Source organism: Dysgonomonas gadei ATCC BAA-286 (assembly GCF_000213555.1).
Taxonomy (GTDB): domain Bacteria; phylum Bacteroidota; class Bacteroidia; order Bacteroidales; family Dysgonomonadaceae; genus Dysgonomonas; species Dysgonomonas gadei.
In genome coordinates, this window is sequence record NZ_GL891981.1 from 168,492 (window position 1) to 283,834 (window position 115,343).

Below are 115,343 nucleotides of genomic sequence, written 5' to 3' on the forward strand. Positions count from 1 at the left end.
GGCAATGCCAAAAGGAAGGACAAGCCCGGGAGGGCGCGGCAGTAATGAGCTAAAAACCTCTAATTTAAATTAAGATAGTCTCTATGCATTAAAAAATAGAACATTAATATCCAATTATTGATTCACTTGAATAATAAAATAAAGGACGGTTAAATAAAACCGTCCTTTATCTATGATCATAAGAGATATGATTTACTCCACAGGTTCGGGCTGTAAATCATCTCCCGTCGGCATATCAGGGAGCTTATCCGATGTTTTCTCCTCTTTAGAAACTTCCTTTACCAAAGTATATTTTAACGAAGACTGATCTGCTGCAGGATGCTCCACTTTTTCGACTTTTACTTCCAATACATATTCATATCCGGGTTCATAAACGAAACCGTCTATATTGCTATAAAAGAACTCCCAGTCTGTCTGACCGTCTTTTTTTACCAAAAGACATTTCATTGGTGCTACTCCTACACAATCACCCTGCTTGGATGCTACAGTCAACTTTTCCGTGTTTTTTGAACTACCGCAGGAACCTAAAAATAAAGCTACTGCAAGCAGGCTTACCATTAATTTATACATAATCTATTATTTTTGAATATATTAATACCTTATTTATAAACATGTATACCACTGAAAAGGTTTATTATTCAACCATATACTCTACCTCATGGGCTTCTATCAACTGAGGTATTTCGAGTTTCAGCAACATCTTGTCCAGTACATTTTCAGGCAACTGGAATTCGCGGTTACGGTTTTGACTTCGCCATACTTCATATGGTTTCTCCACATACACTATTCTTACCTTTGCACCATACAATGTAAACAGGTCGACAAGTTGCTGACGCATCAAGCGTGTGATATTAGTAGCGTTCCATACGAAGTCCTGTTTTTTTCGTAAATATACACGTGCCTGTTCTTTCGCTTCCTGCACTACACGGCCGGTTGCTGATCTGTCTGTTGGACTGTATTTGTACTTACGGCGGATAGCATCGAGACTGATGACCGGGATATCCGGTTTCAACGATTGTATATAATGGTCCTTGCCCATTCCCGGCAATCCGGATAGTATCGTGACTTCACACTTGAAATCATCGTAAGGTACATAACCGATATAACCGTCTATCGTATTGAAGTATTCGTACCGGGCACTTGCCGTCGGAAACTCCAGAGCCTTGTCCCAGCAACCTTCGTCTTTACAAAACATTTCAAATAAATCTAATGATTCTATCAACGCTTCCCCATCCTCGCATATTCTACCACGGGCATCCGCCTCAGCCAGCATTTTTAGCTGGCGGGTATTAGCCCTCAGCGATACTGCATGAATCTTTTTGGCTGGTTCCAATTTCTCCATCAGCCACAGAGGCAAACCATGAAAACGAACAAGGGAAACTACTTTTTCACGAATGTCAAAGGGTGTAGGGATATCCCTGAACAGGATATTCCGTGCAGTGTATTCTCCCCTGCGGGCATGTCCGTTGGCCGAGATATTTCCATTACCCTCGTCTTGCGAAGTGGAGCGTTTCTCAATATCGTGCATGAGAGCTGCCGCCCATAATATTTCCTGCTCCTGTTCAGATAATGTTTCATACCGGGGCATCTTAGTCAATTCATCAAGTACCATTTGTGTATGGATGGCTACATTACCCTCGACATGATGATTTTTATGCTGTATTACATTTTTCATATCAGCAACCCACGAAAACTGTTTTTCGAGCGATTGCCAGTCTTTATTTTGTGTTAATTTCCAAATCATAATCATATATTTTATTCGTTAATTACTTGCCTTTCCCAAACTAAACGTGCACGTTTCCAGTTACGGGTCCAGTGTTCTCCGGTTTTTACATGTCCTTTACGGACATATTTGAATACATTGTGAGAGAAGTCGCCGATAAGATATTCTCCTGCATTACGGGTGACAATTCCTTCACGTGTACAATCTTCGCCGGTTTGTGTATCGGTGGAACCGAATACACTCGGTTGCTGTGCCCATGTCAGTATCTGCCGTTCGAGTCTATCGTCAGGTAAGCCCTTTACCTGCTGAATATCCAATTCTGGAACAGTAGGGAAATCGAATATCGCAGCATAGAATTTCACTTCTTCCCACGACAGCCATTTGTCGAGGCATCGCACTGCAAACACGTAGTAATAAGATTCTATCCGCTTGTATTCGATAGAGTGTATTGCATACAGGTTTTCGCCAAACAGTTCTATATCCCCCAAGTCTCGCTTCATTAGTTCCCAACGTCCGCGTAACTGGTTTGTCCAGGGAGAAGTGGTAGGTGCTGCATGTGAACGGGCAAAGACTCCAAACCGGTTGAGACAGTTATTCTCTCCATCCAGTTTCTCTGTATGCACAAGGACTTCTATCTGTTGGATATCATCCCGGTATGTATGGTTTATCCGGTCGTCGCTGGTAGTTCCGGGTGAAAACGGAAAATGATATGTACGACCATATTTTTGTGATAACATAATGTAATTGTTTTTAAGTTTTTAGAATACAATAGCAAACAAGGCCCGTAAATTCACTTTACAGCCTTGAAAGATGCGGGAAGACTCCCGCTATGTATGCTAAACAATTACATGACATTCCGTATGAAATAGTTATAAATAATTTGTACAAAGGTAGTAACATTTATCAAGACAGCCAAATTTCAGCATTCCGGCACATAATACAGTCAATGAAAAATAAAAAGCGCATACCTGAATTTCAGGTATGCGCTTAGCTATGTCAGATTGTATTTATTATTCTATACCGATAACTGCGGAGAATCCTCTTCTTCCTCCTCTTCATCATCCTCGTCCTCGTCTGTCTCTTTAGGTGCCGGTTTTACCATAAAACGGCTCAACTCGAACAGCAGGTAAAGCGGTATAAAGACTACCGATAATGTAAACGGATCGCCCGAAGGTGTAATAACAGCAGACAATACCAAGAGACCTACTATAGCATGACGCCTGAACTTCTTAAAGAACGATCTGTTCAATAATCCCAACTGAGACAATAACCACGATACAAGCGGTAACTCAAAGACAATCCCCATAATAAATATCAGCATCAGGAAGTTATCCATATACGAGTCGAGCGAGATAGTATTCTCTATCATCTCACTCAGCTGATAAGTAGATAAGAAGCGGAATGTCATTGGGAAAACCAGAAAGTAGCCCACTGAGCATCCGATGAAGAACATAATAGTTCCGAACAGGAATACCCACCGGATACTTTTCTTCTCATTAGAATATAAGGCAGGGCTGACAAAACGCCATATCTCAAATATCAGATAAGGGAATGTAAGTATCAGTGCCAGCCAGAATGAAGTGGTCATGTGCCGGAAAAATTGCGATGTAAGATTATAATTTATAATCTTGATATGAAATGTATCATCACAGAAATCAGGCAGAAAAGGTACAGCCGATGTCGCATAACACAGATACTTATACAAGACAAAGTCGGCACGCGTAGGCCCCATTATCCATGTGTCGTATATGTACGGCATGATAGCAAACCCAAGTATTGCAAATACAAATAAAGCGATGATAGACCGTATTAAAGTCCATCGAAGTTCCTCTAAATGATCCCAGAAGGTCATTCCTTCATTGTTCTCTTCCATAGAAAAGTACTATCTCAATCTTTTTTAGTTGTGTCGTTTCCTTCTATATCGTCTTCAATGCCTTTTACGCCTTCTTTGAAGTTTTTAATTCCTTTACCAAGGCCTTTCATTAGTTCGGGTATTTTACGGCCACCAAAAAGTAATAGTACGACTATGGCTATGATGATGATTTCCCCTGTCCCCAGGTTTCCTAAAAACAAAAGTGTTTTCATGTTTTCTAAGTTTAAATATTAATGTAAATATGGCTATATTCCATTCATCAGTAAAAATAACACAAATAATGTCTAGTAGACGGGATGAAATGGATATTTATTTCTTTTTTAACTATTCTTTGTTTCAAATCAATACCGGCCTATGCCGGGATAAGATTTTCTTCTATTCCGGGAGTATAATACACCTTATATTCTCCCTCCTCATCGCAGATAAACAGAGCATCTATATCAGGAAATTTCTGCACCCACTCTAATGCTTTTTCGATACCCACTACCAGGAATGCCGTGGCAAAGGCATCTGCTGTAATCGCATCTTTAGCTATAACTGTTGTTGACAATAAATTATGAGTTACCGGATAACCTGTTGCCGGATTTATCGTATGTGTAATCTTTTGGCCGTCCTGAATGTAAAACTGACGGTAATTACCGGATGTGGCCACGCCCCTGTCCGTAATTTGCAGAATGACCTGCAAATCCTGCCCCGGTATAGGATTATCTTCTGCCGGACGATCGATACCGATCCTCCATGCTTCCCCGGCTGTATTCTCTCCTTTAAGACGTATTTCTCCGCCTATTTCGACCAGATAATTCAGGCATCCGTGTTTGTCCAAAAAATCAGCAACTATATCAGCCGAATAGCCTTTAGCTATGGCATTGGCATTTAGTACTATATTTGGATTCGATTTTATAACACGCTTATTTTCTATCTTTATCTTATCCATCCCGATATGTTCTTTAAGGGTATTTACCTTTTCTCTATCGGGTATGTTTTTTTCGCGGGAACTAAAACCCCAGGCTCTGAATAATGGCTCGGCGGAAATATCAAATGTACCTTCCGTTTGCAGGCTTATCTCTTTAGCTTTGCTAAAAACGGTCTCGAAATAGTAGTCTGTTTCTACATCATCATTCCTGTTGATACGCGAAATAAGGGATGTATCATCATATACAGACATAGATCGTTCAAAACCGGCCAGTAATGACTCTATGCCGGGCTGAAAGTCACGGTCTTCGTCGTCCTGATAGATAATATTGTAACTTGTACCTTCCGCAGTTCCTTGTATGCTATAGTAGAAAGTACCGTTGTCGGCCATTACTGCATTCATGCTTATTTGGAAAATGAGCAGGAAGTTGTTTGTCTCCTGCTCATTTTTATACTTTATTTGTTGTAGCTTTCTTTTACCAACGGGCAATTCAGTAAATACTCCAAACTCTTTTTCACACTTTCGAAAGGAGTGAAGTTATACTGTTCCACTTCTACAACCAGATGTTTTGTTCCTGCTGCATCTGTATTATTGAAGATGGCGTCAAATCCCACCATACCGCTCTGTCCCAGTTCTTTATTATCTTTGATATGAAGCAAAGCGAAACGGTTTTTGTATTTATTGAAATAGTCCACAGGGCTTTTTCCGCCTCTCACTACCCAATATACATCCATTTCGAAGAAAACGTATTCAGGATTTGTATTTTCTATCATATAGTCATACATCACTTTGTCTTCTATTTTATTTCTAAGTTCGAAGTCATGATTGTGATATCCGTACAACATGCCGTTTTCCTTACATTTCTTTCCTATTTCATTATAGTATTCACAATAGGTCTGTAAATCCTTCAGTGTCTTAGGCGTTTCCATAGACGGGGTAACAATGTATTTCATCCCGGCAGCTTTATGTGCGGCAATACACTGATCCCACCATTTCATCGCTTCTGTAAAATCTTTAGATGCCAGTTCTTTCTCGTTAAGGCCCCGGCCGGTATGGGAAGATAATACTTTCATTCCCGCAGCCTCTATATCGGCTTTGAATTCTTCCGGCGTTTTTCCATAAAATTTACCATCACCGTAGTTGGCTGCTTCAACAGCAGTAAATCCCATTTCCCCGGCTTTCTTTATTGTTCCGGCATAGTCTTTGGAAATATCATCCCTAAGGGAGTATAATTGCAGGGCTATATCTTTCTTCGGAGGAGCCTGTTGAGTCACTGTTTCCGCTTTTGGAGAACAAGAGATCATCAGTAGGAGGACAGCTATAAAAAATGTTGTTATTTTCATGCTAATAAAATAAGATTATATTTAAAAGTCAAATCCATGAAGGATATGTTCCTTCGATGGATTTGACATTATTTTAATAGAAAAAATTAGTTACCTGATTTATTAATCAAGGATCTTAATTTTGATATTACGGAACCAAACATCATCTCCATGATCCTGGAATCCGATATAACCTTCTCTGTTAGCCCCACCAAGATTGTTCAGTAATTCGAAAGCCAAAGGCCATTTTTCCTGACTGAATTTACTTGCCTGCAACAATTCTGTCCATTGAGGAGTCCACAAATGGTATTCAACTACATTTTCACCGTTCTGTCCGTGAACAACAGTTCCTTTATATACCATAATCTTACCTGTGTTCCACTCACCAAAAGGCTTAGAGTTTTGAGGTACAGCAGGAATCATGTCATAAAGGGATGCAGACTGACGATTGTTGTCTTTACCCATTTTAGCATCAGGGTGGTTGGCATTGTCCAATATTTGATATTCAGGAGATGAGATATAGATAGGTTCCATTCTCTTTTCACCTTTATCATTTGTTGTTTCAATTTCCTGAGCCAGGAAGAATACTCCGGAGTTGCTGCCTTTTGCTACTTTCCAATCGAAAGTCAACTCGAAGTTTTTGAACTTATGAGCAAAAATGATGTCTCCGCCTTCTTTATCCTGAGCTTCGCCACCACCTGTTCCGTTGAACTTGATAGCACCCTGGTCGATAGTCCATTTTCCAGGAACGTTATCTTTTCCATAACCGCGCCAACCTTCGAATGTTTTACCATCGAAAATAGTGATAAATCCGTCTTTATCTTTTGCAAGTTTTGAAAGATCTATCTGTGGCTTTTCTACTACAGTATACTGAGGGGCAGCATTTTCTGCTGTTTTAACAGAATCAGCATTTTCACCTGCATTTTGTGCATCTTTTTTGGCGCCTCCGCAAGCAATCATTGCTCCTGCTATCATAAGACAACCTAGACTGTAAACAATTTTCTTCATTTCTTTATACGGTTTAATTTAACAATTCTGCATTATGGCATATCCGGCAATTTCCAGCCATCACGATATGTATGTTTGATCAGTTCCTGAGCAAATGACTGTGCATTGATCGGATCTGTCCATATCTTATTGAATTTAGGGTCACCATCGACAATCTTGAAGTCGTCTTTCTTCAAAATTCTGATCTCTTCATTCGGGTTGATATTGGTGAACTTCATGTTCTGTCCATCCCAACGCAATTCCTTATTCAGGTTTTGTAAGCGTACGGCAAGTACACCCATTACTACCATTTCGTTGAAAGGCCCTGCTTCGCTAAAGTCAGAAGCAGTCAACACGCGGCTGGAAGCATCTTCTTTACAAGCACGTACCCAGTCCATTTCGTGAGAAGTTTCTACACGACGGCAAACTTTAGGCGCATTAGGTTTGCGGCCCGAAAGCAACCATGGATTTACACCATAACATCCGCAAATCAATGTGTCTTTAGTTCCGTGGAATATAACACCGCCACCGGCATCATTCATATTCTTTCCATCAGGCCATCCTGCTGGCAAATTTGGTTTCAAACCGCCATCATACCAGTGTACTTCAACCTCCGGCATAGATACCTTAGGCATATTGTCGCGAGCCGGGAACACAAGTTTTACATACTGTGCCTGAGGTGCGCAGTCCTGTAGCAACATTGTGGAAGATCCTTGTGCACTTGTAGGATAACCCAGTTTCAACCCCTTAAATACAGGGTGAAGGATATGACAAGCCATGTCTCCTAATGCACCTGTACCATAATCCCACCAGCCACGCCAGTTCCAAGGAGTATACAATGCATTGTAAGGACGCATCTTAGCTGGTCCTGTAAACAAATCCCAGTTCAATGTGCTAGGTATTTTGTCTACCTTTTCAGGTGCATTCAACCCTTGTGGCCAGATCGGACGGTCTGTAAAGGCTTCCACTTTTGTGATTTCACCTATCTCTCCATTCCATATCCATTCGCAAACAAGGTTTACTCCTTCGGCAGAAGATCCTTGGTTACCCATCTGTGTTGCTACCTTATGTTTTTTAGCAAGATTGGTAAGTAATCGAGACTCATATACTGTATGAGTCAATGGTTTCTGGCAATAAACGTGTTTGCCCATTGTCATTGCGTCGGCAGAAACAATAGCATGTGTATGGTCGGCTGTAGCTACAATAACAGCGTCGATGGATTTGCCCATTTCGTCATACATCTTGCGGAAATCCCAGTATTTTTTTGCATCAGGGAATCTGTCGAATACGCCTTTCGCATATCTCCAGTCCACGTCGCAAAGAGCTACGATGTTTTCTGTTTTTTCTACTTGTTTGATATTAGCATGTCCCATACCTCCGATACCCACAGCGGCAATGTTTAATTTGTCGCTCGGTGCAACATGCCCGAAGTTTTTACCCAAAACGGTGCTTGGGATAATTGTCAGACCGATAGCAGCTTTAGCTCCGGTACTCAGGAATTTTCTCCTTGAAATGTCTGATGCCATAAGTTTTTCTGTTTTTAGGTGTAATAATTGTTAATTATTATAGATTTAATGTCCTTTAAAAATTGATTGTCAGCTAATTTCTCCTCTGACGATTTCCTCCTTGTCTTTGTCCCAGTACATGGTACGCCCTTCAAGATAAGCACGTGTTCCCATATGTGCTGTAATCGCTTCTTCGAATGCCGCGTTTATATCACATGACGGTTTATTATTCCGGTTACGGATACATTCTATCCATTCCCTTACATGAAGGAATGTGGTATCGTAACGTTTTCCTCCCAGATAAGAATATAATAGTCCGCGTTGGGCAAAATACATCTCGGTAGCTGATGTTATTGCGTCCACATTGTTTTTACCGGGAACATATGTATAGAATGGTACATCGGGTTTGATAATCCCTTTTTCGAGTTTTTCTTTATATCTGGTAGAACCGCTGTCGATCTTCACAGTCAGTGTATCACCTACTTCCATCGATGCATCGTGTCCCATGATTACTTTGCCTCTGTTGCGGCTACTGGCCAAAGTGGCACTGTAGAGCATTGTCAGGTTCTTTTCAGGGAATTCGAATGTGGTTTGCAATACATCGGGAACGGTTCGTCCATCTTTGAAGAAGTAAACGCCACCCGACGATGTAGCGGAGTGAGGGATGCCTACACCCATGAGCTGATTAATAGCGTCATATTCATGCGTCAGCAAGTCTCCGCTAAGCCCTGTACTGTAATCCCACCAGCAACGCCAGCGGAAGAAACGTTCGAGGCTGAATTTATCTCTGGCTTCAGGGCCTACATATTTAAGCAGATTATATTTAGTCATATAATCCATATATTCCTTAATCCTTTCAGGGTCTCCTTCGTACTGTTTCCAGTCTATGGTCTGAGGGTTGGCATCCGGATGAATGTCATATACCCATGCTCCGTTAGGATCGTTTCTGTTGGTACATACTTCGATCAGGCTGATTGGCCCTAAGAGTCCTTTGTCTATTATTTCTTTTGCTTTGTGGTAACAGTCTATCTGACGTCCCTGGTGACCCAGCTGAAAAACAATACCTGTTTCCTTGACAATATCCCTTACCATATATGTTTCAGGTACTGTCCACGAGAGAGGTTTTTCTACATATACATGTTTTCCGGCTTTAGCAGCATCCATCACCATGGTACTGTGCCAGTGGTCAGGTGTTGCAATAATAACAGCATCTATATCTTTATCGGCAAGCATCTCTTTATAGTGGCGGTAACGCTTTGGAGCAGTGCCCATTTTACCTCCGACTCCTTCCCTGTAAATGTTTGCTCCGGCAGCCATACCTTCTTCCGCGAATGTATCGAAGATATCACATATTCCGGCAAATACGATATTCAGGTCTTCCTGTTCTTTAAAGTCTTTATATCGGGTGTCTTTTTTATTTTTCTTGGCATCATCTATCCAACCTTGCAGATGCTGGGGTGTGGCAAATCCGGCAGCCCGAAGCAAATATTTTCCTCTGCCTCCGTAGCCGATCACACCTATACGGATTTGCTCTCCATTAGGTTTTAAATCGGGTATCGACGCCGTTTCACTACTTAGCTTAAATACATCACTTACGTCATTGAGTGTTTTGGTATATTTTTGTTTTTTGTATACACCATACGCCAAAGCTCCTAAAACGGGAGTCGTAGCCAGTGCTTTTAGGGCATTACGCCTGCCTTGGGATTCCGGTAACGGATTATTATCGGATGCTTTTTTTTCGTTCTTTTTATCGTTATCCTCAGGGACAATTCTGTCTTCGGGTGTCATAATTTTATAGTATGTTAGCTTTATTTGCGTTTAAATAATTTATTGATGTATCGGTCCAAACCAATAATTTGGGAGGTAGGGAAATAGATCAGCACCATCAATGCTCCCATTTCAATCATATTTTTATCTATCCAGAGATAAGATCCTTCGGTAGGCATCATATAAGTGGCTCCGATAAAAGGTGGGTGTGAAAGATAATATAGTGCAAGGAATACGATACCTCCGACGGAAGCAACGCGTGAGAAACATCCCAATATCAGTCCTAATCCGATTAGTGTTAATCCATATATATTAATATAGTTGGATACCGCTAAAAAGCCCGGGTCTGAGGCTAAATTATGAAAATATTCAGCAAAAAATCCCTGAGAGTCCATCAGGTAAGGATAGGCTGACCAGCCCGAATTTAGAATTTTTACGATTCCCTCGTATAAGAAATGCCATCCGATTAGTAGCCGTAGTATTACCAGCCAAAACGTCTGGGCGCGTGAGTAAGATGTCTGTTCGTTCATGGATTAAGTTAATAAATAAATTGTTTCGTTTAATATTGTTTAAAATTTAGATTTTATTTTCGCAATAAAATTTACACACTAATCTCCTGATGCAATAATAATCAAAGTATAACATGGTTTTATTCTTCTTAAGGTTCTTGTTCACAGTAAGTTCAATCCCCTGTATGGGCAAACTCAACAGTCCATGAAATCTTACTTACTAAATGCGGAATAAAGCTATGAATATTTTGAGTGAATAATAATTTATTATTGTTAAAAAAAGTTTTCTAAAAAAATTAAAATCATCTTAATCTGACTTTTACAAAAACAAATGCCAGATATTTGGCACAAATGTATACTTATTTGTCATCAGCAGGATATTTAACTCCCAGCTGTTTTCTTATTTCATCTACTATTTCTATGGTTATAAGAGAGTTTTCATGGCTATTAATCTGCGACTCGCATTTTCCTTCCTGAATTAAATTAATGAATTCGGCCACTTCGTAATAATATTCATGTATTACATCCGGAGAACTAATTATCTTCTCTTCTCCGTTTCTGTTTTTAAGCGAGACTTTGTTTATAATATTTATCCTATCCGCCGTTATTGTTCCATCTTCACCCTGTATCTCCGTCGGTAAGGCCGAATCAGCGATTTTGGAATAAAGTACGGTAGCATTCATCCCCTCATATTCAAAATTCACTGCCCCTTGTCCGTCTGCTCCGGTAGACAACTTCAGTCCTGTGGCACTTATTTTTAAAGGGCGGCCAAATAAAACAACCATCGGAAATATAGTATATACTCCCAAATCCATTACGGCGCCGTTTGAAAGTGCAGGGTCGAAAGCATTCATTACTATTCCTTCTTTCAACTTGTCGTAACGTGATGAATACTGGCAATAACAAGAAAAGTACCTTCTGATAGTCCCTATCTCTTCGATATGGTTTTTCAGAGCCTTGAAGTTGGGGGTAAGGCTGGGTTTCATAGCCTCCATAAGTGTGACATTATTTTCCCGGGCTGCAGCTATCATGGTTTTCACCTCTTTAGCATTGGACGCAAAAGGTTTTTCACACAAAACGTGCTTTCCGTGCTGCATAAACAAAATGCTCTGCGAAGCATGCAACGAGTTCGGGGAGGCAATATATACGGCATTGATTAACGGACTCGCAGCCATTGCTTCCAAAGACGTAAATGTATGCGGAACATTATGCTTACGGGCGAATTCATCGGCTTTTTCCTGTGTACGTGAGTATATCGCTGCCAATTCGAAGCGGGAATCGAAACTAGCACCTTCCAAAACTTTGTCTACAATGAAATTAGTGCCTATCACTCCGAAACGGATTTTAGGCTGTGGGCTACTTAATGTCATAAATCAGTTGGTTCTGTTGTTACAAATGTAAGAATAATGAAAATGAAGAACAAAATATGTAAGCGAATTTAGAAAATTTTATCTATAATGAGAAGCCAGTACCCTCAACCTCCGGATTATGGTTCTTTGCTATGTTGAATTTAGATCTTAAAAAAAGTAATAAATAGTGCAACTTTTACATACGCTTCGCTCCTGCAACCCTTGGTTGTTGCCTTTTTATAACTCTTCAGGTGTCTCTCAAGAGGAGTATTTTTTTAGCAAGGACCCCCATAGGGGGTCCAAAAGAGATAAACGGACGTCGCAATACCATGTTTTAGGTATATAAATACCACATAAAAGGGATTTCACAGACAACATAGTCGTTATACTTTTGTGATAAATATTATCTGTTTTTAACAGTGAGATATTTATTACATCTATAATAATGTTCGAGTAAACTATAAAAACTATGTTAGAATTGAGAAAAATAAAATTATTACTATTGTTAAATGTCTTTACAATACTACTTTCTGCACAAACAAATGAAGAGTTTGTCATCAAAGGACGTGTTACTGATGCTACAGGCTTGGAGCTTCCGGGGGTTACTGTTCAGATTAAAGGTAATCTCCGGACCGGTACACTGACGAATGAAGATGGTTATTATTCCATTTCAGCACAGAGAAATGAAACTATAGTCTTTTCCTTTTTGGGATTCGAGACACATGAAGCAAAAGTATTGACAAATGCACCTATAAATGTAGTGCTGAAAGAACAGGCTACAGAATTGGACGAAGTAGTTATCACTTCATTAAATATTCCCCGTGAAAAGAAAGCGCTCGGCTATGCTGTTCAGGGAGTATCCGGGCAGGCATTGGAAACAAGGCCTACCAATGCTTTGAGCGCATTGTCGGGTAAGATAGCCGGATTACAGGTTATTTCCAGCGGAGGGAACATGGGCGGATCGTCCAGGGTGACTTTGCGGGGTATAAACTCTATTACGGGAAACAATCAGCCATTATACATAATAGATGGCGTGCCGTTAGACAATACAGACATGAATACATCTGCTACTATAAATGGTAGTGCAGGAAAAGATGTGGGTAGCACAATTCAGGATATCAACCCTGACGACATCGCGGACATCAGTGTGCTGAAAGGCCCGTCGGCAGCAGCCCTTTACGGCACACGTGCGGCTAACGGGGTAATTCTCATCACTACAAAAAAAGGAAATAGGAACGATGACCGTATAGATATACAGGTGAATACCGGTATTGAGTTCGAAAAAGTAGTCAGGCTCCCTGAGCGCCAGAAACTATATGGTGGGGGATACAGTACTACTTTCCAAAAGGCTACTATCGACGGAAAGGAATATAATATAGTGGATTACGCGGCTGATGAAAGTTGGGGCCCAAAACTGGACGGAACACCTGTATTACACTGGTACAACCTCGATCCTGAATATACAGCCGATTATTTGAACCCGCAACCATGGGTTTATCCAAAGCACGATGTAGAGGACTATTTCCGTACAGGGGTATCGAATACAAATAATATTGCCCTGTCAAAGAATACAGCAACAGGTACTTTTCGTATATCAGTTACAAACAAGAATGTAAAAGGGACTATCCCGAACTCATCTTTAGGACGTAACTCTATAAATCTATCGGGTAGTACCAAAGGCTCCCTTGTATCATTCTTCGGAAACATAAATTATATAAACAATAAATCGACAGGACGTCCATGGACAGGAGCTTCGAACCGTAATATCATACTTGAAGCATACCAATGGGGACAAGTACAGGTAGACTATCAAAAGTTGAAAGAATATAAAAGAGCAGATGGGACACCCCGTGCATGGAACAGGACAAGCTGGGAGAATACTGCTGCCGGAGAAAAAACCAAATATATCGATAACCCCTACTGGTCGGCATATGAAAGTTATCTGAAAGAAAACAGAGATCGCTTTTACGGAAATGTAGGTTTTACACTAACCCCTACAACATGGTTGAACCTGACAGGACGAATCAATGGCGATGTATACCAATACAATTCTCAAGACAGGATAGCTTACTACTCCCGTTCACAATCTCAATATCAGGAGTATTCGCAGAAGTTCGATGAGTTTAACTATGAGTTTCTGGCTACAACTAACAACCGCTGGGGAGATCACTCACTGGTAGCAAATGCCGGAGCTAACTATATGAGACGCAACAGACGCGTAAGCGATATTCAAACTTCGGGAGGACTTGCCATCCCTGAATATTACAGTCTGAAAAATGCAGCTTCTATTGTTGTGAACCCAGCAACCGGATTGTACAAGAAAGCCATATCGTCAATCTACGGTAGCTTCTCTTACGGATGGAAAAGCATGTTGTATCTGGACGGAACATTGCGTAACGACTGGTCATCAACATTACCCGAAGATAACAACTCGTTCCTTTATCCATCCATTACATCGTCTTTCATCCTGACCGAGTTACCAACCCTGAAAGAGCAAAGCTGGCTGTCATTCGCTAAAGTGCGTTTAGGCTGGGCACAGGTAGGTAACGATACAGACCCTTATCAACTGTACAAGACCTACGAAGCCCTGAATTCATTCAATGGTAATATAGCTTACACACTGCCAGAGACGCTGAACAATCCTGAGTTGAAGCCGGAAATAACATCCTCGTGGGAAGCGGGATTGCAATTGCAACTGTTCAACAACCTGTTAGGAATTGATGTTACATATTATGACAATAATAGCCGCAACCAAATCATTCCATTACCAACTTCCGATGCATTCGGTTACAATTACAAACTGATCAATGCCGGAAAGATTAACAACAAGGGCATTGAGGCTACATTGACAGTGAACCCCATAAGACAGAAAAACTGGGACTGGACAGCGATTGCAAACTTCTCTAAGAATAGCAATAAGATTATCAAACTATCTGATGCTGTAAATACGCTACAGTTGAGCAACACTCTAGTATCATTAGTAGCCAAAGAAGGAGACAGCTACGGACAGATAATGGGATATGACTTTGTGTATGCTCCAGACGGGCAAAAAGTAGTGAACAAAGATGGTGTGTACACACGTACAGACCAGCTTGTTCCACTAGGAAGCGTCTTACCTGACTTCTTGTGGAGTTTCCAGAATCAGCTAAGATATAAAGACTTCACGTTTGGTTTCCTTATCGACTCGCGAGTTGGAGGTAAGTTCTTCTCCCAAACCTACAAAGTGGGTATGTATTCCGGTATACTGGAATCTACAGCTGCCAATAATATCCGCGAGACAGGTACTGTCCTTGATGGCGTTACAGGAGATGTCGTATTCAATGCCGATGGTACATATAGCGTAAGCAATACAGCTCAGAACTCTAAGAACATAACCGCTCAGGCGTGGGCACAAAACCAATACAATGGGCCTACAGCCTATACCGTATTTGATGCGACATTCATCAAACTGCGAGAACTGACATTCGGCTACACATTCAAACTCCCGAAATGGAGAATCGAGAGCGTCAGCGTAACAGCCTATGCCCGCAATCTGTGGAACATCTACACGAAGAGCAAAGACATAGACCCGGAACTGACAAATAGTAGTGGTAATGTACAGGGTATAGAAGGAGGGAACATCCCTACTCCGGTAACATACGGTCTAAACCTTGGCTTCAAATTTTAAGGTCACAGACCTGTTTATTACTTTACTAAGTTCAAATGCAACAGAAAATTATGTTAGAACAATGTATCATTAAACGCTCTGTTTTAGTTAAAAAAAATAAACCGATTATGAAAATAAATAAGCTATATATACTAGGTGCTTTCACATCATTGTTATTATCCGCTTCTTGCGTAGATGATATCAATGTAGACCCCAACCGCCCATCATCTGTGCCTACTACATCTTTGATCACTTCTTCCGAGAAATTACTGGTAGATAACCTGCGCAGCGAACAAGTATCATTGAGAGGCTCAATGCTGTTTGTGCAGTATTTTGCACAGAACACCTATACAACGCAGTCCCGATACGATATTCCGTTTACCTACTCGGACGATTATTGGAAAGGGCTCTATAAAACATTGAACAATCTGGAAGAAATAATAAGACTCAATACCGACCCTACCACAAAAGACGTTGCCGCTGCAAACGGTGTAGGGCGTAATGTAACCCAGATAGCTATCAGCCGTGTACTCAAGAGCTATGCATTCTATGCATTGACTGACGTATTCGGAAATATACCTTATCAGTCTTATGGCAACAAGGACGCCGATTTTCAGGCGCTGCAACAGAACCCTGAAAATATAACTCCTGCATATGCCCCACAGGAAAAGATTTATACCGACCTGCTGAATGAGCTAAAAGCTGCCGGAGACACGCTTATCAAATATCAGAACGAAACCACATTTGGTAACGCTGACATTATTTATGCAGGCAGCAATGCAAAATGGGGAAAGTTCGCCAATTCGCTCCGGTTGCGTCTCGCCACCCGCCTGAAAGTAAAGAACAATGCGTTGTACAAATCCCATTTCGAAGATGCATTGAACAAAGGCGTATTTACCAGCAATCTGGAGAATGCCGTATTCAAGTACTCAGGTGCATCGCCGAACGAAGCTCCTCTCTACAGGGCAACTGTAACAGCTAACCGAAAAGACTTTGCCGTATCCCATGTACTTGTCGACCTGCTAAAAGGCAGCAACCCTGCACTCCCTGTAGCCGACCCTCGTTTATCAGCATATGCATTGCCTGCGACCAATACGAAAACTTATGTCGGGCTTCCATACGGACTGGCAAACGATCAGGCGGGAAAATTCTCTGCTGACGACGTCAGTTTGCCGGGAGCAACGGTCAATGCTGCAAACTATGGCGAAGTACTAATGGAATACGCCGAAGTAGCTTTCCTTACATCAGAATACAACAACTGGAGCCAAATCGACTATGAAGCCGGAATACGCGCTTCCCTCGAGAAGTGGGGTGTAGCAAGCGATAAGGCTGGAGTCTATCTGCAAGAAGTGCCTGCGGCTAACCAAAAGAATGTACTAACCCAGAAATACATCGCACTATACATGCAGGGACTGGAAGCATGGAGTGAATATCGTCGCACAGGATATCCTGACTTCCTCATACAAGAAGGCGATGTCGTATTCCAAGGCGAGATAGAAGACGTAGCCGTGACATATCGCTTCGATCCTCTCTTTGGTGATGGTACTGTTCCAAGCCGTTTGTATTATCCTACTAAAGAACAAAACGTAAACAAGGCTAGTTATCAGCAAGCATTATCTGTACAGGGTAATGACAAAATAGAAACAAAGCCATGGATATTTAGAAACTAGTATGTATTTTTGTCCTGATACATTCTTTGTCATTGTCACGAAAACGTGGTGTAATTACTCCCATAAGATCTACCGCAAATTCAGACAAGGCAAAGATGGTCAGGACTAATTTTTTAGCGTATGAAGAAATATATAATAGCAAGCCTGGCCGGGCTCATCTCTCTGGCCTCATGCAACAAGGTAGTAAACAACAAACTGACCGATGGCAAATGGCGCGGCGAGTTCTCTGTATTTGATCAGAAACTCCCGTTCCTCTTCGATGTAGCAAATGCCGCTACAGATTCGGCTACAGTATACCTGATTAACGGAGCTGAACGCGTACCACTCAAGGGTGTCCGCTATTCTTCAGATACAGTAATCATACCCATCGAAGCTTATGATGCTGAATTAAGAGGTGTTGTCAGTGATGGGAAATTCGACGGACGATTTATAAAACTCTTTGTCGAAGGTGGCGATGAAGGAGTGCCTTTCTCCGCGGCGAAAACCGATGCTCCCCGATTCGAAAAAGCAACTGCTCCGGCGACAGCCTCTCTTGCCGGAAAATGGGATATCCAATTTATAAGCCAGAAAGGCGACACGGCTCGCAATGTCGGCATCTTCAATCAGGACGGAGATATCCTTACGGGTTCCATCCTTACCAATGCCGGAGACCTTCGCTATCTTGAAGGGGCGTTGACTAACGATGGCTTCCAATTCTCGGCCTTTGCCGGGTTAAGTCCCTACCTGATCAAGGGTAAGTTTGAAGGCAACGACAATTTCACCGGAGAGTTTTACACCACAAGAGGTGTAACTAAGCTCATTGGTAAACGTAATGCTGAGGCGGCACTCGCCGACCCATACAGTCTTGCGTATATGAAAAAAGGTTTCGACCGTCTCGACTTTACCTTCCCCGATATCGAAGGAAACAACGTCTCGTTATCCGATCCTAAATTCAAAGACAAAGTGGTCATTATCTCAATACTTGGCAGCTGGTGTCCCAATTGCCTCGACGAGATGGAATATCTTTCACCTTGGTATAAAGAAAACAAAGATCGCGGCGTGGAGATCATAGGTTTGTCCTTTGAGCGGAAAGACGATCCCGAATACGTAAAGACCGTTCTTTCGCGTTTGGTAAAACGCTATGATACCACATATGATATCTTATTCGCAGGCAAGCTGGGTGATGATGCAACGGCCAAAGCCCTGCCTCAGGTAAGCAAAATAATGGGCTACCCTACTACCATTTTTATCGACAAGAAGGGCAAAGTCCGCAAGATACATACCGGCTTTAACGGGCCGGCTACAGGGTTGTTTTACGAAGAGTTCAAACAAGACTTCAACAAAGTAATAGACGAACTCCTCGCAGAAAAATAATCATCCCTGTCATGGACAAACTCAGGAAAGCACATGTGTTTTACTTTTCGGGTACAGGTAATGCCCGACGAGTAGCATTGTGGTTTTCTGAGTTTGCAGCTAAAAGCAATATCGATTGTCGGCTTACAGATATCACAAAAGCCGACACTCATCTGCAGGAGCCGGAAGCGGAGACTTTGATTGTAATCATATCGCCCATCCACGGCTTTAATTATCCCAAAATAACCCTCGATTTCATCCGCCGTTTTCCAAAAGGAGAAAACAAAGTGGTGTTGATGAATACCAGAGCCGGACTTCGAATCGGCCGTTTCGTTACTCCCGGTCTTACAGGGATAGCCTTTATGGTTTCCTCCTTCATCCTTAAGCAAAAAGGATACCATATCACAGGGCAAATTCCTTTTGATATGCCTTCAAACTGGCTATCCATTCATCCGGCATTGAGTGACAAATCGGTAAAGTTTCTGCATCAGAAAAATTATGTCCGCCTCGAGAAGCACTGCCAAAGGATATTATCCGGTAAACCAGACTTTGCATCCGATAAGGACATCGTGCAGGATGCTCTTATATCTCCTGTTGCATTGGCTTATTACCTTGTCGGACGGTTTGCCCTCGCAAAATCATTCTACGCTTCTCCCGCTTGCGATAACTGCGGCTTATGTATAAAGAAATGCCCGGTGAAGGCAATCGAAAATATAAAAAGTCATCCCTTTTGGACATCTAGGTGCGAAAGCTGTATGAAATGTATGAACGAATGCCCCAAGAAAGCAATTGAAACCGCGCACGGATTGTTTCTGATTGTCTCATTGGCTGCATCATTTGCTTCATCTTATCTTATACACCATTTTATATCAAACGATATCCAATCCGGCTTTATAAAATCAGCCGTTTTCACATCTGTCTTCATGTTGTTACTGTTCGCCCTGTATAGATTACAGCATCTTCTGCTCAGGATAAAATGGATTGGAAAACTTATTTCATATTCCTCATTAACCCGTTATAGATTCTGGGGACGGTACAAATCTATCCCTGATAATAAATGGAAGGATAACGAATAAAAAAGGTAACAAAAGTAACAGTATTTTTAGTAAACAGTCATCAACTTATAATATGTAAAAACTTTGCGCCTTTGCGTGAAACAAAATAAAGGGTAACTGCCCGTAGGGCGAAGTAACTTGTAACTGCTTTTACATATAGATAAATGAATCCTGGAATGATAAAAATAAAGTATTCTGCACTATGATTTCGAAATAAATATCTAATTTTGAACCCATATATTTTTATTATTAACCGGTATCTTCAATGAAAAAACAGCTTTTGCTCATCCTCCTGTTAGCAGTATACTCTAATCTGTCGGCCAGTGTATATACTCCTGATAAGTTACTATATAATGGGAAAGAATACAGTATTGTAGAAAGTAAATTCTTATCACATTTCTTTGTTAACAAAGCGGATCATACCGAAACTACTTTTGATAGCGAAGTTTTTGTGTCTACCGGGATGAGACAGGGTTATATAGGAACATTCCAGATCGAGAACAACCAGCTTTATGTGACGGCAATACAGAAATATTATATGGAAGATATGCAAATAAAAAGGGAGAACGCATATGCTTCACTGTTTCCAAATACAACCCGGACAAAAGCAGGATGGGTGTCGGGTCTGATGCTTGCAGGAGAAATCCCCGAAGAGGGTATTAAGAACGGAGATTCCCCCAAAAACTATATACTTCTGGAAATAAAAGACGGAACCATTATTAAGGAACGAAAACTAAACAAAAAAGAACTGAACAACTTTAAGAAAAAACAATACCAGTCTTTCAAAAACACAGAAGAATACAATACGGTTTTCAACCAACTTAAGGCACAGGCTCCTGACTATGTTTCCGATAAATCAATAGATGAAGCAATAAAACAATTCATATTGAAACATTCCGGCAAAATATTGACGGATTAACAAATCAGGCTGAATTAACGCTTAATTGTTAAATTTTTAACTGATTCTAAAAACTTTTGGCAAATCCACATCTTTTTTAATCAAAAAGAAACTCTGTTTGGCAAAAAATGACTATATTTGCACGCAATAAATTTCAAAAGCTCTTTTATATATGTCTTTTATTGCAGATAAAGTAGTCATGGATGGATTGACATTCGACGATGTATTGTTGATCCCCGCATATTCAGAAGTTCTCCCACGCGAAGTCGATCTCTCGACAAGTTTCTCACGCAATATCAAATTAAATATCCCAATCGTTTCGGCAGCTATGGACACAGTCACAGAGGCTAAACTGGCTATTGCGATTGCCCGTGAAGGGGGTATTGGCGTTATACACAAAAATATGTCGATCGAAGCCCAGGCCCAACAGGTAAGATTCGTAAAGCGTGCCGAAAATGGTATGATATCGAATCCTGTAAGCATTCTTCGGGACAAAACAGTAGGTCAGGCGTTGGCTATGATGGCCGAATTCAAAATCGGAGGTATCCCTGTTGTGGATGCCAATAATTATCTTGTGGGTATTGTTACCAATCGCGACCTGCGTTTCCGTCGCGATATGAACCAGTTGATAGATGATGTGATGACCAAAGACAGGATTATCACTACACGCCAAAGCACCGATCTGGAAGCTGCGGCAGACATTCTGCAACAACACAAAATAGAGAAACTGCCTGTAGTAGATTCCGAAAACAGACTGATCGGACTGATTACATACAAAGACATAACTAAAGCTAAAGATAAACCGTTCGCATGCAAAGACGAACACGGGCGTTTGCGTGTCGCTGCCGGAGTGGGCGTGACATATGATACGCTCGACCGTGTAGCAGCATTGGTCGAAGCGGGAGTAGACGCCATTGTTATAGACACCGCGCACGGACACTCGAAAGGGGTAGCCGATATGCTGAAAAGAGTAAAAACAGCCTATCCCGGCATAGACGTAGTAGTGGGCAACATCGCCACTGGCGAAGCAGCCAGATATCTGGTAGATGCAGGAGCAGATGCTGTGAAAGTCGGTATTGGCCCGGGTTCTATCTGTACTACACGTGTAGTAGCAGGAATCGGTGTTCCACAGCTATCAGCTATCTACGATGTTGCTAAAGCGCTGAAAGGAACAGGTATTCCGTTGATTGCCGACGGAGGTCTGCGTTATTCGGGAGATATAGTGAAAGCTTTGGCTGCCGGAGGTTATTCGGTAATGATGGGCTCGTTACTTGCCGGAGTGGAAGAGTCTCCAGGCGAAACTATCATATTCAACGGACGTAAATTCAAATCGTACCGTGGAATGGGCTCTCTCGAAGCAATGGAAAAAGGCTCGAAAGACCGCTATTTCCAGGATATGGAAGCCGATATAAAGAAACTTGTACCTGAAGGTATTGCTGCCCGTGTGCCATTCAAAGGCTCATTGTTCGAAGTTGTTTACCAGATGACTGGCGGTTTACGCGCAGGGATGGGTTATTGTGGAGCTAATAACATAGACGCGCTGCATAACGCTAAATTTACGCGCATCACAAATGCCGGAGTAGCTGAAAGCCATCCGCACGATGTGGCGATAACAAGCGAAGCGCCTAATTATAGCCGCGGAGAATAAATTCGATCGCATAAATTCTGAAATAAATTAAGGCTCTGTATGTTCAAAAAACATACAGAGTTTTTATTTTAGAATATTTTAAAACATTATAAGCCTATATTTCTTGTATCTTTGTCTCTGGTTTATTATTACATAGCTTACTTATATGATAAAAAAGCACTCTTTATTATTCTTCGCACTACTTACAACATTAGGTATACTTGCACAACAGGACGATACTGTTGTATTCACAATAGATGGAGTACCTGTGTATAAGTCAGAGGTTGAGTACGCCTACAAAAAGGGAAATGCTAATGCCGAAACCAAACAGGACTTTGGCGACTTCGTAAATTCATATATAAACTTTAAGTTGAATGTAACTGAAGCTAAAGCCCAGCAATTAGATACAACGGCATCTTACCAGCGGCAGCTCTCGTCCTACAGGTCGCAGATGGCTCAGCAATATATGAATAATACCGACTATGAAGACGAATATATAGAGAAAATATATAAGAGGATGAAGGAAAATGTGGAGATCAACCATGTTATGTTCCCTTTCGACAATAAAGAAATAGTATTGCCTGCCGATACTCTGAGGATGTATAAGAAGGCAATGGAAGCCAGAGCTAAAATACTGAAAGGCGGATTCACCGGAACTGAGCTGAGTACCCTGCGTTCGGGTGCGATGTTCTATCCTCGTGCCGAATCCCGCAACGGATATATAGGCTGGGTATCTCCTTTCATGTTTGCCGCCAAAGTAGAAGATGCCATATACAGCCTGCCGCTGAACGAGGTGAGTATGCCTATACGTGCAGCCCGGGGATATCATATTGTGCAAGTACTGAACAGACGCCCGGCAATGGGAGCCGTAGAAATAGAACAAGTCGTATTTAACTTTTCACATCTGCCTCCGTCACAACAGCAGATAGACAGTGTGGGTAAGGTTGCGTGGAGAGAATATAAAAACATCAAGTCTCCGGCAGATTACCAGTCTCTTTGCGACTTATTTTCCAAAGTTCACAAAATGGAAACTAACGGATGCTACTTTGGTATTATAAAACTGGATTCGAACCTGCCTATGGATTTTACTATGGCGGCTTTCAGTCTGGAAAAGGCTGGAGATATAAGTAAGCCGGTGATGTCAAACTATGGCTACCACATTATAAGGCTGTTGCGGAAAATACCGACAGAGAGTCTTGATGTAATGAGAAATCAGTTGCGGGAAAGAATCCTGAGAAGTGATAAAGTGCAGGAACTTAGCGATGAGAAAAGACGCAGTCTGAAAAGCTACTTTAATGTTACAGTCAATAAAGAGGCTTACTCCAAATTATATGAAATAACAGAAACCGTCTCCCCTCGTGATTCTGTGTTTCTGAAAATGATAAAGAACGGTGACGATATTCTGTTCGATATAGACGGACAAAGGGCATATCCGGTTCGTGAATTTGCCAAGTATATTAATTACAGGCAGAAAGAAAGAATAAAAGATACGAATGACATTACAATTATGCAGATTGAAGAAGCCTCTCCTTATAGTCTGTCGTCGGATATACTCAACGAATATTTTGAAGGATTTCAGGCACTTCTGCTCTCCGATTATGAAGAAAATACGCTGGACAAAAGATTTCCTGACTTTGCCCGCATAGTAAATGAGTTTTCCGATGGTCTGTTATATTATGACGTGCAAAATAAAAATGTGTGGGAGCGCTCAAAGACAGATACGGAAGGTTTAGCAGCTTGCTTCGACAAAAACAAAGTGAAATACTCATTGGATGGCCCGAGATATAAAGGTATGGTGGTATACGCAAAGAGTGGGGATATACTCAAGAAAGCCGAAGCTGCCTCTAAAAAGGTAAAATCCCGCGAAGCTTTTATCAAAGAGATAGATGATACGTTGAACAAGGATTCTATACGAGTCAAAATAGAGCCGGGACTATGGATAAAAGGTGGCAACGCATATGTAGACAATAAAATATATGAAGGTGCTACACCTCCCCCATTCAACGGATATCCGTATTTCTTTGTGACCGGAAAGTTTATAGATACACCTGAGGACTACACAGATGTCCGTTATGCAGTGGAGCTGGATTATCAGGAAAAACTCGAAAAAGAGTGGGCTGCTTACCTCCAAAATAAATACAAAGTAGAAATTAACAAGTCGGCATTAAATTTGAAACAATGAAAAAGATCCTTATCTGCTTACATCTGTTTTTTATGGTTTTCGTAGCGTTTTCCTGTAGCGGAAGCGGGGCAGCTGATGCCGACCGGGCTTTAAATCCGATTGTTACCGTGGGAGATAAAACGCTTTATCAGGCCGATCTGGACGAAGTTATTCCTATTGGCCTTTCTGCCGAAGACAGCACTGCCGCAGTCAAGTCTTATATCGATATGTGGGTAAACGACCAGTTGATATATAACAAGGCCCTGCAAAACATTATAAACAAGAAAGATATAGACGAGTTGGTCGAAGGCTACAAAAAGTCACTGATAACAAGTTCATATCAGGAACAATTGCTGAAAGAGTATTTTTCAAAATCCGTTTCGGAAAATGAACTCAAAGCATACTATGAGCAGAATAAGGACAAATTCAAGCTGGAAGACAATATTATTAAGGGGCTGTATCTGAAAATCCCTGTAAATTCAAAACAGCTGGCTAATTTTCAGAAATGGTATAAACAAGGAAATGATGCTGCGATAGAAAATATTGAAAAGAATACATTGCAGAATGCAGTGGCTTACGAATATTTTTATGACAAATGGGTAGGACTGGTAGATGTACTGGAGAATATGCCACCTGCCGTTACTGATGAAAAAATATTTCTTCAGAGGAACAAGAATCTGGAATTGCGCGACTCATCTTTTGTATATCTATTGAATATCAAAGAGTACGAACTGACCGGAAGTGAAGCCCCGTATGACTATGTGAAAGGGCAACTATCCGAAATGTATATGGAACAAAAGAAGGCTGATTATTTGCAGCAGGTGAAAAAAGACTTGTATGACAAAGCCGTTTCGGATGAAGAAATTAAGTTTTATAATAAATAGAATATAACTTCTTTTTTTACGTTAAGAGAAAAAGTAATACATTATCACTATATTTACGCGATTTTTTAATTGAACATACAAATGGTAAAACAGGCCGGAAAATTTATTTTATTAGCAATACTATTAAGTTCGGGGCTTTTGTGTAAGGCTCAGGACAATATCATCGACCAGATAATCTGGGTAGTAGGAGACGAAGCTATACTAAAGTCGGATGTAGAAAAAGCCCGGCAGATGATGCTGTCGAGGGGCGAACGTATCGAAGGTGACCCATATTGCCTGATACCCGAACAGCTGGCTGTACAAAAACTGTTTCTCGACCAGGCCAAGATAGACAGTATAGATGTGCCTACAGCAGAGGTGTCCAGAGGAGTAACCCGTCAGGAAAACATGGTTATTGCTAATCTGGGTTCCAAAGAAAAAGTAGAAGAATATCTTCAGGCTTCGATGAGCCAGTTGCGCGAAGAATGGAGAGAAGAAATCCGCAACGGCTATCTGGTATCGGAAGTCAAGAAAAAACTGGTAGGAAAAAAGAGTAGCCTGACTCCGTCGGAGGTAAGAAGGTACTATGCCCAATTGCCACAGGATAGCTTACCATATATACCCACTACCGTAGAAGTACAGATAATCACAAATGAACCGATAGTTCCTCTGGCTGAAATAGATAAAGTAAAAGAACGCCTTAGAGATTTTACCAACAGGGTAAATGCAGGGGAAAGCTTCTCCACACTGGCTATTATGTACTCCGAAGATGGTTCTGCCCAGAACGGAGGAGAAACCGGATTCAGCGGACGTGCCAGTTGGGTTACGGAATTCTCCAATATGGCTTTTTCGCTGAACGATCCTAAAAAAGTATCCAATATAGTAGAGACCGAATATGGATTCCATATTATCCAGTTGATCGAACGCAGAGGTGACCTGATAAACGTGCGTCATATTCTGCTTCGTCCGAAAGTGCCGGAAGCTGAATTCGAAAAAGCAATTGCCAAAATGGATTCCATCACCAAGGATATAAAACAAAACAAATTTACATTCGAAGATGCAACGGTGCTATCATTCGACAAAGACACCCGAAAGAATAACGGATTAATGGTTAACCGTAAGGAAAGTGCAAACTATGGCACACCACGCTTCCTGAAAGAAGAACTTCCTCCGGCTGTAGCTATCGCTGTGGATAAGTTGAAAGTAGGAGAAGTATCGGCTCCGTTCAGAATGAAGACAGATAACGGGAAAGAAGTAGTAGCCATCGTAAAACTCAGAAGCCGTACCGAAGGACATGTAGCTAATGTATCCGATGACTATCAGGCCCTGAAAGAAATAGTAGAAGCGCATAAACAAGAGGATATACTTCGTAAATGGCTCCAAACTAAAATCAAGGGTACATACGTTTTCATAGATGAAAACTGGCGGAATTGCGATTTCCAATATTCAGGATGGCTCAAAGACGATACTACTAATAAGGTTAAATAAACCTATATTAAATAAAACGTGTTCAATAAACTTATAAAATATGCGATGCAAAGGCATAGAATACCTCTGGTGAGTGTTCTGTGCCTCATTGCTCTTTATGCTTCGGCCCAGTCGATACTGTCGCCACAGGTGAAACCGGATATTACACAGGTTCCCAAAAAACCACAGGACCCTGTGAAACAGCAGTCCGCAAGCAAAGGTGGAGTAAAAGTAATTGAGTTGGTCAATTCGAAAAGACTGATAAGACGGCCTGATTTTGAGCCGCAAATATTAAAAGACAGTGTTATATTCTTGCACGACGGAGCTTATCTCTACTGCGACAGTGCTTATTGGGATGAGAAGCAGAATTCTTTCGAAGCTTTCAGTAATGTCCGTATGGAACAAGGAGATACCCTGTTCCTGAACGGAAGATATATGCATTATGACGGGAATACGAAGTTGGTAAAGGTTCGCGAGAATGTTAATCTGGAACATTCCCCTAAAAGCAAAAGAAACCCGATAACATTGTTTACCGACAGTCTTAATTATGACCGGACTCTGAATCTCGGTTATTATTTCGACGGCGGTATGCTTGTAGATTCACTCAACGAATTGACTTCTTTCTGGGGACAATATGAACCCAATATCCGCATTGCCACATTTAAGGATAGCGTAATCTTGAAGAATCCGAATTTCACGCTTTATTCGGATAAGTTGAAATATAATACGAACGAAAAGATAGCTATCTTCACTACTCCGACCGAAATAGTATCCGACAGCGGAGTTATCTATACGAGCAACGGATGGTACAATACTGAGACCGAGAAATCACTCCTTCTCGATCAGTCGACAGTAATGAATAAAGAAGGAAACCGCTATCTGAGAGGTGATTCTATCTATTATTATAAGACACTGGGCTATGGCGAAGTATTCGGTAATATGTTTTTACAGGATACTGTAAAGAAAATAATTCTTATTGGTAATTACGGTTATTATAATGAACTAAACAATTCGGCATTAGCTACCGATTCCGCTTATTGTATCGAATATTCGCAAGGAGACAGCCTGTATATACATGCCGACACGCTAAAATTACTGACTATTATAGACAGTACCCATATTCCTAAAATCAAACCAGTAACGGCAGATTCTCTGATAAAGACCGAACCTCTGATTCTGGACTCTCTGGCCAGGGATTCTTTGCACATCATCGACCGATTCCAAAACGATTCGGCACGGGTAGACATGGGACTTCCGGCAGATACAATGCCGCTTTATACAACCTCTGCATTACATGCTGTGGATACCACAAAAAAGGAGTTCCGTATGATAAAGGCCTATTATGGGGTAAGGTTTTATCGTTCCGATATGCAAGGTGTATGTGATTCCCTGCAATTCAACTCCAAGGATTCTATTATCCATATGTATCGCGACCCTATATTGTGGAATACCAACAGGCAGCTGTCGGGTGATACGATAGATATCTTTATGAATGACAGTACTATAGATCGGATGCATGTAAAGCAGTATAGTTTCTCTATCGAAGAAAAAGATTCTATACACTTCAATCAGCTGAAAAGCCGTTCGATGAAGATTTTTTTCGAAAATAAGAAGGTAAAACGAGTCTTGGCCGAAGGAAATGTAGAAACAATCGCCTATCCGGAAGAACGGGACGGTACACTAAACGGTGTCCTCAATTGGCTGGAAGGTAGTTATCTGCAGATTTTTATGAATGACGGCCAGTTCGAAAAGTTAGTCGTGTGGCCTAAGCCTGTAGGAAAAACAACCCCTTTCCATTTGATAACTCCTGAACAATTAAGGCTGAAAGACTTTTACTGGTACGATTATATAAGACCTCTGGATAAAGACGATATATTCAGGAAAGCGCCGAAAAAAGCCGGGGATGTACGCCCTAAACGTCCGGCAGTCTTTGACAGAGAAGAATAAAGACCATTATAAGTTATAAATTACGAATTATAATAAGTAGTTAATTGTTGACTGCTAACTGTTGACTGTTGACTGACATACAGGATATGAGCGATATAATACATCTTTTACCCGATTCTATAGCCAATCAGATTGCCGCGGGAGAGGTCATTCAACGACCTTCATCCGTAGTAAAAGAACTGGTCGAAAATGCTATTGATGCAGGGGCCGACACTATACAACTTATCATCAAGGATGCCGGACGTACATTAGTTCAGGTCATCGACAACGGTAAAGGCATGTCCGCCACCGATGTGCGCATGGCTTTTGAACGTCACGCAACTTCGAAAATAAGGTCGGCTGATGATCTTTTTGCCTTGCATACAATGGGATTCCGCGGAGAGGCATTGCCTTCTATTGCCGCTATTGCGCAGGTAGAAGTAAAGACCCGCAGGGAAGAGGACGAACTGGGCACTTTACTCCAGATTTCGGGTTCGAAAGTTGAAACTCAGGAATGCATCGCCTGTCCCAAAGGGAGTAATTTTTCGGTAAAGAATATCTTTTTCAATGTACCTGCCCGCCGTAAGTTCCTTAAATCGAATGATACCGAACGGAGGAATATACTTACCGAGCTGGAACGGATAGTATTGGTTAATCCCGGAATAGAATTTTCTTTCACCGACAACGATATTGAAGCTCTCCGGTATCCTGCATGCAATCTGCGTCAGCGAGTTGTAAATGTGGTGGGAAAGAATTTCAACCAGCAACTGATATCCATCGATATAGATACTTCTCTGGTAAAGATAAAAGGATTTGTGGGCAAACCCGAATCGGCCCGCAAAACAAGAGCTTTGCAGTATTTCTTTGTGAATGGGCGATATATGCGCCATCCGTATTTCAACAAGGCCGTGACAGCCGCTTTCGAACCGTTAATCCCATCGGGCGAAAATCCGAATTATTTCATTTATTTCGATGTTGAGCCGGACACTATCGATGTAAATATACATCCGACTAAAACCGAAATAAAATTCGAGAATGAACAGCCCATCTGGCAGATACTATCGGCAGCGGTAAAAGAAGCATTAGGTAAGTTCAATGAGGTGCCTACTATCGACTTTGATACAACGGATGCAATAGACATACCTATTCACGACCCGTCGAAGAATGTAAGCCAGCCACGTGTGAATATAAACCCATCATACAACCCTTTCAAAAGTCCGGTCTCAAACTCAGGTTATCAGCGTCAGAATGTAGACTGGGAAAAATTCTATGAAGGATTTGAAAAAGATAAGGGTAGTTCGAACTTAGATATAGAGCCGGATACGGATGTGAATATATTCGGCCATTCGTCCGATCCGGGGATGAATACCTCTTCTGTAAGCACCGAGATGGTAGTCCATTACCAATATAAGAATAAATACATACTTACATCTGTAAAATCGGGACTGATGCTCATAGACCAGCACCGGGCACATGTACGTATCCTGTTTGACCAGTTTATCGCTCAGATTCGTCAAAAGAGAGGTATCTCGCAGCGAGCTTTATTTCCCGATATAATAGAGTTGTCGCCTTCCGAAGCGGCGATGATCCCTTATCTGATGGATGATCTGGAAGCTGTAGGATTCGATTTGAGCCATCTTGGCAACAATGCCTATGCAATAAACGGAACACCTTCCGAAATCACGAACGTAGATCCTGTGCAGCTTGTACATAATATGATAAGCCGGAGTGTAGACAGCGGAAGCGATGTAAAAGAAGAAATACAGGAATCCCTTGCCTTGTCGATGGCCAATGCGGCATCTATCCCTTATGGGCATAAATTATCCGACGAGGAGATGAATAAAATTGTAGACCAACTGTTTGCATCCCCTGCGCATAAGCATACTCCCGATGGTAAGACAATCATCTCATTACTCGAAGATGATGTGATAGAGAAAATGTTCCGGTAATAAAGAGCATTTCTATTTCCCCCATCCAAAAGACATGCCCAGACTGACGCCTAAAGAATGCATATTCTTCCCTTTTATTTCTATTTCGTCCACGACTGAGCCATCATAGTTGTCTGTAGTTACTGCTTTGAATTTGGGTTTAGTCAATCGAAGACGGTAGTTTATCCCCAGTGTAAGACTGGTTGTATTGGTTAATTTATAAGAGGATGTAAGTTGAAGTGCTGTTATTATATTCTTGTCGGATACAAAATTATCATCATCAGGATGCCATATATATCTTACATTATACTTTGTATTTGTATCATGTTCTTTCACCGTGTAGCTTGCTGATGGAACATACATATCCTCCAAGCCAAAACCCAGATGAGGAACAAGGTCAAATTTTTTGAACCTGAATTTGTAGAATGCACCAATAGTCAGTTTGGCACCGGGATTACCGTCATTTTCGCTAAAATGATCACTACTGAGATAATAAGAATTAAGATCAAACTCATTGAGGTAATTAGCGCTCTTATGATTCTTATTGTAAGAATACAACGAGACCGAAAGATCGGAATAAACCCCTATATTTCGGGATATGAGAAAATTTATTCTGCTTTTCAAATCTGTCGACCTGTTTTTCCTTAATCCTTTATTAATATCCGGATTATCGAACCACTGATTTAAGCCGAAAATTTGTTCCACTTCAAAATCCAACCAAAATTTCTTTTCCTGTGCATGGCTACCCGAGAACATAATCAGGGGCACGATAAAAAATAGCATTCTCTTCATTATCAATATAATTCTATCGGATTGGTACTGGCTTCAAAAATCTTATCTTCATTATCGGTCACCACAACCTTGAAGATGTATGTATCGGCAGGAATTGATTTCCTCAAAACAAAAGCATGGCTATATGGTTTCGGACCAAAAATTATTTTGGAAAATAGTTTGGAAATTTCGCTTCCGGCAGGATATTCTGTACCTATATCGACATTGCAGTATATCCGTTCCGATTTGATACTGCCTGTTATATTGTAATAATAATCCGCGTGAGTGTACTCATCTTCTTCCAGATAGCTGATAGCGATTATATAAGCCTCTTTCTTTATCGGCTCATCTGATACTATTGGATTTTTACCCTCATTATTTACATTATAAATTTCTATGCCGATCAGTTTGGGCGGTATAGTTTCCTCTGCATCTTTTTCGTCGCATTTCATTGCTATGTTCAATATGAATACTATAGAAATGAGCAGGTATAATTTCAATTTCATAGTTAATACATTTTTAGATTAGGCTAAGTATTATATAAAACGAAAAAGCAGAATGTTTATTACACCCTGCTCTTAAATTATATAGATTATCTTCGTCTATTTTATTTGCTCAATAGCTTCTTCACCGTCTCCGAAATGGCTTTACCTGCTGCAACTCCGGCTAACGCCTTTGTAGCCACACCCATTACTTTGCCCATATCGGCAGGTGAAGTTGCCCCAACCTGAGCGATGATTTCACCGATTTTAGCATCCAATTCGTCTTGCGATAGTTGTTTCGGAAGAAAAGCTTCTATCACAGCCAATTCTGCCAATTCGTTTTCAGCAAGATCTGCGCGATTCTGAGTTGTATAAATAGCAGCACTGTCGCGGCGTTGCTTTGCCATCTTTTGAAGTATTTGGATAGCCGCCTCGTCGGAAAGCTCGTCATTAGCCCCTTTTGCAGTTTTTGCCTCTATGAATTCTTTTTTAATTCCACGCAGTGCTTCCAGTCTTACTTTATCTTTCGCACGCATTGCATCTTTTATTCCTTCACTAACTTGATCGAATAAGTTCATGGTTATATGTTTTTTATTATATTGTTTTATTAAGTAACAGAAAGAGTCAAATGTAACACTATCGAATCAGAATAGTTCCCCCGGTTTCTTTGCTTCGGGCTTATATTCTCCCGGATTAAATTTATCGTCACGTTTAAATACCGGAGTATTTTCCAGCGCATCCACAATACGGTCATTATCCAGTTCTTCTGTAGATAAGATAATAGGCTTGGGGGTGAAGAAAGATGTTCTCACCGCCATTGTCTGCACCCCGTCTTTACCGTAGTGCTTTTCTATCATCTCGTTGATACGGCGTTTTTCTTCTTCCTCTGTCCTGATGCGTTCTTCTTCGAGTATTTCCTCCTCTTCTGTCATTTCGCGGTAATGCTCATCTATACCCGGAATACTGGACATACCAAATCCTGTGGCAAGAAGAGTTATCTTCACTTTTTCTCCCAGTTTCTTATCAGTAGCTGTACCCCAGATAACTTCGATTTCTGGGCCGAAGCGTTTCATAAAATTAGCTACAGCTTCCATTTCTTCAACAATGAGAGGATTTTCATCGCTTGAATATATATTAAATAATATTTTCTTAGCATCGAACACATCATTGTTATTCAACAACGGAGAGTGAAGCGCATTTACAATCGCATCTTCCACACGGCTTTCTCCTTCACCGTATCCGCTACTCATAATGGCCACCCCGCCGTCTTTGAGGATTGTTTTCACATCGGCAAAGTCAAGATTGATATGGCCATGTACCGTGATTATTTCCGCGATTCCTTTTGCCGCGATAGTCAATGTATCATCCGCTTTTGCAAAGGCATTCGGAATAGTAAGGTCGGCATAAATATCTATCAGACGCTCATTGTTGATAACCAGCAATGCGTCTACATTCTTCGCTATATCTTCGACTCCGCGCAAAGCCTGTATTATCTTTTTACGGCCTTCGAAAACAAACGGAATAGTCACAATCCCTACTGTAAGGATTCCCATATCTTTCGCAATACGCGCCACTACAGGTGCTGCTCCCGTACCTGTACCACCTCCCATTCCGGCCGTGATAAAGGCCATTCTGGTACCGTCGTTAAGCAGTCTTTCCAAATCGTCGCGACTTTCTTCCGCCGCAGCTTTGGCTACTTCCGGACGGTTACCCGCTCCAAGGCCTTCCGTTGTTTTCCGTCCCAACTGGACACGGGTTTCCACAGGTGATTCGCAAAGAGCTTGATTATCTGTGTTACACAATGCAAACGACACATCGTGTATTCCTTCGTTGTACATATGATTCACGGCGTTACCACCGCCACCTCCTACACCAATTACTTTTATTATAGTCTGGGTTTTCTTTGGAAACTGGAAATCAAGTATTTTTTCATCCATATTTTAGAGGTTGTTTATTTTTAGCTGTTGACTTTTAGCTGATAGCTTATATTTATTTTACTTATTACTGCATTTACTCTTCGTCGTTGAACATTGTTCCTCCGAAGTTCTGTATTTTTTCAAAAAAGCCAAACAAAGTTGTTTGTTTGCCGTCTTTTTGTTTCTTGTGCTTTTTGTTTTTCTTTGTATCTTCCTCCGGTTCTTCTTCCTCTTCAACAGGAGGGGTAGGGGGCGGAGTAGGAGCAATTACAGGTTCTACCTTAGGTATCACAACTTCTTTCTTCTCACAATTTTCATTGGCAAAAAGCAACAGACTCAAGGCCTGTGTATATAAAGGATTCTGAAGTAATTCAGCTGCATTGTTTATGTATACGCGTTTTGCTACTGCACGTTTTACCGGAAGTTGAGATTTTTCGGCAAGGTAATCGACCAGGCCGTTCATCTGAGACGCTCCACCTATCATGATAATACCTGCATCCAGTTCATCTGAATACCCCGATAATTTTATCTGATTGATAACATTCAGTATAATTTCATCCTGACGAAGTTGTATCACTTTGTTCAGTTCTCTTAGATCTACATCGGGAGAAACGTCTGCGGCAGCCTTATTCTTCTCTTTTCCTAATTTTCCGTAGCGGATTTTGTAGGTCTCTGCAGATTCGAAAACGAAGCCAAGTTCCTGTACATCTTTTGTTATAGTACGCCCGCCAAATGGTATGACTGACATGAACCGCAACAAACCCCCTTTGTATATGGAAAGAGTTGTAGTACTTGCCCCAAAATCCACAAGGGCGCATCCCGCCTGCCTGTCATGTTCGTCAAGTACCAGCGCTCCGGCAGCAACAGGTCCTACTATGTAGCCTGCAATTTCTATCTGGGCTTTCTCGGTTATACTTTTTGCCAGATTGGTCTTTATATTCGGGCGGCCTATAACCAGACGGTAATGGCCTTCGAGAGTGGAACCTGTTTTATCTATCGGGTCTTCCTCATAATTTCCGTCCAGATAGTATTCGGGAGCAAGAACACTATAGTTAGTAAAAAACTCAGGCTTATTGAGTTTCGCCTGTTGTTCCAGATTGTCCAACAAAGCAAAAGTGATAGGCGTTGTTCCATCCAATAATTTGGTTTCCTTATGCTCTATTGCCCGAAGTGATTTTCCGGCAACCGACACATACGCCTTTCCTATTTTCTTACCTGTTTTGTTTTCGAGCAAGTTGATAAGTTTCTTAATCTTACCTGCCGCTTCGTCTATATTGTATATTACACCGTATTTTACACACGAATCGGAAGGAATACTTTCCGATGCAAGAATGGAAATCACTCCCTGCTCGTTCTTACGACCTACTACTCCAATTATCTTGGATGTACCTAAGTCGATGCCTACTATAAATCCTGATTGCTCCATATAATTCCTATCTTTATAAACCGGTTTGGATAAAACCGGTAAAATATCTATTCTTCATTTAACGTTTTGTACAGACAACTTGTTTGTCAAATTTCAAATTAATAACGGAATACTTGTTCCATCCCGTTTCGTTAAGCCCGTTTTCATAAAAAGCTAGCAATTTATCCAACCTTTCCTTATATCCGTATAGGTTTCCCAAGATAATCTGGTGATCGCCTACACGGGGTATTAATTTTATATCCTGATTAGGCAGGACTACAATTTGCTCAATTTGTGCGTTCCAGAACTTATCATTATGCAAAAATAGTGCAAATTTGTATAAGTCGGTCTTTGCGAAGTCTTCTTTTATTGCTCCGGTGGCAATAGGCAGATATGCGGTGAAACGTCTCGACAGAGGCATCTTGCGGCCTTCATTGTCAATATAGTAATTTTCTCCTGTGCCGGACATAACTCTCAGTACAGGTTTACGTTCTTCTATGGACACTTTTATAGCCCCGTTATTGGTAACAAATACATCAGCCTTTTTCACAAGTTGATTTGTCAATATAGCCTCTTCTATTGCGTTTGTGTTGATATCTTTTATTTGTTTACCTGTCGGATCCAGCCCCTTTTCTTTTATATATTGGGCTATATCTTCTGTATCTACAAACTGCTCGTCATCAGTACCGTTCTTTACCTCGACCTCAAACTTGGAACACACGCCATCCTTTGGTTTTCCCTGAAAGTAGAAAACCGAGAAAATGAGATAGCCTGCAAGCAGGCAAATCCCAATGATGACTAATACTTTTTTCATAACTACTGTATCTTTCTGTACCCCCTTATGTAATCTATTGTAAACTCTTTCGGATAAATCAGATCCGAACCGATTTTTTCTTTCCCCGTAGGAAGTTCGTATATATTCAACATGAACTGCATTGGATATGCAGGTGATTGCTTTATCGACCTGATCAGTTTATTGTCAATATAAAAATCCACTTTCTCAGGACCCCAATCTGCTGCATAAATATGAAACTGTGTGACATCCATATTGAAACGTTCTTCGTGAAAAGCTTCTTCCAAAGCCGGATCATTAAATCTATGTATCCCATATCCAATAATTGAGGACTCTTTTTCGACATTGCAACCTTTTATCTCAACAATACATATTTCTGCCGATTGCTCAGGTTGCTCTTCATATCCTATCATCCAAAATGCAGCTACATTTGAAACTGTATCCGGAACTTTTGCCCTGATTTCGAAGTAACCGTATTGGGGCAAATATTTTTTATGACTGATTTGCTCTTCCCTTACAATACATTTTTCATTAAACTTATGCTGTCCCTTATCTGTTCCCAGAGGACCGGCATATAGTCCGGTTTGCAAAGATGAGCACTTTACCTCACCATTAAACTCAGGGCACCATGGTTGCTGGTCGTCTGTTATTTCCAATACAAGGTTACCATCACTAAAATGATAATTAGGTCGGGACTTCTCTCTCGAACTCCACTGAGGTAGATAACAAGGAATCCAATTATCTGTATTTAAAACACTCAATTCAAATTCATCCTGAAATTCAAGAGTATGTCCCTGCTTTTCTATCGGATTAGGAGGAAAGCCATATGAAGATGTTTTATTCATAAATATTCCTTCTCCAATATATCTTTTATCGGTTTCAGTAACTGGTCGATATCTCCTGCTCCCATAGTGAGCAGAACCTCTATATTATCCTTATTTTCCAATAAAGGTAATAATTCCTCTTTGTTGCACAATGTTTTAGGACACGTGACTTTATCGAAAATAATCTTCGAGGTCACACCCTCTATCGGTTTTTCTCTTGCCGGATAAATATCCAGCAGGATTAATTCATCCAATAGAGACAGGCTTCTCGCAAATTCAGGAGCAAAATCCCGAGTCCGTGTATATAGATGCGGCTGAAAGATACCAGTCAGTTTGCGGTTCGGGTATAGTTCCTTGACAGATGTTATGCTTGCGGCCAGTTCTTCCGGATGGTGCGCATAATCATCTATCATCACTATCTTATCCGTTTTTAGCAAGAAATCGAAGCGGCGCTTTGCTCCCATAAAGGTAGCCATGCCATGCCGTAATTCTTCCGCGGTGACTCCGTTAAGCCAGGCAAGAGCCATGGAGCCAATGCCGTTTTCTATATTTATTTTTACCGGTACACCGAGCTGTATGTTATCAATCGTTTCCTTTGGTGTAACAAAATCGAAACTAATTTCACCATTTCCTATTTTTATATTCTGTGCATGGAAATCTCCTTTGTCCATCGAATAAGTATATATCCGTACATCTTTTCCTGTTTTTGGCGAAAGCTTTATATTATGTTTCATTACCAATGCCCCTCCGGGCTGGATAAGGCTTGTAAACTTCTCAAAGCTTTTCAGATATTCTTCTTCCGTACCATATATATCCAGATGGTCAGGATCGACAGAAGTTATCAGTGCCATATAAGGATGTAGCCAATGGAAAGAACGGTCGTACTCATCTGCTTCCACCACTGTGAATTCGCTTTTATCGGAAAGCATCAGGTTACTGCCGTAATTTTTCAATATACCACCCAGAAAAGCATTACAATCGAGATGCGACTGTTTAAGAATGTGTGCCAGCATACTGGATGTTGTAGTCTTCCCATGTGTGCCTGCACAACAGAGAGCTTTACTCGATTTTGTAATTATGCCTAATACCTGCGCCCTTTTCTGTATAGTAAATCCGTTCTGGTGAAAATACCTGACTTCTTCATTCTCAGCCGGTACGGCAGGTGTATATACAACCAGTGTACTTTCCTTATCTTTGCAATAATCCGGTATAAGCTTTATATCATCAGTATAATGGATTTCAGCACCTTCGGTTACCAGATCTTTTGTTAGAGGTGTTTCGGTCCGGTCATATCCGGCAACCTTTTTGCCTTTCGACATAAAGTAACGGGCTAGATTGCTCATCCCTATACCGCCTATTCCTATAAAATATATAGATTGTATATTATTCATTTTCCTTTACCAATTTAATAACCTCATCCACAATACGGTTGGCAGAATCGGGTTGTGCCATTTTCAGAATATTCTCTGATAAAATTTTAAGTTTTTCTTTATTCTGTATTACGTCTAATGCCACAGGTACAAGTTTTTCGATCGCTTCATCATCCCTGACCAGAATAGCCGCATTTTTGTTTACCAGCGCCATCGCATTCTTTGTCTGATGATCTTCCGATACATTCGGCGAAGGTACTAATATCACAGGCTTTCCGAGCAGGCTAAGTTCGGAGATAGAGCTTGCCCCCGCACGGGAAATAACCAGATCAGCAGCTTTATAGGCTAAATCCATCCGCGATATAAATTCATAGATATGTATATTTTCAGGGTTGCCTTTACCGGATAAATCCATATTCATTTCGAATGAATAGAGCTTTCCGCATTGCCAAAGCAATTGTACATCAGACTTTGCCAGTTCATCAATTCCCGACAGAATACTTTTATTCATCATTCTCGAACCTAAACTTCCACCTATGAGCAGGATTGTTTTTTTGTCCGGATCGAGATTAAATTCCTTATCTGCTTCCTCCTTGGTAATAGTAGGAGATAGTAACTCCTGACGGCATGGATTGCCTGTCATTACTATTTTGCTTTCAGGAAAGAAATGTTCCATCCCTTCATATGCAACACATACTACAGAAGCCTTCTTTGACAAGAATTTATTTGTAACCCCGGCATAGGAATTCTGTTCCTGGATAAGTGTCGGTATTTTCAACGCATTCGCTTTGTATAGCACCGGACCACTCGCATAGCCCCCCACACCTATTACGACATCGGGCCGGAAATCCTTGAGTATCCGTTTCGCTTTTATTAAGCTCTTCTGGAATTTCAATACGGTAGATATATTCTTAAAGATATTTTTTCTGTTAAGACCAGATATTTCCAGACCGATAATTTCATATCCGGCTGCAGGGACTTTCTCCATTTCCATACGCCCGGTCGCTCCTACAAAGAGGATTTCAGCATCAGGGTAACGCTCTTTTATCGTATTGGCGATAGCTATAGCAGGGAATATATGCCCTCCTGTGCCTCCACCGCTTATTATTACTTTTAGCTGTTTCATATTCTATTTGCTTCATCAAAAGTTTCAAAATCCACATTCGCAATGCTTTCGTCTACATCTTCATGATCTGAATCGTTCAGTTTCGAAGAACAAGCCAAAATAATCCCGAAATAAGCGCAAGTAATAATGGTAGAAGTTCCTCCCCGGCTGACCAATGGTAATGGCTGCCCTGTTACGGGTATAAGATTGACTGCAACGGCCATATTAGCCAAAGCCTGTATCGTAAGTATAAGTCCTGCCCCCAGAATGAGGTAGCGGGGAAATTTCTTTTCGCATTTCGATGCAAGTACCCCACACCGGATCATTAATGCGACATATAAAAGTAGTACAAATAATCCACCGAGCAAACCCATTTCTTCGAGAACAATCGCAAAAATGAAATCGGAATATGCCTGTGGCAGAAAATCCCGCTCTACACCACTGCCGGGAAGCCCGATAACGCCTCCGTTTGCAATCGCTATTTTAGCATGCGACACCTGATAATTGTCGTCTGTGATTTTATAGGCAATTGTCCCGTCTTCTTTTCTATCGTGGATAGAGGTTCCTTCCTGTTCACCGGAGTGTCTTTCTATACGGTTTTTCCATGTGGTAAGACGATCAGGGAAGTAGTCCTTAACAACTTTATCGGGTAATAAAGTTATACAAAGCAACACAAGTCCGACCAAAGCCGCACCGCTTAGACCAACCTTCAACAACCGTTTAAATTTCACCTGTCCAATCCATAACATCATTACAGATACACCAAAGAGAAGGCATGCTGTGGATAAGTTTTCAGGTGCAATCAATGCACAGATTGCACCTATTCCGATAATCAATGTTTTAAAAATCCAACTTTCATTTTCGGGCTTCATTTTACTCAAAAAGAAGGCTATAAAGCCGATAGCCGATATCTTTGCAAACTCAGATGGTTGTATCGTAAAGGCACCTACCCCCAGCCAACGTTGCGCACCATTCACATCCTGCCCCATAAACATGGTGAAAATAAGCAGTATGGCCGAAATGGGCAGTCCCAATAATAGAGTAGAGAAGAAGCGGGTAGGCACCCTTTGCAGGAACATAACCACAGCAAACCCGATCAGCAAGAATGCTGCATGACGGAGTATAGGCGCCCAGTGACTCTGCTGACGGTAGGCGATTGTACTTGTAGCACTAAATACTTCAAGCAAAGAGATAATACACAATGCAATGAATATGCACCATATAACTTTATCTCCTTTAAACGCCCTTCCTAAAAAATTGAATTCCATATCTAATTACAATTTTCTGACATATTCTTTAAATTGATCACCCCTGTCTTCGTAATTCTTAAAGAGGTCGAAACTGGCACAGCAGGGTGATAGCAATACTGTATCTCCCTCTTCTGCCAATGCATAAGATTTTTCTACAGCTTCTTTCATGGATGATGCATCTGCTATGTTCTTTACTTTACCATCAAAGAACTTATGCAGTTTGCTATTGTCCACACCCAGAAATACAAGGGCGCGCGCTTTGTCCTTTACCAACTGTTCTATCTCGGTATAATCATTACCTTTATCCGTTCCCCCAAGTATCAAAACTACTTTTGTTTTCATACTCTGCAAAGCATACCAGCATGAATTCACATTGGTAGCCTTAGAGTCATTGATAAACTGAATGCCTTTTACTTTAGCTACCTTTTCGAGACGATGCTCTACCCCCTGAAAGTCGCTGAGTGAATGACGAAGATTGTCGTCGGTTATATCCAGCAACTTAGCGGCAATACCCGATGCTAATGAGTTGTACAGATTGTGCGTGCCTTCCAGAGCTAATAAATCCTGTTCCATAATAAAAGCGGAATTAGGAGTGTTAATATCTATTTCATGATCATTCAGGTAAGCGATTGCATTGCCAACCTTGTGTTCGGCGAATGTATATTGTTTACCTTTAGATACCAGTTTCTTAATTTCTTTACTTACAATAGGGTCTTCCTCCCAGAATATGAATGCATCGGCTTCGGTCTGGTTCTGTACAATACGCATCTTAGCATCTATATATTTCTGTATATCATGGTCGTATCTGTCCAGATGGTCAGGCGTGATATTCAGTAAGATGGCGATATCAGCTTTGAAAGAATACATGTTTTCGAGTTGGAAACTACTTAGTTCCAATACATAATAATCATAGTTTTCTTCCGCGACCTGACGGGCAAAACTTCTACCGATATTTCCTCCCAGTCCTACATTCAGCCCCGCCGATTTCAGTATATGGTATATCAGGCTGGTTGTGGTCGTTTTACCATTACTGCCTGTAATACAAATCATTTTAGCAGTCGTGTAACGTTTGGCAAATTCCATTTCGGAGAGAATGGGAATACCTTTTTCTATAGCCTTATGAACAAGAGGAGCATAATTAGGAATACCCGGACTTTTTATAATTTCGGTTGCAGCAAGTACAAGTTCTTCTGTGTGTCCTTTTTCTTCATAAGGAATACCGTATTGCTCCAGTTCCGCTTTATACTTGTCCTGCAAAGGGCCGTTATCCGACAAAAAAACATCGAATCCTTTTGCTTGCGCAAGTATGGCCGAACCAACTCCGCTTTCGCCACCTCCCAGTATGATAATTTTGTTCATCTGTTTTTTTATTTCAAGATTTGAAGATTTCAAGTTTCAGGATTTTTATTCAAGACTTAATCTTGAAATTTTTAAATCTGAAATCTTGAAATTATTTTTATCTCATTTTCAACGTTGCTAATGTAAGTACAGCCAGGATAATTCCTATAATCCAGAAACGTACTACAATTTTCGATTCCGGCACAGCTCCTATCGGTTTTTGGAATAAAGCCTGTATACCAGAATTTCCCGCTTTCTGGAAATGATGATGCAGAGGCGTCATTTTAAATACACGGCGTCCTTCACCGTATTTTTTCTTGGTCAGTTTAAAATAAAACACCTGTATCATTACCGAAAGGCTCTCTACCATAAAAATACCGCATAATATAGGCAGCAATAATTCTTTATGGATAACCACAGCGAAAACCCCTATTATACCTCCCAGCGTTAAACTGCCCGTATCTCCCATAAATACCTGTGCGGGAAATGCATTGTACCATAAGAAACCAACTGTAGCCCCGATGAATGCCGAGGCAAATATCACGAGCTCCTGACTACCCGGAATAAACATTATATTCAGATAGGAGGCAAACTCAATGTGCCCGGATACATATGCCAGTATCCCTAACGTAACCCCTATTATTGCCGAGCTGCCGGCCGCAAGCCCGTCGAGCCCATCGGTCAGATTGGCACCGTTCGATACAGCTGTTACAATGAATATAACAATGGTAACAAACAGTATCCAGGCAGCCGGTTCTGCATAGTCTCCCATGAAAGAGACAAGGTCTTCATAGTCTAGGTTGTTATTCTTCATGAAAGGGATGGTAGTCTGTGTCGACTTTGCTCCTTCGGCAGTATAACTGACCCGTTCTATGACATTATCCTGATTGCGGAATTCTATATTTTCACGGATAATAACGTCGGGACTCAGGTAAAGCGTCATACCCACAATTAGTCCGAGACCTATCTGAGCTATTATCTTAAACTTACCATGCAGTCCTTCCTTATCCTTTTTGAACACTTTGATATAATCGTCCAAAAAGCCGAGCACTCCCAGCCAGACGGTTGTAATAAGCATCAGGATGATATATATATTATCTAAACGGGCTAAAAGCAAAACGGGTACAAGTATGGAGATGATAATGATAATACCTCCCATTGTAGGCGTTCCTTTTTTACTCAATTGCCCTTCCAGTCCAAGATTGCGGACTATCTCCCCGATTTGTAGTTTTTGCAGTTTGTCGATGATACGGCGTCCTATGATAGTGGATATCAATAATGATAATACCAGTGCCATGGCTGCACGGAACGAGACATACCTGAACATCCCCGCACCCGGGAAATCTAACTGGTCTAAATAGTCGAATAGATAATATAACATTTGCTCCTTCTGATTTTTTTATTCTCCAAAAATATTTCTTACTACTTCCCTGTCATCGAAGTGATGTTTCACGCCTTTTACATCCTGATAATCTTCATGGCCTTTTCCTGCTATAAGGATTACGTCGCCCTCTTTGGCCAATGTACAAGCTGTTTTTATAGCTTGCTCACGCTCTACGATCAATAGCGTTTTCTTCATTTGCTGGCTGTTCAGCCCGTCAGCCATATCGTTGATAATGGCCTGTGGTTCTTCGAATCGCGGATTGTCGGATGTAAGTATTACTTGATCGCTCAGGCGCACAGCCTCACGTGCCATAATCGGACGTTTGGTCTTATCTCTGTTGCCTCCACAGCCGACTACAGTAATTACACGCCCGTTACCTTCCAGTACTTCATGGATGGCTTCCAGCACATTCGTTAAAGCATCCGGTGTATGTGCATAATCAACAATAGCGGTATAATTCTCAGGAGAGCGTAATGTCTCGAAACGTCCCGATACCGGTTTTAATGTACTCAGGATGAGCAACGCCTCATCCGGATCCTGCCCCAGCAGAACGGCTGTTCCATACACAGCTAATAAATTATAAACATTGAACACACCGACAAACTGCACCTGCAATTCCTTATTATTGAATTCGACAGCTGTGCCGTCGAAGTGCTTCTCTATAATCTTAGCTTTAAAATCGGCCAAAGTTTTTACCGAATAAGTATATTTCTTCGCTTTTGTATTCTGAAGCATTACCGCTCCGTTCTTGTCATCGGCGTTGGTAAGGGCAAAAGCAGTTTCGGGTAAATTGTCGAAAAACATCTTTTTTGCTTTCAGGTACTCAGCCATCGTTTTGTGATAATCAAGATGATCCTGTGTGATATTGGTAAAAATGCCTCCGTCGAATTTTAATCCGCTGATGCGCTTCTGATGTATAGCATGTGAACTTACTTCCATAAAAGCATATTCGCAGCCAGCATCTACCATCTTTGCCAGCATCTCATTCAGCGACAATGGATCAGGCGTAGTATGTGTGGCATGATATACCGTGCCATCAATATAGTTAGCTACTGTGGACAGTAATCCTACTTTATTCCCGAACTTACGGAACATCTCATATAGCAATGTGGCAGTGGTGGTTTTGCCATTCGTTCCGGTAACTCCCACCAGTTTCAGTTTAGCAGAAGGGTCTCCATACCAGAGGGTAGCTATTTTGCCTGCCGCGTCAGCGCTGTCTTTTACCTTTATATATGTAATTCCCTCTCTCGAAGTATCTACTTTCTCCTGATGGATTACAACTTTAGCTCCTAAGTCGAGGGCGTTGTTTATATATTGGTGCCCGTCTACCTGTACTCCTTTGAGGGCGATAAAGGCAGAACCGGCGATTGCTTTACGTGAGTCGGTCTGAATACCAGTTATTTCAAGGTTTTCATTTCCTTTTATTTCAACTATATCTATGCCTTTTAATAAATCCTTTAATTTCATATCTGTATTCTTTATCTAGTTAAAGAGAGTATTAATAATATTACCAATCAGTTTAACGATCTATTGCTTACGAACTTAATCAAGTAATAAATAGGTCTGCACTTTAATTTAATTCTATTGTAATGCCACCGCCTTTTACTATCCGGTTTCCGGCAGGGATAGATTGCCTCTTCACTTTTCCCTCTCCTGTCAGATTGACTCTAAGCCCGGCATTTTCCAATAGATAGACAGCATCTCGTGCCCCCATACCTATAACGTTAGGAACAAGGCCTTGTTTTACGGAAGCATTATCTTCCAGTATAATTCCACCTGACAGTGAGTCACTCTTCGTCTTTATCCAGTCGATATTACTACCTGAAAATGTATAATTCTGGTCTAGCTTTTTCAGCACAAACTCTGTATTCTTTAGTAAGCCACCTTTAACTACAGGAATCAAGGAGTTCACAGTATCTTTCGGTGCAGGCAGAGGCGTAGATACCAAATGCTTAGTATAAATGCCTTCGGCTATAGCCTTGAACACCGTTCCGGCCATAAGCCCTCCCGATGGAGAACCCTGTGGTCTGCGTATACCTACAAAACATGTATATTTTGGATCTTCTGCAGGAAAATATCCACAAAACGAAACATAGTAACCTTCGTATCCTCCCCGTGATGCAATCATTGCCGTACCTGTCTTACCTGCCGACTGGAAAAGTGGAGAACCGGCTGCTTTTCCCAGACCGTCAGACACTACCCCTCTGAGCATTTCACGTACCTGCACTAACGTTTTCTCGGAGCATAATGCCGGATTGATAACTTCTGTCTCGAACTCTTCCTTCACTTTGCCGTCTTTCATAAAGGCTTTGGTAAGGAAAGGTTTTATCATCTTCCCATTATTGGCTATACCATTGTAAAACATCAGCATGTAGATAGGCGGAATCTGAGTCTCATAACCGAACGACATCCATGCCAGAGTTGTTTTTGACCATGGATTTGCCTTATCATCAGGCATGCGGACTATGGATGTACCTTCTATACCTTTGAGAGGTACGTCCCATTCTATTTTCTTGGTAATACCTAAGTCACGGATATGTTGCGCATATTTCTGAGGATTATTCTCATATCCCTTCAAAATCATTTTAGTCATAACAACATTCGAAGAAATATACATACCTTCGGTAATAGTCATAAACTCTTTGCGTCCGCCTGTACGCCAATAGTGGTCGCGTACAACCCGGCCTTTATATTCGAAAAGCCCATTGCCGACACGCACGGAGTCATTTGGTGTAACTACCCCGTCCTCGAGGGCTACCATCACCGATACGGTCTTGAATGTGGAACCCGGTTCGGACATCCACGAGAATGCATTCGGGTTTCCTTCGGCGTATACCCCTTCCGATACTCTGTCGAGATTGGTTATCGCTTTTATTTCGCCGGTAGCTACTTCCATTACAATGGCGACGCCTGATTCAGCTTTTGTTTCAGCCAGTTTGCCGTAAAGGGCTTTTTCGGCCATATCCTGAATGTCTACATTCAGTGTAGTCTTTATATCCCAGCCATCGGTAGGTTCTTCCAATACTACATCTATCCAACGGCCCTGTACACGTTCGCGTGTTTTCAACCCGGGCACACCTTTAAGTATCGAATCATATTTCAGCTCCAGTCCACTCGCTCCCCCGTCTTCAAAATCTTTAAATATAGAGCCTACAGTTCGTCCTGCCAATCGACCGAAAGGTTTTAGGCGCATGGTCTTTTCTTCGGTGAAAAGTCCGCTCCTGTTGCTGCGCTGATTGAAGAATGGGAATGTTTTCAGCTCTTTCAGGTCTACATAGTTTATATCGGGACGGATAATTCTTACATAACGGCTTCTTACCTTTATTTTCTTATTGGAACCGCTTTTTCGGTTGCGCTCCAGTTCATCCAGTTCTTTGCGGCTAAGCGCCCAACCATCTAATATTATCTTTTTGTATTGGGCGGCATTTCTGTCCGGAAATTTTTTCGCTAACTCCTGAGAAAGAGGTGTTGCATATTTCATCAGCGTATCTTTCTTTATACCCTCCGACATGAAGTCGACATATACGCCATATAAAGGTTCGCTAGTTGCAAGCAGACGGCCGTCGTCGGCATATATATTTCCGCGGTTGGGGCGTATCTCCCGGTCTTTTTTTACAGTTTCCTGTTTGCCAAGCTCGCGCCATTCGGGCCCTTCCGCATATTTGATTTTGAAAATGCAGACAATGATTGCTATAAATACGAAAGACATGAAAAAGACAATCCAACCGTAACGGCTGACTGCCACATTCTTCATTGTTCCGTCTGACTTCTTTGCCATATCCTTTTTCCGAGAAAGTCTCTTCTATTTCTTAATTTTATAAATAGGCTCCTTGGTTTGCTGCAAGTCTACTCCGTTCTGCTGGATCAAAGATTCAACTTTCGACTCCCGGCTTACCCCCATCAGCTGCGCCGCAATAGTTAATGATTCGAATTTCGCATCTTTCAGTTCATGTTGCAACGACTCTATCTGAGACCTCTTTTCTATACAACTGTATCTGTTACTTATATATAAGACCAGAATAACAAAAACAGTGATAATGAAACGTGCATTCTTCCAGAAAAAATCCTCAGTAAGGACTGTTCCTCCCAGAATATACATCACTTTCTTTTTTATATCTTTCGCTTTCATTCCTATTACAAGTCCTATGTAATTTATTTACAACTCAAATTTTCTCTGCTATCCTTAGTTTAGCGCTTCTCGAACGCGGATTTCTTTCCTCTTCTTCCCGTGAAGGCACAATTACTTTATTGTTTATCAATTTGAATGGCGTTTCAAAGTTTCCGAAGAAATCTTTTTCCACTTTCCCTTCAAAGTTACCTGTCTTAAAGAAGTTCTTCACAAGCCTGTCTTCTAAAGAATGGTAGGTAATAACTACCAGGCGACCGCCCGGTTTCAATATATCAAGTGCCTGTTCGAGCATTTCTTTCAGAGTTTCCATCTCTTCATTCACCTCTATGCGAAGTGCCTGAAAGGCCTGAGCCAATACTTTCTTTTCTTTTTCACCTCTTCCTACAAAGGAATTCAGTGTATCCAGCAAGTCACTTACTTTCCTGTAAGGCTTTTCTTTGCGGGTCTTTACTATTGCAGATGCAATGCGCCTCGACGGCTTGAGTTCTCCATATAAGTAAAAAATATCAGCCAGTTGTTCTTCTGTGTATGTATTCAGAATCTGTGCTGCCGTTTTTCCGGCTTTCTGATTCATGCGCATATCCAGGTCACTATCTTCGAAGCGGAAAGAAAACCCTCGGTCTTCGGCATCGAAATGATGTGACGACACGCCCAGATCGGCAAGAATAGCGTCTACTTCTTCTACACCGTGATATTTAATAAAGTTCTTCAGAAAGCGGAAATTGCTTCGGATGAACGTGAATTTACTATCCTCCTGTATATTGTTGATAGCGTCTTCATCCTGATCGAAAGCATAAAGATGTCCCTTGTTGCCGAGGTGGGAAAGAATCTCTTTTGAATGTCCGCCACCACCAAAAGTAACGTCGACACAAATGCTGCCGGTACGAATATTCATACCGTCCACACTTTCGTGGAGCAGTGCAGGTATATGGTACATCTCAGTCATGGTTAGCCGTTTTGTGAGTCGTTGTTCATTAATGCCTGTATACGGGAACTGAAATCATCTGCCGGAATAAGCGTTTTCTCCAGCCCTTCTTTTGCCCATATCTCAATCGTATTATCCACTCCCAAGAACCTGACATCGGATACGATACTTACCATCTGGCAATATCGCTTCGATATCAGGATGCGCCCGTTCGTATCTATATCGAGACGTTCGGCATCGACAACAAACTGCCTGAAAAGAGCTTGCTGCTCCCGATCCCATCTGTTTAAGCGCGAACGTAATTTTGCTACCTCTTCTTCCCATACCTCCACCGGATAGAGGACGAGGCAATCCTGAAACAGATCTTTTCTGAGTATCAATGTATTCTGGGCAGAAGATTGAAGAATCTTCCTGAAAGCAGCCGGCACAAAGACTCTCCCCTTCGCGTCGATTTTCGCTTCTATATTGCCCAAAAATTGAATCATTAACACTTTGAATTTTAACAATATACAATATGTGACGTAAAGGTATGAAAATTATACACTTTTCCCCACTTTTCCCCACTTAAAATTGACTAAAAGTTTTTAACAGCCCTGTTCATAAGTTTTCAACATGTATATTGAATTGATAATGTTTGACTTATAATACTTTATCAACAGGTTATAAACATGTTGTAAACAGTTCTTTTTCAGTGATTTTATAAATAGTAATTAATTATATATTTAGATTAAATGCACTATCCTTTTATGCTATGTGTAAACACAAATAGTCTATATCCCTTTTTGGATAGCCTAAAAGGAATACAAGCCCAGTAGATATAAGTTAAAAATAAAGTTGTTGTTAAGAATAATGATGTGCTTGATGAAGCGGAACGTTTTAAGTAGCGAGGGCAGAAATAAAATTTATTTTGGTTATGCCGAGTCACGAAAAACGCCTAATATAATTGAACTATTTTGTATAGCAGGATTTGTTTTACTTCACCACAACTACTCCTTCAGGAGCCTTGATTTCCGATTTTATTTTTCCATCGGCTTGTTTTGTATGTTTTATCTCGATAATCCCGTATGGAGTAGGGGAAGTGCCTTCTACCCAGTCCAAATCTCCCAGATTAGGGGTTATCCGTACCTTTTTGCACCCTGCCTCTAAAGGTTTTACTCCCAGTACATGCCTGCTAAGCCATGTAGTAGGACCCGAAGCCCAGCCATGACAAAAACTATGGCGATATCCTTTATAGCAATATCCTCCATAAGAGGCGTGAACATCTACTTTTCCTTCGGGTACAACCTCGTCAATCCGTGCTGCATTTTTCATCCAATTGATATCGAAATCTTCCCAGAAGGTGGTTGCTCCAAGGTCGATCATAGCACCCCAATATTCACGTATGTTATCTATCGCACCTTTATAATCGCCTGCTTTTGCGCGCGCATCCAGCATATAGTAGCCATAGAAGGTAGACATCCCATGCACTCCGTTTTGTGCTAATACTTCATCATTCGCTTTCTTTGGTGCAATAAGCCCGGATAGGGCTAATAGAGAGGCAGCCTGTTTGGACGAGGTTATATCAGGCACATGTTTTCTTAGTTTCTTCAAAGTTGATTGGCAGAGAGTTTCACTGTCCTTGTCATTCAGTATTCTACTCAATTCTTCACCTGCTTCGAATGTCATTACCATCATAGATTGCAGGCCGGCATGGATAGCCTCGGTATTTTCGCTCGATGGCCAATCGAGAAAACGATTGCCGTCCAGTATCTCTTTTCCGTTTTCGTCTATCTTTTCACTTAATAGTTTAAGTAATCGGGACATATATTCCTGTTGCTCTTTAAGATATTCCAGATCACCCTGATACAGATACCAGTCGCGATGGATTATGATCCACCACATAGAATACGAACTGATACCATTCATCCATGCAGGCAGAGGTGTGATATCCCTTGCCAGATCGAGGCTTTTAGGCACAACATCGTTATATCCGAAAACAGAGTTAATTGTCATTACTTCGGGATGAAGGTCACCCACCCATACCAACCTGTCGCGTTTTATTGCATCCCACAGGTAGTCTTGCATATTGAGATGTACAGTGTAGGCTCCTGTAAGCCATATCTTGTTCAGGTATTCGTCGTTACAACGGAAAGAACCCAGATAGAGGATATCCCTGTATTCAAAGGATGCGCTTATCTCCTTTATTTCCACTTCCGTATCCGTATCTACAACATCTATGCGGACAAAGCGGAAACCCGAATTGCCTACAGTGAGTCGTCCGAGCCAGGGTAGAGTTATTATAAAATCACGCATGGCATGGTCGTTTGTTGCCCCGCCTTCGCCTCCGATATCGCTCATTGTTTCGGCAACCGATTCACCGAAGCGGATACGCACTTTCCCTACCGGATTCTTATTATTTATGGAAGTTATTATTTCCAGACCTCCTTGTATCTCTTTCCCGAAATCGAGGATAATACCTCCTTTATTCGTATTATCTCCGATTAGCTTAAGATAAGTTCCTGCATTCAGGTCGGCTTGTCCCGTTCCTTGTTTTAGGATAGACTGGGCATTTATTACATATTTGCCATTACCACTGTCCGAAGTCCATACTATACGGGTAGGGGTAAGGTATTTTCTGGTTAGGCTTGTCGGCCGGGCTTTTATATCGCGGTAATCCTGAAATGGAAGCGGTAGTTGCTGGGCTAAAAAGTTATCGCTTAATAAGAACAAGATTGTTAATATAAAACAGTGTATTATTCGCATAATATAGATTATTAGTTAATTATCCAGCCAATATTGGGCTAAGATATAGATGATGGATATTCGCAAAGTTAACTTTTCCGTATTCTTTTATAAGTTAAGAAAATGACATACTTATTATACAAAATGACAGAACTTGATAGAGTCTAATTTATGAATTACGTGGGCCTTGCGTAAATTTCCGGTACTCGATAGGTGTCGTGTTATTTTTCTTTTTGAATGCAGTAAAGAAATATTCCTGATTCTCGAAGCCCATCATATAGGCAATCTCTTTTACAGGAATCATTGTGTTCGTAAGCAATTCTTTCGACTTCTGTATTTTTAGTTCCTGGATGTATTGCGAGGGGGCAAAGCCTGTATATTCCTTAAAGATTTTTCGGAAATTGGAATAGCTCATATTTAATTGGTCGGCTATATCCTGAGGTCTTATGTCTTTGAAATTTTCAAGGATAATGATTTTGGCTTTATTGATCTGATTGACCGATTCGGAATTTTCAAAAATGTAGTTCTTATCTAAAGAATATGCCAGCCCGAGCAGATGGTTCACAATTCCGGCAAGCATTTGTTGGAATCCCGATTTTTGCTCAATAGCAATTTGTATCGCTTGTTTATATAGTTGGACAACTTCATTATTGAGTCCCACATTATATATTGGTTTTTCTTTATTGAAGAAACCATTGTTTACACGGCTATCGATATTAATCCCTTTAAAGCCTATCCAGTATTCGTCCCATCCTGTTTGTTTGTCAGGCATATAATTGTGCCATTCGCCCGGAAACAGCAGAAACATATGGCCTTCGTTTATCGGATGTGTTTCTTTCTTCCCTGATGTATTGGATATATAAGAGCCTTTTCCCTTGGTAATATATAAAAGCTGATATTCATCCAAAATGCGTCCTCTATCTGTAGAAAATAAGTATCTGGTAGGGTGATTACCCGGTGGGTAGCTCATATTAGACTCTATACTCTGGTAGCCTACCGAGTTTACAGTCAGCCCCCATAGTAGGTCAGTTTCATTTACTATCAGATATTTTAAATGAATAGAGTCTTTCATTTTTATATGAGTATGTTATTCCGGTATATCAGGCGCAATGTAGCGAAAATATTTTCATAGTAGTTTTATTCAGGCCTTTTTTCAAGGCTATATACTCATTATCTCCACATCATACCCTATGAACAATCCGCTTTCGATAACTCCCGTTATTGACTTAATGTCACGTTCAAAAGAGTTCTTTATTGAGTCGAACCATGCATCGAGGATAAAGTTTCCGTTTTCTGTAATAACAGGCCCGTCTTTTCCTTTTGCCATCCTTAGTGATACATCGCGGGCGCCTAATGCTATAAGTTCTTTTTCTGCATATAAAAGCGAAGTTGGAAATACTTCGACAGGAACCGGGAATTTGGAGCCTAACTGTGCGACAAATTTAGATTCGTCTACAATGATATAAGTTTCGGTACTGTTGCGGATCAGCAGCTTTTCTTTAAACATGGCTCCGCCTCGTCCTTTTATGAGGCTTCGTTGCGGGTCTACTTCATCTGCTCCGTCGAAAGTCCAGTCGGGTTTTTTGTCTAAAAGTGTAGTTTGAGGGATTCTTAACTGGATACAGGTCATCAATATCTCCAATGAAGAAGGGATGACTTGTATATGCAGGTTTTCTTTCTCGATTCTTTCGGTAATGGCAATCAAAGCCAGATAAACGGTGGAGCCTGAGCCAACCCCGATTATTTGTCCGTCTTTCATTTTAGCTGCGATTTCTTTCGCAACCTTTTCTTTCCCTTCTCTATTGATAATGGTATCCGACCATTTCAACGAATCGATGATATTCTTACCCCATTCCATAGCTTTCCATCTTCGCAGAGTTTACCGCTGCATCTCTCTCAGCTTTATTTTGGTCAGCACCTGTTTGGTATTTAGAGGGAAGTCTGCGTCCATCATCCATGCATAGAAACTCGGTTCTTTCTTCAATACTTCAGCCACAGGTTTCCCTTTATGCTTGCCGAAGTTAAAGACTTCTATCCCGTTTTCGTCTTTAATGATGCGTCCTGCCAGGTCAACATTATTGTTGAAGAATGAAAACTCCTCGGCCAGTTTTTCCATATCGTTCACCAAGTCCGGATATTTGTCCAATTGGGCTTTCAGTACTTCGAATGTGGCTAATGTATCGGCTTCTGCCGAGTGTGCGTCGGTAAGCTCCTTGTCACAATAGAACTTGTAAGCAGCTTCAAGGGTACGTTGTTCTTTCTTATGGAAGATAATTTGCACATCTATCATTTTCCGCTTGCTGAAGTCGATATCCACTCCGGCGCGTAAGAACTCTTCTGCTAAAAGCGGAATATCGAAACGGCTCGAGTTGAAACCTGCCAGATCGCAACCCTCCATCTGGTCGGCCAGGGATTTTGCTATCTGCTTGAATGTAGGGCAGTCTTTTACGTCCTCATCCGATATGCCGTGTACAGCCGTTGCTCCCGGAGGTATAGGCATCTCTGGGTTGAGCCTTTTGGTTTTTACTTCCTGCTTTCCGTTAGGGTAGACTTTCAGATACGATATCTCCACTATCCGGTCTTTTACTGTATCGGTACCTGTGGTTTCGAGGTCGAAGAATACAAGCGGGTTTTTGAGGTTTAGTTCCATAAGCTTTCAAGAAAAAACTTTATCATTCCTCATTTTTTAGAATCAGAAGAATGATAAAGTCTATATGTTTTGTATTTAAAATTCTGTCTTTAGTCGTTTAGCATCATTGGCATGAGCAACATTAGCAGGTCTTCATTCTCCTCATTCTCGGTAGGGATGATTAGTCCTGCACGTGAAGGGTCAGACAATTCGAGCGAAATATCTGTAGATGGGATGTTGTTCAGTATCTCGATCAGGAAACTCGATTTGAACCCGATGTTCATAGGAGAACCTGTATACTCGCAAGCGATAGTCTCTTCGGCAGCTGTGGAGAAGTCGATGTCCTGAGCTGTTACTACAATATTTCTGTCAGTCAGCTGAAGTTTGATAAGATTACTTGCCTGATTAGAGAATACTGATACGCGTTTCAGAGCATTCAGGAAAGTCTGCCGGTCGAGTATAACCTTGTTTGTATTGTTCTGCGGAATAACAGAGTTATAGTTCGGGTAGCGTCCTTCTATAAAGCGGCAAGTCATTGTATAGCTCGACATCTTTATATATGCATTATTCTCGTCGAATTTAATCTCTACTGTCTCAGCTTCTTTCGGCAGGATAGCCTTCAGTAAGTTGGCTGGTTTCTTCGGCAGGATGAAAGATGCTCTTTCGGCTCCTTTTGCCGATAATGTTTTGCAGCGAACCAGTTTGTGACCGTCCGATGCTACGAAGGTCAGGTCTTCAGGGGTGATATCGAAGAACACACCGTTCATCACAGGACGAAGTTCATCGTCTGCGCTGGCAAACAATGTGCGGTTGATTCCTGCAAACAGTACCTGCGGCTCGATAGTCAGGCTAACGGCAGTTTCTTTCAGTTCTTTTGGTTGCGGATAATCATCCCCGCTTTGTCCGATAAAATTGTACTTACCGTTGTGGAAGAAAATGAATGTTTCCAGATTGTCATTATTTATCTCAAATGTAAGCGGTTGTTCAGGTAGTTCTTTCAACGGGTCCAACAGGTTCTTCGCATTTACGGCAAACTTTCCGTTACCATCGGCTTCGTTTACTTCGAGGGAAGTAACCAGACGGGTTTCGGCATCGGCTGCAGTAAGTGTAAGTGTAGAACCTTCCAGTTCCAACAAGAAACAATCGAGAATAGGCAACGTGTTTTTTGAGTTGATCACCTTGCTTATCGCTTGCAAGTGACTTAATAAAGCAGTGCTGGAAACAACAAATTTCATATTATCAGTATGTTTTAGATTTTAAATTTCGCATATTATCAATAGAGCAAATGTAGGAATTTTTTCCATTTATAACAATATCTTTTTCTATATAACTGATATTTTATCCCTCAAATAGTTATTCTCTGCAAAAAGAGACAATTGCCAAAACATACTTCTTATTATATAAAACTGTTTACACCCCGCTGAAAGCGCTGAATCCCCCGTCTACAGGCAATATAGCTCCGGTCATGAAACTGGCGGCGTCACTGCACAGAAATTGTACAGCCCCGTTCAGTTCCGTTATATCTCCAAAGCGTTTCATCGGGGTCTTCGCCAATACTTTTTCGCTTCTTTCGGTCAGTGAGCCATCGGGATTGATAAGTACTGCACGGTTTTGATTTCCAATGAAAAAGCCCGGAGCAATAGCATTGACTCTCACCTTATCTCCATATTTCAGAGCCATCTCTGTTGCAAGCCACTGTGTGAAATTACTGATGCCTGTTTTTGCCACAGAGTAGCCCGGTACACGTGTGATGGCAGAATAGGCTGCCATTGATGTGATGTTGATAATATTCCCGCTTTTCTGTTCGGCCATGGCTTCCCCGAATACATAAGAGGGGTAAACTGTCCCATTTAGATTCAGGTTGGTAACCTTCTCCCAGTCGGCTATTTTCATATCGAAGAAAGGTTGTTCGGGGGTCAGGGTAGCACCGGGTATATTTCCTCCGGCAACGTTTATCAGAATGTCGATTCTTCCATACAGGGATAAAATATTTTCCTTGCTTCTTTCGAGTATGGTAAGGTCTAGCACATCCGAAGCTAAAAATACAGCCTCACCTCCGGCGGCTTTTATTTCGTCAGCCAAGGCATTCCCTTTTTCTTCCGAGCGGCCTAAAATGATTATGACAGCTCCTTGCGAAGCCATGTATTTTGCAATACTTGAACCCAGTACGCCATATCCGCCCGTTACGATTGTTATTTTACCTTTAACACTAAAAAGTTCGTTCATATTCCAGCATATATTTATTATCGTTGTCTATACTTTTCTCTATCTCATCCTGTACTGTAGCTATCACTCCGTCCATCTGGGCAAAGGCGTACATGCGTCCATAAAATGAATAGCCGGGATTGTAGCCTTTATCTCTGTCACCGAGCATCAGTCTTCCGTGATCTACACGCATAGGCAGGGCGGGATTTTCTTTTTCGAAGATACGCACTAGTTCTATCAAATGTCCACGGCCTTCAAGATGCGGGGCTTCTATAAAGTCTCCGTTCTGGAAAACATCCGTGCTGCGCAGATGGATAAAACGTGTCCGTGATGCAAACCTGCGGGCTAACTCAGGAACATTGTTATGTATACCAGCACTAAGCGAACCCGCACAGAATGTGAGTCCGTTGTAAGGATTGTCTACTGCATCGAGAATCCATTCAATATCCTCCATATTTGTTACAATACGGGGGAGCCCCAACATTTGGAAAGGAGGGTCGTCAGGATGAATGCACATGTTTATATTGTACTCTTCGCAAACGGGCATCAACTGCGAAAGGAAATACTTCAGGTTTTCTCTCAATGCATTCCTGTCTATGTCTTTATAAAGCGATAGCAGGTTTTTAAATATTGCGACAGGATCTCTGTCTCCTTCTTTGATATTCCCGTTAATGAAACCTTGTGTCTTTACAATTATGGTATCTATCAATTGTTCCTTTTCTGCTTTGGTGATTGTCTTATCCAATGCATATACTTTCTCCATCTCTTCGGCAGAATAGTCTTTTACAGCTCCCTCCCGGTTAAGGATGAAACAGTCGAAGTAAGCAAAGCGTATTTTATCGAAATACAGTGAAGAAGTACCGTCCGCCCATGGGTATTGAAGATCGGTGCGTATCCAGTCGATAACGGGCATGAAATTGTAGCATACCGTATTTACACCTGCTTCTCCCAGATTAGCCAGACTTTCTATATAGTTGGCTATCAATTGGTCGGATTCACTTCCTCCGTACTTTATGGCTTCGCTTACAGGCAGGCTTTCCACTACCGACCAGCGGAGGCCTGCATCCTTAATGTAATTCTTCAGATCGTTTATTGCTTCCAATGGCCATACCTCTCCATTGGGTATATCGTGCAGAGCAGTTACGATACCTTCAACTCCTATCTGTCTGAGCATAGATAGGGTTATCTTATCTTTTTTTCCGAACCACCTCCATGTTTTTTCCATATAATTTGAATTTCAAGATTTTAGTTTACTACTGTTAACTGCTAACTGCTAACTGCTGACTGTTAACTGAACTAATTATGATGTTTCATATCCAGTTTAATCTTCTTCAGGTCTTCCAGTTCGTGTACCGGCCGTTCAATATCGTAAGGTACCGGTCGTTTAGAGAAAGTCTGGAAATAAAGCAGGCAGGCATCTTTCCACCATACAGCATCCCGTGCCTGTATTCTCAGCTTCGATTGTACTTCCCTGAAACGCTGTTCGTCAACAAATGGCTCCATCCTGTCCCATAGCTTCTGATAAGCTCTTACCTGCTGTACACCCGAATCGTATTTATAACAAAGCTCATCCCACAGCGTTTTCCCGTCTTTCATCCTGTAATCCCATGGCACATGATGGAACCATAGCAGGAGATTTTCAGGGCAAAGCGCAATATCATTATAGATATTATTCAATGGCGGGAAGTATTGTGATACGGCATTGCTTCCGCTTGTTGTACGGTCAAAACCTAGTCCTGTACTATCTGCATTATGATAATACCAAGGCATCCAGTCGGGGCGGGCACCGGGTACATCTCCCCATGGTTCGGGCCCATAGTGGTGGCCGAATGCAAATATGTGATGCAGGCCGAGGGGCATCATATAGTCAACGGCAGTTTCCCGTGATGACAGCATCATGTCTTTCACCGGATTCACAAAGTCTTTATTGTCTGAGAAAGTCATTTTTATCCATTCGTCTGCTATCTGCTCTGATGTCAATTGGTGATTCCATGCCAGACGGCCGAAAGCATACCAGTTGGCCTGAGCAAAATGATGTCCGCACCAGTTTGTATCTTCTCCTATATTTGCTACGGCAGATATTGCTGTGACCTTATTCGGACGCAATGTTCCGTCTGTTATCTTTGCAATGGTAGAGCCTTCCCCATCTGAATAGGTATCGCTGTCGAGCGTTTCTTTAAACATTGGCGAAAGATATACCAGATGATTGGAGAATCCGAGGTACTCCTGTGTTATCTGGAACTCAACCATTTCCTGTGTGTCGCGTAATGCTCCGAACAGAGGACTGAACGGTTCGCGTGGCTGAAAATCGACAGGCCCGTTTTTGATCTGTATTATTACATTATCCCGGAATTGTCCGTCCAGTGGTGTAAACTCCGAATATGCCTGTTTTGCTCTATCTTCATTGCTGGGATTGTAGACGAACGCCCGCCACATGACAATACCGCCATAAGGCTTCAGGGCGTCAGCCAGCATGTTCGCTCCGTCGGCGTGTGTGCGGCCGTAATCCTGAGGGCCGGGAAGCCCTTCGGAATTGGCTTTGACGAGGAAACCGCCAAAGTCAGGTATAAGGCTGTAAATTTCTTTCACTTTACTACTCCACCATTTACTTACTTCCGGATTGAGCGGATCGGAATCAGATAAACCGCCGAGTTCTTTTGGAGAAGAGAAATTTACAGCGAGGTACACTTTTACCCCGTAAGGACGGAATACATCGGCTAATGCTTTTACTTTTGCCAGATAAGCACCCGTCAGTATTTCCGGCGTAGCATTCACGTTATTTAAGACAGTGGCGTTAATACCTATCGAAGCATTCGCCCGTGCATAAGCGTCGTATCGTGGCGACAGCGTATTGGGCAGTTCGTCCCACTTCCATAGTGAATACCCTGCATAGCCGCGTTCTATGGTACGATTCAAGTTATCCCAGTGGTTGAGAATGCGCACATCATAAGCAGGTATTTCCTCTAGATTCAGATTTGTCCTGTCTGTTTCCGTGAGTTGCAGACGAAGCAAATGGTAAGCACTGTATAACAGCCCGACATCTTTTTGTGCAGTGATGGTTATTTTGTCATTGTTACCTTTTATCTGATAGCCATCTTTCAGATGTTTCTGTTTTTTATCCAGATTAAATTCAATAGGCTGCCCCTGCCAGGAATTTTCCAATTCCCTTATAGCAATAGTTATTGCCGGACTTTTTTCTTTCGATGTGACTTTTGCCTTGTAGTGAATTGCGCTTTGATAGCGTAACCACAATTGACTGCCATCCTCTGCAAAAAGTAACAAAGGTGACAGGATAATTATAAATGAAAGACTAAAAACTAAAAGTGTGAATTTCGTTCGATTCATATTTTGTAACTCAATTTTTGTTTTTATAGTGATGACCGTGTTTAGTTAAAAAGTAACACAAGTAACGCTTTTTGCTATCTTTCGTAGGGGTGCTTCTTGTAGGTATCCGCCTTTTCCAATACCGCGCAATCACAAGGGATTGCCCCTACAACTTTCAAAAAGGTAACAAAGGTTACACTTATTTGTAATTTTTCATCTGTTACTTTTTCTAATCAATCTTTAAAAGATTGATTTCTTAAATTTTAAATACAAAATATTAAAGAGCTGACTAACGACTAAAAGTTATTAGCCATACTCTATAGATAAATTATCTATCCAGTCCTTCAATAGTTTTAATAGTCCCGTCCGGATTATACTCCAGTTCTACGACTTTCATACTGCGGAGCCATGTCCTGCCGCCCGACGGCGCGGAATCGTGATGGAAAAGATACCATTTACCCTTATATTCCACAATACTATGGTGAGTAGTCCACCCGATCACGGGAGTAAGGATTACCCCTTTGTAAGTGAACGGCCCGTAAGGATTATCACCTATGGCATAGCAAAGGAGATGAGTGTCACCTGTGGAATATGAGAAATAATACTTCCCATTGTACTTATGCATCCATGATGCCTCGAAGAAGCGGCGGTCTGTGTCTCCTTGTGTTATTGGCTGCCCGTTTTCGTCCAGAATAACCACATCGCGGGGTTCTTCCGCAAACTCCAGCATATCATCTCTCAATCGTGCGACCTTCCCGCAAAGAGCCGGTTCGTTATCTGCCGGGAAAGCAGCAGATTCCAACGCCTTATTGTTACGGTATCGTTGAAGCTGCCCTCCCCAGATGCCGCCGAAGTAGATGTAATATTCCCCGTTCTCATCAAATACGCAGGGATCGATACTGTAACTTCCTTTGATCGGGTTTTCCTGAGGGATGAAAGGCCCGTAAGGTTTGTCGCTGATGGCTACTCCCAGACGGAAAATATCATTCTGGTCTTTCAGTGAAAAGTACAGATAGTATTTACTGTCTTTAAATGCGACATCGCTGTCCCACAACTGACGTCCCGACCACGGTATATTTTCTGCTGCCAATACCACGCCATGATCTGTTATAGGCCCGTCCACATCATCGAGAGAGAATACATGGTAATCTTTCATATTGAAGTGGTCGCCATTATCATTTTCGGGAATACCACTTTCCCAGTCATGGGATGGGTATATATAGATTTTACCATCGAATACGTGTGCAGACGGGTCTGCCATATAGTCCTGCGGAAATAAGTATTTTGCTTTTTTCATTTTACTGAAATTTAATGATTTAATGTTTAAGTATTTAATAATTAATTGTTTGGTAAATTTGCCCCATCTGCCATATCTATGATTTCCTTAACCACAGCCTTTGCCTTGTATTGGCGGTCGAATAATAACGGATAATCGGTGCGTCCGCGTATCGGAAAATCGTTTTTCCACGAATCATTGTCTGTAACACCCCATAGGGTAATACGCGCAATCTTATCACTATTATCTAAAAACAGTTTGAAGTAATCACCCATCCGCTCAGTCCAGACTGCAGAAACAGAATCCGGTAAATTTGTTGTATAAGGATTCATTTCCCTGTGATATGCAATTGTATCCGAGATATTAGCTCCCGTGTTTCCCCATGGTGAAGGCAGTGCGCTCATATCCAGTTCGGTGATATGAACTTTTACGCCGGTAGCAGAATAGGCGTCTAAGGCTGTTTTATATTCTTCCAGATTTGGATAATCCATGCCTATATGTCCCTGCATCCCCACACCGTCTATGCGAAGTCCTTTTTCTTTCAGCGAATTTACGAGTTTTACAATCGCATCACGCTTTCCTGCCTGCCACTCGTTGTAATCGTTGTAGTAAAGCTCCGCATCGGGGTCAGCAGCATGGGCAAATTCGAAAGCGAGAGGTATAAAATCCTCACCTATGATTTTATAGAATTTGCTGTCGCGCCACGAGCCGTCATCGAGGATGGCTTCATTTACCACGTCCCAGCCTTTAATATGTCCTTTGTAGCGGCCGACAACAGTTGTTATATGATTTTTCATCCGTTCAGTCAGTACTTCTTTCGAAACGTCTTTTCCTTTATCATCGGTAAAGAACCAAGCTGGAGCCTGTGAATGCCATATCAGTGTATGCCCAATGATAAACATATTATTTTGCTCGCCGAATTCTACAAATTTATCGGCATCCTTAAAGTTGAATTCACCTTCTTTCGGTTGTAAGAACATACTCTTCATACAGTTTTCGGCAACGATGGAATTGAACTGTTCTTCTACCAGCTTTACGGCAGCAGTGTCTGTTCCCCATATCTGATTTATATTCAGGGCGGCGCCGATCAAAAGTTTGTCTTTAAGGGCTTCTTTTAGTGAAGGTTCTTTTACTTTATTCTCTTTCCTGTGTGGCGAACAGCTTACAATAGCGAACGCAATGCAAAGAGAGAGAACGGGTGTCAGTACTTTCATGATTTCTTTTGTTTTTATTTAAACGATATTTTATTTATTTCTTATTTAAATGCTTTTCTTCAATTTCCATATTTATTTTGTCAATCACGTTGTCTTCCAGTTTATATCTTGAAATAATAAACATCGCCAGAATGAGCAGCATCGCAGGTATTACGGCAACCAACCATAAAATGCCCTGTTGAGCAAGAGCAGATTGCGATACGGCGTTATCTTTGTCAAAACCGACGAATCCCAGTAATATATTGGGAATAAAGAGGCCGATAGCCATCCCCAGTTGAAAAACAATTCCGATAATAGCATTTACCGTACCCGAAATACGCCGGCCTGTAGTATATTCTCCGTAAGTGATTACTTCGGGAACCAGCGCCCACATATAACCTGTAGCGACAATGATGCCTGTGGATTTAATAAATTGCGCCACCATTATGATCCAGATTTGCGAGCGAAGCGCGGGAACTATCGATACAACATAGAGCAAAGCCATTCCGAGAACAGCGACAGACAGAAATACATAAAACATTTGTTTTTTACCAATCGCCTTTTTAATGGCAGGGACCAACGGCATAAAGATGAATGCCGGTAGAAAGCCTATTCCCTGGAACCAACCCGTGTAATTAGAAGCCTGTACATTGTATGTCATGTAATAAGCCCCTGCCGCATTGTAGATTGACATCAAGGCAAAAGCCGTAAAAACAAATAAAGCCACAATGCGCAACTGGCTGTTCCTGATAAATTCCATCCATAGATCGGAGATTTTTACTTCCGACGTTTTATCGGCTTCCATTACTATACGTTCTTTGCTTTGGGTGAAACAGAAAATCAATAAAGCCAAACCGATTAAGGCCAGTATAGTCATGGTGATAAACCATGCATGGGCATCGCCCGAGGTATTGTATGTCCGGGTAGGAGAGAGCGATTGCACGATTGTCGGGATACCGAAAGCCACAGTAAATCCGCCCAGGTTGGCAAGCACCATGCGGGTAGAGGTAAGCTTGGTCATTTCATCCCCGTCACGGGTAAGCGAAGCGAACAGTGCTCCGTAAGGCAGACTGACCACCGTGTAGAGCAGGCATAGCCCTATATAAGTGACAAAAGCATACACTGTCGATCCGGGAAAACCGTTCCAAAAACAGAGGACGGCAAATGCCATGAGCGGAACGCCGCCAATAATCAGATAAGAACGGTACTTTCCCCATTTGGGGTTATGCTTATCTACAAATGCGCCCAACGCCATAGACCCGAATATATTTATGACAGGCGGTATAAACACCATTACCGCCACGGTTTCCGGACGTAATCCGACAACAGTGGTATAAAAAATGGAAACATATTGCATCACCGTCTGGAATACCAGATTCTGTGCAAAATCTCCGCTACCGAAACCTATTCGTTGCAGCCACGACAGCTTGTAAAAACCTTTAGTCTCACTTATATTCACGTTCATAATTATTTATTTTATTGATATTGTTAGATTTATTCTGCGAAATCCCTGGCCGTATCCGGCGGCGATACGGATAGTTTTTCATTATTTTCCGGGCCGGTACCTATCGTGGTGTCGCCAACGGTCAGTGTATGCCTGTACACATTGGCTGTACCGCTGCTCTGATAGCCTTCGACACATAGTGCAACCTCATACATTTTCCCCAGTTTCATACCCAGTTTTTCCCAAGCCCTGAAATGTTCGCTGACGGAAATGATGCCTTCGGTCTTCTTATCGGCGCGAACACTCCAGTATTGCTGGAAAGTAGTGTCGCCATTGATTGAGGGTTGTTCTACACGCGTAGTTTCATAGATGTCATACGTGCCGCCGTCTATTTCAACTGTCCCTTTAGATAGTGATCCGGGCGGACGCCAGTTGCCCCAGGCTTCGACAATATAAAACTCCACAAGCGGATCGACCGACCAACCGTAAACGCATAGGTATGAATTGCCGATCGGCTGATAATCGCAACCGTAGTTGAGGGAAATATCGCCGGTTTCATCGTGAGTCTTCGTACAGTCAAATTTTCCCTGCGTTTTTGTGCAATCGAACTTCTTGCCTGTGCGGAACAGGACATTGTTGATATTGTTCCAGTAGCATTCGAATGCACCGTCTTCTTTCAGTATCATACCTACATCGCCTCTGTCGTACCAGAGTTCGTAATCGAACGCATCGTGTATTCCGGCTTTATTATCTGTAATAATGGTGTCAGGAACTGCCGTCACTTTCTTTAAATCTCTATTAAATCCCCCTGTATGGGAAATAATATCTGGTTGTGCTGCTGTAAACGGAGATGCCGGTAACCCTTCTTTATTTCTGAGGTTCGCTCCTTCGGGATTATCCGCCCATGCATATCTTACCGATACGGGATTTTGTATCTGATTGCTCCATACTTTTACCTGATTCTTATTTAAAATAGCGGCTTCCGCCCATACATACTTTTTATCTGCTCCGGCAATAGTAAAGCCATTGATTATGCTGTTGGAATACAAGCCTTCACCTACAGAATCGAATGTGAGGATGATCGTATTTCTTTCGCTCTGCATATTTTTTAACTGAGGTCCTGTACTGACAATGTTCTCACCATAGGCTACCCGCATTGCTTCCAGTGCCAGCCGGCGGGCAACATCTTTTTTGTTTAAAGGATGGATATCGTTCCATTCTCCGCAGCCTAGTGTTACAGCCATGCCTGTATAAGGTAAGAGCAGAGCCTGACGCTGAGCTTCCCTGAGTTCGGCCATTCCACTTTCGGCAGGTTGCTTCCAAGGTTTGTTCAGTTCGGGAAGTTGTGCATATATAAAAGGTAACTGCGGCTCAGCCCTTTGTTCTCTCCAATCATTGATAAGGTCAGGGAATAAAGTTTTGTATTCCTTTGTCCTGCCTGTATTGGATTCTCCCTGATACCACAATATCCCTTTTACTTTATAATTTGTTGCGGGCGCAATCATCCCGTTATACAATCCCATCGGTTTGTACTGGAAAAATGTATTTGGCGGGGAAGGCAGCAATTGAGTACCGATCAGGTATTTCCACTCTCCGGTAAGATCTGTCTGCTTATTACCTATGATTACTTTATAGGGTTTGTCTTCTTTTATACCTCCCCATTCATTTGTTACTATTCTTATTGCAACAGTGTTTTTACCGGCAATTAATGTTCCTCCCGGGATCTGGTATATACGGGGCGGATACTGATAACCTGTTGTTCCCACAAATGTTCCGTTTACAAAGGCGGAATCGGAATCGATGATATATCCCAGTCGCAGGGTAGCTGGTTTTCCTTCATCCTCTTTTACCACCTCAAACTCTTTCCGAAGCCAAATAACTGCGTTTTTCACATCCATGCCTTTATCCTTCCATAATCCCGGCAGATAAAAGTCGTTCCATCCCGATGTATCGATATTCTTTTTGTGCCATTTTCCAATACCTTTGTCTGTCTTTATCATTGCCGAGTACCATTCATTACTTGCCTGTTGTTCCTCTTTTTTTGTTTCTTCAATAAAGCCCGGTGCTGCACATTTTTTTGCTTCGGCTTCAAGGGCAGGATAGTTTTTTAATGTATTGGCACTGATCCAGGCCTCGGCAGGTGATCCGCCGATTGCAGTATTGATAATTCCAACAGGTATTTTATATTTATCATAAAGTTCTTTTGCAAAAAAGTAGGCAACAGCCGAAAAATCGAGGATATTCTCCTGTGTGGCAAATTTCCAGTTCCCTCCCTGATAGTCTGTCTCTTTTCCGCTGAAATTATAATACATCGGCACTCTGAATAGCCGTATCATCGGGTTATTTACCTGCTTTACTTCATCTGCATACAAATCGAGGGTGCGGCGTATTGGCAGTTCCATATTCGATTGACCCGAACAGAGCCATACATCACCTATCAGAACATCTTTTATTGTGATTTCATTGATATTTATTGTGTATGGTCCTCCGGCAGTTTGTGCAGGTAATACAATTCTCCAGTCACCTTTTTTATCGGCTTTTGTCCGGTATGTTTTATCCATGAATTTTATAGTGACAGATTCTTTCGGAGAGGCCCATCCCCACAGTTGCAGGGGAGTATCCCGCTGCAAAATCATCCCGTCGCTTATCAGGCGCGGCAGTTTTATTGCGGATTGGACGGCTGATACCGATACTGCTAATATAAATAGGAATATTGTCCTGTATAATGATGTATTAATAGATCTCATTTTTGTAATATCTTTATTTTAAATCGCTTTGTGGCGCGCCTAAATAGCTCGGTTTCAGACATCCCGTATCCAGCATTATTTTTTGAAAAACGATACCCGGTTCAAGAGGACGGATACGGATCGTGTGAATACCTTCTTTATCAATATTATGGATGGTAGAAGTTTCTATGATCTGTTCGGCCTGCCATTGTCCCAGTTCGCCTTTATAATGTCCGTTTATATTTACTATTTGTTCCTCCCCGCCATTTAAGGAGACTGCATAGCGTAATCCTTTATTGGCATTGAAATTCAATGTCGGGGATGTAAGGACTATCAATCTGGCTTTTCCTTTTGTTTTCAGATCGGCTTTATATTCCAAATAAACGTCTTTACCGGGGTTTTCGGTAACAGGCGTAGTTGTTACACCCGATACGGTTTTTCCTAAATCGGGAATAATAACCCATGACACTTTAGCCCCGTTGTTGGCTGTTGTGTGGTTTTCGGCTTCGATCGATACATAGCCGTCCGCTTCGGCGAATATCTTTTCTTTATGTATCATTGTTTGCATAATGTATTCTACTTTGGGCATCACTCTCTTTTCAGGTTGCTGCCAACTGGTATAACCGATACGTATCTGGTCCATCATATGCGACCATTTTCCTCCGGCTATGTCATTATTATAATGCATTGTGAGTATGGAATCCCTTGCGAAACACTCTTTTGCTTTATCCGCCCAATAGTTTGCCTGTATATCCATTTTAGCAGCATAGTGTCTGTTCCTGGCCACCGCATAGTACATTTCGTACAGATTGGAGCAAGCGTTTACCGGGAACAAAACCAACTGGTCGAAGGCATCCTTATATTCATTTGGCATCAGATAATATAGGCGCATGGCATCCACTACCAGATTACGATAATCGCTTACGACCGTTTCGAATTCGTTGTAATTTTCGAGACTGTATGTATTCTCATTCAGCAGTTCGGGTGTAACCCTGCGGTTATATTTCGTATAAAGATTTATCAGACGGGCAGACTCTTTTGCATATTTTTCCCCGAATTGCCGGGCGCACCATTCTTCGGTATGAAGCAGCAGGTTATCCGCATTAAATCTATCGGGATTCCAGGCCATATCGAGGAAAAAAGAGATGGGATACTCCATCGGTTTCAGGTCGCCGACATTCACCACCCATATTTTATCCACTCCGTATTGGTATGTGAGGTTCATCTGTTCCCAAATGCGTTGTACCTGACTGACATTTATCCATTTGTAATTACGCGGGCCTCCTACATAGTCGAAATGGTAATACATTCCGTATCCTCCTTTACGTGGTTTTGCATTAAGGTCGGGAAGTTTGCGGACATTGCCCCAATTGTCGTCGCAAAGCAGCAATGTAATGTCGTCAGGCACACGCATGCCCTTGTCATAATAATCCTGAACCTCTTTATACAAAGCCCATACCTGAGGGGTCTCCTCTGCCTTTTTACCTGTAACTTCTGATATTATCTTGCGCTGGTCTTTTACGATTTTTTGCAGTAATGCGATATCGCTCTCCTCGCTCATAGGTTCATCTCCATCGCCACGCATACCTACTGTTACTACCGTTTCGTAGTTCTTCATCCGTTCCATTCCTCCTTTCCAGAAGTTCTGCAGGGCCTTCGGGTTCTTACTATAGTTCCAAGCGCCTTCGCCATAACGTTTCCACTCAGAGTGAGCGCGCCCCATCGGCTCGTGGTGCGATGTATTTATCACGATGCCATATTCGTCCGCCAATTGTCCGTTGAGAGGGTCATCATCGAAAAACGCATTTCCCCACATAGCCGGCCAGAGAAAGTTCCCTTTAAGACGTAAAATTAATTCGAACATGTGTTTATACATCTTCGAGTTGACACCTCCGAATTTCTCGATACACCAACTCTGAAATGCGGGCGCTTCGTCATTGATGAAAATACCCCGGTATTTTACAGCCGGTTCGCCGTCGGTATATTTTCCCGGCTTTATATACAAATTTGTCTGGTGTTCGACAGGGACGTCCGCCCACCAATACCAGGGCGATACGCCGATTTGTGCTGAAAGTTCATAAATACCGTAGATTGTTCCCCGCTTATCACTTCCGGCAATAATCAATGCTTTTTGTATATCTCCGGTCGGATTATCGATAGTTTGTATCACATACTTTTCATTTTTTCCTGCCAGTTCGTTCTTATCTATCTTGCCGTCTCTGGCCAACTTGTCGATGATGGCCGATTTTCCTGCCGTTCCGATAATAATCGCCGTTTTGCCGGAAACAGAAGGGAGATTCCCGGAAACTTTCCTGAAGTCATCTTTCAGGTCGCCGACCGCACGGATCACACCCGCATAGTCGTTAATATCGGAAATTACCTGGACAGGCTTGCCGCTTTCGACCAGAGAAAGATATTCTTGCCCGGCAGAGGAAAACACAAATCTTTCCACACCGAAAGGGTTCACAATATCCTTTGCCGGCAATTTTCTGTCATCGACAGGAGTAGTGTCATTATAAACATAACAACCGATTATTGTACCTGTAAATCCGCCTGCCGACTGTGTACTGAGATTTTTTGCGTCAACATCTTCTGCTATCGTTTTCCAGCTTTCTCCATCATCAAATGAATAGAGGAACGAATATTTATCTTTTTTGCCTTCTACCTTCAGGGTTACCGCTTTTCTTGCTGTACCGTCTGGAGTTTCAGTTTTCGCTATGGTTTTCACATCCCCTTCAGCACGTTTCAATACAAGATAATACTTGCCGTTCCCGTCAGTGGTTTTTCCGAAAACAAAATTATGTTTCTCCTGCTGATAACAAACCAGGCCTGCAATATCCCCTTCATTATCCGGTAAATAATCCATTTTTATCTGTGCCGAAAAAGTTAAATGCTGTTGGCGGATACCTGTAAAAGCCGGTTGATTCGGTTCATAGATCGTGCTTCCGGTAGAACTGAGTGTAAGCATTCCGTTAGCGGTTTTCCACCATTTATCTTCAGGCGGAGTACGCAGCATCAAATAGCGGTCACCGAGTTTTTCGTCATCGAAATCGTCTTTCCATGTAAAATTACCTTTATAACTTTCTGTATTCGGCCGGAGATTCGCCTTGTTTACAATGTAAGGAATTTCCTCGTTAGCTTTCAAAATCACCGGATATCCGTCAACCCATGTCACAGGCAGCATAAATGTTTCTCTACCTGTATTGTAATAATTGCCTTCGTATGGGCGGCAGGCGAGAAAAACAGCGTACCAGTCGCCTTCTGCTGTTTGTATAAGGTCGGCGTGCCCGGCGGAAGTTACCGGATTTTTCCGGTTCTCCGGTAGGTTGCGTTGGGTGAGAACCGGATTGTTTTTCCAGGGGATATAAGGGCCAAAAATGTTTTCGGAGCGGAAAACGACCTCTGAATGCTGAACACTGGTACCTCCTTCGGCACATAGGAGATAATAATAACCGTTGATCTTGTATAAATGCGGCGCTTCTATCCATACCGGATGTTTGGCTTTATCCGTACCTCCGTCTACAATCATTTTCTTCTCTCCGAAAATAGAGTCGCCCTCAACACTAAACTGCCGCAGCCAAATAGACCTGTGCCCGTCCCATTCGGGTTTTCCGTCCGGTTCATCGTTATGTACGATATACGCCTTTCCGTCTTCATCGAAAAAAATATCGGGATCGATACCGCCAAAATGCAGGGGAACCGGTTCACTCCAGTTATTTTCTTTCGGGTTCTTGGTTTTCACGATAAAATTGCCGATTCCGTCAGTACAGGTAGTAATGAGATAAAAAGTATCATTGTATTTGTTGTAGCGGATTGTAGGAGCATAGATTCCTCCACTGAGCCGGATTCCGGCTTTAAGTTGCAACTGCGAAGGACGATTCAGCACATTGCCGATCTGCACCCAGTTTACCAGGTCGGTACTGTGAAATATCGGGATACCCGGATAGTATGAAAACGTTGAGGTTACCAGATAGTAATCCGAACCCTTGCGACAGATACTCGGATCGGGATAAAAACCGCTGAGAACCGGATTGAAATACTGGTTCCGGTCGTTTATAGCCTGTGCGAAACAGGCATCCTGTCCCTTGTATTGAAAATAGTGAAAATCTGCTGTCTGGCTATTTCCGGTGCGGGAAAAGGCTATAGTCAGTATTAACATTGCCAAACAGGTGTACAAGTCTTTTGTTCTCATATATAAATTACATTACTTATAATTATACAGTTCTACATGAAGGGCGCTAAAATTGTCAAGCATCGGGACGAACATGCTGCTTTTATTTATATCGGTTTCCTGGCTCTGAAGGAGCTGCTTCATGTTTTCTTTTCCGGCCTACCGACTGCTTATAATTACAGAACCACTATCAAGCCTTTCGCTCCTTGCTGTTAATTTCATCTCACCTTTTTTTCCTTTCTTTCCTCGCATAATTACCAGTGCAAGCCCCCCAAAAGCGCTGCGCTCTTTTGACGCAAATGAAATCATATCAGCAGGATTTCCATTGTCGGTAGCAACAATTTCTCCGGTTCCCGAAATTTCAAACCATATTTTATTGTCAGCGTTTGGAACAAGATTTCCGTCGCTGTCTAAAATTCTTACCGTAACAAACGAAATATCTTTACCATCGGCATCAATTACATTTCTGTCTGCAGAAAGCGCTATTTTTACAGGTATACCTGTGGTTTTCACTTCATGAATAGCCCATTGCTTACCGTCTTTGTAAGCGACAGCTTTCAATATGCCAGGCTCATAAACAACACTATCCCAACGCAATCGGTATTCAAACTTATCTTTTTTCTTCTTTCCCAGCGATTTTCCGTTCAGAAAAAGCTCGGCTTCGTCGCCCGAGGTGAAAATATGAACAGGCGTTATCTGCCCTGTCCTGCTTTCCCAATTCCAATGCGGTAAAATGTGAACTGTCGGTAACTCGGGACGCCAACGCGATTGATAGAGATAAAATCTATCTTTTTTAAAACCTGCCAAATCAATTATTCCGCAATAGGAGCTACGTGAGGAATAATAAGGTGTTGGTTCACCTAAATGGTCCCAACCTGTCCAGACAAACTCGCCTGCTACAAACGGATGATTGTCTTGCATAGCAAAAACCTTGTCGGCTGATGAACCAAAAGGAGAGGTATAAAGTTCATAAGCACTTACTTGCCTCAGTGCGTCATTCCCACCCGAACCTTCGCTTACAGGTGCGCTATTTCCTGCGAATACCGGGAAAAAATATGTACCGCGCGAACTGAGTGCCGAGGCTGTTTCACTACTGACAATCATTTTGTCGGGAAATTTCTGATGAAAAGCAGGATAAAGCGGTGGTGTTCTTATCCCCTTCAGATGAGAATATGCCGCCGCATCTCGTATCCCTTCGCCTTGATAGTTAAGTGAAATAATATCCATCGTTTGCGGGAAAGGCATATCAGGTTTGGCAAAATTCATCGAAGCGGTTGTTGGTCGTGTACTATCTTCGTCTTTTACAAGAGCCGCTAATTTCCATGCGACAGCCGCACCCGGTTCGTCTGTGTACTGTTCTCCCACCTCATTGCCAAAACTCCATGCAATAATGGAAGGGTGATTTTTATCTCTGCGAATAAAAGCGCGGATGTCCGCTTCATACCAGTCGGGGAAAATAAGGTGGAAGTCGAGTGGGTTTTTACCTTTTTCCCAACAATCGAAAATTTCATCAATTACCAAAAAACCCATTCTATCTGTTAGTTCAAGCAATTCGGGCGCAGGAGGATTATGGGCCAAACGAATAGCATTGCATCCTAATTCGCGTAACATTTCCAACTGTCGTTCAGCTGCCCGAAGATTGAACGCTGCGCCTAAAGCACCCAAATCGTGGTGCTGATTTACACCTTGGATGCGAATTTTTTCACCATTTATCAAAAGCCCTTTTTCGGCATCGAACTTAATATCCCGGATGCCGAATCTTGTCTCGTATGTATCAATTAATTTATTGTTTATGAATAATCGGTTTATAGCCAGATACATATTTTGCTCCTGTTGTGGATATACCCCCCAGAGTAAAGGGTTCTTGATATTTACGGTATTTCTGATTTTCGATTTTTCTCTTGCCTCTATGACGATATTTTGCTTCGGAAAAGTTGCAACTTTATTTCCTGATATTTTCAAGTCATTGTCCAACCGATAAATATCGGTCAGAATTTCGACGTCTTGATTTTTTGTTGAGTTATTGTCTATATCAATGGAAATAGTTATTGTCGCGGATTTCTCCGAAATATTTTCGGCCTTGATGAATGTTCCCCAATGTGCTACATGAACAGGGCTTGTCTTCACGAGCCAAACATTGCGATAGATGCCTGCACCCGGATACCATCGTGAAGAATTTGTAGGATTATCCAGCCGGATGGCTAACTGATTATCTCCCTCAAAATTCACAAAAGGTGTGAGATTAAGGCGAAAAGAATTGTAACCGTAAGGCCAGCCTCCAACCAGATTTCCATTGAGCCAAACCATCGCGTAAGACATTGCTCCGTCAATGTCAAGGTAAATCTCCTTGCCTGAATCACTTTTCGGAATATCAATTTTCCGCCGATACCAAGCGACACCCTGAACCGGTAATCTTCCCATTCCACCTCCGACAATAGCATTTTCTTCGGTGTAAAAAGGTTTGTCAATTGCCCAATCGTGTGGCAAATCAATATATTGCCAGTCACTATCATTAAAATCGTTTTTAACGAATGGGAAATCTTTGCCCGGATTACCGTCGGGACGCTCATAATGTTTATTTTTGTCTTTTATAAATTCGTTTGCTGTTGGCAAGATATACATTTTCAATGATTTATTCGAAGCGTTTCCATGATTTTGCAAAGTGGCGCGAGTATCGGCATCCTTAACATCGTTTTTGTCAAAAACAGCCGGGCGCTCATCATAAATCAAGCTGTCGGGATTGTTTTCATAACGAAAGAAACGCCAACCTTCATTAATGTCGATCTTCTCCCTGTTTTGCCCGAAGGCAAAGGAAACAGAACAAATTAAAATTAAAACGAATACGAATTTTTTTCTCATTATCTTTTGTATTGTAAGTGATTACAGATATTTATCGTTTATTAATGCATCTTGTCTTATCATACACTATTTGTCATATTTTACCAAATGTCGAGTGCCATTCGCTTCTTTTGTCCGGTTTACGGTGATTTCCCTACTGATCCTGAAATAATCAAAATCTGCATATCCTCCGGTATTTTTTGTTGCGTAATTGTATAATCCGAAACGATAGCCCATAAAATGGTCCAATGTGTAACTCATCTTCAAAGGTTTTCCTGCCGAGAACCACTTCTCCCCGTCAAGACTGTAATAAAAGTATGCCAAATCGGTTTTCTCCCTGAAATCACAATCTACTTTAAAGTAAACTATTTTTTCCCCGAAGGGGATTTCTTCCTGCTCTACCGGTTTGCCCGACGAGGTATTGTTCATATATATAGATTTCCGGCTACCGCTCACCTTTATTCCTATTTGCCCGTAATGGCTTTGCAAAAGGCACAAACCGGCAAAGTCACCGTCTTGCATTCCTGAAACATCCATTTTGATCGTTCCCGAACAAACGGGGCCAATGGTGCGCTGTGTCAGTGTGTTTCGTGCTAATTCGAGATTATTGTCGAGGCGTCCTGTCGTCAGGCGCAAATAACCGTTTTCCACTTTCCACAATGTATTGTCCGGGTTGTGATTCCACTGCCATACAAGTGGTAAGGCCCGGTCGCCTTCTTTCCTGTCAAATTCGTCCGAATTCACAATCCCGGGTATTAATCCTTTATTACCGGATAAGCCGGACTTTTCAGAGTCCTTATTGCCAATGCTGATTTTGGGGAATCCGTCTTCCCAATTCATCGGAAGAAGATAGGGGATTCGCCCTACGGCTCCGTAATCACGGAAAAGGTAAGCAAACCATTTCCCACCAGGCGTTTCGATAATACCGCCCTGCGCTATCCCTGAATTTTGAAGAGCCAGGCGGCCCTCCCATTTTCCATTCAGGCTGTCTGCCCGGTGAACAACTTCCGTCCGCATCCCGTCGCGAGGCCATGTTATATTGAAAAGATAGTATTTTCCACCGTGCCTGAAAAGTTGCGAACCTTCTGCTCCCAAAGCGATATCGTTGCCTGCCGGCGCGCTCGCATTTTCGATCAAAACACGGTTTGTGCCGGGCTTTATTCCCGAAAAATCGGGTTCGAGTTCAGTAATGGATAATTTTCCATTTCCGTAAATCATATAAACCTTACCATCATCGTCAAACCAAAGCGTGTGATCGTGCAGGGAAGGTGTAAACGTCCGTGTTTCCCACGGGCCGTTTTCAATATCGTCAGTGATATAAATATAAGTTTTGTTGGTAGTCTGTGAAAAAGTGGTAATGTAAAATTTCCCGTTGTGATAACGGATGCAACTTGCCCATGAACCGCGCCCGTAAGCGTTTTTGCCGTTGGTAAGATTCATCGCGTCGATATTGGCTAAGGTATCATAAGCGTAATTTACTATTTCCCAATCAATCAAATTACTCGATTTCATTATCGGAACACCCGGTACCATGTGCATCGTTGTGCTGCTCATATAGTAAGTGTCGCCGACACGTACCATCGACATATCGGGAACATCGGCAAAGATAAGCGGATTCTTTGCAGACTGGGCATTGACGAGCAATACAAAAAATAAAAAGAGAATGCTTAGATCGAGTTTTTTCATGGTTCGCTTAAAAATGGGGCTGCTTTATTCACAGCCCCTTATTTATCACAGTTTCAGTTTACCCGCGACTCTATTTATTATATCCCGGATTCTGGTAAGCCGCTTTTTCGGCATCACTCATGGTCATGGCATCGAGTTGTCCCTGCGGAATCGGACGCAGATAATGGAATGGTTGAATGTTGCGTTTGTATTCCACTTGTGTGTGATCACCTACAGCCGAGCCACAAATGGTGTATGAAGAGGCGTATTCAGTCCATTTTTGCGTGCGTACCAAGTCGTACCAGCGGTAGCCTTCACCGTAGTATTCGCGGCTGCGTTCGGCTAGAATATAATCGATGTCGATATTGGCAGGAGTCGCCGCCGTCATGGCCGCACTGTTGTCTGCTATTTTTGTTCCGTCTCCACCCATGCTCCATTGTCCGTTGTTGCTGTATCTCCATTTTCCGGCGCGTACACGCAGTACATTTACCAGGTCGCGCGCACTCATTGAACCGGTCGCTCCCTTCACGGCGGCTTCGGCTGCGATCAGATATAGTTCAGAGAATTTGGCAATGTTCCACGGACGAGTGCTTCCACCATTCGGTTGTCCCAAACCTCCGGCGTTATCGGTACGGTAAGGACCCAGCTTCCAAAGGCCTGGATAAAAAATACGGCTAATACCACTTGGGTTAATAACCCAGTCGGCCCGGCCCGGTAATGTACCGCCTCCTATGCTGCTGCTTCCAGCACCGCTTGGATACACCACATTCGGGTTTTCCTCATCCAGAAATGTGAAAATTGGTTCGCCGCTCTTTACCGGCATACCGTTAGCGTTGATGACCGGATTTTGCCTACCCGGTACTTTGTCCACGTTGCACGGGTATACAGTCACGAAAGTTCCATCATATCGGCTGTCGTTGGTTTTATCGGCAAAGGTGTTGGTAAATACTTTGTAAGGCGGGGCTAAAGCGGTCCAAGGACGGCCTCCCCACTGGATTGCTTCACGGTCGACAGAAGTTATGCCAGAGCTCCTTACCAAGGTATAATTGCAGGTAGTAAACCACCCTGCGAAATTATCCGGTGCACCACCGGTAGCATACGATAAACTTGATCCATTGTAATATTCATCCTGAATGTGGTCGCTGTACAATACAATTTCATTATTGCGGTCGTTTTGAGCCAGATTTACATCGTAGAATGTAGGTTGTAACCTGAAAGGACCGGGATTACTGATTCCGTCGAGCGCGATATTATAGGCTTGCTGGAAGTACCAAGCGGCATCGTGTCCGTCCGGGTCGGTACGCTGACTATCAGGATAAGTCGGGATATTGCCGGGGTTTTGCAGCCACCAGCCGTAAGTCAGATAAGCTTTCGCCAAATACAGGCGAGCTGCTGTTTTGGTCACGCCTCCGGTCACGCGGCCGGCATCGGGCAGATTTTCAATCGCTGTTTTCAGATCGGGAAAAACGGCTTGTGTATATACTTCAGGTACAGTGTTGCGTACCGATGTCCGCGATGGAGTAGTATTGAATTTCAATACACCCGAACCCAAATCCAATGGTACTCCACCAAAGGTTTGCACCAGCATAAAGTAGTCGAATGCCCGCCAGAAGCGTGCTTCCGAAATCAGAGATTCCGATTTGCCCGCAGCCGCGGCGTTTTCGATTATGCCACTGGCGGTATTGATATTGGAATATACTGCATTCCAAAGCGCGTCCCCGCGACTGGTAGAAGCATTCAGGTTTGATGAAGAACCGATAGTCAGATCGGGATCTATACTGTTGCCATTGGAATTTTGCGCAAATGTATATTCATCTGTACCGGATTCACATACCATATAATAATATTGCCCGTAAAAATAGCGTGTATGCGCATACAGTGAAGTCAGCCCGCCCTGTATACCCTCTTCGGTTTTGAAGAAATCGGGGGTATAGTCGGTACGTGGTGTTTCATCCAAAATACTATTGGAACAGGAAACAGTCAATAAAGCTAAGACAACAGTCCCCAAAATGTTTTTGAAATTTATATTTTTCATATCTTAAGATTTGATATTAAATAATTAGAAAGATACATTCAAACCAAACAATAAGTTACGGGTTTGCGGCGTGTTTGTTCCTACCGTGAGCATCGTGTTTGCCCTGTAAGGGAGACTTCCGGTTACTGCCGCATTTTCGTTTCCATAAGAATTGGTCACCGGGTCCAAGCCTGTTTCTTTGTTATACGGAGAGAACAGTACAAATGCGTTCTGCAACGTAAAGTACAAGCGGGCGCTGCTGAGTCCGACCTTTTTAAACCAGTTGGCGTTCGGGTCAAAATTGTAGCCTAGCGTAATTTGGCCTACCTTAAAGTAGGAAGCATCAAAATATCCCAGCGTGCTGGCGTATCTCTGATTGTCTCCACTCATGGCTACACCCGGTTTCGGATATTTGGCTCCGGTATTTTCCGGTGTCCAGTAATCTACTTTTACGTTTCCTCGGCGTCCTGACAGCATATTCAGATAACCGTTGGTAGCGTGAAGCGTACTCACCAGAATACCGCCGTGCTGATAGGTACCAATGATATTCAAATCCCAGTTTTTGTAAGCGACCCGTGTTGTGAACCCGCCCTGCCAGTCGGGATCGGCGCTGATTACCTGACGATCGGCAGAGCTAATAGCTCTAGCCGGTGTTCCGTCTGCATTGTAGTCGCCGGTATATTCCACTTTTATCATACCTACGGACCCACTATTATTTTCTAAAATATCCAGATAAGGATCGCCTTCTTGCCACAATCCGATTTTTTTATAATCGAAAATAGAATTCACCGGATATCCTTCAAACCAACAGTTTGAAGGATCTTCCTTCTGTCCGGAGGCGAGTTCAGTGATTTTGTTTCGGTTGGTATAGAAGTTGACGCCGGCTTCCCACGACCATCCGTCCTTGTTGTCGAAAATGACACCGTTCAGGCTTATTTCAACGCCCTTGTTGCTCATCTTTCCGATATTGGCCAAATAACTGCCTACGCCGGCTGTAGAAGGTAGATTTACACTCTGAAGAATATCGTCGGTCCTGGCATCGTAATATTCGATTGTTCCCGACAGGCGGTTTTGCAGAAAGCTGAAATCTAAACCAAAGTTCCATGTTCTTGTATATTCCCAGTCTAACTCGGGGTTAGGAGTTGTGGCTACGTAGAAACCGGTGGTTTTGTCGTCACCGAAGTTGTATGGACGGGTACCCAGGCTTCCGAGTGTTGTGTAGGGGTTGATTGATTGGTTGGAAGTTATCCCCCAACCGATACGCAGTTTAAGGTTATCCAAGTAACCGGAGGTACTTTCCATAAAGCTTTCTTTCGCGATGTTCCAACCAGCGGAGAAGGCCGGGTAGCTGATCCATTTGTGTCCGGCCGCCAATACGGACGAGCCGTCCCAGCGCATAGAGGCTAGCAACATATAGCGTGAATCGTAGTCGTACATTACGCGGGCCATATACGATTGCAATCCGCGTTCCCAAAAGTCTTGGTTGTCGGGATTATATACAATTTTGTCGGATGGAGCACGCCCTATATTCCAATATTGGAACTGGTCGGACGGAAGATCGGTTGCGCTTACTAATGAGCGGTCGTAATGGCTTTGTTCGGATGCATATAAGCCGTTCAATGTCAGGTGATGCTTTCCAAACATTTTTTCGTAAGTAATCAGATGCTCGATAGCCCATTTGTAGTATTGATTTTTGTCCAAAGAAGCGCTAGATGCCGCTGCTGTAGCACTGAAGACATTTGCCCCTCTATATTGTCCCCTTTGGTTGCTGCGATAATCCAGACCCAAAGTAAGTCGATAGCTCAAACCTTCTACTCCCGGAATCTTCACTTCTCCGTACAGCGAGTTATAGGAACCGAATCCGCGTTGATTGTCCGCATACGAATCGCCCAAATTCTCAACTGTATTACGCGTATAAGTCCAATAATCATCCATAAAAGAATGTATTGTAGGCTTCAAACTGCCATCTGCATTATACGGATTAATCAAAGGCGAAGTAGCCAGCGTATTATACAATCCGAGATTCTGTCCGTTGGTAATGTTATAGTTGTTGTTGGTAGTCAGCCCGAAACGCAGGTATTTGCCAATATTCTGGTCGATGGTGGCGCGCAGGCTGATACGGCTGTAGTCTTGTCCCGGAACCAAGGATTGATCTTTGTAATAACCGGTACCTACATTGTAGCTGCCGGAATCGTTTCCTCCCGAAATGCTTACATAGTGATTTGTGGTTATACCATTTTTGAACATCAGATCCTGCCAGTCAGTATTTGTTCCCAGTACTTCATCGGTTCCCATTGTCGGGTTACCTTCTGTGTCTTTGTAGATTCCTGCATCTTTGCGCAGCTGGTACAGTTCATCTCCGTTCATCATTGGATACCGGTGATAAAGCGTTTTCACACCATAATATGCATCATAGGTTACTTTGGGTTTGGTTCCTATATTTCCTTTATAGGTGGTAACGATGACCACACCGCCCGCTCCGCGCGAACCATAAATAGCAGTAGCCGAAGCGTCCTTGAGGATGTCGATGCTTTTGATGTCGTTCGGGTTAATGTCCCCGATCGTTCCGCCAAAGGGTATTCCGTCCAGTACCACCAGCGGTGCGTTGTCTCCGGTAAGCGAGCGAGTACCGCGAATGCGGATTTGCATATCGGCGCCGGGCTTGGAATTTGCCTGCGACAATTGTACGCCTGCCACACGTCCTGCAAGGGCAGAAGTAACGTTTCCTGTCTGTATTTGACGGATTACATTCCCCTGCATGGAAGCCACCGAACCTGTCACAGCTTCTTTTCGTTGAGTACCATATCCTATTACCACTACTTCTTCGAGCATCTTGTTGTCCTCTTCGAGTATTACATCTATACGATTCCTGCCAGAAACGTTTATCGTCTGCATTACAAATCCGATAAACGAAAAAGTAAGTTTACATTGAGGGGATACTGAAATGGAAAATTTACCATCAGTATCGGTCATAGTACCATTAGTGGTACCCGATTCTACTACACTGACCCCGATAATGGGTTCTCCCGCAATATCTTTCACTACTCCATTTACAGAAATGTTTTGAGAAAAAGCTAAAGTCGGGATAAGAAAAAATAAAAATAAAAGTCTCAAAGACTTAAAAATTCTTGCATTTCTCATGATTAAGATTCATTATTTACTATTATTAATAGGTTATTTTCTTTTCGATTCTGGAAGTTCTAAGTTTTCATAGATATAAATAATTTAGAATTTAAGGTATGGCGCTGTATTAGTCAATCCGCTTAGATTTTATGTAGTACAAACTTATAAAGATCTATTTTTTTTATGCAGAATAAGTGTATCATATAATTTCGTCTGTGTAACATCCGCTTTTTAACTATAACATATACTTTTCTCTACGTTACATTCGCTTTTGAAAAGTACATATTCCTTATTATTTTTTTATATTTGCATCTATACTGCTTCTAATATCTGGATAGCCATGACAACAAAGAACACGAGGATAAAAGTATTTGTTCTGATATGTATTTTTTTCCTTGTCGCAAATTCCTATATATTTTCACAAATAGGTAGATTCTATTCCCCTGACGAAGACTTATCAAACAGTCTTATTAATCAGGTATATCAGGATAAGAAAGGATTTGTGTGGATTGCGACCGAAAACGGATTGAATAAATTCGACGGAATGAAGTTCAATATCTACAAGCATTCATCCGAAGATTCAACCTCCCTGAAAAATAATTATGTACGAACCATATTCGAAGATAGCCCCGGTAATTTCTGGGTAGGATGTATCAATGGCCTGATGAAATATGACTGGGCGACGAATTCATTCAGGGAAATAAAAATGTACAAAGAAGGAAACCTGGTTTCGCCTCATATCACCCGCATGATAGAAACCCGGAATGGAGATGTTTGGGTGGCAACTTCGGGTCAAGGGATATTTCTCATCAAGAAAGGAGAAAGAGAATTTCGCGCGAATCTGCAACTGACAAACCTGCTGGTTAGTAATTATCTGAACTCGATTTTTGAAGATTCGAAAGGGAATCTTTGGATAGGTTCTGAAAATAACGGGCTGAATCTCTACAATCCTGTTACAGGTCAGATAAAAACGTTTACTGCCCCTGCTAATATAAGTAGCAATAATATTTCATCCATAACAGAAGACAAACAAGGTAATATATTTGTAGGCACATTAACAGGAGGGCTGAATAAGTATAATGAGCAGACAAAGACATTTGAAGCAATAGGTTCCGACAATAATGCACAGTTACTGATTAAAGACTTGCTGCTGACCAAAGAAAATATATTGTATATAGGCACAGACGGGCAGGGATTGAAGCTATACAACAGGGAGAGGAATATTGTTGAAGATTATAAAATCAGTTCTGCTCCATTCGATTTTTCGAAAGGGAAAGTTCATTCGATTCTTCAGGACAGGGATAATAACTTTTGGCTTGGTATTTTTCAGAAAGGGATAATATTTATTCCCGGTACGGAGAAGAAGTTTGATTATTACGGATTCAAATCATTAAAGAATAACCCTATCGGTTCCAGTTCGGTAATGTCTATCTATAAAGACAGGGAAGGCATCACATGGGTAGGTACAGATAATGAAGGAATATACGGAATTAATAATAAAGGAGAAAGGATTGCTCACTTTATGCAGACTTCTTCACCGTCATCCATTTCAAATATCATACTGAGCATTTTTGAGGATTCCAATAATAATATGTGGGTGGGCTCATATACTAAAGGACTGGCAAAACTCAACCGGAAGACGGGAAACTGTGAATATATTCCGGAATTGCTAAATGAAAAGATATACTGTATCGCCGAAGACAGCGAGAAGAACCTGTTGATAGGTACCTATGGTTCCGGCTTTTTCAGGTTGAATCTGGCAAGTGGGAAAATGACTCATTATGAATCGCGGAAAAGTGAGAATGATGACTTTTCTATAGATGAACTGAGTAATGACTGGATAAACGATATCCTGTTCGACAGTGAAGGGCTGATTTGGATCGCACATTATAAAGGAGTAAGTTGCTATAATCCGAAAAAGAACACCTTTTTGAATTATCTCAGTCAGAATACAATATTGCCACATACAGTGGCATATACCCTCTTTGAAGATAAGGACGGTAATATCTGGATAGGGACGTCCGACGGATTGAATATCTTTAATAAGAAAGAGCAATCGGTCAAAAGCTATTCGACCAGAGACGGATTACCCAACAATGTTATATGTGGTATACGGGAAGATAGTGAACGTAATATCTGGATAAGTACCTATTTTGGTATTAGCAAGTTTATTGCCAGCGAAAACCGCTTCATCAATTATTATACAGGTGACGGCTTACAGGGTAATGAATTCACTCGTGGAGCAAAGTTTGAGGATACATCCGGTAAAATATATTTTGGTGGTATTTATGGGGTCACCAGTTTTTATCCAAAGGATATAACCGAGGCCAAGAAAGAGTTAAAAGTGTTGATTACGGATTTCTTTCTATTCAACCGGGCAATAAAAATGGGAGATAAATCGGGCGGCAACGAGATTGTATCTACATCGGTTATGGATGCAGATCAGTTTACTTTGGCTTACACAGACAATACATTCAGTATAGAATTTTCGGCACTGGAATTTTCGAACCCTGAGCGCATTGTATATCAATATATGATTGAAGAAATCAGTCAGGACTGGCTTAATTCCTATCCCGGTATGGGACGTGTTACCTATACAAACCTGAATCCGGGGACATATACTTTCAAATTAAGGGCGAAAGACCATGATAATTATTCGGATGTAAAAACAATAAGAATAATAATTACACCTCCGTGGTATCAGTCTCCATGGGCATATGCCGCCTATGCAGTGTTGAGTGTCTTGTTGATTTTGTTTATTGCAAATTATATCTATACCCGTATCCGTCACCGTCAGGAGGAAATGAGGCGGCAGCATCTGGAACAGATAAATGAAGCCAAACTACAGTTTTTCATTAATATTTCGCATGAAATACGCACTCCGATGACTTTAATTATAAATCCATTGGAAAAGTTGTTATCGGAAAATAAAGATCAGAAGTTGCAAAAGACTTATGTGATGATATACCGGAACGGCCTGCGGATTCTTCGTCTTATAAACCAACTGATGGATGTTCGTAAACTGGATAAGGGACAAATGCAGTTGCATTTTAGAGAAACTGATATTATAGGATTTATAGACGACCTGATGATGACATTTGAGTATTCAGCTCAAAGAAAGAATATCAGTTTCAATTTCAGGCATGAGGTGGATAAGCTGAATGTGTGGATCGATTTGAACAACTTCGATAAAGTCTTACTGAATATAATATCAAATGCTTTTAAATATACACCGGATAATGGTAATATAACTATTGATCTATCTACAGGCCAAGATGAAAATGTAAAGGGAGCATTGAGGAGATATTTTGAAATTTCAGTAACGGATAATGGTATAGGCATCGATAAGGGTAAAATAGAGCAGATTTTTGAACGTTTCTATCAGATAAGCAATGATTTTACTAATTCTAATTTCGGAACAGGTATAGGCTTGCATCTCTCTAAATCCTTAGTGGAGTTACATCATGGAACCATCTTCGCCGAAAACAGACCGGACATGCCGGGTACTCGTTTTATAATACGGCTACCTTTGGGTAGCGATCATCTGGTAGCCAGGGAACTGGAAGATGGAGAAGAATATAAAGTTGCGGCCGAAAGAATTTCTCCGACCTATGTCTCGAATGAACTGCTGAATAAAATAGATGTTGAAGGTGGCGATAAAAAAATAAAACCCCGGACGAAATACAGGATTCTTGTGGTTGAAGATGAAGATGAAATCCGTGAGTATATCAAGGATGAACTGTCGTCTGAATATCGGGTTACTGTAAGTGAGAATGGAAAAGAGGCTCTCGATCTGATATTGACGGAAAAACCCGATCTGATAATCAGTGATGTGATGATGCCTGAAATGGATGGTATAACACTTTCACGTAAGGTGAAACAAAATATAAATATAAATCATATACCGATCATTCTGCTCACTGCAAAATCGACTCCCGAAAATAAAATAGAAGGTCTGGATATAGGCGCGGATGCTTACGTTTCCAAGCCTTTCAATACAGACCTATTGAAGAGTACCATAGCCAATCTGATTGAAAACAGGGAGCGGCTGAAGAATAAGTTTAGCGGACAACAGCAGCCCGAGGATAAAATACAAAAGATAGAACTGAAGTCTTCGGATGAGATACTTATGCAACGTATCATGAAGATTATAAACGAAAATCTTCCCAATCCCGAACTGAATGTGGAAATGTTGGCTATGAATGTAGGAATGAGCCGTGTACATATGCATCGCAAACTGAAAGAACTGACAAACCAGTCGGCCCGCGATTTTATAAAAGGTATCCGCTTGCGACAGGCGGCAACATTGCTCTCAGGTAAGAAACTTACTATTTCGGAAGTAGCCTATGCAATAGGGTTTTCTAATCTGTCTCATTTCTCTAATTCATTCAGGGAATTCTATGGAATGTCTCCAAAAGAGTATCTGTCTGCACATCTTTCTCCGCCGTCACAGAATGAGGAATAAATTCTGTTGAGATATAGAATAATCCTTATTTATTATTCTTTTACGATAAATGTTACAGGTGGAAAAGTAAATGAAACCATCATGTAAATGAAGTTTCGGCAAAGGCTCTATATTTGTTTACTCTACATTTCCACATCTGCAAAATACGCTAACTTATAAAAATAATTATTCATTGGTAAATTTAATCTTTTGAGAAATAGGGTTATCATAAATTAGTAAGGTAACCCTGTTTTTTTATATTAAATATTGCTGTCGGCGTTTACCGATGCTGACTTGGAGGTATAGATGATATCATCTTCTTCCGTCTGATGATTGTAGATTATGTGCGTGTTTATAAGTAAGTTGAATAAAGTATATATCTTAAGTCTTTATCTAAAGGAAGAAAAAACGCTAAAACTTTACTATTAATGCGTGTTTAAATAAACTATCCGGCATTTTTGTTTGTTTAGTTAAAGAAATTATCTTTGTACGAATTTAAAAAAAAGAAGTAAAATGAAAAATTTAGTAGAAAAATTACACAAGGATTTCGCAGACTTTGCTAAAGATGCAGCTGCACAGGTTGAGAGTGGAAACAAAGCTGCTGGACAGAGAGCAAGAAAAGTATCTCTTGAAATCGAGAAAGCTTTGAAAGAATTCCGCAAGAAATCTATTGAAGCAACAAAATAATAAAAGCAATAGCATTTATTTAAAAAAAACAGGATAGTCCATAGGACTATCCTGTTTTTTATAGTGTTTTTTCGAAACGTATATTTACAATTTAGAGAACGTCTATACACCTTTCCAGCTGCACACCCCGTGAGCCCTTAAGCAAAATATAGCTATCTGCGATAGGGTTCTCTTTCAGATAATACTTTAAACTGTCCAGATCCTTGAAACGCGGATAATCGGTTATAATACGACTAAAATTATCTCCTACGAATATAACCCTGTCAAAATTGTGATGGGATACATAGTCGGCTACTTTCTGATGTTCCAGATCCGTGTCCGGGCCTAACTCCTTCATATCACCCAAGATCAGTACTTTGTGATTTACGTCCATATGATCAAAGTTTTCAAGGGCTGCATGCATACTTGTCGGATTTGCGTTATATGCATCTATGATGAGCATATTCCTATCTGTTTCTTTTAGCTGTGAGCGGTTGTTTGTAGGCTGATATTCTTCAATTGCTTTGCATATTAAAGAGGCTTTTACACCCAGATATTTACCTATAGTAATAGCTGCTAATGCGTTAGATAAATTGTATTCTCCTATAAGATTAGTCTTAACCTTATTGCGTCTGGTGCCAAATTTCCATTCAAATTCGAGAAATGGCCTTATAGATAATACCTTTCCGGATATAAACAAGTCTTCTTCCAATCCGTAATATATGGATGTAATACCTTCCGACATTTCCCGTAGCAGGGAATTGTCATAATCGATAAAGATTTTTCCGTCTCTTGTACTCCTGATATATTCGTATAATTCGCCTTTGGCTTTGATCACATTTTCATATGAACCGAAGCCTTCTATGTGGGCATGGCCAATATTGGTAATGACTCCGTAATTAGGCATCGCCATTTCAGAAAGTACTTTTATCTCTCCTACATGGCTGGCTCCCATCTCTATAATAGCTATTTCATGCTCTTTTTTTATACGAAGCAGTGTCAATGGTACTCCAATATGATTGTTGAGGTTACCCTGAGTGGCAAGAACGTTATATTCCTGAGACAAGACAGAGGTGATTAATTCCTTGGTAGTTGTTTTGCCGTTTGTTCCTGTTATACCTATCACCGGAGTCTTTAGTTGTTTACGGTGGTGGTTTGCCAGTTTTTGCAATGTATCCAGGCAATCTTCTACCAATATAATATTGGGGCGTGTAGCATATTTCGACTCATCTACAATAGCATAACTACATCCCGAATCTATTGCTTTTTCGGCATACTCATTTCCATTAAAATTGGCGCCTTTCAGTGCAAAGAAAATAGAATCTTTTGGGCTGTTGCGTGTATCTGTTGAAACTTCCGGGTATTGTTTATAAATTTTATACAGTTCCGATATCTCCATAGCACTTTTAAGATGATGTTTTTTATAACAACGTTTATTTCTCTATTATTGTTTGGTCTTTGTATGAGTCTATAAGATTATTTAAGGCTACACGAATGTAACGTTAATTATTCATATAACGGATGTTTCTTAACGTTTTTTACTTTATGAAAAACTGGACTATATTCTTATTTTCAGTCTCAATAAAGCTATTTAATTGAGGGAATATTTATTGCGTTTTAATTATAATTTATACGAAACAAAATTTCAATATTACTGTCATTCTATATCTTTATTTCAAGAGACTCTTTCATACGAAACTAATAGTAAAAACCATAACGATTAATGCAGTTAAAAGAGTTTCATCAGACTTTCTTTATAGCTATTGCCAATAGGTAATTTTTTACCGGCTATATGAAGAATATTCTTATCTATCAGCTCTATATGCTTTACTGATATAATGTAAGATTTATGTATCCGGACAAACAAGTTGGATGGTAATTTTTTTTCCAGATCTTTTAAAGAAGCCAGAGAGGTTATTTTCTGTCTGGTGGTATGGAATGTGACGTACTCTCTTTGCCCTTCTATGTATATTAAATCCGGATAATTTATTTTGTAGATTTTATATCCGCTTTTTACTACAATATTATCTTCTTCCGGTTTTTCGGGTTGTACCTGAGGTCGGGCTTGACTTAGCAAAGGACTATTTGACGTATTGATTTCCTTTCTTTCAACGACTTTATTTATTGCTTGTAAAAAACGGGGAAAAGCTATCGGTTTCAGGAGATAATCGATTACATCCAGTTCGTAGCTTTCCACTGCATATTCCGAATATGCAGTTGTAAATATCACAAAAGGTGGATTTTTGAGGCTGCGTGCAAATTCGAGCCCTGTAATTTCCGGCATCTGTATATCGGATAACAAAATGTCAACTTTTTCTTTCCGTAAGATATCCATTGCTTCAAATACATTAGCCCCGGTTCCGGTCAGTTCGAGAAAAGGTAATTTTGAAACATATTCCGACAATAACTTGCGGGCATGATATTCATCGTCTACAATGAGTACTTTAAGCGTTTCCGTCATAACTTGCATTTGGTGAAGATTCAAAATCTATAGACAACTCAATTTTAAACGAATCCAGATTGTTGAATATTTCCAGGGAATATCTATTTTCGAAATAAAGATCAAGACGCCTTTTTACATTCTCAATCCCTATCCCTCCCCCATTAGCCAGAGGCTTATTTTTGATCAATGGCTGACTGTTTTCGGCAACGAAGTATATTTGTTTCTTTTCCACCTTCAACAGGATATGAATAAAACTATTTTTATCAACTTCTAGAGGCGTATGTTTGAAGCAGTTCTCCACCAAGGGTTGGAAAATCATTGGAGGTACACAAATATTTGTATCTTCTTCGTTCTTGTATACAAAAGTTATATCCTTATCGTTCTCGAACCTGAGCTTTTGGAAATCAATAAAGTTATGTATATACTCAATGTCTTTCGATAGAGGTGTTAGCTCCGTTTCACAATCTTCCATTACATAACGCATCATCTGAGCCAGTTTCAACACATATCCTGATGTATATTCATCTTTGAAGTAGGTCATTGAGTATATGTTATTCAACGCATTAAATATAAAATGCGAATTAATCTGGGATTTCAGTACCCGTGCCTCCAGCATTTTCTTTTCGGATAAGAGCTTCTCTTTTAACCGGGCGTCTTCAGCACTTTTCCGGGAAAAGAAAATTATGTTGGCAATGGCATATATCAGTATAAAAATAGTCGTAAACCTTGAAATAGAAAAAACAAATTTAAACTCTTGATCTGTTTCTATAGCTAACTCTTTCAGCATATATAATTCAAATCGAGCGCAGATATTGGCAAATAATACAATCAATATAATCGAAAAGATGAAATAGAGGATTTTCCTTTCTTTTATGAGTAATCTGGGAATTAAGATATTGTGAGTTGTATAATATATTGCCACCATACAGATAAAGTTTAACGTACCTACTTTTAGCGACCATTCAACACTTATCCAAAGATTCTGTATAAATCCGACCGTATAGATAACCGACCAGATAAGAATCGACCGAGCTTTGGCGGATGAGCGTATATAGCTTAATATTTTATTCATATATGTAGTATTGGAAAAACTTATTAAATGTAATAATAATACGAATATAAAAGCAAATATATTCAACCAACCCGGCGATATTATCAGCCAAACCACTGAAATCTTCAATAAACAGACTTTTTCTAAGATTTTTATCTATAAAACCCGGTCGTTGAATGTTTTCAAAATATTGATACAGATAGTTTTGTGGTTGGTTGAATAATTTTTGGGATGTTCCAACCCTTTTCGAATTTTGCAATCAAATATAAGTGTACTTACAATCTCAATTTATAATGTAATGGATAAAGTTAAAATAATGAATATGAGGGGTGTGAATGTCGATTCACTAATTGGACATGTCTTTAAATTATGGATGAGAACCAAGAAACAGATATTGGATGAATTCGGCCTTACCGGACCTCAATATGAAGTGTTATCTGCAATTTACTATCTGGGAAATTATAAGAAAGAAATTATACAAATAGATCTCTCCGAAGAGACAGGAATTGATCCCATGACTATTTCTACTATACTCCGTAATCTGGCGAAGAATAATATAATTACCCGTATGCGGGGGACAAAAAATACCCGCGTAATATATATTGAATTCACAGATGTGGGAGAAGCGCTGTATACGATGGCGTCGACAAAGATGTCTTTATGCTGTAATAATATATACCGCAATATTGACGAAAAGAATCTTACCAGCCAACTCTTAGTACTTTCTAATGAATTAAACAAACTAAATAATTAAATGATGATGAAAGCGAAAATGATTTTTAGTGGAACAATAGCTCTGTTAGCATTTGCCTCATGCGGCAACAGTAATCAAGCAAATCAGGAAACAGCTCTTCAGGAATACCCTGTAATAGCTTTGAACAGGCAGGTGGCAAACATGCAATCTGTATATCCTGCAACGATCAAGGGACAGGAAGATATAGAAGTAAAGCCTCGTGTGGATGGTTATATAGAAGCTATATATGTAGATGAAGGCTCAGTGGTAAAGGCCGGTCAGGCGTTGTTTAAGATCAATTCTCCTGCGTCCGAACAGTCCTTAACTTCTGCCAAAGCCTCTGTAAATAGTGAGAAGGCACGGGTTAATACAGCAAAAGTGGATGTAGACCGCTACCGCCCTTTGGCCGAAAAAGGAATTGTGAGTGAAGTACAGTTATTGACTTACGAAAATGCTTATGAAACGGCTTTGGCTACTCTGCAACAAGCAGAAGCAACACTAAAGAATGCACAGGCAACAATAAGCTGGACAACAGTAACCAGCCCGGTAAATGGGGTAGTGGGTTCGATTCCATACCGCACAGGCAGTCTGGTAAACAGCTCGAATACGTTAACAACAATAGCTAATACGGGAAATGTTTACGCATATTTTTCTTTGAATGAGCGTAAATTGATGGATTTTCTGGATGGTGTAGAAGGTTCTACTCAATCTGAAAAGATAAAGAATATGCCTCCGGTCACACTCGTTCTGTCTGATGGATCGGAATATGAAGCAAAAGGACGTATAGAAACTATAACTGGAACTGTAGATATAACAACAGGCTCTGCAAACTTCCGCGCGGAATTTCCTAACCAGTCAGGCAAATTGAGAAGCGGGACCAGTGGTAAAATAATTATACCTAAAGTTTTGGAGGATGTTTTTGTTATACCTCAGAAGGCGACATTTTCCCAGCAGGATAAAGTGTTGGTTTTCAGACTTCAAGGTGACTCTGTAAGCCAACAGATAATATCTGTTCAAACAATGCCCAACGGGCAGGACTATGCAGTAACCGGTGGACTGACAGATGGGGATAAAATAGTATCTGATGGTGTAGCAACTCTTAGAAACGGAATGAAGATATCGGTCAAAACAAACCTGACAGCTTATAATTAACAATTAGCAAATAACATTAATAATAATCCCGGATTTTATCTCCTGTAATTCAGGAGGTAGAGGGAACATATACCTATTAAAATAAAAGAATATGCTAAAAACATTTATCGAACGTCCTGTATTATCCACCGTGATATCCATTATCATCGTGGTGTTAGGTATAATCGGAATGAATATGCTGCCTATCGAGCAGTACCCTGATATAGCTCCTCCTACCGTACAGGTAGAAGCTTCATACAGCGGAGCAAATTCCGATGTAATAATGAACAGTGTGATTATACCATTAGAAGAGGCAATTAATGGTGTTGAGGGGATGACTTATATGACCTCATCAGCCGAAACAGGTTCGGCCAGCATAACTGTTTATTTCAAGCAGGGAACAGATCCTGACATGGCAACCGTGAATGTGCAGAACCTTGTGAATCAGGCTTCATCTATACTACCGGCTGAGGTAACGCAGACCGGGGTAACAGTAAGAAAGCAGCAAACAAGTAATATCCTGATGATGTCTTTTGTATCTGACAATCCGGATTATGATGCTAAATTCCTGCAGAATTATGCTAACATTAATATTATTCCTCAGATAAAACGTGTTTATGGAGTTGGTAATGCATCTGTATTTGGTGCAAATGATTATTCGATGCGCATATGGTTGAAACCGGATGTAATGGCTTCATACAAAATATCGACCGACGAAGTTATCGGCGCACTGAAAGACCAGAATATCGAGGCGGCCCCGGGTCAATTGGGTGAAAATAGCAATCAGGCGTTTCAGTATACTTTGAAATATACAGGGCGATTATCTTCGACAGAAGAATTCGAGAATATTATTGTCCGTTCTTCCGAAGGTAAAATAGTGCGGCTAAGTGACGTAGCCAAAGTAGAATTGGGCTCATTAATGTATAGTGTTACTACCTCTACAGATGGTAATGCAGCTATTATGATGGCTATCAGCCAGACGGCAGGCTCGAATGCACAGGAGGTTATAAAAAATGTAAAGGCAGAATTGGATAAAGCGCAAAATGATTTACCTCCGGGATTGAAGATCACTTACCTGATGGATGTAAGCGACTTCCTTAATGCATCTATAAGTAAGGTTATTACTACCTTGCTCGAAGCATTCCTGCTCGTATTTCTTGTCGTATTCGTATTTCTTCAGGATTTCAGGTCTACACTTATACCGGCTATCGCTGTTCCTGTGGCTATTGTAGGTACATTCTTCTTCCTTTGGATAATGGGTTTCTCTATCAACTTGCTTACTCTCTTTGCTTTGGTACTGGCTATCGGTATAGTGGTAGATGACGCCATTGTCGTAGTCGAGGCAGTGCATGCAGAGCTGGAAAGTGGAGAGAAAGATCCGAAAAAAGCGGCCATTAAGGCAATGGGTGAAATCGCTCCGGCTATTATTTCTATTACCCTGGTTATGTCATCGGTATTTATCCCTGTCAGCTTTATCGGTGGAACGAGCGGTATATTTTATAAGCAATTTGGATTGACTCTTGCAGTTGCTATTTTTATTTCAGCAATAAATGCATTGACACTGAGTCCGGCACTTTGTGCTCTGTTTTTGAAGCCGCATGACGAAGACCATAAGAAAAAGAATTTTATACAAAGATTCTATTATTTCTTTAATATAGGGTTCAATGCAACCACTTCAAAATATAAGAAATCTCTAATATTTTTAGGTAAAAAGGGGCATCGTTGGATTACGGTCAGTATTATACTGGTAAGTTCTGTTATACTATTTGGCTTAATGAAAGTAATTCCTACCGGGTTCGTACCACAGGAAGATAGTGGGGCCGTAATGGGGATGATAACCCTTCCTCCCGGCTCATCACTGGAGAGAACCGATTCGATAGTGCAGATAGTCAATGGTATGGCAAATGAGATACCGGAAGTGAAAAATATAGGTAGCCTCAGCGGGGTAAGTTTCATGAGTGGAATGGGAAGCTCGTATGGATCTGTTATCATCAAAATGGATCATTGGGACGATCGTAAAATTACAGCAAATGAAGTCGCTGCAATTATGACGGAGAAAACAAAAGCGATAAACAATGCGACTTTCATGTTCTTCGGTACTCCTACTATCATGGGATTTGGTTTGAGTAATGGGGTTTCGGTAAATCTACAGGACAGAACTGGCGGAAACATTTATAAGTTTTACGATGTTACCAATGATTTTATTGCCAAAATGAATCAGCGGGAAGAGGTTATGATGGCTATGACAACGTTTAATCCTAATTTTCCACAAAAACAGTTAGAAGCCAATATTCCCAAGATTAAGGATGCGGGTATAACTCTTAGTGATGTAATGGGAACGCTACAGGCATATATTGGTAGCCAGTATATATCAAATTTCAACCTGTATGGAAAGCAGTTCAGAGTAATGGTGCAGGCAGCACCCGAATATCGTTCGAAACTGGATGATCTGGATGGCTTATTTGTAAAAACTGCAAGTGGAGAAATGGCTCCGGTAACCGAGTTTCTTACTATAACTGATGTTACAGGACCGGAGACCCGTACGCGATTCAACTTATATTCTTCGATGGAACTGACAATTATTCCTAATTATCAGGGAGGATTCAGTTCGGGAGATGTGATCAAAGCAATTGAAGAAGTAAAAGACCAGGCGCTGCCTTCGGGGTATAGTTACGAATTCTCGGGAATGACACGTGAAGAAGCTGAAAGTAGTAGCCAGACCGTACTGATATTCGGACTGTGCTTGATATTTGTCTATCTGCTGTTAGCAGCATTGTATGAAAGCTATATTTTGCCATTGGCGGTTATATTTTCATTACCTGTCGGCTTGGCCGGGGTATTTATCTTCCTGTCGGCATTCGGGTTAAGTCAGGGTATCACCAATAATATTTATGTACAAATATCTCTGATTATGCTAATCGGATTATTGGCTAAAAACGCAATATTAATTGTAGAATATGCGATACAACGCCGTCAACAGGGTATGAGTATTATCGATGCAGCAGTAAATGGAGCAGTTGCCCGTTTCCGCCCCATTCTGATGACATCTTTTGCCTTTATATTCGGCTTATTGCCATTGGCAATATCTTCCGGTGCGGGCGCAATTGGTAACCGTTCGATTGGTATCAGTGCTATCGGAGGTATGCTTATAGGTACGCTTATCGGAGTATTGATAATCCCGTCTCTTTATATCATATTCCAGTCTATACAAGACAAGGTTAGTAAGTCGGGGATGATAAATTCGAATGATGAATTTATAACACAGCAAAATCAAAAATAATTATGAACAGAAATAAATATACAAGAGGAATCATTCTATTGGGGCTTATAACCCTGATAGGATTACCATCCTGCGGAGTGATGAATAAATACAAAACACCCCAACCGGATTCTAAAAATCTATATGGTGAAATGACATCATCCGATACTACTACCATAGCCAATAAGCCATGGAAAGAATATTTCACCGATACCTATCTCGTTACTTTAATTGATGAAGGCATCCAGAATAATTTCGACTTACAAATAGCCTATACCCGCATTCAACAGGCCGAAGCTAGCCTGGGTATGGCCAAGGCGGCATATTTTCCGGATGTATCTCTTGTAGGACAGGTAAATCACTCTCGTAGCAGTAATGGACAGAATGGGAAAGACGTGCTACGTTATCATTCCACAGACTATACGCTGGGAGTATCTGCCAGTTGGGAATTAGATATCTGGGGAAAGCTTAACAGGCAATCGAAAGCTAAATATGCCCAATTTTTGAGTAGCTACGCTTACAAGAATTTGATTCAGACATCTCTGATTGCTAACATTGCCACGTCATATTATTCCTTACTGGCCTTAGATGAAAAGTTGGCGATAACTGTAGAAACGATAAAACTTTTGGAAGAAAATGTAGAAACAATGGAAGCTCTGAAAAAGTCCGGACTACAAAATGGAGCTGCAGTAGAGCAAAGCAAAGCACTATTGTATAGTACTCAAACCAGCGTTCCTGATTTAGAAAGTCAAATAAGGGAACTGGAGAATTCAATTTGTACTTTACTTGGTCGTAAGCCGGGGACTATAACTCGTTCGGCAATCCATTCGCAACAGTATCCTCTTCAGCTTGAATATGGTGTTCCTGCTCAGATGCTGGCAAAACGTCCGGATGTGCAACAAGCGGAATTATCTTTCCGGTCGGCATTTGAACTGACAAATGCGGCTCAGGCCAGTTTTTATCCATCTATAACCCTGAGTTCCGGTACAATTGGGTTTGGAACAAACAATACTTTGTCAAACTTTTTCAAACCGGAGAATATCTTTGCAAGTATAATCGGAGGCTTGACGCAACCCATTTTTGCAAAGAAACAGCTGACCGGTAATCTTAAAATAGCGAAAGCACAGCAACAGGAAGCGTTATTGACCTTCGAACAAACGGTATTGAGCGCTGGGCAGGAAGTTACAGATATTCTATTTTCATTTGAATCTTCTCTGAAGAAGAATGAAACTCGTGAAAAGCAAATAGAGGCATGTCAGAATTCTGTTTATTTTACGAATGAGCTTCTGAAAGCGGGAGACGCAAATTATACAGAGGTACTCAATGCAGAACAGAATCTTTTATCAGCACAGTTGAATCGGGTAAATGACAAACTTGAGCAGTTGCAATATTCTGTCAATTTATATAAAGCACTGGGTGGCGGAGTCGAATAAGGTTCCGGACTGTTGATAAAGAATAAGAGGGTGTGGCAATTTCCTGTCGACGCACCCTCTTCCTTAAATAATGCTTATCCTTTTATAAAGAAATGTTCATTTTCCCGGCTCCATGTTTTAAAGCCTCTCGATTTCAGGATATCAATAATCGGTATGGGTTTAAATGGAGTAACTATCTGCAATATCTGTTCACCTTCTAACTTCGACGACAGTTTCAGAATATCCTGCATGGGACTCTCGCCGGATTCTATTACAGGGCGGGCATCGAACCGGAAACTTATTTTACTTTCATCGAACCAAAAAGGTGCGGCTGCATCTTCAATATTATCCGTATCTGCATCCATCACAATTTCCGATAACCCGGCGGCTTTCCTTAGTTTCTGGATTAGCAGGGGCGGGGAAATCCCTGCGACTCCTGCTGCCTGTTGCAATGATGTAACTTTGGCAATGGTACGGCGTAATACAGGATTCTTCAACTTAGAGAAAACCGGCGATAATTCCATTAGTATATCTTCCAACTCAGGATAAGATTCCAATAGGCTGGCAACTTTGGTCTGAAGGTTGATATCCGTTTTCATTGTTACTTTGTTCCATAAGATAACAGACGCTGGTCTCCTTCGAGTTTTCTTAAATCCGTTATATCCTGTGTAACTTCCATCACTCCCAGATATTCGCCGTCATTTCCCCGGAGTGCTGTATATTCAATATAGACGAAACGTCCCATAAACGAAGAGATCCAAAATGCTGCTACATTTTCTTTCCCGCTTTTAAAATCATTTATTATCTGCTCCACAATATGTACACTACCCGGAGGATGGCAAAGACGTACATCCCGGCCGATTATCGAGCGATTGCGTTCAAAGACTTTTTTTGTTCCGTGTGAGAAGAATTTCACTTTATCATCTTTATCCACAAAAGTGACATCGATAGGTAATGTTTTGAATATTGTTTCCAGTTCTTTTGTTGTAAAGTTGCCCGACGAGAGATGTATAGCATCTCCTTCTTTATAAGTAAGTTCCCCCACTTCTACTGATTCAGGAGTCCATTCCGTTTGCGGATCGTACAGACTGAACCCGAATTGTGGAGTTTCCTTGTATATCTGGTACCAGTCTTTATCTGTGAGTGTATCAAGACACATTGGCAACAATATCTCCTCTTCCTTCATTATCATACCCTCGAGGGCGTCGATAGCAGGCAAAAGAACCAGCAGGATCAGGGTAGTGACTTCCCCGGCAGAAACATCCTTTGCCAGGAGAGCCTCATGGGCCGCCTTTAGCAATTCACGGGTTTCATCATGTTTTCCCCACATTACTTTCGGAGGCCCTGTAATACCCGCTTTTTCCAGAAATGGGAATAGGAGGTATTCCTTCCGTTTGTAATGTTTATCTACATCCGACAAGTTATTAAAGACACCTTTGAGTTGTAAAAGATATTCTTTCACTTCTTCATCTTTCAGCTTATTACCTTTGTCAAACAGAACTTTTGCCTTTTGGATATATTCTTCCAGTGCCCGATTCTCCCGCTTGAATGTATCTACCGGATGTCCCGGCTGTACTGTTTTTGCTGCTGATGTATCTATACTTCCGTCCAGCACAGCAGTGTGTATATCGCAAAAGCGCAGGACTTCTTCTTCGGGTAAGCCTTCGGATATAAGTTCCTGTTCTACTTCCACTACTTCGTTATAGGGAACAGAACGCAATAGTTCAACTAACCGTTTCCGGACTATTTCGGGAGCTTCATTATTATGTAACTGAAGGATCAGATGCTTGAGCAACTCTTTCCTTTTCTGCGAATTATTTATTACTTCACTCATGGTTATCCTCTTATCATGGTTAATAACATCTTGAACCTTTCTACAGCAAATAAGGCATGGGAAATGTTGGCAGGCATAATGATGGTTTCCCCTTGTTTGAGCAATACAGGATTGCCACCTATTCTGATTTCTACTTCACCGTCGAGTACTTGTACCATTGCATCAAATGGTGCTGTGTGTTCGCTCAACCCCTGACCTTTATCGAAAGAAAACAGGGTAATATTTCCAGCATTGCTTTTTAGTACTTGCTTGCTGATAACTCCTCCGTCAGAATAATCGACGAGTTGGGCTAAGTTTAAGACTGTTCCTTTTTCAAATATATTATTCATCTTCTTTATTGTTTTTAATTTGACAATGTGAAGGTATTATGATAATAACAAATAATCTGTCACATTTGTTACACTAAAGAGATTTTGGATAAATACACGAAAATTGGCAACTTTTTAGAGAACAGCCATCAGTTAACAATGAGTTTCTCGCAAAAATGTTAAGGCACAAAGTCTATCCCATCACTCATAATTCATCACTCATCGCCATATTCACTTTTGTTAAGAGCCTGTTTAGATTTTATTCGTTCTAATTTTCAGGTCTGTTTTTAGGTTAATTTATTCTTCCGCGAAGCGATAATAGCGGGCTATTGGAGCTGAGTGAAAGGATAAATTAGGCAAAAAGAGGTTGAAAATGAACGAAAAACAACTATAACAAAATGTTTTGGTAAAATTTAAACAGGCTCTAACTGTGTTTAGTTAAAACCTGACACTTCTGACACTTTTTTTACTATTTTCATCTTGTATGTTTTGCGTTCATTAACTATGTGCTGTTAAAAAGTAACAGAGGTAACAGTTTTTGCAGTTATCAGTCATCAACCCGTAAGATGTAAAAACTTTGCGCTTTAGTGGCTTTGCGTGAAACAAAACAGGACGCCAGCCAACCCATAACTCTTAAAAAAGGTAACAAAAGTAACAGTTTTTTAGCCTTTGTGCCCTTTGTGCCTCCCTTCGTGTACTTAGTGGTAAAACTCTTTACCACAAGGGGCACAAAGATTTACACAAAGAACACTATATAGAAAGTAACTTTTCAGTTAACAGTCATCAGTTAACAATGCTTTTCTCGTAACTTGTAACTGCCCAAAGGGCGAAGTAACTTGTAACTATAAAAAAGTAACAAAGGTAACACATGTTTCAGCTTTTAGCTGATAGCTATTCGCCGTTAGCTTAGGCTATCGCATAAGTGGCTTTACAGTGAACAGTCATCAGTCAGCAACTTGTATCTCGTGTCTTGTTTACTTGTATCTCATATAACTTTCAACTTATTACTCAATACTTACTACTTTGATAAGGTAACAAAGGTTACACTATTTCACTCATTTGCTAATATGCTATTTTTACTACACTTTGTTCCGTTGAACGATGTTTCAAATCTGCTAATTAATTCTTTCAAAGAACTCTTTTTCTTGTAAACTAGTAAACTGATAACTAGTATACTTCAAAATACATAGATAAACTTTTTACTAAAAGATTAGATTTCGGTATGCCTTATAAGAGATTAATTCTGAATAATAGGAATAAAATTTAGTCATAAAAAGCCCCTAATACCGTATAAATATTTATTTAAACGGTATTAGGGGAATATTAAAAAGTTTCCCGTATCTATAAAGAACGGTTTCCTATAATTTTTTCAGTCCTTTAGTTTCATTTTTATCTGTAACCGGTATTATACTAATCGCATACCCTCCGCCCGGAGCTGAAAGTTGTTTTAATCTGGATTTATTATTTACGATAACTTTTCTTATTTCATATGCCTGCGGATTAGTTTTATAATGAGCCTCCTTTGCATCTGAGTATATAGTAGCTATGTATTGTTTATTCGCATCCAGAAAATCAAAGCCGATATTAGATGTAAATCCTTTTTCCCCGGCTACATTCCCTACAAACCAGTTATCTTTTCCTTTGGCTTTACGGGCGACCGTTATATATTCTCCCGGTTCAGCTTCCAGATATTTACTGTTGTCCCAGTCAAGAGCTACATCTTTGATAAACCGGAAGGCATCCATAAACTTCTCATAGTGTTCCGGAAAATCGGCGGCCATTTGCAAAGGACTGTACATTGTTACGTATAATGCTAATTGATTCGCTAATGTGCTGTTTACATGTGATTTATTGTTGGGGTTAATCTTTTCGATATCCATTTCGAAAATACCCGGAGTATAATCCATAGGGCCACCGATCAGGCGGGTAAACGGAAGTACGGTCACATGGTTCGGTTTGCTGCCTCCAAAAGCCTGGTATTCTGTGCCCCGTGCAGACTCGTTCCCTATAAGGTTGGGCCATGTACGGCTAATTCCGGTAGGACGGGTGGCTTCGTGGGCATTTACCATGATCTTATGTTCTGCCGCTTTTTCTATAGCATGCTGATAATGATTGTTTAGCCACTGGCTGTAATGAAACTCACCACGCGGTATCATATTTCCTACATAGCCTGATTTGACTGAAGTGTAATCATTATCATTCATGAATTTATATGCTGCATCCAGGTGGCGTTCATAATTACGGATAGAGCCGGAAGTTTCATGATGCATCATCATTTTTACTCCCTTGCTTTTTGCATAGTCGCGAATCGCTTCAAGGTCAAAGTCGGGATAAGGTGTAAGAAAGTCAAAAACATAATCTTTTGAATTTCCGAACCAGTCTTCCCAACCGGTATTCCATCCTTCTACCAATACGGCGTCAAAGCCATGCTCTGCGGCAAAATCGATATATTTTTTCACATTCCCGGTTGTAGCACCATGACGGCCATGAGGTTTTACTTTGGAATAATCTGTAATCCCAAGTTGTACACTTGGCAGGTCGTAAGTATAAGACCATTCACTTTTTCCGGTTATCATTTCCCACCAAACGCCAACATACTTCACTGGTCTGATCCATGACGTATCTTCAATCTTACACGGTTCGTTGAGGTTCAGGGTCATATTCGATGCCGGAATGTCCCGTGCATCATCACTTGCTATAATAGTACGCCAGGGTGTACTGCATGGAGCCTGCATATGTCCTTTCGATCCATTCGCATCCGGTGTCAGCCACGATTCGAAAACAAAGTTTTTATCATCCAGATTAAGGTGCATGCAAGCATAGTTGATAAGCGCAGCCTCGTGCAGGTTGATATATAAGCCGTCATCGGTTTTCATCATCAGGGAAGTCTGTACTCCTGTCGGAGAAAACGGTGTTTGTGAAGCATTCGGTGTAATCGCATTTTTCATTAGGCCTCTGACTTCTGAAAGACGGGAAGTCGTATAATCATATTCTTGTGTATCATAATCGCCCGGTATCCAATAAGCCGTATGGTCGCCCGTCATGGCAAACTGGGTACGTTCTTCTTTAATAACAAAATAGATCAGATTCTTTTGTTGAGAAAATTCATAACGAAATCCCAGACCATCGTCGAACAAGCGGAAACGGATGATCATTTCACGGTCTGTTCCTTCCTGATTCAATGTCACAGCTAATTCATTATAGTGATTCCGGATATCTTTAGTTTCTCCCCACACAGGCTGCCATGTTTCATCGAAAGAGGAGCTTTTTGTATCCGCTATACGGAAGTTGTCATACAGCGAGGTCTGAGGGTCATTAGTCCCGGACTTTATATCCATTTCCGCACCAAATTCAACTTTGGTTGTATTGCCCATTAGTTCCAGACCCAATTTACTTGGCTTTATTATTTGTTTTCCTTTGTAATCAAGCTGATAGCTGGGAATTCCTCCTTTCTGCAAATAGAATCTCATCACGAAATTACCATCAGGAGATTTTAAATCCTGAGCATGAACTAATCCTCCTAATAAACAGATGCTTATTAGCAAAAGTATTTTCTTCATCCTTATTATTTTATTTGATTGATATATTTACAGTTTTTCTATTATCCGGTACTTTTACCCAGCATTCTTTCGTTGCCTCATTCCACGACCATTCTACTGAAGAAAAATCTGTTTCCTGTTTATTCAGGATTATATTTTCTTCTACATTTCTGACAACCTTGTTATCTGCGGATATGCTGTTCGGTTTTGCCTCCAGGTGATATTTGAGAACGATATTTCGCTTCTCCGATTGCCGGAAACCTTTGTCTTTTGGTTCTATCATAGTTTTATATCCGTCACTCAATGTTGTACATACGAAACCTGTCTTTGAATAAATATCTTTCAGATAGTCCAGATTTTCACCCTCATCTTCATAAAGCTCAAAGCTGGCATTTTCATCCTCATAGTTAGGGAAAATATGGATAAACAGAGGGTAGTCCTTCTTCTCATGTATATACTGCATTACAGGCATCATCGGGATAATCGAACCCTTTTTTACAAATACAGGGATTGTATTCAACGGTGCACGATAGGCAACTGTTTGTCCTCCCAGATAGATTGTCTTTTTATCATTGAAGTCGATCCATTCCCCATCAGGTAAGTAAACACGTTTTACCCGTTCTCCTTTTTTCAGCACAGGAGCCACTAGTATTTCTTCTCCAAAGATGAACTGGTTATCTGTTTTTATAGCTTCTGCATCGTTCGGATATTCCATAAATAAGCCTCTTGTTATCGGTAAGCCTGTATCATGGGCCCTACGTGAATATGTGTACAGATAGGGGAATAGCTGGTATTTCAGTTCGATAGCCGCTTTGGTGTTCTTTTCCACCACATCGCCGAACATCCATGGCTCAACAGCATTATCTCCCTCATGGTGAGCACGGCTCAACGGACAGAATATACCGAACTGCATCCAACGTGTATATAGTTCACCCATTGCGTTATAGTCGGTAATATCTCCGCAGTAACCTGATATATCTGTAGTCCAGAACGGAATACCCCCCAGTCCGGCAGAAATTCCTACTGCTACCTGATTCTCAAGTTGCCCCCAACCTTCCAGTACATCATTTCCGTTACCGCTATCGTTTGTCCATCCGAATGTGTAACGTTGCAAACCGGCATAGGCCGAACGTGTCATCTGGAAGATTCGTTTATCCGGATTGCGTTTGTCAAACTGTTCTTTTACAACCTTATCCCATGTCAGACCATATACATTATGTATCTCATCGTGCATGCCTATATGATGTTTCATATTCAGGCGGTCTATGTCTTCTTCATTGCTCCATGCTGGCTCACCCATATCAGTCCAGAATCCGCTTATTCCGTCATCTATTGGCTTTTGCTGATATTTGCCCCACCAATCGGCAACTTCGGGAATAGTGAAATCTACCACACCGCAGTTTCCTCCCCAGGGCCACGGCATATCATACGATTTTCCATTACGGACATCTTTTACGAAATAGCCTGATTTATCAGCTTCTTTCCATTGTATTTCATTCGCCTGTGATACAACAGGGTCTTGTGAGACGATCATCTTGAAACCTTGTCCTTTCAATGATTCCAGCATCCCCTTTGGGTTTGTATAGTTTCCTTTGCGCCACTCAAAATCCTGTAAATATTGTGTCCAGCCTATATCCTGATAAATTATATCACAAGGGATCTGACGTTTACGGAATTCAGCCGCTATGTCCAATGCCTGAGCCTCTTTGGTATATAACCCCCGGCTCTGAGCGAAACCCAAAGCCCATTTAGGAGGCATGATGGGTTTACCTGTCAGGTCGATATATTGCTGTTGGATATCTTTATAATCTTTTCCGAATATGAAATAATAAACAAATGCCCCGTCCGGTGCTTCAAATGAGTAGTATTCATCTGATTCAGTACCGAATTTGAACTCGGTCTTGTATGTATTATCCAAGAATATACCATAACGGTAACTGCTCATAAAAAATGGAATGCTTTTTGCCAGAGGGTCTTCTGTGACACTGTAGCAGGGGCGGTCGCTATTCCACATCTTATACGAACGTCCGCGGCGGTTCAGGGGGCCTGTCTTTTCGCCCAGTCCGAAAAACTGCTCATCGTTACGTAAAACCTTATATGCTTTTACGGCTTTAGAATCGGCAACGTGCCCTCTCTCTTTAAAATCGCTGAAAACCAGTTTCTGCCATTTATCGAATATCTGTAACTGCATCGGGTTTTTATTTACCCTGATACGCAGCTTCGACGTAAATATTTCATAACATGCGGGTTCGTCATTCACATTGATTTCTCCGATATCCTCGAGGTTTTCATTTATTACAGCAAATGATTCATTGCTTCTTAGAAATTTCCCTGATTGGTCAAACCAGACTTTAATGACGGAGTTGCTGTTTATCGTCAGAGACATCTTCGACCCGTCTTTGCAATTGAAAATAACCTGATTCCCGTTTTTAGTATAGGAGATACATTCTCCGGCAAGTAATGTTGCCGAAGAAAATATCAAACCTGTTAGAAATAACCAAACCTTCTTTATCATAACCTTCTTACCTTTACCTTATTAATTAATATTCAAGTACCAGCATATCCCAGTATTTAAGCGAAGGGAGTGTCAGCAAAACCTCATTGCCCGATTGAGAAAATTCAGTGTTGATCGCAACTCCTCCATTGATGTCGGGAGAGGCAATCCATACCTTCGAAACAGCTTTGGATGCGGTCACTTTTACTTGTATACCGGCAACTGGCGACGGTTCTTTTTGTGTGCCGTTCGTATCTCTCCATTCCATAGAATTAGCCTGTGAAAAGTTTATCAGATGAACCACATCTTTATCAGTGAATTTCTTTCCCACCACAGCTATATTACCTTGCGACGCAGGCCAGTTTTCGAATGAAAGGTTTCCGCCGACCGATTGTACGTTTATTGGAGAAAAAGTGCCTCCGTCGCGTAAGATGTTCTGGTATGCAACAAGGAAATCGTAATAGTGAGTCAGGGATTCCTTTGTTTCGGATTTCATCTGCAAATTAGAATTCGGGAAATATTCATTCGCCAGATAGTGTTCTCCTAATTCGAGATGCGAGCCACCAAAAGAGAATATCACAGCATTGGTAAGCAATATACCGGGTGTATTGATGTAACCGGAATTGTTTGACCGTGCATAATTCATATATGCAGCCAGAACAGTCGCCTTTTCATTCCCGCTATAACTATTATTATCGAGTATAACCTGAGCCAATTGGTCAAAAGTTTTAGATTCGTCCCAGACTTCCGTGTATAGGAAATCAACGTCTGATCTTGCAATGCTCTTTTGCTGACCGTATTGAGAAACTGCATTCATAACCAGTCGCTTGTCCGGATCGGCTTGTTTCATCGCCGAGATAAAAGGTTTATAAGCCTCCTCGAGCTTAACGGCATTTCCTGTATAGTCATAGACTGTTCCCCTGTTTCCCAACTGGTCGATATGATAGCCGTCAAAATCGAAAACCTTATAGACATCACCATGCCTTCCTGCAATATAATCCTGCCATTCCTTATTCCCCGGATTTGTCAGATAAATGCTACTGCGGAAAGGAGCGTCGAGGTGATGATTGTCTTTTTCGGTATGATTCTGGTCTTTGAAAAGATACCATTCTTCTTTTACGCCATCTGCCGCCGCATTGTTCAAAGCTCCGAAAGCAAGATTGTAAAACATGGCTTTCATCCCTTTATTGTGGGCAGCATTGATATATCCTTTGACTGTGGACAGGTAATTAGTTCTGCCGATAAGGTCTGCCCATGATGGGGACGGATTGTCGACCGTTCCGGCTAATGGACGTTGGTGGTCATACATCCAGTCGTAGAATTGAATGCCGTTGATATGATAACGGTTAAGGGCTTCGATGTTATTTTCTATTTCATTTTCGGATAGCTTGCCATATGAGGAAAGAAAACCATAGCGAGGGAACTTCTTCCAGTCCGATGACACATCGACAGCAATACTCTGGTGTATCTTTTCTGCATTACCAGTTACTTCATATATATCTACCATATACCCTTTGTAGTCGTCGGAGGGTGCAGTCCAGTCCCACGTGGCAGATGACAGGGGTTCTTCCGAAATCACTTTGCCCAAGTGGGAATATCTCACTTTTACATTGCCTGACGGCTTTTCTTTGAGGGTAAAGCGGACTGTCTCACCCGGCTTGTACGAAGCTTTATCCGTATGTAAATCTGCTTTGAAATAAGTCACACCATATACTACGGGATCATTATCCGTATCATAATAATCTTCGCAACTCCACAAAGAGATTGTCAGACAGAATATTAGATATACATAAATTTTCTTCATAATAATATTTTTAAGCAGGAGTGTCCCCGGAGAAGATACTCCTTATATTTTAATTATTGTTTTTTGATTATAATAGTTTCTTTCAATTGATTCAGTTCAATTGTATATGTACCTGATTGTGTGATTTTCCATTTATAATCTACACCTGCTCCCGGATAATTGTATATTATTTGCTCTACATCTCCTGTCGGGTTTTTATCGGCTTCCCCGGCAATGAACCAGGCACCGTTCCAGTCGTCCTGCTTATCCAGTGTGAATTTCAATTCTCCGGCATTTAATGTCCCGGTCCAGGTGAATACATATGGATTGCCCGTTGCGGTCATCGGTGTCGCACTGCCAATATTCCAGCCGTTAGGCGAAGCATCTCCTACCAGATAAATCATGGCAAAAGGAGTGAATGGCACAATATCTATCTTCATATCCCGGGTATCGAGTTTAATCTTGTAAACACCTCCTGTGATTTTCCATTTATTGTCAGGATCACCCGCCCATTTGTCTACATCGAGGTTAGTCCCTTCCGGTTGTTCATTAATAGCAGGACGGAAAAATACAGCATCCCAGTTTCCTGCGGCAGTTCCTATTTTGAATTCTCCTCCTGCCGATAGATCGTCATTGTAATGGAATACAAACGGATCGAGCAGATCTACAGTCATCGGATTGAAATTCCATCCGGTAGGATTACCTACAAACCATAGTTCGCTAAATTCAGGGCCTTCTCCTTTTGTAATACTGATAGCCATCGATATCAGGTTCACTTTGACAGTATAGGTACCTCCTTCTGTAATTACAAACTTTTCGTCCGGATCTGAATCTGATTCACGGAGTACAAGCTTAGTGTCATTTTCTCCTCTATTATAAGAAGGTAAGAATTCCCCTTGTGTTGCTATGAGTTTGAATTCTCCGGCAGAAAGCGCACCTGTCCACGAAAATGCTTTCGGAGTGTTTGTTATCGGCTTCATTTCGGTAGCATCGTCGGCGCTCCATCCATTCGGTGTAGCATCTCCTATGAGGTACAATGTTTTCGTAATAGGCTTATGAGTCTTGATATTTATGGTCTGAACAGGAGAAGTCTGAGATTCAAGATTTTCAGAAGCCACTTTGGCGATAATTCTGTATTGGAATATTGTTTCCGAAGCTGGCGTTATGCCGAATTTATCAATAAGCAGATCATTAAGTTCCTCATTCTTGTACGATTTCTCATACACGTTGCGTCCCATGTCTATGGATATCCCGTTCTCGAAATTACCATCCTGTTTGTCCATCTGGAAAACATATTCTATTGCCAGTCCGGTCCCGTTGTTTGTTCCCGATGTCCAGATGAATTTTATAGCTTCCGATGAAGGATTCAATGCATCCAGTTCTACAGTTTCCTTTGACGCGCTTATCTCCAATGGCTGGTCTCCTTTATTATATTCCGTATTATCCTCGTCGGTGCACGACCATAAAAGAAATAATAGTGTAAGTAATGATATTATTTTATATAATTTCATGATAGTCGGTATTTAAAAATTAATATCCTGTATTTTGTTTCAGATTTGGATTTGTGTCTATTTCTTTTTGTGGAATCGGAAAGAGCAAGTGCTTTTGTGAAGCATTTATTTTACCAATGGAATGCAGGAAATCAAGAGCATATTGCCCATTATCCCAACGTATCATGTCGAACCAGCGATGTCCCTCGAATGCCAATTCTATACGGCGTTCCTGTCTGATTTTGTCGCGCATCTGGTCCTGAGTCAGCCCTTCCACATCGTCACGGTTGGTTAATCCTGCTCTTTTTCTCACCTGATAAAGCGGCTCTTCGGCATCAGATGTTTGCCCTAATTCGTTCAGGGCCTCGGCTTTCATCAGTAATACATCAGCGTAGCGCAATACGATGATACTTGCCGAGTTTGTATTATAATCGGCTGAGATTGATAGCGGAACCAAAAACTTACGAACATTATAACCTGTATTTGACATATTGGACTTATAGGTCTTACTATCGAAAGACGGACATCCTTCATACAGGATTGTTTTGTCTTTTCGTAAATCATTATTCTCATATTGGTCTACAAATTCCTGTGTAGGCTGATTCCATCCGTAGGCTCCTCCTACCCATCCTGAATTTCGTGGCCCCATATAGGTGCTGAGCCAGTTTGCCTGATTTTCATCATCCCAGAAACCAGCTTTTGTCAGCCCGTAATATTGAACTTCGAAAAGTGACTCCGATGTATTCTTATTTTTGGCTTCACCGCCGAAACAATCGCTATAATCAGGATTTAATGTATAACCAAGGCTTTCCACCATGTTGCACATTTTGAGGCTTTCATCATACATCCCCAATGTAAGGTAAACTTTAGCCAGCATACCTGCGGCTGCTCCTTTGGAAGCACGGCCTATGTCACTACCCGAATACTCTTCGCGTGGAGGTAAAAGCTCTATGGCTTCTTTCAGGTCAGGAATGATTACTTCGTTGTAAATGGTCATCTTGTCTGTACGGGTTGGCTTGAGATTATCACCCGGTTTAGGAGTAGTAGTTGTTAGAGGCACATTTCCAAATAGTTGTACCAGAATGAAATAATAATGTGCCCTCAGGAATTTTGCTTCCCCTATACATCTGTTTTTTAAAGCCTGATCGATATCCATAGAAGGAATACTTTCTAAAACCGTATTACAATACAAGATACCGGGATTGGGGCCACGCCAGATATCCAAAGCTGCAGCATTGTCGGTAGTAGTCACGAAATTGGCTATATCGACAGTCTCTATCCCATCCGTACCGCCTCCTGCACCCACTTCACTGTTGCCTGCAATAATATCGAGTGTCCAGATACGCATATTATAGAGCTTAGGACGTTGGAGGGGTTGATATGCCCCGTTTACTAAAGCGATGGCAGATTCTTTGTCGCTCAATACTTCTGCGCTAGGGTCTTCATAAGGTTCTTTATCAAGGAAATCCGAACAGGAGACCAGTAAAGATGCTAACATTATAAGACCTGTATATATTATTTTTTTCATGATTTTCTCTTCTTTAATATTAAATTTATAACCTTAGAATTTGACATTTACTCCAAAGCTGATCGTACGTGTAAGCGGATATGTACTTAGGTCTATACCATTAGCTCCAACTTCCGGATCGAATCCTGAATATTTTGTCATGGTATAGAGATTCTGGCATGACATGTACATGCGTACTGTTTGTAAATAGGCTTTCTTTGAGATTGCTTGAGGTAGTGTATACCCTAATGTCAGGTTTTTTATTCTTAGATAAGAACCATCTTCAACAAACCGGCTGGAATGGCGTGCATTCTTATTCGGGTCGCTGTATACAGCCCTTGGTACTGAATTGCTGGTTCCTTCCCCTGTCCATCTGTCCAATACTTTAGCTGTTTGGTTTTGAGGTACTGCCATTCCTTCCTGCCAGATACGGTTTGCATTGTAAATATCATTACCGGCTACTCCCTGCAGGAATATTTGCAAATCGAAGCTTTTGTAAGCAAAACTGTTATTCATCGAGAATGACCATTCCGGAGTCGGATTACCTATGTATGTACGGTCATTATCATTTATGACCCCATTATTGTCCAGATCACTGAAGCGGATGTCCCCCGGTGCTGTTCCTCCCGGAACTTGTATGGAGGCGTTGTTGACCTGATCCCAGTTCTGGAATAAACCATTTGTTACATAGCCATAGAATGAATTGATTGGATTGCCTTCTGCATTTACCAATACTTTCGTCATATTGATATCATCTCCGGTAAATAGAGGTACACCTTCATTCATGCTGATGACTTTATTTTTATTGTAAGAGACATTCAAATCTGTGTTCCATTCCAGTTCTCCCGTCAGATTCCGGGAAGATATGGTTAATTCCCATCCTGTATTCCGCACTTTTCCGGCATTAATACTTGGTACATAGATATCCGAATATCCTGTTGTGATAGGTACCGCCATCGGTACCAGCATATCGGTCGTGTTTTTAATATATCCGTCTAATGACAAATTAATACGCTGGTCGATCAGTGAAAGGTCAATCCCTGCATTCCATTGCTTTACGGTCTCCCATTTAACATCCGGATTTGGCATTACAAGCGGATACAGTGTCGATACAGGCGTTCCGTTAAATACATATTGTCCTGTTTTTAGTTTAGTAAAATAGGCGTACTCATTTATACCCCATTGATTTCCCGTAACTCCGTAACCAGCTCTTACCTTTATATCGTTTACCCATTTGTTCTTCTGATAAAAGGCTTCTTCCGATAGACGCCATGCTGCTGCAACGGAAGGGAAGGTTCCCCAGCGATTGTCTTTTGAGAAACGAGAAGAGCCATCGCGACGAACGGTTAATGTCAGCAAATATTTATCAGTATAGTTATAGTTTACACGGCCCATAAATGAAAGCAGCGCCCAGTCATTCTTCGTTCCGCCGACTGTCGGTTGGTTCAAACCGTTAGATAACTGGTTATTCTTGTCGCTCAGAAAACCTTGTACGCTGGCATTCATTTTATTGTATACATTGTTTTGGGCACTCGAGCCGATCATCACATTCAGATGGTGATTTTCGTTGAAGGTATCTATATAGGTAAGGGTATTATCCCAAAGGTAAGTGAGGCTTTTGTTAGATTCTTCGTAGCGGTATGATTCAGGTTGGGAAATCGGTTTCCAATCGTATTTAGGGCTAAAGTTTTCCTTGTCCCAGAACTTAAAATCTATACCACCCAGCGTTTTGAAAGTAACTTTATCGAAGAAATTGATCTCGGCAAAAATATTTCCCAGCAAATTATAGCCTTTGGTAGTTTGGCTGTTGACTTTTGCATTCCCTAACGGATTCTTAATATCTCCATACCAATATGCTGGATTGCCCGGGCCGGAATAAGTTCCGTCTTCATTGTAAACCGGTTGTGTAGGTTGTGCGGCCATCGCATCGCGAATACTGTAGCTTCCCTGCTTTTTGGCATCATGGCTTAATGTAACATTATTGCCCAATTTAAGCCAGGGTTTTACTTTCGATTCCCCATTGAATTGTACGGTATACCGCTTATAAGAAGTATCAGTAACAATCCCCTCCTGATCCAGAATACCTGCTGATACATAATAATTACTCTTATCTGTACCGCCGGAATAAGATACGGAGTAATTCTGGATCGTACTTGTCCGGAACAATTCGTCCATCCAGTCTGTTCCTTTTCCCAATGTTGTCGGATCAGCAAAATCGGGTCTTTGCATCAGGTTTTCCGTCCCGCTATAATTTGCGATCATGTCATTGTGGTAAGACGCAAATTGACTTGCATTTAGCATATCGGGCATGCTGGTTGCATTCTGTATACCCCAATTGGCGCTGAATGATACAACACCATCACCGGATTTTCCTTTTTTGGTTGTAATAATAACGACCCCATTTGCACCTCTTGATCCGTAAATAGCTGTAGCCGAAGCATCTTTTAATACATCGACTGTTTGCACATCGTCCATATTGAGAGCGTTTAAAGAAAGGTCTGTCGGTACGCCATCTATTACTAATAACGGTTCACTGTTATTAATTGTACTTATTCCCCTTATACGGATAGAAACATTACTGCCCGGTGCACCTGAATTTATGATCTGAACACCGGAAGCCCTTCCCTGCAAGGCTTCTCCGATATTGGCGACGGGTTTATCCTGCATCGATTTTGAATCGATGGAAGAAACTGCTCCGGTTAAGTCTCTTTTTCTCATTACGCCATAACCTACTACTACAATTTCGTCCAGCATCTCCGCATTTTCTTTCAGGGCGATTTGCAGGTTGGATTTGCCAGTTACCGGAATTTCCTGTGCTAAGAACCCTACATAAGTTATGGCCAGAATGTCATTCTCATTTACATCGAGAGAGAATTTACCATCGATATCCGTAATAGTGCCATTGGCGGTACCTTTTACTGCAACGGATGCCCCTATGATACTTTCTCCTTTTTCATCGAGGATTGTTCCTGTAATTGTTCTTTTGTTTTGAGCAGATAAGTGAAGTGTAAAAAGTAAAGTCAGAATAAGTAAACCTATTCTACTCACATATGCCCATTTCTTTTTTTGATCTTTTCTCATGGTCTATACGATTTATGAATTTTTCTTGTTTATGGTTAACATAGTTTCTTCAGTTTTGGAGACTGAAAATGGACCTAACCTCTTACAAGCAAAAATATAAGCAGTTATTAAGTAAAGAAAATCCACATGGATAAAATATAGATAACGTAAATTGTTAAATATTTAAATTACAGATATTTAAATGCTTTGAAGGTGTTGAAAAATATGGATGTGGTATGCCTTAATTCTTCTTTATTATGCCTATTTTCATTACCATAGATTCAAATTCTTCGCGGGGTACGGCGGCTTTATTCCGAACTCTGGTGCGATAGCTGTAAATGGTATTTGCAGAATAGTGTAAAAAACTTGCAATTTTGGAACTGTCGGTTATTCCCAGTCTTATTAATGCAAATATACGAAGTTCTACGTTTAATAGTTCGTTTGGTTTTAGTATAAATTGTCCGTCTCTCACCAATAGGGAGTTAAATTCCTCAACAAAGTTAGGGTATAAATGTAAAAATATATTGTCAAAGTTTTCATAAAGCTCTTTCAATTCATTGTCAATCATCTCTCTGGATTTTAATATCTTGTATAGTTCATCCAACTTCTTCTCCACCGCTTTTTTATTGAGTGTATTCTGATACTTTTCGAGTTTATTAATGTATGTCGAGCATAAATCAAGGAAATGTCCTATATATGCTTCTTTGATTTGATTTGCTTCTGATAGTTCATTATTTACATCAGAGAGCTCCTTGTTGACGTCATTTAGTTGATTAATAGTTGATTGTAGATCAGTGTTGAGCCCATTCAGTTTTACGTTAGTGTGATAAAGTTCCTTGCGTATACGGGCAACTCTCTTCATTTGCCTGTACACATATATTATTGCTATAATCAGAAATATGGATAATATACTGACAAGAATGAGGAATAGTTGTAGTTCAGACTTTTGTTTGTTTACATTCTCCTGATAGGCAGAGTCTATAATCGGGAATATCTGAGATACTTCATATGTTCTCAACCGTGCATTGCAGAACATTGCATCTTCCATCGACGATTTTATGCAATCATAAGCTCTTTCTACTTCACCTGTTTCATATAGGACTGAAGCCAAGGCCTGCATGGATGCATTCTCTTTGATCGCATTTTTTATATCACAGATAGCGGATATAGCATAATAGTGTTTTTGTAAACCGATGCTTCCTTCTTTTTTGTAAATGTTTGCAAGCGCATATGCAAGCACGGCTTTTTCATGAGTGTCGGATTCTGTCCGGTTTAAAAGATTCTGTAGAATCTGTCTGGCTTCTAGCAACTTATTCTCGTCGTATAGTTTTTCAGCATATACTATTTTATAGTGATTGGACTTTTCATCCAGAACATTGAGTAAAGAATCCCTATATAATTTGCTTTTTTCTATATATATGCGAGTATAAGGGTTATTATTTGAATAATAGTTGTATAATTGTTTATAGCAATCGTAATATTTTATCAATAGCCAGTCGGAAAGATTCTTGTTATTTATTGATTTAAGAATATCGATTGCTTCTATGTACATTCCCGCAACGATATATAGTGATACTAAATCCAATTGAGATTCGTATGCCCAAGCTGGATTATTTAGCTTTTCTGCTATCACAGTATTTTCTCTGGCATAATAAATTGCAGAATCTGATATGTAAGTTTTATATTCATTATAGAGTTTAAGGTTAATGTCATATCGCTGCTCCGGTGTAATATTGGGTGTTTTGAACATTTTTTTTATTTCAGATATTCCTTCTTCTTTCTCTGTCATGTAAAGCTCTTTATGCTCTACTAATTTATACAGGGAAATAAGTGTTGTATCCTGTGATATTTTTGGAAAAACAGCACTAATACAAAATAATAGTATAACGAGGGAAAGTATTCTTTTCATCTATAGTAAAGGACTTTAAACAAAGTTAGTAAAATATATCTTTGTATAGTAGAGAGAATTACCGATTTATGAGTTTTTATGTTCCATCCGCTAAATCAGGCATCCTTCCTATATGCTGAGGACAATAAATCTGGTTATAAAGAAAAAAGGATAATTCAGATTCTTTTAACGGGGTATTCCGAATGATTTTTCAAAATCAATTTTTGCTTGTCAAGGAACGGAAATAAAACTAAAAAAATGACTTTTTAGTTAATGAGAGCATTTGGTTGTAAGCGTTTGTATATGATTGTTTTATGGGCGTTTCGTGTGGGGATAAGAGTAATAAGCCTTTTTATATAATGCATTTTTTAGAAGTATAAATTTGGATAATAAATATTTTCTATTACCTTTGCACTCGCTTTAATAAAGCAACAGGGAGATTCCGTAGCTCAGCAGGTAGAGCACATCACTTTTAATGATGGGGTCCTGGGTTCGAGCCCCAGCGGGATCACTAGCAAATGATGCAAAAAGAAGTAAAACCTTGATTTTCAGTAGAAAGTCAAGGTTTTTTCTTTTGTCTAAATAGGCAAAAAAGGGCAATTTACGACAGTACATACATGCCTAAATCGTGGACAAGCAAGAGACAGAAAAATGGTCCACGATTTTGAGTATTAGTCATTATTTGTCAGCAACTTACCTCATAGCTACTTGATGGTTTAAACGTAATTTTAACCACAAAAAAAAGTAGTAAAATGAATCAAAAATCCTTCCATGTTTTATTCTTTCTCAAAAAGAATAAAATCAAAGCAAACGGAGAAGCCCCTATCGCCATGAGAATCACTGTAGATAAACGATTCTGTGAAATGTTTGTCCGAAGAAGTGCATTAGTAGAAAATTGGGATCAGACCAAAGGAAAGCTTAAAACCAAAGACAAACTATCTACCGAGATCAATATGTATATTGATACGGTCAGGGCTAAAATCCAGAATATCCACAGACAACTCGAAGCCGATAACCTCGAAATATCGGCAAAGGAGATATGTAACCGCTTTTGTGGTGTTGAAGAGAAACATAAAACCCTTATTGACGTTTTTGAGGAGCATAATAAAGAGATCAAGCAATTACAAGGTAAAGGTTATGCTCAAAAGACAATTATCCGCTTCGAAGGTACAGTAAGATATTTGAAGGAATTCTTAAAGAAAGAGTATAAGATGTCCGATATCAATCTAAAGGATATTGATCTACCCTTCATTCAGAAATTCAATACTTTTTTAAAGACTGAGAAGAATTGTGCACAGAATACAGCTATTACGCGATTGAAGCAGGTAAAGAAAATTATGCGTATAGCGTATTCTAATGATTGGATTCAGAAAGACCCTTTTATGACTTATCGATTCAAGTTTGAGGAAACTAATATCGAGTTCCTGACACAGGAAGAATTGAACTCCATTATTCAAAAGGATTTTTCTATTGAAAGACTAAGTACAATCAAAGATATTTTCCTGTTCCAATGTTTCACGGGATTGGCATTTTCGGATATTGAGCAACTAAAGTCTGAACATTTGGTAAAGGACAACAACGGCTCATTGTGGATTCGCAAGAACAGACAGAAAACAAATAATATGTGTAATATTCCTTTAATAACAGCAGCAAAGATGCTTATAGATAAATATGCAAACCATCCTGACTGTATTGAAAAGAATGTATTGTTTCCTGTACCTACTAATCAACGCATGAATTCTTATTTGAAGGAAATTGCCGATTCGTGTGGTATTACAAAGAAGCTTAGCACGCACATTGGAAGGCATCGTAATTATTCTTGCCAATTGAAAACAAACAAGTTACAATAAAATTTATCTTAACAGGTAACGGTTTAGAAACTAGCAACCTTCCGTACTCTACTTTATTTTGCATAAATACAAAGAGCAACTTTTGATTACAAATCTAGAAAAAATTAGGAAAAATCTATTGACATTTTAAGCTTATTTCTGCACATACGTTCGTATAAGTAAAAAACTAATAGTCTGCATTCTAAAAAACAAGTGCTTCTTGTTTAGTTTTACAAACCGTGAATTACATTATAAACGACTAATAAAGGTGAACTATCTACTTTTCTAAGATCAAGCCTTATTAGTTGATTCAGACCTTTATTAGTCAAGCTGTAGTTGCTAAATAGAAATCTAGGTTCAGTACCTACTAAGGGAAATAGTAGAAAACAGCTTTCTGGTTAATTCCAATTTAAAGCAAAGTAAAATCATGAAGAATTTATCTATTGGGATTGATTTTTCCAAACTAAAGATTGATGTATCTTTTTTTTGAGTGTGAGAGAACAACAGAGTTTCATCATGGGCAATTTGCCAATAACAAGGAGGGTTTCAAAGAAATGCTCTCATGGCTAAAACAACAAACTCGCATACCTCTCTCCCAGTGAATATTTTGTGGAGAACATACTGGTTTGCATAGCCAGCTGTTAAGCGAATATTTAACGTAGAAAGGCTTATTCATTTGGATTGATTCTTCTTTGCAAATTAAGTCATCCATGGGCATCCAGCGAAAAAAGAGCGATAAGATTGACTCAGAACAATTAGCTCTGTATGCTTACCATTTTAGAAACAGAGCTAAACAATATTCTCCTTTGAGTAAAGGTCTTAGATCCTTACAACTTTTATATGCATTTAGAGGACGCCTTATCAAGTCAAAAGTAAGCCTTTCTCAAGCATCCATAGAGATGCGTGCCGTAATTAAGCGAAATGTAACAG

78 protein-coding genes, 1 tRNA gene and 1 pseudogene (1 of these 80 only partly in view) are annotated in these 115,343 nt (G+C 41.0%); 20 read left to right on the top strand and 60 right to left on the bottom strand.

Annotation, left to right across the window (positions count from 1 at the left end):
• Positions 1-192 precede the first annotated feature (192 nt).
• The 12 genes from HMPREF9455_RS07375 to HMPREF9455_RS07430 all read right to left on the bottom strand — a co-directional run bounded on the left by HMPREF9455_RS07375 (position 193) and on the right by HMPREF9455_RS07430 (position 11,969).
• Entirely contained in the window at positions 193-570 is a 378-nt protein-coding gene (locus HMPREF9455_RS07375; RefSeq protein WP_006799013.1) for a DUF4377 domain-containing protein, read from the bottom strand.
• A 64-nt stretch (positions 571-634) separates the two neighbouring features.
• The gene (locus HMPREF9455_RS07380; protein ID WP_006799014.1) at positions 635-1,744 is read right to left on the bottom strand and encodes an AAA family ATPase; all 1,110 of its coding nucleotides are present in this window, start codon (positions 1,742-1,744) and stop codon (positions 635-637) included.
• Positions 1,745-1,755: 11 nt separating this feature from the next.
• Positions 1,756-2,460 (bottom strand): RNA ligase family protein, encoded by a 705-nt coding sequence (locus HMPREF9455_RS07385; RefSeq protein ID WP_006799015.1) that lies wholly within the window; start codon positions 2,458-2,460, stop codon positions 1,756-1,758.
• Between the two features lie 278 nt (positions 2,461-2,738).
• Positions 2,739-3,596, bottom strand: a complete 858-nt coding sequence (tatC, locus tag HMPREF9455_RS07390) for a twin-arginine translocase subunit TatC (protein ID WP_006799016.1) — start codon at positions 3,594-3,596, stop codon at positions 2,739-2,741.
• Between the two features lie 14 nt (positions 3,597-3,610).
• Positions 3,611-3,808 carry a twin-arginine translocase TatA/TatE family subunit gene (tatA, locus tag HMPREF9455_RS07395; RefSeq protein WP_006799017.1) on the bottom strand — a complete coding sequence of 66 codons (198 nt, stop codon included), beginning with the start codon at positions 3,806-3,808 and terminating at the stop codon, positions 3,611-3,613.
• Positions 3,809-3,948: 140 nt separating this feature from the next.
• The gene (locus HMPREF9455_RS07400; RefSeq protein WP_044215695.1) at positions 3,949-4,911 is read right to left on the bottom strand and encodes an FAD:protein FMN transferase; all 963 of its coding nucleotides are present in this window, start codon (positions 4,909-4,911) and stop codon (positions 3,949-3,951) included.
• Positions 4,912-4,964: 53 nt separating this feature from the next.
• Positions 4,965-5,852, bottom strand: a complete 888-nt coding sequence (locus tag HMPREF9455_RS07405) for a sugar phosphate isomerase/epimerase family protein (RefSeq protein WP_006799019.1) — start codon at positions 5,850-5,852, stop codon at positions 4,965-4,967.
• A 102-nt stretch (positions 5,853-5,954) separates the two neighbouring features.
• Entirely contained in the window at positions 5,955-6,839 is an 885-nt protein-coding gene (locus HMPREF9455_RS07410) for a 3-keto-disaccharide hydrolase (protein WP_006799020.1), read from the bottom strand.
• A gap of 32 nt (positions 6,840-6,871) precedes the next feature.
• Positions 6,872-8,344: a Gfo/Idh/MocA family protein gene (locus HMPREF9455_RS07415; protein WP_006799021.1), complete on the bottom strand. Its 1,473-nt coding sequence runs from the start codon at positions 8,342-8,344 to the stop codon at positions 6,872-6,874.
• Between the two features lie 69 nt (positions 8,345-8,413).
• A complete protein-coding gene (locus tag HMPREF9455_RS07420) occupies positions 8,414-10,111 on the bottom strand; it encodes a Gfo/Idh/MocA family protein (protein ID WP_006799022.1) in 1,698 nt (565 codons plus the stop codon).
• Positions 10,112-10,131: 20 nt separating this feature from the next.
• Positions 10,132-10,620, bottom strand: coding sequence for a DoxX family membrane protein (locus tag HMPREF9455_RS07425; RefSeq protein ID WP_006799023.1), 489 nt, complete (start codon positions 10,618-10,620; stop codon positions 10,132-10,134).
• A gap of 338 nt (positions 10,621-10,958) precedes the next feature.
• A complete protein-coding gene (locus tag HMPREF9455_RS07430; RefSeq protein ID WP_006799024.1) occupies positions 10,959-11,969 on the bottom strand; it encodes a Gfo/Idh/MocA family protein in 1,011 nt (336 codons plus the stop codon).
• Between the two features lie 448 nt (positions 11,970-12,417).
• Between HMPREF9455_RS07430 and HMPREF9455_RS07435 the strand changes: the two genes are divergently transcribed.
• The 11 genes from HMPREF9455_RS07435 (at position 12,418) to mutL (ending at position 30,542) form a co-directional block, all read left to right on the top strand.
• The gene (locus HMPREF9455_RS07435) at positions 12,418-15,615 is read left to right on the top strand and encodes a SusC/RagA family TonB-linked outer membrane protein (RefSeq protein ID WP_006799025.1); all 3,198 of its coding nucleotides are present in this window, start codon (positions 12,418-12,420) and stop codon (positions 15,613-15,615) included.
• A gap of 107 nt (positions 15,616-15,722) precedes the next feature.
• The gene (locus tag HMPREF9455_RS07440; RefSeq protein WP_006799026.1) at positions 15,723-17,264 is read left to right on the top strand and encodes a SusD/RagB family nutrient-binding outer membrane lipoprotein; all 1,542 of its coding nucleotides are present in this window, start codon (positions 15,723-15,725) and stop codon (positions 17,262-17,264) included.
• Positions 17,265-17,384: 120 nt separating this feature from the next.
• On the top strand, positions 17,385-18,617 hold the full coding sequence (locus tag HMPREF9455_RS07445; protein WP_006799027.1) for a peroxiredoxin family protein: 1,233 nt from the start codon (positions 17,385-17,387) through the stop codon (positions 18,615-18,617).
• A gap of 11 nt (positions 18,618-18,628) precedes the next feature.
• Positions 18,629-19,672: an EFR1 family ferrodoxin gene (locus HMPREF9455_RS07450; protein ID WP_006799028.1), complete on the top strand. Its 1,044-nt coding sequence runs from the start codon at positions 18,629-18,631 to the stop codon at positions 19,670-19,672.
• Between the two features lie 244 nt (positions 19,673-19,916).
• A complete protein-coding gene (locus tag HMPREF9455_RS07455) occupies positions 19,917-20,570 on the top strand; it encodes a hypothetical protein (RefSeq protein WP_006799029.1) in 654 nt (217 codons plus the stop codon).
• A 151-nt stretch (positions 20,571-20,721) separates the two neighbouring features.
• Positions 20,722-22,197, top strand: a complete 1,476-nt coding sequence (gene guaB / locus HMPREF9455_RS07460) for an IMP dehydrogenase (protein WP_006799030.1) — start codon at positions 20,722-20,724, stop codon at positions 22,195-22,197.
• Positions 22,198-22,342: 145 nt separating this feature from the next.
• Positions 22,343-24,358, top strand: a complete 2,016-nt coding sequence (locus HMPREF9455_RS07465; protein ID WP_006799031.1) for a peptidylprolyl isomerase — start codon at positions 22,343-22,345, stop codon at positions 24,356-24,358.
• Positions 24,355-25,221 (top strand): peptidylprolyl isomerase, encoded by an 867-nt coding sequence (locus HMPREF9455_RS07470; protein ID WP_006799032.1) that lies wholly within the window; start codon positions 24,355-24,357, stop codon positions 25,219-25,221. The genes HMPREF9455_RS07465 and HMPREF9455_RS07470 overlap by 4 nt, the downstream gene beginning before the upstream one ends.
• A gap of 81 nt (positions 25,222-25,302) precedes the next feature.
• The gene (locus tag HMPREF9455_RS07475; protein ID WP_006799033.1) at positions 25,303-26,688 is read left to right on the top strand and encodes a peptidylprolyl isomerase; all 1,386 of its coding nucleotides are present in this window, start codon (positions 25,303-25,305) and stop codon (positions 26,686-26,688) included.
• Between the two features lie 45 nt (positions 26,689-26,733).
• Positions 26,734-28,614 (top strand): OstA-like protein, encoded by a 1,881-nt coding sequence (locus HMPREF9455_RS07480; protein ID WP_006799034.1) that lies wholly within the window; start codon positions 26,734-26,736, stop codon positions 28,612-28,614.
• An 86-nt stretch (positions 28,615-28,700) separates the two neighbouring features.
• On the top strand, positions 28,701-30,542 hold the full coding sequence (mutL, locus tag HMPREF9455_RS07485) for a DNA mismatch repair endonuclease MutL (RefSeq protein ID WP_044215697.1): 1,842 nt from the start codon (positions 28,701-28,703) through the stop codon (positions 30,540-30,542).
• A gap of 12 nt (positions 30,543-30,554) precedes the next feature.
• Here the strand turns inward: mutL and HMPREF9455_RS07490 are convergent, their stop codons facing one another.
• The 35 genes and pseudogenes from HMPREF9455_RS07490 to HMPREF9455_RS07655 all read right to left on the bottom strand — a co-directional run bounded on the left by HMPREF9455_RS07490 (position 30,555) and on the right by HMPREF9455_RS07655 (position 79,560).
• Positions 30,555-31,313 (bottom strand): hypothetical protein, encoded by a 759-nt coding sequence (locus tag HMPREF9455_RS07490; RefSeq protein WP_044215700.1) that lies wholly within the window; start codon positions 31,311-31,313, stop codon positions 30,555-30,557.
• Positions 31,314-31,315: 2 nt separating this feature from the next.
• Entirely contained in the window at positions 31,316-31,798 is a 483-nt protein-coding gene (locus tag HMPREF9455_RS07495) for a hypothetical protein (protein WP_006799037.1), read from the bottom strand.
• Between the two features lie 101 nt (positions 31,799-31,899).
• Complete coding sequence (locus HMPREF9455_RS07500) at positions 31,900-32,352, bottom strand: GatB/YqeY domain-containing protein (protein ID WP_006799038.1); 453 nt, start codon at positions 32,350-32,352, stop codon at positions 31,900-31,902.
• Positions 32,353-32,418: 66 nt separating this feature from the next.
• A complete protein-coding gene (gene ftsZ, locus HMPREF9455_RS07505) occupies positions 32,419-33,711 on the bottom strand; it encodes a cell division protein FtsZ (RefSeq protein ID WP_006799039.1) in 1,293 nt (430 codons plus the stop codon).
• A gap of 73 nt (positions 33,712-33,784) precedes the next feature.
• Positions 33,785-35,116: a cell division protein FtsA gene (gene ftsA, locus HMPREF9455_RS07510; RefSeq protein WP_006799040.1), complete on the bottom strand. Its 1,332-nt coding sequence runs from the start codon at positions 35,114-35,116 to the stop codon at positions 33,785-33,787.
• Between the two features lie 58 nt (positions 35,117-35,174).
• Positions 35,175-35,909, bottom strand: coding sequence for a cell division protein FtsQ/DivIB (locus HMPREF9455_RS07515; protein ID WP_006799041.1), 735 nt, complete (start codon positions 35,907-35,909; stop codon positions 35,175-35,177).
• Between the two features lie 2 nt (positions 35,910-35,911).
• Positions 35,912-36,733 (bottom strand): glycoside hydrolase family 16 protein, encoded by an 822-nt coding sequence (locus tag HMPREF9455_RS07520; RefSeq protein WP_006799042.1) that lies wholly within the window; start codon positions 36,731-36,733, stop codon positions 35,912-35,914.
• Positions 36,730-38,103 carry a UDP-N-acetylmuramate--L-alanine ligase gene (murC, locus tag HMPREF9455_RS07525; protein ID WP_006799043.1) on the bottom strand — a complete coding sequence of 458 codons (1,374 nt, stop codon included), beginning with the start codon at positions 38,101-38,103 and terminating at the stop codon, positions 36,730-36,732. The genes HMPREF9455_RS07520 and murC overlap by 4 nt, the downstream gene beginning before the upstream one ends.
• The gene (murG, locus tag HMPREF9455_RS07530; RefSeq protein WP_006799044.1) at positions 38,096-39,208 is read right to left on the bottom strand and encodes an undecaprenyldiphospho-muramoylpentapeptide beta-N-acetylglucosaminyltransferase; all 1,113 of its coding nucleotides are present in this window, start codon (positions 39,206-39,208) and stop codon (positions 38,096-38,098) included. Before murG ends, murC begins: the two co-directional genes overlap by 8 nt.
• Entirely contained in the window at positions 39,205-40,455 is a 1,251-nt protein-coding gene (locus HMPREF9455_RS07535; protein ID WP_006799045.1) for an FtsW/RodA/SpoVE family cell cycle protein, read from the bottom strand. The genes murG and HMPREF9455_RS07535 overlap by 4 nt, the downstream gene beginning before the upstream one ends.
• A gap of 6 nt (positions 40,456-40,461) precedes the next feature.
• On the bottom strand, positions 40,462-41,796 hold the full coding sequence (murD, locus tag HMPREF9455_RS07540) for a UDP-N-acetylmuramoyl-L-alanine--D-glutamate ligase (RefSeq protein ID WP_006799046.1): 1,335 nt from the start codon (positions 41,794-41,796) through the stop codon (positions 40,462-40,464).
• A gap of 97 nt (positions 41,797-41,893) precedes the next feature.
• Positions 41,894-43,156 carry a phospho-N-acetylmuramoyl-pentapeptide-transferase gene (gene mraY, locus HMPREF9455_RS07545; protein ID WP_006799047.1) on the bottom strand — a complete coding sequence of 421 codons (1,263 nt, stop codon included), beginning with the start codon at positions 43,154-43,156 and terminating at the stop codon, positions 41,894-41,896.
• Between the two features lie 18 nt (positions 43,157-43,174).
• Positions 43,175-44,626, bottom strand: coding sequence for a UDP-N-acetylmuramoyl-L-alanyl-D-glutamate--2,6-diaminopimelate ligase (locus HMPREF9455_RS07550; RefSeq protein WP_006799048.1), 1,452 nt, complete (start codon positions 44,624-44,626; stop codon positions 43,175-43,177).
• A gap of 103 nt (positions 44,627-44,729) precedes the next feature.
• On the bottom strand, positions 44,730-46,937 hold the full coding sequence (locus tag HMPREF9455_RS07555) for a penicillin-binding protein (RefSeq protein ID WP_006799049.1): 2,208 nt from the start codon (positions 46,935-46,937) through the stop codon (positions 44,730-44,732).
• 24 nt (positions 46,938-46,961) lie between these two features.
• A complete protein-coding gene (locus HMPREF9455_RS07560) occupies positions 46,962-47,288 on the bottom strand; it encodes an FtsL-like putative cell division protein (protein ID WP_006799050.1) in 327 nt (108 codons plus the stop codon).
• Positions 47,289-47,322: 34 nt separating this feature from the next.
• Positions 47,323-48,234, bottom strand: coding sequence for a 16S rRNA (cytosine(1402)-N(4))-methyltransferase RsmH (gene rsmH, locus HMPREF9455_RS07565; RefSeq protein ID WP_044215703.1), 912 nt, complete (start codon positions 48,232-48,234; stop codon positions 47,323-47,325).
• Positions 48,235-48,236: 2 nt separating this feature from the next.
• Positions 48,237-48,698 (bottom strand): division/cell wall cluster transcriptional repressor MraZ, encoded by a 462-nt coding sequence (locus HMPREF9455_RS07570; protein ID WP_006799052.1) that lies wholly within the window; start codon positions 48,696-48,698, stop codon positions 48,237-48,239.
• 487 nt (positions 48,699-49,185) lie between these two features.
• A complete protein-coding gene (locus HMPREF9455_RS07575; RefSeq protein ID WP_006799053.1) occupies positions 49,186-50,955 on the bottom strand; it encodes an alpha-L-rhamnosidase-related protein in 1,770 nt (589 codons plus the stop codon).
• A 148-nt stretch (positions 50,956-51,103) separates the two neighbouring features.
• Entirely contained in the window at positions 51,104-52,006 is a 903-nt protein-coding gene (locus HMPREF9455_RS07580; protein ID WP_006799054.1) for an AraC family transcriptional regulator, read from the bottom strand.
• Positions 52,007-52,093: 87 nt separating this feature from the next.
• On the bottom strand, positions 52,094-52,792 hold the full coding sequence (gene rpiA / locus HMPREF9455_RS07585; RefSeq protein WP_006799055.1) for a ribose 5-phosphate isomerase A: 699 nt from the start codon (positions 52,790-52,792) through the stop codon (positions 52,094-52,096).
• Between the two features lie 21 nt (positions 52,793-52,813).
• Positions 52,814-53,584, bottom strand: a complete 771-nt coding sequence (locus HMPREF9455_RS07590) for a 3'-5' exonuclease (protein WP_006799056.1) — start codon at positions 53,582-53,584, stop codon at positions 52,814-52,816.
• 89 nt (positions 53,585-53,673) lie between these two features.
• Entirely contained in the window at positions 53,674-54,798 is a 1,125-nt protein-coding gene (gene dnaN, locus HMPREF9455_RS07595; protein WP_006799057.1) for a DNA polymerase III subunit beta, read from the bottom strand.
• Between the two features lie 175 nt (positions 54,799-54,973).
• Positions 54,974-55,789 (bottom strand): SDR family oxidoreductase, encoded by an 816-nt coding sequence (locus HMPREF9455_RS07600; RefSeq protein ID WP_006799058.1) that lies wholly within the window; start codon positions 55,787-55,789, stop codon positions 54,974-54,976.
• Positions 55,773-56,993: a mannonate dehydratase gene (gene uxuA, locus HMPREF9455_RS07605; RefSeq protein ID WP_006799059.1), complete on the bottom strand. Its 1,221-nt coding sequence runs from the start codon at positions 56,991-56,993 to the stop codon at positions 55,773-55,775. Before uxuA ends, HMPREF9455_RS07600 begins: the two co-directional genes overlap by 17 nt.
• Positions 56,994-57,064: 71 nt before the next feature.
• Entirely contained in the window at positions 57,065-59,113 is a 2,049-nt protein-coding gene (locus HMPREF9455_RS07610) for an alpha-glucuronidase (protein WP_006799060.1), read from the bottom strand.
• 307 nt (positions 59,114-59,420) lie between these two features.
• Positions 59,421-60,389, bottom strand: a complete 969-nt coding sequence (locus tag HMPREF9455_RS07615) for a glycoside hydrolase family 43 protein (RefSeq protein ID WP_006799061.1) — start codon at positions 60,387-60,389, stop codon at positions 59,421-59,423.
• A gap of 41 nt (positions 60,390-60,430) precedes the next feature.
• Positions 60,431-61,582: an endo-1,4-beta-xylanase gene (locus HMPREF9455_RS07620; RefSeq protein ID WP_006799062.1), complete on the bottom strand. Its 1,152-nt coding sequence runs from the start codon at positions 61,580-61,582 to the stop codon at positions 60,431-60,433.
• Positions 61,583-61,616: 34 nt separating this feature from the next.
• A complete protein-coding gene (locus tag HMPREF9455_RS07625; protein WP_006799063.1) occupies positions 61,617-63,026 on the bottom strand; it encodes an MFS transporter in 1,410 nt (469 codons plus the stop codon).
• Between the two features lie 29 nt (positions 63,027-63,055).
• A complete protein-coding gene (locus tag HMPREF9455_RS07630) occupies positions 63,056-65,752 on the bottom strand; it encodes a glycoside hydrolase family 11 protein (RefSeq protein ID WP_006799064.1) in 2,697 nt (898 codons plus the stop codon).
• Between the two features lie 13 nt (positions 65,753-65,765).
• Positions 65,766-68,201, bottom strand: a complete 2,436-nt coding sequence (locus tag HMPREF9455_RS21930; RefSeq protein ID WP_052303072.1) for a glycosyl hydrolase 115 family protein — start codon at positions 68,199-68,201, stop codon at positions 65,766-65,768.
• Positions 68,202-68,252: 51 nt separating this feature from the next.
• Positions 68,253-69,923 (bottom strand): annotated as a pseudogene (locus HMPREF9455_RS21935) (glycoside hydrolase family 43 protein); the annotation flags it as partial.
• Positions 69,924-70,061: 138 nt separating this feature from the next.
• Entirely contained in the window at positions 70,062-72,761 is a 2,700-nt protein-coding gene (galB, locus tag HMPREF9455_RS07640) for a beta-galactosidase GalB (protein WP_006799067.1), read from the bottom strand.
• A 66-nt stretch (positions 72,762-72,827) separates the two neighbouring features.
• Positions 72,828-74,426: a glycoside hydrolase family 43 protein gene (locus HMPREF9455_RS07645; RefSeq protein WP_006799068.1), complete on the bottom strand. Its 1,599-nt coding sequence runs from the start codon at positions 74,424-74,426 to the stop codon at positions 72,828-72,830.
• 70 nt (positions 74,427-74,496) lie between these two features.
• Positions 74,497-76,440: a RagB/SusD family nutrient uptake outer membrane protein gene (locus HMPREF9455_RS07650; RefSeq protein WP_006799069.1), complete on the bottom strand. Its 1,944-nt coding sequence runs from the start codon at positions 76,438-76,440 to the stop codon at positions 74,497-74,499.
• A gap of 24 nt (positions 76,441-76,464) precedes the next feature.
• Entirely contained in the window at positions 76,465-79,560 is a 3,096-nt protein-coding gene (locus HMPREF9455_RS07655) for a SusC/RagA family TonB-linked outer membrane protein (protein WP_006799070.1), read from the bottom strand.
• Between the two features lie 322 nt (positions 79,561-79,882).
• Here HMPREF9455_RS07655 and HMPREF9455_RS07660 point away from each other — a divergent pair, with 322 nt between their 5' ends.
• Together HMPREF9455_RS07660 and HMPREF9455_RS07665 are read left to right on the top strand one after the other, a co-directional pair.
• Positions 79,883-84,007 (top strand): hybrid sensor histidine kinase/response regulator transcription factor, encoded by a 4,125-nt coding sequence (locus HMPREF9455_RS07660; RefSeq protein ID WP_006799071.1) that lies wholly within the window; start codon positions 79,883-79,885, stop codon positions 84,005-84,007.
• A 492-nt stretch (positions 84,008-84,499) separates the two neighbouring features.
• Positions 84,500-84,673 (top strand): histone H1, encoded by a 174-nt coding sequence (locus HMPREF9455_RS07665; protein ID WP_006799072.1) that lies wholly within the window; start codon positions 84,500-84,502, stop codon positions 84,671-84,673.
• A gap of 91 nt (positions 84,674-84,764) precedes the next feature.
• Here the strand turns inward: HMPREF9455_RS07665 and HMPREF9455_RS07670 are convergent, their stop codons facing one another.
• The 3 genes from HMPREF9455_RS07670 to HMPREF9455_RS20645 all read right to left on the bottom strand — a co-directional run bounded on the left by HMPREF9455_RS07670 (position 84,765) and on the right by HMPREF9455_RS20645 (position 88,167).
• Positions 84,765-86,051 (bottom strand): UDP-N-acetylmuramoyl-tripeptide--D-alanyl-D-alanine ligase, encoded by a 1,287-nt coding sequence (locus tag HMPREF9455_RS07670; protein ID WP_006799073.1) that lies wholly within the window; start codon positions 86,049-86,051, stop codon positions 84,765-84,767.
• A 330-nt stretch (positions 86,052-86,381) separates the two neighbouring features.
• Positions 86,382-87,113, bottom strand: coding sequence for a LytR/AlgR family response regulator transcription factor (locus tag HMPREF9455_RS07675; protein ID WP_006799074.1), 732 nt, complete (start codon positions 87,111-87,113; stop codon positions 86,382-86,384).
• Positions 87,097-88,167 (bottom strand): sensor histidine kinase, encoded by a 1,071-nt coding sequence (locus tag HMPREF9455_RS20645; protein WP_006799075.1) that lies wholly within the window; start codon positions 88,165-88,167, stop codon positions 87,097-87,099. The genes HMPREF9455_RS07675 and HMPREF9455_RS20645 overlap by 17 nt, the downstream gene beginning before the upstream one ends.
• Before the next feature lie 277 nt (positions 88,168-88,444).
• Here HMPREF9455_RS20645 and HMPREF9455_RS07690 point away from each other — a divergent pair, with 277 nt between their 5' ends.
• From HMPREF9455_RS07690 to HMPREF9455_RS07705, 4 genes are all read left to right on the top strand, one after another.
• Positions 88,445-88,900: a MarR family winged helix-turn-helix transcriptional regulator gene (locus HMPREF9455_RS07690; protein WP_006799076.1), complete on the top strand. Its 456-nt coding sequence runs from the start codon at positions 88,445-88,447 to the stop codon at positions 88,898-88,900.
• Between the two features lie 3 nt (positions 88,901-88,903).
• Positions 88,904-90,031: an efflux RND transporter periplasmic adaptor subunit gene (locus tag HMPREF9455_RS07695; RefSeq protein WP_245532169.1), complete on the top strand. Its 1,128-nt coding sequence runs from the start codon at positions 88,904-88,906 to the stop codon at positions 90,029-90,031.
• A gap of 91 nt (positions 90,032-90,122) precedes the next feature.
• Positions 90,123-93,290 carry an efflux RND transporter permease subunit gene (locus HMPREF9455_RS07700; protein WP_006799078.1) on the top strand — a complete coding sequence of 1,056 codons (3,168 nt, stop codon included), beginning with the start codon at positions 90,123-90,125 and terminating at the stop codon, positions 93,288-93,290.
• A 2-nt stretch (positions 93,291-93,292) separates the two neighbouring features.
• Positions 93,293-94,702, top strand: a complete 1,410-nt coding sequence (locus HMPREF9455_RS07705; protein WP_006799079.1) for an efflux transporter outer membrane subunit — start codon at positions 93,293-93,295, stop codon at positions 94,700-94,702.
• 74 nt (positions 94,703-94,776) lie between these two features.
• Here HMPREF9455_RS07705 and HMPREF9455_RS07710 read toward each other — a convergent pair whose 3' ends face one another.
• The 10 genes from HMPREF9455_RS07710 to HMPREF9455_RS07755 form a co-directional block, all read right to left on the bottom strand.
• Positions 94,777-95,280: a DUF1858 domain-containing protein gene (locus tag HMPREF9455_RS07710; RefSeq protein ID WP_006799080.1), complete on the bottom strand. Its 504-nt coding sequence runs from the start codon at positions 95,278-95,280 to the stop codon at positions 94,777-94,779.
• 2 nt (positions 95,281-95,282) lie between these two features.
• Entirely contained in the window at positions 95,283-96,515 is a 1,233-nt protein-coding gene (locus tag HMPREF9455_RS07715; protein WP_006799081.1) for a DUF438 domain-containing protein, read from the bottom strand.
• Between the two features lie 2 nt (positions 96,516-96,517).
• Entirely contained in the window at positions 96,518-96,844 is a 327-nt protein-coding gene (locus tag HMPREF9455_RS07720) for a cupin domain-containing protein (RefSeq protein ID WP_006799082.1), read from the bottom strand.
• 1,337 nt (positions 96,845-98,181) lie between these two features.
• Entirely contained in the window at positions 98,182-100,383 is a 2,202-nt protein-coding gene (locus HMPREF9455_RS07725) for a glycoside hydrolase family 97 protein (protein ID WP_006799083.1), read from the bottom strand.
• Positions 100,384-100,393: 10 nt separating this feature from the next.
• Positions 100,394-102,877 carry a glycoside hydrolase family 31 protein gene (locus HMPREF9455_RS07730; protein WP_006799084.1) on the bottom strand — a complete coding sequence of 828 codons (2,484 nt, stop codon included), beginning with the start codon at positions 102,875-102,877 and terminating at the stop codon, positions 100,394-100,396.
• Between the two features lie 25 nt (positions 102,878-102,902).
• Positions 102,903-104,660, bottom strand: a complete 1,758-nt coding sequence (locus HMPREF9455_RS07735) for an endo-dextranase (protein ID WP_006799085.1) — start codon at positions 104,658-104,660, stop codon at positions 102,903-102,905.
• A gap of 53 nt (positions 104,661-104,713) precedes the next feature.
• Positions 104,714-106,150 (bottom strand): SusE domain-containing protein, encoded by a 1,437-nt coding sequence (locus tag HMPREF9455_RS07740; RefSeq protein WP_006799086.1) that lies wholly within the window; start codon positions 106,148-106,150, stop codon positions 104,714-104,716.
• Positions 106,151-106,169: 19 nt separating this feature from the next.
• Positions 106,170-107,657, bottom strand: coding sequence for a RagB/SusD family nutrient uptake outer membrane protein (locus HMPREF9455_RS07745; protein WP_006799087.1), 1,488 nt, complete (start codon positions 107,655-107,657; stop codon positions 106,170-106,172).
• A 33-nt stretch (positions 107,658-107,690) separates the two neighbouring features.
• Positions 107,691-110,717: a SusC/RagA family TonB-linked outer membrane protein gene (locus tag HMPREF9455_RS07750; protein WP_006799088.1), complete on the bottom strand. Its 3,027-nt coding sequence runs from the start codon at positions 110,715-110,717 to the stop codon at positions 107,691-107,693.
• A gap of 220 nt (positions 110,718-110,937) precedes the next feature.
• Positions 110,938-112,605 carry a DUF6377 domain-containing protein gene (locus tag HMPREF9455_RS07755; RefSeq protein ID WP_006799089.1) on the bottom strand — a complete coding sequence of 556 codons (1,668 nt, stop codon included), beginning with the start codon at positions 112,603-112,605 and terminating at the stop codon, positions 110,938-110,940.
• 417 nt (positions 112,606-113,022) lie between these two features.
• Here HMPREF9455_RS07755 and HMPREF9455_RS07760 point away from each other — a divergent pair.
• From HMPREF9455_RS07760 to HMPREF9455_RS07770, 3 genes are all read left to right on the top strand, one after another.
• A tRNA-Lys gene (locus tag HMPREF9455_RS07760) sits at positions 113,023-113,095 on the top strand.
• A gap of 241 nt (positions 113,096-113,336) precedes the next feature.
• Complete coding sequence (locus HMPREF9455_RS07765; protein WP_006799090.1) at positions 113,337-114,434, top strand: phage integrase SAM-like domain-containing protein; 1,098 nt, start codon at positions 113,337-113,339, stop codon at positions 114,432-114,434.
• 689 nt (positions 114,435-115,123) lie between these two features.
• On the top strand, positions 115,124-115,343 hold the start of the coding sequence (locus HMPREF9455_RS07770; RefSeq protein ID WP_006799091.1) for a transposase. The gene runs 509 nt beyond the window's last position; the window shows 220 of its 729 coding nt (coding positions 1-220); its start codon is at positions 115,124-115,126; its stop codon lies off the right edge, out of view.

What these genes read in the sequence shown, in the direction of transcription:
- HMPREF9455_RS07655 (WP_006799070.1), bottom strand. Translation starts at nt 79,560, where the DNA reads ATGAGAAATGCAAGAATTTTTAAGTCTTTGAGACTTTTATTTTTATTT.
- HMPREF9455_RS07670 (WP_006799073.1), bottom strand. Translation starts at nt 86,051, where the DNA reads ATGGAGATATCGGAACTGTATAAAATTTATAAACAATACCCGGAAGTT.
- HMPREF9455_RS07500 (WP_006799038.1), bottom strand. Translation starts at nt 32,352, where the DNA reads ATGAACTTATTCGATCAAGTTAGTGAAGGAATAAAAGATGCAATGCGT.
- HMPREF9455_RS07380 (WP_006799014.1), bottom strand. Translation starts at nt 1,744, where the DNA reads ATGATTTGGAAATTAACACAAAATAAAGACTGGCAATCGCTCGAAAAA.
- HMPREF9455_RS07430 (WP_006799024.1), bottom strand. Translation starts at nt 11,969, where the DNA reads ATGACATTAAGTAGCCCACAGCCTAAAATCCGTTTCGGAGTGATAGGC.
- HMPREF9455_RS07560 (WP_006799050.1), bottom strand. Translation starts at nt 47,288, where the DNA reads ATGAAAGCGAAAGATATAAAAAAGAAAGTGATGTATATTCTGGGAGGA.
- guaB (WP_006799030.1), top strand. Translation starts at nt 20,722, where the DNA reads ATGTCTTTTATTGCAGATAAAGTAGTCATGGATGGATTGACATTCGAC.
- HMPREF9455_RS07550 (WP_006799048.1), bottom strand. Translation starts at nt 44,626, where the DNA reads ATGAAATTAAAGGATTTATTAAAAGGCATAGATATAGTTGAAATAAAA.
- HMPREF9455_RS07415 (WP_006799021.1), bottom strand. Translation starts at nt 8,344, where the DNA reads ATGGCATCAGACATTTCAAGGAGAAAATTCCTGAGTACCGGAGCTAAA.
- HMPREF9455_RS07435 (WP_006799025.1), top strand. Translation starts at nt 12,418, where the DNA reads ATGTTAGAATTGAGAAAAATAAAATTATTACTATTGTTAAATGTCTTT.
- HMPREF9455_RS07675 (WP_006799074.1), bottom strand. Translation starts at nt 87,113, where the DNA reads ATGACGGAAACGCTTAAAGTACTCATTGTAGACGATGAATATCATGCC.
- HMPREF9455_RS07405 (WP_006799019.1), bottom strand. Translation starts at nt 5,852, where the DNA reads ATGAAAATAACAACATTTTTTATAGCTGTCCTCCTACTGATGATCTCT.
- HMPREF9455_RS07700 (WP_006799078.1), top strand. Translation starts at nt 90,123, where the DNA reads ATGCTAAAAACATTTATCGAACGTCCTGTATTATCCACCGTGATATCC.
- HMPREF9455_RS07600 (WP_006799058.1), bottom strand. Translation starts at nt 55,789, where the DNA reads ATGAACGAACTTTTTAGTGTTAAAGGTAAAATAACAATCGTAACGGGC.
- HMPREF9455_RS07735 (WP_006799085.1), bottom strand. Translation starts at nt 104,660, where the DNA reads ATGAAGAAAATTTATGTATATCTAATATTCTGTCTGACAATCTCTTTG.
- HMPREF9455_RS07705 (WP_006799079.1), top strand. Translation starts at nt 93,293, where the DNA reads ATGAACAGAAATAAATATACAAGAGGAATCATTCTATTGGGGCTTATA.
- HMPREF9455_RS07615 (WP_006799061.1), bottom strand. Translation starts at nt 60,389, where the DNA reads ATGAAAAAAGCAAAATACTTATTTCCGCAGGACTATATGGCAGACCCG.
- ftsA (WP_006799040.1), bottom strand. Translation starts at nt 35,116, where the DNA reads ATGGAGCAATCAGGATTTATAGTAGGCATCGACTTAGGTACATCCAAG.
- HMPREF9455_RS07580 (WP_006799054.1), bottom strand. Translation starts at nt 52,006, where the DNA reads ATGAAAGACTCTATTCATTTAAAATATCTGATAGTAAATGAAACTGAC.
- HMPREF9455_RS07660 (WP_006799071.1), top strand. Translation starts at nt 79,883, where the DNA reads ATGACAACAAAGAACACGAGGATAAAAGTATTTGTTCTGATATGTATT.
- HMPREF9455_RS07490 (WP_044215700.1), bottom strand. Translation starts at nt 31,313, where the DNA reads ATGAAGAGAATGCTATTTTTTATCGTGCCCCTGATTATGTTCTCGGGT.
- HMPREF9455_RS07520 (WP_006799042.1), bottom strand. Translation starts at nt 36,733, where the DNA reads ATGAATAAAACATCTTCATATGGCTTTCCTCCTAATCCGATAGAAAAG.
- galB (WP_006799067.1), bottom strand. Translation starts at nt 72,761, where the DNA reads ATGAGAAAAAAATTCGTATTCGTTTTAATTTTAATTTGTTCTGTTTCC.
- HMPREF9455_RS07620 (WP_006799062.1), bottom strand. Translation starts at nt 61,582, where the DNA reads ATGAAAGTACTGACACCCGTTCTCTCTCTTTGCATTGCGTTCGCTATT.
- HMPREF9455_RS07645 (WP_006799068.1), bottom strand. Translation starts at nt 74,426, where the DNA reads ATGAAAAAACTCGATCTAAGCATTCTCTTTTTATTTTTTGTATTGCTC.
- HMPREF9455_RS07425 (WP_006799023.1), bottom strand. Translation starts at nt 10,620, where the DNA reads ATGAACGAACAGACATCTTACTCACGCGCCCAGACGTTTTGGCTGGTA.
- murC (WP_006799043.1), bottom strand. Translation starts at nt 38,103, where the DNA reads ATGAATAATATACAATCTATATATTTTATAGGAATAGGCGGTATAGGG.
- ftsZ (WP_006799039.1), bottom strand. Translation starts at nt 33,711, where the DNA reads ATGGATGAAAAAATACTTGATTTCCAGTTTCCAAAGAAAACCCAGACT.
- HMPREF9455_RS07385 (WP_006799015.1), bottom strand. Translation starts at nt 2,460, where the DNA reads ATGTTATCACAAAAATATGGTCGTACATATCATTTTCCGTTTTCACCC.
- HMPREF9455_RS07745 (WP_006799087.1), bottom strand. Translation starts at nt 107,657, where the DNA reads ATGAAAAAAATAATATATACAGGTCTTATAATGTTAGCATCTTTACTG.
- dnaN (WP_006799057.1), bottom strand. Translation starts at nt 54,798, where the DNA reads ATGAAATTTGTTGTTTCCAGCACTGCTTTATTAAGTCACTTGCAAGCG.
- HMPREF9455_RS07590 (WP_006799056.1), bottom strand. Translation starts at nt 53,584, where the DNA reads ATGGAACTAAACCTCAAAAACCCGCTTGTATTCTTCGACCTCGAAACC.
- HMPREF9455_RS07755 (WP_006799089.1), bottom strand. Translation starts at nt 112,605, where the DNA reads ATGAAAAGAATACTTTCCCTCGTTATACTATTATTTTGTATTAGTGCT.
- HMPREF9455_RS07650 (WP_006799069.1), bottom strand. Translation starts at nt 76,440, where the DNA reads ATGAAAAATATAAATTTCAAAAACATTTTGGGGACTGTTGTCTTAGCT.
- HMPREF9455_RS07720 (WP_006799082.1), bottom strand. Translation starts at nt 96,844, where the DNA reads ATGAATAATATATTTGAAAAAGGAACAGTCTTAAACTTAGCCCAACTC.
- HMPREF9455_RS07470 (WP_006799032.1), top strand. Translation starts at nt 24,355, where the DNA reads ATGAAAAAGATCCTTATCTGCTTACATCTGTTTTTTATGGTTTTCGTA.
- HMPREF9455_RS07665 (WP_006799072.1), top strand. Translation starts at nt 84,500, where the DNA reads ATGAAAAATTTAGTAGAAAAATTACACAAGGATTTCGCAGACTTTGCT.
- HMPREF9455_RS20645 (WP_006799075.1), bottom strand. Translation starts at nt 88,167, where the DNA reads ATGAATAAAATATTAAGCTATATACGCTCATCCGCCAAAGCTCGGTCG.
- HMPREF9455_RS07575 (WP_006799053.1), bottom strand. Translation starts at nt 50,955, where the DNA reads ATGCGAATAATACACTGTTTTATATTAACAATCTTGTTCTTATTAAGC.
- HMPREF9455_RS07515 (WP_006799041.1), bottom strand. Translation starts at nt 35,909, where the DNA reads ATGAAAAAAGTATTAGTCATCATTGGGATTTGCCTGCTTGCAGGCTAT.
- rsmH (WP_044215703.1), bottom strand. Translation starts at nt 48,234, where the DNA reads ATGACTGAGATGTACCATATACCTGCACTGCTCCACGAAAGTGTGGAC.
- HMPREF9455_RS07475 (WP_006799033.1), top strand. Translation starts at nt 25,303, where the DNA reads ATGGTAAAACAGGCCGGAAAATTTATTTTATTAGCAATACTATTAAGT.
- HMPREF9455_RS07455 (WP_006799029.1), top strand. Translation starts at nt 19,917, where the DNA reads ATGAAAAAACAGCTTTTGCTCATCCTCCTGTTAGCAGTATACTCTAAT.
- HMPREF9455_RS07750 (WP_006799088.1), bottom strand. Translation starts at nt 110,717, where the DNA reads ATGAGAAAAGATCAAAAAAAGAAATGGGCATATGTGAGTAGAATAGGT.
- uxuA (WP_006799059.1), bottom strand. Translation starts at nt 56,993, where the DNA reads ATGGAAAAAACATGGAGGTGGTTCGGAAAAAAAGATAAGATAACCCTA.
- HMPREF9455_RS07695 (WP_245532169.1), top strand. Translation starts at nt 88,904, where the DNA reads ATGATGAAAGCGAAAATGATTTTTAGTGGAACAATAGCTCTGTTAGCA.
- HMPREF9455_RS07630 (WP_006799064.1), bottom strand. Translation starts at nt 65,752, where the DNA reads ATGAGATCTATTAATACATCATTATACAGGACAATATTCCTATTTATA.
- HMPREF9455_RS07535 (WP_006799045.1), bottom strand. Translation starts at nt 40,455, where the DNA reads ATGGAATTCAATTTTTTAGGAAGGGCGTTTAAAGGAGATAAAGTTATA.
- HMPREF9455_RS07440 (WP_006799026.1), top strand. Translation starts at nt 15,723, where the DNA reads ATGAAAATAAATAAGCTATATATACTAGGTGCTTTCACATCATTGTTA.
- HMPREF9455_RS07610 (WP_006799060.1), bottom strand. Translation starts at nt 59,113, where the DNA reads ATGAATCGAACGAAATTCACACTTTTAGTTTTTAGTCTTTCATTTATA.
- HMPREF9455_RS07730 (WP_006799084.1), bottom strand. Translation starts at nt 102,877, where the DNA reads ATGATAAAGAAGGTTTGGTTATTTCTAACAGGTTTGATATTTTCTTCG.
- mutL (WP_044215697.1), top strand. Translation starts at nt 28,701, where the DNA reads ATGAGCGATATAATACATCTTTTACCCGATTCTATAGCCAATCAGATT.
- HMPREF9455_RS07725 (WP_006799083.1), bottom strand. Translation starts at nt 100,383, where the DNA reads ATGAAGAAAATACTTTTGCTAATAAGCATCTGTTTATTAGGAGGATTA.
- HMPREF9455_RS07690 (WP_006799076.1), top strand. Translation starts at nt 88,445, where the DNA reads ATGGATAAAGTTAAAATAATGAATATGAGGGGTGTGAATGTCGATTCA.
- tatA (WP_006799017.1), bottom strand. Translation starts at nt 3,808, where the DNA reads ATGAAAACACTTTTGTTTTTAGGAAACCTGGGGACAGGGGAAATCATC.
- HMPREF9455_RS07625 (WP_006799063.1), bottom strand. Translation starts at nt 63,026, where the DNA reads ATGAACGTGAATATAAGTGAGACTAAAGGTTTTTACAAGCTGTCGTGG.
- HMPREF9455_RS07375 (WP_006799013.1), bottom strand. Translation starts at nt 570, where the DNA reads ATGTATAAATTAATGGTAAGCCTGCTTGCAGTAGCTTTATTTTTAGGT.
- HMPREF9455_RS07715 (WP_006799081.1), bottom strand. Translation starts at nt 96,515, where the DNA reads ATGAGTGAAGTAATAAATAATTCGCAGAAAAGGAAAGAGTTGCTCAAG.
- HMPREF9455_RS07555 (WP_006799049.1), bottom strand. Translation starts at nt 46,937, where the DNA reads ATGGCAAAGAAGTCAGACGGAACAATGAAGAATGTGGCAGTCAGCCGT.
- HMPREF9455_RS07410 (WP_006799020.1), bottom strand. Translation starts at nt 6,839, where the DNA reads ATGAAGAAAATTGTTTACAGTCTAGGTTGTCTTATGATAGCAGGAGCA.
- mraY (WP_006799047.1), bottom strand. Translation starts at nt 43,156, where the DNA reads ATGTTATATTATCTATTCGACTATTTAGACCAGTTAGATTTCCCGGGT.
- HMPREF9455_RS07465 (WP_006799031.1), top strand. Translation starts at nt 22,343, where the DNA reads ATGATAAAAAAGCACTCTTTATTATTCTTCGCACTACTTACAACATTA.
- murD (WP_006799046.1), bottom strand. Translation starts at nt 41,796, where the DNA reads ATGAACAAAATTATCATACTGGGAGGTGGCGAAAGCGGAGTTGGTTCG.
- HMPREF9455_RS07495 (WP_006799037.1), bottom strand. Translation starts at nt 31,798, where the DNA reads ATGAAATTGAAATTATACCTGCTCATTTCTATAGTATTCATATTGAAC.
- HMPREF9455_RS07765 (WP_006799090.1), top strand. Translation starts at nt 113,337, where the DNA reads ATGAATCAAAAATCCTTCCATGTTTTATTCTTTCTCAAAAAGAATAAA.
- HMPREF9455_RS07480 (WP_006799034.1), top strand. Translation starts at nt 26,734, where the DNA reads ATGCAAAGGCATAGAATACCTCTGGTGAGTGTTCTGTGCCTCATTGCT.
- rpiA (WP_006799055.1), bottom strand. Translation starts at nt 52,792, where the DNA reads ATGGAATGGGGTAAGAATATCATCGATTCGTTGAAATGGTCGGATACC.
- tatC (WP_006799016.1), bottom strand. Translation starts at nt 3,596, where the DNA reads ATGGAAGAGAACAATGAAGGAATGACCTTCTGGGATCATTTAGAGGAA.
- HMPREF9455_RS07400 (WP_044215695.1), bottom strand. Translation starts at nt 4,911, where the DNA reads ATGAATGCAGTAATGGCCGACAACGGTACTTTCTACTATAGCATACAA.
- murG (WP_006799044.1), bottom strand. Translation starts at nt 39,208, where the DNA reads ATGAAACAGCTAAAAGTAATAATAAGCGGTGGAGGCACAGGAGGGCAT.
- HMPREF9455_RS07740 (WP_006799086.1), bottom strand. Translation starts at nt 106,150, where the DNA reads ATGAAATTATATAAAATAATATCATTACTTACACTATTATTTCTTTTA.
- HMPREF9455_RS07570 (WP_006799052.1), bottom strand. Translation starts at nt 48,698, where the DNA reads ATGATTCAATTTTTGGGCAATATAGAAGCGAAAATCGACGCGAAGGGG.
- HMPREF9455_RS07710 (WP_006799080.1), bottom strand. Translation starts at nt 95,280, where the DNA reads ATGAAAACGGATATCAACCTTCAGACCAAAGTTGCCAGCCTATTGGAA.
- HMPREF9455_RS07420 (WP_006799022.1), bottom strand. Translation starts at nt 10,111, where the DNA reads ATGACACCCGAAGACAGAATTGTCCCTGAGGATAACGATAAAAAGAAC.
- HMPREF9455_RS07450 (WP_006799028.1), top strand. Translation starts at nt 18,629, where the DNA reads ATGGACAAACTCAGGAAAGCACATGTGTTTTACTTTTCGGGTACAGGT.
- HMPREF9455_RS07445 (WP_006799027.1), top strand. Translation starts at nt 17,385, where the DNA reads ATGAAGAAATATATAATAGCAAGCCTGGCCGGGCTCATCTCTCTGGCC.